The sequence below is a fragment of the Pseudomonas sp. LSJ-87 genome (genome assembly GCF_032971465.1).
GTDB classification, from domain to species: Bacteria; Pseudomonadota; Gammaproteobacteria; order Pseudomonadales; family Pseudomonadaceae; genus Aquipseudomonas; species Aquipseudomonas putida_Z.
This window is the reverse complement of record NZ_JAWJYQ010000001.1, coordinates 115,344-230,686: the sequence shown is the minus strand read 5'-3', so window position 1 is coordinate 230,686 and position 115,343 is coordinate 115,344. Positions and strand designations below refer to the sequence as shown.

Annotated in this window: 92 protein-coding genes and 2 pseudogenes (2 of these 94 cut by a window edge); 53 read left to right on the top strand and 41 right to left on the bottom strand. The window is 63.1% G+C overall.

Features of this window, described 5'->3' with window-relative positions; genetic code table 11:
- The 19 genes from aroB to RYH74_RS00825 all read left to right on the top strand — a co-directional run.
- A protein-coding gene (aroB, locus tag RYH74_RS00915) for a 3-dehydroquinate synthase (RefSeq protein ID WP_075046644.1) crosses the window boundary here: on the top strand, positions 1 to 904 show its 3' portion. 194 nt of this gene lie to the left of the window's left edge; the window shows 904 of its 1,098 coding nt (coding positions 195-1,098); the start codon falls outside the window, past its left edge; the stop codon is at positions 902 to 904.
- Positions 905 to 919: 15 nt separating this feature from the next.
- On the top strand, positions 920 to 2,554 hold the full coding sequence (locus tag RYH74_RS00910; RefSeq protein ID WP_317408839.1) for an SPOR domain-containing protein: 1,635 nt from the start codon (positions 920 to 922) through the stop codon (positions 2,552 to 2,554).
- Between the two features lie 372 nt (positions 2,555 to 2,926).
- Entirely contained in the window at positions 2,927 to 7,372 is a 4,446-nt protein-coding gene (gltB, locus tag RYH74_RS00905; protein ID WP_025340954.1) for a glutamate synthase large subunit, read from the top strand.
- Positions 7,373 to 7,478: 106 nt separating this feature from the next.
- Positions 7,479 to 8,897 (top strand): FAD-dependent oxidoreductase, encoded by a 1,419-nt coding sequence (locus RYH74_RS00900; RefSeq protein WP_013974599.1) that lies wholly within the window; start codon positions 7,479 to 7,481, stop codon positions 8,895 to 8,897.
- A gap of 230 nt (positions 8,898 to 9,127) precedes the next feature.
- On the top strand, positions 9,128 to 10,192 hold the full coding sequence (gene hemE / locus RYH74_RS00895) for a uroporphyrinogen decarboxylase (RefSeq protein WP_075046641.1): 1,065 nt from the start codon (positions 9,128 to 9,130) through the stop codon (positions 10,190 to 10,192).
- 399 nt (positions 10,193 to 10,591) lie between these two features.
- Positions 10,592 to 12,055, top strand: coding sequence for an N-acetylglucosamine-binding protein GbpA (gbpA, locus tag RYH74_RS00890; RefSeq protein ID WP_317408838.1), 1,464 nt, complete (start codon positions 10,592 to 10,594; stop codon positions 12,053 to 12,055).
- 51 nt (positions 12,056 to 12,106) lie between these two features.
- Positions 12,107 to 12,619 (top strand): cytochrome b, encoded by a 513-nt coding sequence (locus tag RYH74_RS00885; protein ID WP_075046640.1) that lies wholly within the window; start codon positions 12,107 to 12,109, stop codon positions 12,617 to 12,619.
- A 5-nt stretch (positions 12,620 to 12,624) separates the two neighbouring features.
- A complete protein-coding gene (locus RYH74_RS00880) occupies positions 12,625 to 13,122 on the top strand; it encodes a type II secretion system protein N (protein ID WP_317408837.1) in 498 nt (165 codons plus the stop codon).
- Positions 13,119 to 14,960 (top strand): type II secretion system secretin GspD, encoded by a 1,842-nt coding sequence (gene gspD, locus RYH74_RS00875; RefSeq protein ID WP_317408836.1) that lies wholly within the window; start codon positions 13,119 to 13,121, stop codon positions 14,958 to 14,960. The genes RYH74_RS00880 and gspD overlap by 4 nt, the downstream gene beginning before the upstream one ends.
- The gene (gspE, locus tag RYH74_RS00870) at positions 14,957 to 16,420 is read left to right on the top strand and encodes a type II secretion system ATPase GspE (protein ID WP_317408835.1); all 1,464 of its coding nucleotides are present in this window, start codon (positions 14,957 to 14,959) and stop codon (positions 16,418 to 16,420) included. The genes gspD and gspE overlap by 4 nt, the downstream gene beginning before the upstream one ends.
- A gap of 1 nt (position 16,421) precedes the next feature.
- Positions 16,422 to 17,627 carry a type II secretion system inner membrane protein GspF gene (gene gspF, locus RYH74_RS00865; RefSeq protein ID WP_317408834.1) on the top strand — a complete coding sequence of 402 codons (1,206 nt, stop codon included), beginning with the start codon at positions 16,422 to 16,424 and terminating at the stop codon, positions 17,625 to 17,627.
- 1 nt (position 17,628) lies between these two features.
- The gene (gspG, locus tag RYH74_RS00860; protein WP_317408832.1) at positions 17,629 to 18,075 is read left to right on the top strand and encodes a type II secretion system major pseudopilin GspG; all 447 of its coding nucleotides are present in this window, start codon (positions 17,629 to 17,631) and stop codon (positions 18,073 to 18,075) included.
- Entirely contained in the window at positions 18,072 to 18,536 is a 465-nt protein-coding gene (gene gspH / locus RYH74_RS00855; RefSeq protein ID WP_317408831.1) for a type II secretion system minor pseudopilin GspH, read from the top strand. The genes gspG and gspH overlap by 4 nt, the downstream gene beginning before the upstream one ends.
- A complete protein-coding gene (gspI, locus tag RYH74_RS00850) occupies positions 18,514 to 18,894 on the top strand; it encodes a type II secretion system minor pseudopilin GspI (RefSeq protein WP_112249638.1) in 381 nt (126 codons plus the stop codon). The genes gspH and gspI overlap by 23 nt, the downstream gene beginning before the upstream one ends.
- Positions 18,881 to 19,471, top strand: a complete 591-nt coding sequence (locus RYH74_RS00845; RefSeq protein ID WP_317408830.1) for a type II secretion system protein GspJ — start codon at positions 18,881 to 18,883, stop codon at positions 19,469 to 19,471. The genes gspI and RYH74_RS00845 overlap by 14 nt, the downstream gene beginning before the upstream one ends.
- A gap of 47 nt (positions 19,472 to 19,518) precedes the next feature.
- The gene (locus tag RYH74_RS00840; RefSeq protein ID WP_317408829.1) at positions 19,519 to 20,325 is read left to right on the top strand and encodes a general secretion pathway protein GspK; all 807 of its coding nucleotides are present in this window, start codon (positions 19,519 to 19,521) and stop codon (positions 20,323 to 20,325) included.
- Positions 20,318 to 21,427 (top strand): type II secretion system protein GspL, encoded by a 1,110-nt coding sequence (gspL, locus tag RYH74_RS00835; protein ID WP_317408828.1) that lies wholly within the window; start codon positions 20,318 to 20,320, stop codon positions 21,425 to 21,427. The genes RYH74_RS00840 and gspL overlap by 8 nt, the downstream gene beginning before the upstream one ends.
- Positions 21,428 to 21,495: 68 nt before the next feature.
- Positions 21,496 to 21,903, top strand: coding sequence for a hypothetical protein (locus RYH74_RS00830; RefSeq protein ID WP_317408827.1), 408 nt, complete (start codon positions 21,496 to 21,498; stop codon positions 21,901 to 21,903).
- Positions 21,904 to 21,963: 60 nt separating this feature from the next.
- Complete coding sequence (locus tag RYH74_RS00825) at positions 21,964 to 22,311, top strand: YgiW/YdeI family stress tolerance OB fold protein (RefSeq protein WP_075046628.1); 348 nt, start codon at positions 21,964 to 21,966, stop codon at positions 22,309 to 22,311.
- Positions 22,312 to 22,409: 98 nt separating this feature from the next.
- Here RYH74_RS00825 and RYH74_RS00820 read toward each other — a convergent pair whose 3' ends face one another.
- Positions 22,410 to 23,597 carry an MFS transporter gene (locus tag RYH74_RS00820; RefSeq protein ID WP_317408938.1) on the bottom strand — a complete coding sequence of 396 codons (1,188 nt, stop codon included), beginning with the start codon at positions 23,595 to 23,597 and terminating at the stop codon, positions 22,410 to 22,412.
- A 166-nt stretch (positions 23,598 to 23,763) separates the two neighbouring features.
- Here RYH74_RS00820 and RYH74_RS00815 point away from each other — a divergent pair, with 166 nt between their 5' ends.
- Both RYH74_RS00815 and RYH74_RS00810 read left to right on the top strand, forming a co-directional pair.
- Positions 23,764 to 24,675: a LysR family transcriptional regulator gene (locus tag RYH74_RS00815; RefSeq protein ID WP_085663473.1), complete on the top strand. Its 912-nt coding sequence runs from the start codon at positions 23,764 to 23,766 to the stop codon at positions 24,673 to 24,675.
- Positions 24,676 to 24,840: 165 nt separating this feature from the next.
- Positions 24,841 to 25,614 carry a ParA family protein gene (locus RYH74_RS00810; RefSeq protein WP_025340949.1) on the top strand — a complete coding sequence of 258 codons (774 nt, stop codon included), beginning with the start codon at positions 24,841 to 24,843 and terminating at the stop codon, positions 25,612 to 25,614.
- Here the strand turns inward: RYH74_RS00810 and trxC are convergent.
- The 7 genes from trxC to betI form a co-directional block, all read right to left on the bottom strand.
- A complete protein-coding gene (gene trxC, locus RYH74_RS00805; protein WP_025340948.1) occupies positions 25,611 to 26,045 on the bottom strand; it encodes a thioredoxin TrxC in 435 nt (144 codons plus the stop codon). The two genes, RYH74_RS00810 and trxC, sit on opposite strands and share 4 nt — an antisense overlap.
- 188 nt (positions 26,046 to 26,233) lie before the next feature.
- Positions 26,234 to 27,694, bottom strand: coding sequence for a protein adenylyltransferase SelO (selO, locus tag RYH74_RS00800; protein WP_317408826.1), 1,461 nt, complete (start codon positions 27,692 to 27,694; stop codon positions 26,234 to 26,236).
- A gap of 180 nt (positions 27,695 to 27,874) precedes the next feature.
- Positions 27,875 to 31,210 (bottom strand): mechanosensitive channel MscK, encoded by a 3,336-nt coding sequence (gene mscK, locus RYH74_RS00795; RefSeq protein ID WP_286100696.1) that lies wholly within the window; start codon positions 31,208 to 31,210, stop codon positions 27,875 to 27,877.
- A gap of 35 nt (positions 31,211 to 31,245) precedes the next feature.
- Positions 31,246 to 32,988 carry a potassium/proton antiporter gene (locus tag RYH74_RS00790; RefSeq protein WP_025340945.1) on the bottom strand — a complete coding sequence of 581 codons (1,743 nt, stop codon included), beginning with the start codon at positions 32,986 to 32,988 and terminating at the stop codon, positions 31,246 to 31,248.
- 266 nt (positions 32,989 to 33,254) lie between these two features.
- Entirely contained in the window at positions 33,255 to 34,952 is a 1,698-nt protein-coding gene (gene betA, locus RYH74_RS00785; protein WP_075046623.1) for a choline dehydrogenase, read from the bottom strand.
- Between the two features lie 78 nt (positions 34,953 to 35,030).
- Complete coding sequence (gene betB / locus RYH74_RS00780; RefSeq protein WP_025340943.1) at positions 35,031 to 36,503, bottom strand: betaine-aldehyde dehydrogenase; 1,473 nt, start codon at positions 36,501 to 36,503, stop codon at positions 35,031 to 35,033.
- 39 nt (positions 36,504 to 36,542) lie between these two features.
- Positions 36,543 to 37,199, bottom strand: coding sequence for a transcriptional regulator BetI (gene betI / locus RYH74_RS00775; RefSeq protein ID WP_025340942.1), 657 nt, complete (start codon positions 37,197 to 37,199; stop codon positions 36,543 to 36,545).
- Between the two features lie 533 nt (positions 37,200 to 37,732).
- On the opposite strand from betI, the gene RYH74_RS00770 reads away from it, so the two are divergent.
- Positions 37,733 to 39,679, top strand: a complete 1,947-nt coding sequence (locus tag RYH74_RS00770) for a BCCT family transporter (protein WP_237141004.1) — start codon at positions 37,733 to 37,735, stop codon at positions 39,677 to 39,679.
- A 120-nt stretch (positions 39,680 to 39,799) separates the two neighbouring features.
- A complete protein-coding gene (locus RYH74_RS00765) occupies positions 39,800 to 44,446 on the top strand; it encodes a dermonecrotic toxin domain-containing protein (protein ID WP_317408825.1) in 4,647 nt (1,548 codons plus the stop codon).
- Here the strand turns inward: RYH74_RS00765 and RYH74_RS00760 are convergent.
- From RYH74_RS00760 to gpmI, 4 genes are all read right to left on the bottom strand, one after another.
- Entirely contained in the window at positions 44,430 to 45,218 is a 789-nt protein-coding gene (locus RYH74_RS00760; RefSeq protein WP_075046620.1) for a divergent polysaccharide deacetylase family protein, read from the bottom strand. The two genes, RYH74_RS00765 and RYH74_RS00760, sit on opposite strands and share 17 nt — an antisense overlap.
- 8 nt (positions 45,219 to 45,226) lie before the next feature.
- Positions 45,227 to 46,543, bottom strand: coding sequence for a S41 family peptidase (locus RYH74_RS00755; protein ID WP_023660970.1), 1,317 nt, complete (start codon positions 46,541 to 46,543; stop codon positions 45,227 to 45,229).
- A gap of 78 nt (positions 46,544 to 46,621) precedes the next feature.
- Positions 46,622 to 47,926 (bottom strand): murein hydrolase activator EnvC family protein, encoded by a 1,305-nt coding sequence (locus tag RYH74_RS00750; RefSeq protein WP_015272119.1) that lies wholly within the window; start codon positions 47,924 to 47,926, stop codon positions 46,622 to 46,624.
- Positions 47,927 to 48,166: 240 nt separating this feature from the next.
- On the bottom strand, positions 48,167 to 49,702 hold the full coding sequence (gpmI, locus tag RYH74_RS00745; protein ID WP_075046619.1) for a 2,3-bisphosphoglycerate-independent phosphoglycerate mutase: 1,536 nt from the start codon (positions 49,700 to 49,702) through the stop codon (positions 48,167 to 48,169).
- 206 nt (positions 49,703 to 49,908) lie between these two features.
- Between gpmI and RYH74_RS00740 the strand changes: the two genes are divergently transcribed.
- The 3 genes from RYH74_RS00740 to secB are packed head-to-tail and all read left to right on the top strand — an operon-like array spanning position 49,909 to position 51,103.
- Positions 49,909 to 50,322: a rhodanese-like domain-containing protein gene (locus RYH74_RS00740; protein ID WP_003259887.1), complete on the top strand. Its 414-nt coding sequence runs from the start codon at positions 49,909 to 49,911 to the stop codon at positions 50,320 to 50,322.
- Between the two features lies 1 nt (position 50,323).
- A complete protein-coding gene (gene grxC, locus RYH74_RS00735) occupies positions 50,324 to 50,578 on the top strand; it encodes a glutaredoxin 3 (RefSeq protein ID WP_003249204.1) in 255 nt (84 codons plus the stop codon).
- Positions 50,579 to 50,617: 39 nt separating this feature from the next.
- Entirely contained in the window at positions 50,618 to 51,103 is a 486-nt protein-coding gene (gene secB / locus RYH74_RS00730) for a protein-export chaperone SecB (RefSeq protein WP_013974581.1), read from the top strand.
- A 162-nt stretch (positions 51,104 to 51,265) separates the two neighbouring features.
- Here the strand turns inward: secB and trmL are convergent, their stop codons facing one another.
- Positions 51,266 to 51,727, bottom strand: a complete 462-nt coding sequence (gene trmL, locus RYH74_RS00725) for a tRNA (uridine(34)/cytosine(34)/5-carboxymethylaminomethyluridine(34)-2'-O)-methyltransferase TrmL (protein WP_025340939.1) — start codon at positions 51,725 to 51,727, stop codon at positions 51,266 to 51,268.
- Here trmL and RYH74_RS00720 point away from each other — a divergent pair.
- Positions 51,726 to 52,163 (top strand): hypothetical protein, encoded by a 438-nt coding sequence (locus tag RYH74_RS00720; RefSeq protein ID WP_075046617.1) that lies wholly within the window; start codon positions 51,726 to 51,728, stop codon positions 52,161 to 52,163. The genes trmL and RYH74_RS00720 overlap by 2 nt on opposite strands.
- Before the next feature lie 458 nt (positions 52,164 to 52,621).
- Here RYH74_RS00720 and ntrC read toward each other — a convergent pair whose 3' ends face one another.
- The 4 genes from ntrC to glnA all read right to left on the bottom strand — a co-directional run bounded on the left by ntrC (position 52,622) and on the right by glnA (position 57,436).
- The gene (gene ntrC, locus RYH74_RS00715) at positions 52,622 to 54,058 is read right to left on the bottom strand and encodes a nitrogen regulation protein NR(I) (protein ID WP_013974578.1); all 1,437 of its coding nucleotides are present in this window, start codon (positions 54,056 to 54,058) and stop codon (positions 52,622 to 52,624) included.
- A complete protein-coding gene (gene glnL / locus RYH74_RS00710; protein WP_025340937.1) occupies positions 54,055 to 55,140 on the bottom strand; it encodes a nitrogen regulation protein NR(II) in 1,086 nt (361 codons plus the stop codon). The genes ntrC and glnL overlap by 4 nt, the downstream gene beginning before the upstream one ends.
- 272 nt (positions 55,141 to 55,412) lie before the next feature.
- Positions 55,413 to 55,856, bottom strand: a complete 444-nt coding sequence (locus tag RYH74_RS00705; protein WP_317408824.1) for a cupin domain-containing protein — start codon at positions 55,854 to 55,856, stop codon at positions 55,413 to 55,415.
- Positions 55,857 to 56,029: 173 nt separating this feature from the next.
- Positions 56,030 to 57,436 (bottom strand): type I glutamate--ammonia ligase, encoded by a 1,407-nt coding sequence (gene glnA, locus RYH74_RS00700; RefSeq protein ID WP_025340936.1) that lies wholly within the window; start codon positions 57,434 to 57,436, stop codon positions 56,030 to 56,032.
- Positions 57,437 to 57,906: 470 nt separating this feature from the next.
- Here glnA and thiI point away from each other — a divergent pair, with 470 nt between their 5' ends.
- From thiI to RYH74_RS00680, 4 genes are all read left to right on the top strand, one after another.
- Positions 57,907 to 59,361, top strand: a complete 1,455-nt coding sequence (gene thiI / locus RYH74_RS00695; RefSeq protein WP_238067022.1) for a tRNA uracil 4-sulfurtransferase ThiI — start codon at positions 57,907 to 57,909, stop codon at positions 59,359 to 59,361.
- 127 nt (positions 59,362 to 59,488) lie between these two features.
- On the top strand, positions 59,489 to 61,309 hold the full coding sequence (gene typA, locus RYH74_RS00690; RefSeq protein WP_003259874.1) for a translational GTPase TypA: 1,821 nt from the start codon (positions 59,489 to 59,491) through the stop codon (positions 61,307 to 61,309).
- Between the two features lie 621 nt (positions 61,310 to 61,930).
- Entirely contained in the window at positions 61,931 to 62,479 is a 549-nt protein-coding gene (locus tag RYH74_RS00685; protein ID WP_075046614.1) for a hypothetical protein, read from the top strand.
- Between the two features lie 209 nt (positions 62,480 to 62,688).
- Positions 62,689 to 64,113 carry a PhoPQ-activated protein PqaA family protein gene (locus RYH74_RS00680; RefSeq protein WP_317408823.1) on the top strand — a complete coding sequence of 475 codons (1,425 nt, stop codon included), beginning with the start codon at positions 62,689 to 62,691 and terminating at the stop codon, positions 64,111 to 64,113.
- Between the two features lie 151 nt (positions 64,114 to 64,264).
- Here RYH74_RS00680 and RYH74_RS00675 read toward each other — a convergent pair whose 3' ends face one another.
- Positions 64,265 to 64,669 (bottom strand): YkgJ family cysteine cluster protein, encoded by a 405-nt coding sequence (locus RYH74_RS00675; RefSeq protein WP_003259873.1) that lies wholly within the window; start codon positions 64,667 to 64,669, stop codon positions 64,265 to 64,267.
- A 185-nt stretch (positions 64,670 to 64,854) separates the two neighbouring features.
- Between RYH74_RS00675 and RYH74_RS00670 the strand changes: the two genes are divergently transcribed.
- From RYH74_RS00670 to RYH74_RS00650, 5 genes are all read left to right on the top strand, one after another.
- Positions 64,855 to 67,305 (top strand): glycogen/starch/alpha-glucan phosphorylase, encoded by a 2,451-nt coding sequence (locus tag RYH74_RS00670; protein WP_075046612.1) that lies wholly within the window; start codon positions 64,855 to 64,857, stop codon positions 67,303 to 67,305.
- A 249-nt stretch (positions 67,306 to 67,554) separates the two neighbouring features.
- Positions 67,555 to 68,565 (top strand): class 1 fructose-bisphosphatase, encoded by a 1,011-nt coding sequence (locus tag RYH74_RS00665; RefSeq protein WP_025340932.1) that lies wholly within the window; start codon positions 67,555 to 67,557, stop codon positions 68,563 to 68,565.
- 3 nt (positions 68,566 to 68,568) lie between these two features.
- Positions 68,569 to 69,165, top strand: coding sequence for a DUF924 family protein (locus RYH74_RS00660; protein ID WP_063912031.1), 597 nt, complete (start codon positions 68,569 to 68,571; stop codon positions 69,163 to 69,165).
- A 224-nt stretch (positions 69,166 to 69,389) separates the two neighbouring features.
- A complete protein-coding gene (gene bamE, locus RYH74_RS00655; RefSeq protein ID WP_003249234.1) occupies positions 69,390 to 69,644 on the top strand; it encodes an outer membrane protein assembly factor BamE in 255 nt (84 codons plus the stop codon).
- Positions 69,641 to 70,213 (top strand): lipocalin family protein, encoded by a 573-nt coding sequence (locus tag RYH74_RS00650; protein ID WP_025340931.1) that lies wholly within the window; start codon positions 69,641 to 69,643, stop codon positions 70,211 to 70,213. Before bamE ends, RYH74_RS00650 begins: the two co-directional genes overlap by 4 nt.
- 170 nt (positions 70,214 to 70,383) lie before the next feature.
- Here RYH74_RS00650 and RYH74_RS00645 read toward each other — a convergent pair whose 3' ends face one another.
- The gene (locus tag RYH74_RS00645; RefSeq protein ID WP_075046611.1) at positions 70,384 to 71,748 is read right to left on the bottom strand and encodes a formimidoylglutamate deiminase; all 1,365 of its coding nucleotides are present in this window, start codon (positions 71,746 to 71,748) and stop codon (positions 70,384 to 70,386) included.
- Positions 71,749 to 71,893: 145 nt separating this feature from the next.
- Here RYH74_RS00645 and hutC point away from each other — a divergent pair, with 145 nt between their 5' ends.
- From hutC to hutG, 7 genes are all read left to right on the top strand, one after another.
- On the top strand, positions 71,894 to 72,604 hold the full coding sequence (gene hutC / locus RYH74_RS00640; RefSeq protein ID WP_013974563.1) for a histidine utilization repressor: 711 nt from the start codon (positions 71,894 to 71,896) through the stop codon (positions 72,602 to 72,604).
- Complete coding sequence (locus RYH74_RS00635; RefSeq protein WP_075046610.1) at positions 72,601 to 73,173, top strand: HutD family protein; 573 nt, start codon at positions 72,601 to 72,603, stop codon at positions 73,171 to 73,173. The genes hutC and RYH74_RS00635 overlap by 4 nt, the downstream gene beginning before the upstream one ends.
- A gap of 255 nt (positions 73,174 to 73,428) precedes the next feature.
- Positions 73,429 to 75,102 carry a urocanate hydratase gene (gene hutU / locus RYH74_RS00630; RefSeq protein WP_317408822.1) on the top strand — a complete coding sequence of 558 codons (1,674 nt, stop codon included), beginning with the start codon at positions 73,429 to 73,431 and terminating at the stop codon, positions 75,100 to 75,102.
- 107 nt (positions 75,103 to 75,209) lie between these two features.
- A complete protein-coding gene (hutH, locus tag RYH74_RS00625; RefSeq protein WP_003259868.1) occupies positions 75,210 to 76,742 on the top strand; it encodes a histidine ammonia-lyase in 1,533 nt (510 codons plus the stop codon).
- A gap of 157 nt (positions 76,743 to 76,899) precedes the next feature.
- Entirely contained in the window at positions 76,900 to 78,303 is a 1,404-nt protein-coding gene (locus RYH74_RS00620; protein WP_075046609.1) for an amino acid permease, read from the top strand.
- A gap of 16 nt (positions 78,304 to 78,319) precedes the next feature.
- Positions 78,320 to 79,525 carry an imidazolonepropionase gene (gene hutI / locus RYH74_RS00615; RefSeq protein WP_317408821.1) on the top strand — a complete coding sequence of 402 codons (1,206 nt, stop codon included), beginning with the start codon at positions 78,320 to 78,322 and terminating at the stop codon, positions 79,523 to 79,525.
- A gap of 10 nt (positions 79,526 to 79,535) precedes the next feature.
- Positions 79,536 to 80,339: an N-formylglutamate deformylase gene (gene hutG, locus RYH74_RS00610; protein WP_317408820.1), complete on the top strand. Its 804-nt coding sequence runs from the start codon at positions 79,536 to 79,538 to the stop codon at positions 80,337 to 80,339.
- Between the two features lie 59 nt (positions 80,340 to 80,398).
- Here the strand turns inward: hutG and RYH74_RS00605 are convergent, their stop codons facing one another.
- Positions 80,399 to 85,924 (bottom strand): dermonecrotic toxin domain-containing protein, encoded by a 5,526-nt coding sequence (locus RYH74_RS00605; protein WP_317408819.1) that lies wholly within the window; start codon positions 85,922 to 85,924, stop codon positions 80,399 to 80,401.
- Between the two features lie 170 nt (positions 85,925 to 86,094).
- On the opposite strand from RYH74_RS00605, the gene pip reads away from it, so the two are divergent.
- The 7 genes from pip to RYH74_RS00570 all read left to right on the top strand — a co-directional run bounded on the left by pip (position 86,095) and on the right by RYH74_RS00570 (position 94,870).
- Entirely contained in the window at positions 86,095 to 87,066 is a 972-nt protein-coding gene (pip, locus tag RYH74_RS00600; RefSeq protein ID WP_013974556.1) for a prolyl aminopeptidase, read from the top strand.
- Positions 87,063 to 87,500 carry a D-aminoacyl-tRNA deacylase gene (gene dtd, locus RYH74_RS00595; protein WP_075046605.1) on the top strand — a complete coding sequence of 146 codons (438 nt, stop codon included), beginning with the start codon at positions 87,063 to 87,065 and terminating at the stop codon, positions 87,498 to 87,500. The genes pip and dtd overlap by 4 nt, the downstream gene beginning before the upstream one ends.
- A 263-nt stretch (positions 87,501 to 87,763) precedes the next feature.
- Positions 87,764 to 89,485 carry a glucan biosynthesis protein G gene (locus RYH74_RS00590; RefSeq protein WP_317408817.1) on the top strand — a complete coding sequence of 574 codons (1,722 nt, stop codon included), beginning with the start codon at positions 87,764 to 87,766 and terminating at the stop codon, positions 89,483 to 89,485.
- A complete protein-coding gene (mdoH, locus tag RYH74_RS00585; RefSeq protein WP_025340923.1) occupies positions 89,478 to 92,051 on the top strand; it encodes a glucans biosynthesis glucosyltransferase MdoH in 2,574 nt (857 codons plus the stop codon). Before RYH74_RS00590 ends, mdoH begins: the two co-directional genes overlap by 8 nt.
- A gap of 253 nt (positions 92,052 to 92,304) precedes the next feature.
- Positions 92,305 to 93,102, top strand: a complete 798-nt coding sequence (locus tag RYH74_RS00580; protein WP_024087841.1) for a transporter substrate-binding domain-containing protein — start codon at positions 92,305 to 92,307, stop codon at positions 93,100 to 93,102.
- 78 nt (positions 93,103 to 93,180) lie between these two features.
- The gene (locus RYH74_RS00575; protein WP_317408816.1) at positions 93,181 to 94,143 is read left to right on the top strand and encodes an amino acid ABC transporter permease; all 963 of its coding nucleotides are present in this window, start codon (positions 93,181 to 93,183) and stop codon (positions 94,141 to 94,143) included.
- A complete protein-coding gene (locus RYH74_RS00570) occupies positions 94,136 to 94,870 on the top strand; it encodes an amino acid ABC transporter ATP-binding protein (protein WP_013974550.1) in 735 nt (244 codons plus the stop codon). Before RYH74_RS00575 ends, RYH74_RS00570 begins: the two co-directional genes overlap by 8 nt.
- A gap of 135 nt (positions 94,871 to 95,005) precedes the next feature.
- Here the strand turns inward: RYH74_RS00570 and RYH74_RS26410 are convergent, their stop codons facing one another.
- The 13 genes and pseudogenes from RYH74_RS26410 to ubiE all read right to left on the bottom strand — a co-directional run bounded on the left by RYH74_RS26410 (position 95,006) and on the right by ubiE (position 105,355).
- Positions 95,006 to 95,710: a methyl-accepting chemotaxis protein gene (locus RYH74_RS26410; protein ID WP_371858525.1), complete on the bottom strand. Its 705-nt coding sequence runs from the start codon at positions 95,708 to 95,710 to the stop codon at positions 95,006 to 95,008.
- Positions 95,711 to 95,908: 198 nt separating this feature from the next.
- Positions 95,909 to 96,949: pseudogene (locus RYH74_RS26405) on the bottom strand (methyl-accepting chemotaxis protein); the annotation flags it as partial.
- Between the two features lie 263 nt (positions 96,950 to 97,212).
- Positions 97,213 to 97,926: a methyl-accepting chemotaxis protein gene (locus tag RYH74_RS26400; RefSeq protein WP_404940928.1), complete on the bottom strand. Its 714-nt coding sequence runs from the start codon at positions 97,924 to 97,926 to the stop codon at positions 97,213 to 97,215.
- Positions 97,927 to 98,067: 141 nt separating this feature from the next.
- A pseudogene (locus tag RYH74_RS26395) lies at positions 98,068 to 99,012 on the bottom strand (methyl-accepting chemotaxis protein); the annotation flags it as partial.
- 217 nt (positions 99,013 to 99,229) lie between these two features.
- A complete protein-coding gene (locus RYH74_RS00555) occupies positions 99,230 to 99,937 on the bottom strand; it encodes a 16S rRNA (uracil(1498)-N(3))-methyltransferase (protein ID WP_025340919.1) in 708 nt (235 codons plus the stop codon).
- Positions 99,934 to 100,722, bottom strand: a complete 789-nt coding sequence (gene tatC, locus RYH74_RS00550; RefSeq protein WP_013974546.1) for a twin-arginine translocase subunit TatC — start codon at positions 100,720 to 100,722, stop codon at positions 99,934 to 99,936. Before tatC ends, RYH74_RS00555 begins: the two co-directional genes overlap by 4 nt.
- On the bottom strand, positions 100,719 to 101,096 hold the full coding sequence (gene tatB / locus RYH74_RS00545) for a Sec-independent protein translocase protein TatB (protein WP_025340918.1): 378 nt from the start codon (positions 101,094 to 101,096) through the stop codon (positions 100,719 to 100,721). Before tatB ends, tatC begins: the two co-directional genes overlap by 4 nt.
- A 3-nt stretch (positions 101,097 to 101,099) precedes the next feature.
- Entirely contained in the window at positions 101,100 to 101,372 is a 273-nt protein-coding gene (locus RYH74_RS00540) for a twin-arginine translocase TatA/TatE family subunit (protein WP_025340917.1), read from the bottom strand.
- Between the two features lie 171 nt (positions 101,373 to 101,543).
- Positions 101,544 to 101,879, bottom strand: coding sequence for a phosphoribosyl-ATP diphosphatase (locus RYH74_RS00535; RefSeq protein ID WP_013974545.1), 336 nt, complete (start codon positions 101,877 to 101,879; stop codon positions 101,544 to 101,546).
- 1 nt (position 101,880) lies between these two features.
- A complete protein-coding gene (gene hisI / locus RYH74_RS00530; protein WP_013974544.1) occupies positions 101,881 to 102,273 on the bottom strand; it encodes a phosphoribosyl-AMP cyclohydrolase in 393 nt (130 codons plus the stop codon).
- A 72-nt stretch (positions 102,274 to 102,345) separates the two neighbouring features.
- Positions 102,346 to 103,965, bottom strand: coding sequence for a ubiquinone biosynthesis regulatory protein kinase UbiB (gene ubiB, locus RYH74_RS00525; RefSeq protein ID WP_075046599.1), 1,620 nt, complete (start codon positions 103,963 to 103,965; stop codon positions 102,346 to 102,348).
- Positions 103,962 to 104,585: an SCP2 domain-containing protein gene (locus RYH74_RS00520; protein ID WP_025340915.1), complete on the bottom strand. Its 624-nt coding sequence runs from the start codon at positions 104,583 to 104,585 to the stop codon at positions 103,962 to 103,964. The genes ubiB and RYH74_RS00520 overlap by 4 nt, the downstream gene beginning before the upstream one ends.
- Entirely contained in the window at positions 104,585 to 105,355 is a 771-nt protein-coding gene (ubiE, locus tag RYH74_RS00515) for a bifunctional demethylmenaquinone methyltransferase/2-methoxy-6-polyprenyl-1,4-benzoquinol methylase UbiE (protein WP_013974541.1), read from the bottom strand. Before ubiE ends, RYH74_RS00520 begins: the two co-directional genes overlap by 1 nt.
- 124 nt (positions 105,356 to 105,479) lie before the next feature.
- On the opposite strand from ubiE, the gene RYH74_RS00510 reads away from it, so the two are divergent.
- From RYH74_RS00510 to RYH74_RS00500, 3 genes are all read left to right on the top strand, one after another.
- A complete protein-coding gene (locus RYH74_RS00510) occupies positions 105,480 to 105,755 on the top strand; it encodes a polyhydroxyalkanoic acid system family protein (RefSeq protein ID WP_317408813.1) in 276 nt (91 codons plus the stop codon).
- Between the two features lie 124 nt (positions 105,756 to 105,879).
- Positions 105,880 to 106,299, top strand: a complete 420-nt coding sequence (locus RYH74_RS00505) for a phasin family protein (RefSeq protein ID WP_023663112.1) — start codon at positions 105,880 to 105,882, stop codon at positions 106,297 to 106,299.
- Between the two features lie 10 nt (positions 106,300 to 106,309).
- On the top strand, positions 106,310 to 107,083 hold the full coding sequence (locus RYH74_RS00500; protein ID WP_137162563.1) for a phasin family protein: 774 nt from the start codon (positions 106,310 to 106,312) through the stop codon (positions 107,081 to 107,083).
- Positions 107,084 to 107,213: 130 nt separating this feature from the next.
- On the opposite strand, the gene RYH74_RS00495 is transcribed toward RYH74_RS00500, so the two are convergent.
- The 8 genes from RYH74_RS00495 to RYH74_RS00460 all read right to left on the bottom strand — a co-directional run.
- Positions 107,214 to 107,828 (bottom strand): TetR/AcrR family transcriptional regulator, encoded by a 615-nt coding sequence (locus RYH74_RS00495; protein WP_075046596.1) that lies wholly within the window; start codon positions 107,826 to 107,828, stop codon positions 107,214 to 107,216.
- Positions 107,829 to 107,841: 13 nt separating this feature from the next.
- Positions 107,842 to 109,524, bottom strand: a complete 1,683-nt coding sequence (gene phaC, locus RYH74_RS00490; RefSeq protein ID WP_317408812.1) for a class II poly(R)-hydroxyalkanoic acid synthase — start codon at positions 109,522 to 109,524, stop codon at positions 107,842 to 107,844.
- A 168-nt stretch (positions 109,525 to 109,692) separates the two neighbouring features.
- Positions 109,693 to 110,544: a poly(3-hydroxyalkanoate) depolymerase gene (gene phaZ, locus RYH74_RS00485; RefSeq protein ID WP_085587802.1), complete on the bottom strand. Its 852-nt coding sequence runs from the start codon at positions 110,542 to 110,544 to the stop codon at positions 109,693 to 109,695.
- Positions 110,545 to 110,606: 62 nt separating this feature from the next.
- Positions 110,607 to 112,286 carry a class II poly(R)-hydroxyalkanoic acid synthase gene (phaC, locus tag RYH74_RS00480; protein WP_137162561.1) on the bottom strand — a complete coding sequence of 560 codons (1,680 nt, stop codon included), beginning with the start codon at positions 112,284 to 112,286 and terminating at the stop codon, positions 110,607 to 110,609.
- Positions 112,287 to 112,555: 269 nt separating this feature from the next.
- Positions 112,556 to 112,933, bottom strand: coding sequence for a gamma-butyrobetaine hydroxylase-like domain-containing protein (locus RYH74_RS00475; RefSeq protein ID WP_003249306.1), 378 nt, complete (start codon positions 112,931 to 112,933; stop codon positions 112,556 to 112,558).
- A 163-nt stretch (positions 112,934 to 113,096) separates the two neighbouring features.
- The gene (gene hslU, locus RYH74_RS00470; RefSeq protein ID WP_015272084.1) at positions 113,097 to 114,440 is read right to left on the bottom strand and encodes an ATP-dependent protease ATPase subunit HslU; all 1,344 of its coding nucleotides are present in this window, start codon (positions 114,438 to 114,440) and stop codon (positions 113,097 to 113,099) included.
- 76 nt (positions 114,441 to 114,516) lie between these two features.
- Positions 114,517 to 115,047: an ATP-dependent protease subunit HslV gene (gene hslV, locus RYH74_RS00465; RefSeq protein ID WP_003249309.1), complete on the bottom strand. Its 531-nt coding sequence runs from the start codon at positions 115,045 to 115,047 to the stop codon at positions 114,517 to 114,519.
- A 245-nt stretch (positions 115,048 to 115,292) separates the two neighbouring features.
- Positions 115,293 to 115,343 carry the 3' end of a dihydroorotase gene (locus RYH74_RS00460; protein WP_075046592.1) on the bottom strand. Its footprint extends 1,221 nt past the window's final position, so 51 of the gene's 1,272 nt are visible here — the last part of the coding sequence; its start codon lies off the right edge, out of view; the stop codon is at positions 115,293 to 115,295.

Genomic DNA, 115,343 nt, shown 5'->3' with positions numbered 1-115,343 from the left:
GGTATTGCCCGATGGCGAAGCCCACAAGAACTGGGAAACCCTGCAACTGATCTTCGATGGCCTGCTGACTGCACGGCACGACCGCCGCACCACCGTGGTCGCCCTGGGTGGCGGCGTGATCGGTGACATGGCCGGCTTCGCCGCCGCCTGCTACCAGCGCGGCGTCGACTTCATCCAGGTGCCGACCACCCTGCTGTCCCAGGTCGACTCTTCGGTCGGCGGCAAGACCGGCATCAACCACCCGCTGGGCAAGAACATGGTCGGTGCCTTCTATCAGCCCAATGCGGTGCTGATCGACACCACCAGCCTCAAGACCCTGCCGGCGCGCGAGCTGTCCGCAGGCCTGGCCGAAGTGATCAAGTACGGCCTGATCTGCGACAAGCCGTTCCTCGCCTGGCTCGAGGACAATATGCAGGCGCTGCGTGCCCTCGACCCGGTGGCGCTGACCGAAGCCATCCGCCGCTCCTGTGCGGCCAAGGCCGCGGTGGTGGGTGCCGACGAGCGCGAGTCTGGCGTACGCGCCACGCTGAACCTGGGGCATACCTTCGGGCATGCCATCGAGACCCACATGGGTTACGGCGTGTGGCTGCACGGCGAAGCCGTGGCGGCGGGCACGGTGATGGCCCTGGAGATGTCCATGCGCCTTGGCTGGATCGACCAGGCCGAGCGCGATCGCGGAATCCGCCTGTTGCAGGACGCAGGTTTGCCGGTGGTGCCACCACAGGAAATGACCCCGGCGCATTTCATGGAGCACATGGCGGTCGACAAGAAGGTGCTCGACGGCCGTCTGCGTCTGGTGCTGCTGCGCCAGATGGGCGAGGCCGTGGTGACCGACGACTATCCGAAAGAGATTCTACAGGCCACGTTGTCGGCGGATTACCGCGCGATCGTGGCCCAGCTTTGAGGTTGTGACAGCGCAATGACCAGTTTGCATGCCGATGAGGCCTTTCTCGACCATTACCAGTTGAGCCACGATCCGTTCGCGCCCCGCGTGCCCGGCTTCAAGTTCTTCCCGGCCCAGCGCAAGCCCGTGCTCGGCCAACTGCACCACCTGGCGCGCTACAGCCAGCTGATGCTGGTTGTCACCGGCCCGCTGGGCAGCGGCAAGACCCTGCTGCGCCAGGCCCTGGTGGCCAGTACCAACAAGCAGGCGGTGCAGAGCGTGGTGGTGTCCGCCCGTGGTGCCAGCGATGCCGCCAGCGTACTCGGCCAGGTCGCGCAGAGCCTGGATGTGGCCGAGGCCGAAATGCAGGCGATCCTGGCCAAGGTGGTGCAACTGGCACTGACCGGCCAGGAAGTGTACTTGCTGGTGGACGATGCGGAACAACTCGACGAGTCGGCACTCCAAGCGTTGCTGGAATTGGCGGCGGGTGTGCCGGAAGGGCGCCCGCATGTGTTCCTGTTCGGTGAGCCGTCGCTGATTGCCGGGCTGGACGAGATCAATATCGAGGAAGAACGCTTCCACATCATCGAACTCGCCCCCTACAGTGAAGAAGAAACCCGCGAGTACCTGGAGCAGCGCCTGGAAGGTGCTGGCCGGGGCATCGAGGTGTTCAGCCGTGAACAGATCGTCGATATCCATGAAAACTCCGACGGCTGGCCTGGCAACATCAACCAGGTCGCCCGTGACACTTTGATCGAAGCCATGATCGCCAGCCGCTCGACGGCCAAGCGACCATCCATGGGGTTCAAGATGCCTAAAAAACATGTGCTCGCGCTGTCCGCTGTGGTTGTGGTCGCCGTTGCGGCCGCGGTGTTGATGCCGAAGAAAGGTGACAAGGCGCCTGCCGAAGCGCCTGCCGCCCAGGCCCAGTTGCCGCTTGGCGAGGGCCAGGCCAATGGTGGCAACCCGGCCATCGAGTTCTCGGGTTCGTCCCAGCCGATGCCGCTGCCGCTGGTTGGCCAGTCGCAGCCGGTGATGCGCGAGCCGCTGGCCCAGGCCGCGGGCATGGGTGAGGGTGAAGAGGGTAGCCCGGCCGGTGATACCGCCCTGCAGCCAGGCAACCCGCCGCCAACCGTGACCACCATCGCACCGCCGCAAGGTGTGCCAGCGGGCCCGGCACCGGTACCTGCCCAGCCAGTAGCCGCGGCGCCAGCCCAGCCGGTACAGCCGCAACCGCAGCCGGTTGCGCCTGCGCCAAAACCTGTCGCAACCCAGCCTGCCAAGCCGGTTGCGCCAGCCAAGCCTGCACCAGCACCGACCCAGGTCGCCGTGGCCAAGCCGGCCGCCAAGCCTGTCGAGAAGCCGGCAGCCGGTGGCAGCGGCAACAGCGGCTGGTACGCCGGGCAGAAACCGGGCAATTACGTGGTGCAGATCCTGGGTACCAGCTCCGAGGCTTCGGCCCAGGCGTTCGTCAAGGCCCAGGGTGGCGACTATCGCTACTTCAAGAAAAACCTGCAGGGCAAGCCGCTGTACGTAGTCACTTATGGCAACTTCGCCAACCGCGACGCAGCGGTTGCGGCAATCAAGAACTTGCCAGCGAAGGTCCAGGCTGGTAAACCTTGGCCACGTACCGTCGCCAGCGTCCAACAAGAGCTGGCCTCGGCCCGCTGATACCTTCCGGGCGGCACCACCCCGCCGCCCAGTTGCTGAGCGATTACTGACTTTCGAATAGCCTGCTGCGTTGTCACGCGGCAGGCTTTTCTGTCCCAGACTGCCGGCCACAAGCCTTACTTGCAGTCATGGCTGAAACGCTTCAGACTCGAGCCAAGCCGCTATCACGGCGCATGGCGCAAAAACATTCAAAATTGCGACATAAATTTTCAATGGTGAGACATGAAAATTTGTGGGCATCGCTGTCGCTGTGCAACAATGGTTTTCCATGGCCACCGCAAAAAAGCTGGCGTTTGATCGGCGTGGATGGTAAGTGGTTGTTAAAAAAGAGATTTACCTCCGTTGAGAGGTGAACCTGGTGAGAATGTGTCTATGAAAACAGGTCTGTACCATCCCGAAGAATTCAAGGACAACTGTGGTTTTGGCCTGATCGCCCATATGACGGGCGAACCGAGCCACCACCTTCTGCAAACCGCCATGCAGGCACTGACCTGCATGACGCACCGCGGCGGTATCAACGCCGACGGCAAGACCGGTGACGGTTGCGGTCTGCTCATGCAGAAGCCTGATCAATTCCTGCGTGCCGTGGCCCAGGAGCACTTCGCTGTCGAGCTGCCCAAGCAGTACGCCGTCGGCATGGTGTTCTTCAACCAGGACCCGGTCAAAGCCGAAGCCGCTCGCGCCAACATGGACCGCGAAATCCTCGCTGCTGGCCTGAAGCTGGTCGGCTGGCGCAAGGTGCCGATCGATACCAGCGTGCTCGGCCGCCTGGCCCTTGAGCGCCTGCCGCAGATCGAGCAGGTGTTCATCGGCGGTGAAGGCCTGAGCGACCAGGAATTCGCCATCAAGCTGTTCAGTGCCCGTCGCCGTTCGTCCGTGGCCAACGCCCACGACGCCGACCACTACATCTGCAGCTTCTCGCACAAGACCATCATCTACAAAGGCCTGATGATGCCGCGCGATCTCGCGGCCTTCTACCCAGACCTGGGTGACGAGCGCCTGCAAACCGCGATCTGCGTGTTCCACCAGCGCTTCTCCACCAATACCCTGCCGAAATGGCCGCTGGCGCAGCCGTTCCGCTTCCTCGCCCACAACGGCGAGATCAACACCATCACCGGCAACCGCAACTGGGCCATGGCCCGTCGCACCAAGTTCGCCAACGACCTGATCCCCGACCTCGACGAGCTCGGCCCGCTGGTCAACCGCGTCGGTTCCGACTCATCGAGCATGGACAACATGCTGGAGCTGATGGTCACTGGCGGCATCGACCTGTTCCGTGGCGTGCGCATGCTGGTACCGCCAGCCTGGCAGAACGTCGAGACCATGGACGCCGACCTGCGCGCCTTCTACGAATACAACTCCATGCACATGGAGCCGTGGGATGGCCCGGCCGGTATCGTAATGACCGAAGGCCGCCATGCGGTGTGCCTGCTCGACCGTAACGGCCTGCGCCCGGCGCGCTGGGTGACCACCAAGAACGGCTACATCACCCTGGCGTCGGAAATCGGCGTATGGGACTACAAGCCCGAGGACGTCATCGCCAAGGGCCGCGTCGGCCCGGGCCAGATCTTCGCCGTGGACACCGAAACCGGCCAGATCCTCGACACCGACGCCATCGACAACCGTCTGAAGTCGCGCCACCCGTACAAGCGCTGGCTGCGTCAGCACGCCACGCGCATCCAGGCGACGCTGACCGATGACCAGGGCGTGGCCAGCTACGACGCTGACCAGCTCAAGCAGTACATGAAAATGTTCCAGGTCACCTTCGAAGAGCGTGACCAGGTGCTGCGCCCGCTCGGCGAGCAGGGCCAGGAAGCGGTCGGTTCGATGGGTGACGACACGCCAATGGCCGTGCTGTCGCAGCGCGTGCGTTCGCCGTACGACTTCTTCCGCCAGCAGTTTGCCCAGGTGACCAACCCGCCGATCGACCCGCTGCGCGAAGCGATCGTCATGTCCCTGGAAATCTGCCTGGGTGCCGAGCGCAACATCTTCCAGGAATCCCCGGAGCACGCTTCGCGGGTAATCCTCAGCTCGCCGGTCATCTCGCCCGCCAAGTGGCGTTCGCTGATGAACCTGGAGCGCGAAGGTTTCGACCGCCAGCTGATCGACCTCAACTATGAAGAGAGCGTCGGCCTGGAAGCGGCCATCCGCAACATCGCCGACCAGGCTGAAGAAGCCGTGCGCGCAGGCAAGACCCAGCTGGTGCTGAGCGACCGCTACATCGCCCCGGGCAAGCTGCCGGTGCACGCCTCGCTGGCCGTTGGTGCGGTGCACCACCGCCTGACCGAACAGGGCCTGCGTTGCGACAGCAACATCCTGGTGGAAACCGCCACCGCCCGCGACCCGCACCACTTCGCCGTGCTGCTGGGCTTCGGTGCCTCGGCCGTTTACCCGTACCTGGCCTATGAAGTGCTGGCTGACCTGATCCGTACCGGCGAAGTGTTGGGCGACCTGGACGAAGTCTTCAAGTACTACCGCAAGGGCATCTCCAAGGGCCTGCTGAAGATCCTGTCGAAGATGGGTATCTCCACCATCGCCTCGTACCGTGGCGCGCAGCTGTTCGAAGCCATCGGCCTGGCCGAGGAAGTGGTGGGCCTGAGCTTCAAGGGCGTTTCCAGCCGCATCAAGGGTGCGCGTTTCGCAGACCTGGAAAGCGACCAGAAGCTGCTGGCAGCCGAAGCCTGGAGCGCGCGCAAGCCGATCCAGCAAGGCGGCCTGCTGAAGTTCGTCCACGGTGGCGAATACCACGCCTACAACCCGGACGTGGTCAACACCCTGCAGGCCGCCGTGCAGCAGGGCGACTACGCCAAGTTCAAGGAATACACCACGCTGGTCGATCAGCGCCCGGTGTCGATGATCCGCGACCTGCTGAAGGTGAAAGTGGCCGACCAGCCACTGCCGCTGGAGCAGATCGAGCCGCTGGAGGCGATCCTCAAGCGCTTCGACTCCGCCGGTATCTCGCTGGGTGCTCTGTCGCCAGAGGCCCACGAAGCGCTGGCCGAAGCGATGAACCGCCTGGGCGCGCGTTCCAACTCTGGCGAGGGCGGTGAAGACCCGTCGCGCTACGGCACCATCAAGAGCTCGAAGATCAAGCAGGTGGCCACCGGCCGCTTTGGCGTGACCCCGGAGTACCTGGTCAACGCCGAAGTGCTGCAGATCAAGGTTGCCCAGGGCGCCAAGCCCGGTGAAGGCGGCCAGCTGCCAGGCGGCAAGGTCAACGGCCTGATCGCCAAGCTGCGTTACGCGGTGCCGGGCGTGACCCTGATCTCGCCGCCGCCGCACCACGACATCTACTCGATCGAAGACCTGGCCCAGCTGATCTACGACCTCAAGCAGGTCAACCCGCAGGCCCTGGTTTCGGTCAAGCTGGTGGCAGAAGCTGGCGTCGGCACCATCGCCGCCGGTGTGGCCAAGGCCTATGCCGACCTGATCACCATCTCCGGCTACGACGGTGGTACCGGTGCTTCGCCGCTGACCTCGATCAAGTACGCCGGCGCCCCATGGGAGCTGGGCCTGGCCGAGACCCACCAGACCCTGCGCGGCAACGACCTGCGCGGCAAGGTACGGGTACAGACCGACGGTGGCCTGAAGACCGGCCTGGACGTGATCAAGGCAGCCATCCTCGGTGCCGAAAGCTTCGGTTTCGGTACCGCGCCGATGATCGCCCTGGGCTGCAAGTACCTGCGCATCTGCCACCTGAACAACTGCGCCACCGGCGTGGCCACCCAGAACGACAAGCTGCGCAAGGACCACTACATCGGCACCGTCGACATGGTGATCAACTTCTTCACCTTCGTCGCCGAAGAAACCCGTGAGTGGCTGGCCAAGCTGGGCGTGCGCAGCCTCGGCGAGCTGATCGGCCGTACCGACCTGCTCGACGTGCTGCCAGGCGACACCGAGCGCCAGCAGTACCTGGACCTGTCGCCGCTGCTGGGCAGCTCGCACATCCCGGCTGACAAGCCGCAGTTCTGCGAAGTCGACAAGAACCCGCCGTTCGACCAGGGCGAGCTGGCCGAGAAGATGGTGGAAATGGCCATGCCGGCCATCCGCGACCAGGCCGGTGGCGAGTTCAGCCTCGACATCTGCAACTGCGACCGCTCCATCGGTGCGCGGGTGTCGGGCGAAATCGCCCGCCTGCATGGCAACCAGGGCATGGCCGCGGCGCCGATCACCTTCCGCTTCAAGGGTACTGCGGGCCAGAGCTTCGGCGTGTGGAACGCCGGTGGCCTGAACCTGCACCTGGAAGGCGACGCCAACGACTACGTCGGCAAGGGCATGACCGGTGGCAAGGTCACCATCGTGCCGCCAGCCGGCAGCCCGTTCGAAACCCAGCACAGCGCCATCGTCGGCAACACCTGCCTGTACGGCGCCACCGGCGGCAAGCTGTTCGCCGCTGGTACTGCTGGCGAGCGCTTCGCTGTACGTAACTCCGGCGCCCACGCTGTTGTCGAGGGCACTGGCGATCACTGCTGTGAATACATGACCGGCGGCTTTGTCTGCGTGCTGGGCAAGACCGGTTACAACTTCGGTTCTGGCATGACTGGCGGCTTCGCCTACGTGCTCGACATGGACAATACCTTCGTCGACAAGCTCAACCATGAGCTGGTGGAAATCCAGCGTATCAGTGGTGAAGCGATGGAGGCCTACCGCAGCCACCTGGCGCGGGTCCTTGCCGAGTACGTGGAAGAGACTGGCAGCGAGTGGGGGCGTGAGCTCTCGGAGAACCTGGACGACTACGTGCGGCGCTTCTGGCTGGTGAAGCCGAAGGCAGCCAACCTGAAGCAACTGCTGTCCAGCACCCGTGCCAACCCGCAGTAACAACAGCTGCAAGTGACGGCCCCGTGCGCGGGGCCTGTCGTGCTCAAGTGATCGTCTTGCAGCTTGCAGCCTGAGGCTGGCAACTGCGGTAAAGAGGTTTTGAAAAATGGCTGAACGTCTGAACAACGACTTCCAGTTCATCGAAGTGGGCCGCAAGGACCCGAAGAAAAAGCTGCTGCGCCAGCGCAAGAAGGAGTTCGTGGAAATCTACGAGCCGTTCAAGCCGCAGCAGTCCGTGGAGCAGGCGCACCGCTGCCTGGGCTGCGGTAACCCCTATTGCGAATGGAAGTGCCCGGTACACAACTTCATCCCCAACTGGTTGAAGCTGGTTTCCGAAGGCAACATCCTGGCCGCGGCGGAACTGTCGCACCAGACCAACACCCTGCCGGAAGTGTGCGGCCGCGTATGCCCGCAGGACCGCCTGTGCGAGGGTGCCTGCACCCTGAACGACGGCTTCGGTGCGGTGACCATCGGCTCGGTGGAGAAGTACATCACCGACACCGCCTTCGCCATGGGCTGGCGCCCGGACATGTCCAAGGTCAAGCCAACCGGCAAGCGCGTCGCCATCATCGGTGCCGGCCCGGCTGGCCTGGGCTGTGCCGACGTGCTGGTACGTGCCGGCGTGACCCCGGTGGTGTTCGATCGCAACCCGGAAATCGGCGGCCTGCTGACCTTCGGTATTCCCGAGTTCAAGCTGGAAAAGACCGTGCTCAGCAACCGCCGTGAAGTGTTCACCGGCATGGGCATCGAGTTCCGCCTGAACACCGAGGTGGGCAAGGACGTGACCATGGAGCAACTGCTCGCCGAGTACGACGCGGTGTTCATGGGCATGGGTACCTACACCTACATGAAGGGCGGCTTCCCGGGCGAGGACCTGCCGGGCGTGCATGATGCGCTGGACTTCCTGATCGCCAACGTCAACCGCAACCTGGGCTTCGAGAAGTCGCCGGAAGACTTCGTCGACATGCAGGGCAAGAAGGTGGTGGTACTGGGCGGTGGTGACACCGCGATGGACTGCAACCGCACCTCGATCCGCCAGGGCGCCAAGTCGGTGACCTGCGCCTATCGCCGTGACGAGGCCAACATGCCGGGTTCGCGTCGTGAGGTGAAGAACGCCAAGGAAGAGGGCGTGAAGTTCCTCTACAACCGCCAGCCTATCGCCATTGTCGGCGAGGACAAGGTCGAAGGCGTGAAGGTGGTCGAGACTCGTCTCGGCGAGCCGGATGCCCGTGGCCGTCGCAGCCCGGAGCCGATCCCAGGGTCTGAAGAGATCCTGCCGGCCGATGCCGTGGTCATCGCCTTCGGCTTCCGCCCAAGCCCGGCGCCGTGGTTCGAGCAGCATGGCATCCAGCTGGATAGCCAGGGCCGCGTAGTGGCACCGGAGAAGGGCAAGTTCAAGCACCAGACCAGCAACCCGAAAGTGTTTGCCGGTGGCGACATGGTGCGTGGGTCGGACCTGGTGGTGACGGCTATCTTCGAAGGGCGTACTGCTGCTGAAGGGATCCTGGACTACCTGGAAGTCTGAGGTTGCCTGTACTGGCCTCATCGCCGGCAAGCCAGCTCCCACAAGGGCTGCGGCTCACCCTGTGGGAGCTGGCTTGCCGGCGCTAGGGCCATCGGAACCCCCATCATTAGAATTTTGTATACAAAATCTATTGATCCAGGACATACCTATAGAGAAAAGGCACGGCAAACGGCCGTGCCTTTTCTTTGTGCGTCTGAGAAAATGCCCGCACTATTTTTCCGGATGCCGACATGACTGCCCTGAAGAACGATCGTTTCCTGCGTGCACTGCTCAAGCAACCCGTAGACGTCACCCCGGTGTGGATGATGCGCCAGGCCGGCCGCTACCTGCCGGAGTACCGCGCCAGCCGCGCCAAGGCCGGTGACTTCATGAGCCTGTGCATGAACCCGCAGTTCGCCTGCGAGGTCACCCTGCAGCCGCTGGACCGCTACCCGCTGGACGCGGCGATCCTGTTCTCGGACATCCTCACCATCCCCGATGCCATGGGCCTGGGCCTGTACTTCGAAAGCGGCGAAGGCCCGCGTTTCAAGAAGGTCATCAGCACCCCGGCCGACATCGAAGCGCTGCCGATCCCCGACCCGCAGAAAGACCTTGGCTACGTGATGGACGCGGTCAGCACCATCCGCCGCGAGCTCAACGGCCGCGTGCCGCTGATCGGGTTCTCCGGCAGCCCGTGGACCCTGGCCACCTACATGGTCGAAGGCGGCTCGTCGAAGGACTTCCGCAAGACCAAGGCCATGGCCTACGACAACCCGCAGGCCCTGCACCTGCTGCTGGACAAGCTGGCCCAGTCGGTCACCAGCTACCTCAACGGCCAGATCCTCGCTGGTGCCCAGGCCGTGCAGATTTTCGACACCTGGGGCGGCAACCTGTCGGCGGCGGCTTACCAGGAGTTCTCCCTGGCCTACATGCGCAAGATCGTCAGCGGCCTGATCCGCGAGCACGAAGGGCGCAAGGTGCCGGTGATCCTGTTCACCAAGAACGGCGGCCTGTGGCTGGAAAGCATCGCCGAAGCCGGCGCCGACGCGCTGGGCCTGGACTGGACCTGCGAGATCGGCGATGCCCGCCGCCGCGTGGGTGACAAGGTGGCGCTGCAGGGCAATATGGACCCGACCGTGCTGTACGCCAAGCCCGAAGCTATCCGTAAGGAAGTGGCGCGTATCCTGGCCAGCTATGGCCACGGCACAGGCCATGTGTTCAACCTGGGCCATGGCATCACACCGGAAGTCGACCCGGAGCACGCCGGCGTGTTCATCAACGCGGTGCATGAGCTGTCGGCGCAATATCACGCTTGATTCGAGGCTCCCCGAGGTTTCGGGTCGGGGAGTCTTTCGCAAGCCTGTTCGCATCAGATTGGGGATATTTCCCTGATGTTGAACAGGCTTGGTCAAGTTACATGTCAGCGTTTCACCAAGAAACTTGCATGTCGCTGTGAATCTTTCGATGTAGAGAAAGCTCTCGACATTGAAGATCGATAGTAATTCCTCCTCGCGTCTTTAGCGCTTTTGTTTCGAAAGTCCCAACATGGAAATTGCCTCAAGGCCACGAGAAAAGACCGCGGCCTGCCAGGTTTATTCCTACATGAACGCAAAGTTGTTTTCTTTACTCTCCGCGCTCCATTCGCGCTGAAGGTGCATTGCATTTCAATAAATGCGCCTTTACGCATTTAACCAGCAATGCGTTCGGAGTTCGTGATGAATACAAGAAAGACCCTGCGAAAAAGCGTTGTCGCCACCGGTGTGTGGATGGCGATCGTAGGTGCAGGTTTGCAGGCGCAAATCGCCAATGCACATGGTTACCTGGCTGACCCTCCGTCTCGTGCAGCGCTCTGCCATGCAGGTTTTAAAAACCTGAACGTCAACTGCGGAGGGGCACAGTACGAACCGTTTTCGGTTGGTGAGGTAGTAGGGCGCTTCCCAAGCCAGGGCCCTGAAGATGGAAAAATTGCCAGTGGTGGTGTTCGGAGCGACTTTGCCGCACTAGATGAGCAATCAGCCAATCGCTGGCATCTGACCCCGGTCGTGGACCGTAACATGCAGTTCGACTGGCATTATGAAGCCCCGCATCCGGTGCGATCGTGGGAGTACTTCATTACCAAGGCGGATTGGAACCCCAACGCTGCGTTGACCCGTGACTCATTCGATTCGACCCCGTTCTGTGCGTTGGATGGCAGCAACCAGATACCAGCAAAAGGTACCGGCACCAATCCAAGGCACAGCTGCACATTGCCAGCCGACCGTTCGGGCCAGCACGTGATTCTCGCCGTCTGGAAGGTTGGCGATACCGATAAGGCTTTCCACAGTGTCGCTGACGTCGATATCCAGCTGGATGGCGGCCCGGTCCCTGAGTGGCCGCGCCTGGCTGAAATCAGCGCCAGCCGTGACCTTGAAGTTGGTGACAAAGTTACTGCCCGGGCATTCGATGCCAATGGGGAGCGTACTGCAAACCATGTAAGCATCAAGATCGAAAATGCCGAAGAAGCGATAGCTGCCAACTGGGCTTACAAGCTTGCCAAGCAGATCAACGAAACCCAGACGTTGGTACGTGCCGGTAAAATGGATGCGGACGGTAATATCGAGCCTGTGCAGGGCTCCAACAGCATCTTCGCCAAAGCCGAAAGTGGGCTGACCAACTACCTTCTGCACTTTGAAACCGCTGCCGGCGAGCAGGCCACGATGCACCTGCACGATGTCAAACCCGAATACACGATCACCGACGGCAAGGGTGGTGTGGATTTCACCGTCATGACCAACAAGGCCCTGACAGTGACAGCGCGGCTGTTCGATACCAACAAGAAGCAGGTCTCTTACTCGCGTCAGAGCGTCAACGGCACCGAGCCGTTCGTGCTGAATGTCGAAAGTACCGAAGGCGAGCATACCCTCAAGGTCGTAGGCGTGGACAAGCGTGAGCGGGTGCTGCTGCAGGACGAGAAGACGGTTCAGCTCAAAGCGGCTGGCGATGGGTCTCACGACTTCGTTTTCCCGGAATCGCTGTCGAGCTACAAGGCTGGCACAACAGTGCTGCAGCCTAAGAATGGCAAGGTCTACGAGTGCCAGCCGTTCCCTAACTCGGGCTACTGCGGGCAGTACTCAGCGGCTGCCAACCAGTTCGAGCCAGGTGTTGGCTCCGACTGGAACATGGCCTGGACCGAGAAGTAAAGCGTCCGACCTGGCCCCTTCCGGCGGGGCCAGGCTCCTCGAGTACTATCTATGCAAGTACAAAAATATTGCTGGCAGCAGATCCTCCTGCACTGGATCTCTGCCACGGTCATCATTTGGGTCTTGATCAGCGGTTTCTACGTGGCGTACCTGAATGTCTCCCCCGCCACACGTCACTTTGTGGCATTCGTCAATGTGGCCATGACGACGCTGTTCATCCCCGTATTCATGCTGCGCTGGCTGTTGCGCCTGACCAGACCCAAACCACGCAGCCCGCATGACCATCTCAAGCACCAGCGCATCGCTCATGTCGCCCATGAGGGCTTGTACTGGACCACAGCTATCGTGCTGTTGTCCGGTGTGCTGATGATGGATCGGGTCATCGATGTGTTCGGTTGGTTCTCAATCGCGCCCATGCTGAGCGACCCGTTCTGGCACAACGTCTGGTTCAAGACTCACATCGCTTCCTGCCTGTTGCTAGGCCTTGGCGTTTCGATGCACATCGCCGCCGTGCTCTTGCATGAGCTGTCCGGGCGGCGCGTGCTGAGGCGGATGCTGCCCTGATTACGATGAAGCGCTCGTCGTATCTGATTTGGCTGGCGTTCGTGCTGGTAACGCTTGCCTGCCTGGCATGGCGTGAAAGCGTTTATCCCGCAGTTGCGCCCCCGGTCGTCCAGGACCCGCCGGTGACGACAGCGGCTTTGCCGGAAAAACCATTGTCGGCGGCTACCTTGGCCCTGGCGTTCGGCTTTCAGGCGCCGGGCCAACGGCAGTCGAGCCGGGCGGATATCGCCCTCAAGGCCAGCTTCGTTTCCAGCCAGGGCGATGCCCGAGCGTTGGTGAGAAGCGACAGCGGCGAGGCTATCTATCGCGTCGGAGACCGGTTACCTGGCCATGGCGTGCTGCGCCAAATAAATGTGCGTTCCATCGTGCTGTGGATCGACGGCCGCGAGGAAGTCGTGTCGTTGTCCAGCGATACCCCCTCTGTATTTCTGCCCACGGGTGCGGCGACTCGCCCGCGCCCTGTTTCAGACCCCTCAGCCCGCCTGTTGCGGGAGGTGCAATGACTCTGATGCGATACTTGCGCGCCGCCTCGTTCGGCGCCTCACTTACCCTTGCCTGCTCCCAGGCGCTTGCTGAGGCACCCACCTGGCAATTGGCGATGAGCGATGCCGACGTGCGCGACGTGGTGCGTGAGGTCGGGGCGATCCTTGACCAGCCGATCATTCTCGACCCGCGCGTGCAGGGGCGCATCACCGTCCTTTCGAACGAGGCGCTTGATCGCGAAGGGATACGGCGGCTGTTCTACTCGGTGCTCAATGCCCAGGGCTTTGCCGCCGTGAACGACGGCGACCGCTTGCTGGTGCTGCCTGCAAGCGAAGCCAAGGCCTGGGCAAATCAGCAGGTGGAGGCCATACCGGCAGCGGTCACCACACGGGTTTTCAACCTGTCGGGCAGTGTCGCTGCCGATCTGGCCGGCTTGCTGCGGCCGTTGGTTTCCAGCAATGGCTACATTGGACCGTCCAGCTCCGCCAACGCCCTGGTGATCACCGACTCCGCAGCCAACCTGGACCGCCTGGAAAACTTGGTCCTGCAGCTCGACAGTGGCCAGCGGCATGATCATGAACTGGTGACCTTGCGCAAAGCCCAGGCCGAGGTTGTATTCCCGGTGGTCGAAGCCGCCGCCGGTGGCCCGGACAGCGGCGTTCGGGTACTGGCTGACATGAACGGCAACCGTCTTCTGATCCTGGGCCCGATCAAGTCCAGGCAACGTCTTGCGCAACTGACCCGCTCGCTGGATGTACCGGTTCCGGCCACTTCGCAGAACTGGCGGGTGGTGCGCCTGCAACACAGCAGTGCCGAGCAGCTTGCCGAAGTATTGGGTGAGGTGGGCAAGCGGCTCGATGGTACGCCGGGCGCCAAGGCTCTGGGCGCGGACCTCCCCGGCGAGGCCATGGTCAAGGCCGATGCCAGCCAGAACGCCCTGGTGATAATGGGCGAGCCGCAGACGCTGGGCCGCGTGGAGCAGATCATCCAACAACTGGACCAGCCCCGGGCGCAAGTGCTGATCCATGCAGCAATCGTCGAAGTCAGTGGCAGCATCGATGAAGCGTTGGGCCTGCAATGGGGCATCGACAAAGGTGGCCTCAAAGGCGGCGTTACCTTCAGCGAAAGTGGTGCTGCCCTGGCCGACCTGCTGGGCAAGGAAACCAAGCTGCCGGGGGGCGTCGCCCTGGCCATTGGCTCGGACCGTTTTGCCGCGCTGGTTTCGGCCTTGGCCAGCAATAGCCGCAGCAACCTGTTGTCGACGCCGAGCCTGCTGACCTTGGACAACCAGGAGGCGCAGATTCTGGTAGGCCAGAACGTGCCGTTCAAGACCGGCTCCTACGTTACCCCCGGTAGTGGTTCGGAGAACCCCTTTACCACAGTCGAGCGCAAGGACATCGGTATCAGCCTGAAGGTGCGCCCGCACATCAATGAAGGGCGCAGTCTGCGCCTCGAGGTCGAGCAGGAAAGCTCGGAAATTGCACCCAGCACGGCCGAGAACGACCTGATCACCAACAAGCGCACGCTCAAGAGCACCATCTTGGCCGCCGATGGCGAGATTATCGTGATCGGCGGCCTGATCAAGGACAGCGTGCGCAAGGTAGAGCGCGGTGTTCCGCTGCTCAGCCGTATTCCGTGGGTGGGCGGTCTGTTCCGGTGGCGCAGCGATACTCAGGAAAAGACCAACCTGATGGTTTTCCTGCGCCCGACTATTCTGCGCAGCCAGGCCGAGCTGGTCGAGACGGGCCGACGCGCCTACGAAGGGGTACGCGCTGCGGATGATTCGACCCTGCCGGAAGATCCCCGGCAGATGTTCGAGTCGCAGGCTCTGCCCGGCGCGTCAGGGCCACGCTCATGAACAGCGACCTGCCGTTCAGCTTTGCCCGACGTCACGGCATCCTGCTCGATCGCCAGGCGGCTGAGCCTGCCTTGCTGATGCGAGAAGGCACTTCGCTGGCCGCCCTTGCCGAAGCCTGCCGTGTGGTGGGCAGCAACTGGCACCTGCGGCGTGTCAGCGATGCCGACTTCGCCGAGCGCCTGGCCAGTTGCTACGGCCCCGGCCAGGATGCAGCGCAGGCCGTTGTTCAGGGCCTGGACCGGGAAATCGACCTGGCGCAGCTGGCTGAAGCCTTGCCGCAAACCAGCGACCTGCTGGAGCAACAGGACGATGCGCCGATCATCCGCCTGCTCAATGCCTTGTTCAGCGAGGCGGTGAGGGCCCGGGCCTCGGACGTCCACCTGGAAACCTTCGAGCATCAGCTGCGCGTACGCATGCGTATCGACGGCGTCATGCGCGAGGTGCTGGCGCCACCACGGGAGCTATCTGCACTGCTGGTTTCGCGCATCAAGGTCATGGCGCGCCTGGACATCGCCGAGAAGCGCGTGCCTCAGGATGGCCGGATCAGCCTGCGCCTGGCTGGCCACGAAGTGGATGTGCGGGTGTCGACCTTGCCCGCCGCCCATGGCGAGCGGGTGGTACTGCGTTTGCTGGACAAGCAGGCAATGCGTCTGGACATCGACCATATGCAGATGCCCGGCTCTGTGCGTGCTGGCTTCATGCGCATGCTGGAGAAACCACATGGCATTTTCCTGGTCACCGGGCCCACCGGTTCCGGCAAGACCACAACGCTGTACACCGCGCTTTCGTACCTCAACCAGGTATCGCGCAATATCCTCACCGTCGAAGACCCGGTCGAATACTACCTTCCCGGCATCGGCCAGACCCAGGTCAACACCAAGGTCGACATGACCTTCGCCCGGGGGCTGCGTGCCATCTTGCGACAGGACCCCGACGTGGTCATGGTGGGCGAGATCCGCGATCGGGAGACCGCCGAGATTGCGGTGCAGGCCTCGTTGACGGGCCACCTGGTGCTGTCCACCTTGCATACCAACAGCGCTCTGGGCGCAATCACACGCCTTGCCGACATGGGCATCGATACGTGCCTGCTCGCATCTTCACTGGCCGGGATCATGGCCCAGCGTCTGGTGCGACGGCTTTGCCCCCATTGCCGGGTCGAACATGAAGTGGACGAGGCCACGGCGAGCGTCCTGGGCCACCCGGCCGAATTGCCGCCGCGGCTCTACAAGGCGCAGGGCTGTAGCGAATGCCAGCTGGGTTACAGCGGGCGCGTGGCGTTGCACGAGATGCTGGTGGTGAAGCCCGCGTTGGCCCAGGCGATTCACGCCCGGGCGTCTCAGGACGACATGCTCGAATTGATCCGCGTGGATACACCAAGCCTGTTCCAGCATGGCGTCCAGCGGGTCTGCCAGGGGCAGACAAGCGTGGCAGAACTGCTGCGCGTTACGGGGCAGGACTGACATGGCGCTGTTCCGCTATCAGGCCCAGGATGCAAAGGGTGTGCGCCAGCGAGGCACCGTGGAAGCGTCGGGTGCGCGCCAGGCCCGGCAAACATTGCGCGAGCAAGGGTTGCTGGTGCTGAGCATTAGCCCCTTGGGGGCATCCCCTTTGGCCCGGTTGCTGGCTCGCAATACCCTGAGTCTGGCCCGGCGCTCGCTGCTGACGCGCCAGCTGGCGACTCTGCTGCATGCCGGGGTGCCGTTGACCGAGGCGTTGCAGGCAGTTGCCGAGCAGAGTACGCCGCGCCACGTACGTCAGGTATTGCGCGGCGTGGCTGAGCGGGTTGTCGAAGGCCATGCGCTGGCGCAGGCCCTGGCGCATTACCCACAGGCATTTCCCATGGTTTATCGGGCCACCGTGGCCGCTGCCGAACGTTCCGGCCACCTGGCAGGTGTGCTCGAGCGTTTGGCCGAGCATGGCGAGAACCATCAGGCCCTGCGACAGAAGGTACAGCTGGCGATGGTTTACCCGGTGATCCTGCTGGTTGTCTCGTTGCTGGTGGTGGGTTTTCTGCTGGGCTATGTGGTGCCAGACGTGGTGCAGGCTTTTTCGCGTGACCATGCACAGCTGCCGCTGGCAACGCGAGTGCTGATCGCCTTGAGCGATGCCACGAACCATTACGGCTTGGCAGCGCTGGCGCTATTGGTCATGGCCATTGCACTGGTTGCCTGTGCCCTTCGCCAACCGGCAAGGCGCAGCCAATGGCATGGCTTTTCACTGCGCCTGCCCGGATATGGCGAATTTGTCCGGGCCAGTGAAGCGGCCCGCTTCATCAGCACCCTTGCGATCCTGGGGCGCAGCGGCGTGGTATTGGTCGAGGCGATGAACATCAGCGCGGCCGTGATCGGCAACCTGATTCTACGCGAGCGCCTGCTGCGGGCCGCCCGTGAGCTGGGTGAGGGCACCACGCTGGCCAACTGCCTGGCACGCAGCGAAGCCTTGCCACCGCTGATGCTGCACATGATCGCCAGCGGCGAACGCGCCGGTGAGCTGGACACCATGCTCGAACGTGCCGCAGACCTTCAGGCCAAACAACTGGCAGGGCGTATTTCCTTGCTGGTGAGCCTCTGTGAGCCCCTGATGCTGCTGGTGATGGGGGGCATCGTGCTGTTCATCGTGCTCGCCATCCTGCTGCCGATCCTCAACCTCAACCAACTGGTCAACTGACATGTCCATGCGTTCATCACGCCGCGCCGAACGCGGCTTCACTCTCATCGAAATCATGGTGGTGGTCATTATCCTGGGGGTTCTTGGCGCGCTGGTGCTGCCCAACGTCATGAGCCGTCCCGACCATGCCAAGCTGACCGCAGCTCGCACCGATATCCAGTCAATTTCCACCGCGCTGGAAATCTACCGTCTGGACAACGGCCGCTACCCGACAACCGCGCAAGGGCTTGACGCCTTGGTGAAACGCCCAACGTTGGCGCCACTGCCACGTCAATGGAGTGCCCAAGGCTATCTGAAGAGCACGCCAACCGACCCCTGGGGCTCGCATTACCAGTACGCAAGCCCAGGAACCCGTTCGACCCAGGGCTATGACCTCTACTCCCTGGGCGGCGACGGCCAGCCGGGCGGTGAGGAAATGGATGCTGATATCGGTAACTGGTCTGAATGAAACAGCGCCGCTCTCGAGGCTTCACCCTGCTGGAGCTGCTTCTGGTGATGCTGTTGCTGGGCATTGTGATGGGTATGGCCGGGTTCACATTCGCACGCGATCCGCAGCGTGGGGCCAGCCAGGAGGCCAGCCTCTTCCTCCAGTTGGTGCAGTACGCGCGGCAGCAGGCGGTGCTGGAAGGGCTGACGCAAGGTATTCGCATCGATGCCCAGAGCTACCAACTGCTCAAAGCCTCCGAGGATGGCTGGGAGGCAGCCGGCAGGCATCGCGATATTGACCTGGACCTGCGCTTGGAGATCGATGGGCTACCTGTGCCATATGCCCTGGCTGGCGGGGCGCCGCAACTGCTGATGTACGGTAATGACGAGCACACGCCGTTTTCCCTGCATTTCGAGGCGGACGATGTGCGCCTTGTTTCCGTGTCGAGTGATGGCCTCAATGACCCCCAGTTCGTGCACTGAACGCGGCTTCACCCTGTTGGAGGTGTTGGTGGCGCTGGCGATTTTCGCAGTACTGGCCGTGGCGGTGACCACGGCCAGCCAGCATGTACTGGCGCAATCGCAGGGGGTTCGAGAGCGCCTATTGGCTAGTTGGGTGGCCGACAACCACCTGACGGAGCTGGGCCTGCAAGCTGCGCCGGCTCCCGGCCAGCGGAGCCTGGAGGTCATGTTCGGTCAACACCGCTGGACTCTGCACGAAAGCCGCCGCCTGGGCGTGGGTGGCTTGCTGGAAGTGCAGGTACGTGTGGGCCTTGCTGCGGATCGCCAGGTGCTGCATCAGGCCACGGGGTGGCTGGGGATGGCGGATGCGCCGCGCTAGCCCGGGCAGGATGACCCGCCAGGGGGGCTTCACCTTGATCGAGTTGCTGTTGGCGCTCGCTATCTTTGCCGTCCTGGCTATCGGAAGTGCGCGCGTGCTCGATGTGTTCATGCGTGCCGAGAACGCACGCCAGGCACAGGCCGATGAGCTGCGTGCGCTGGGCAGGGCCATGAGCTTGATCCAGCGCGACGCCATGCTGGGGTATGCGCCCGCGAGCCTGGGCAAGGGCGGTTACGGCATTCTGCTGAACGGCACTCGGGTCCATTGGTTGGCCAGCGAACAAGGCAGCCAAGCGCTCAAACGCAGCGAGCTGAGGGTTGTCGAGTACTGGCTCGAAGACGGCGTGCTGTGGCGCCAGCGACGCACGCTGGGGCAAGGCCAGCCACGCCCGCAGCGTTTGCTCGAAGGTGTAGGCGAGCTGCATTGGCGTCTGCACGTGCCCGGTAGCGGCTGGCAGGCGCGCTGGCCAATGGCCCAGCGCCGGCCGGTGCCACCGCAGGCGCTGGAGGTGACACTGTCGACCAGGCGTTTTGAACAGATCCGGCGGGTACTGCCGCTGGGAGGCACCAGCCAATGAGGGGGCAACGGCAAAAGGGGCTTGCGCTGGTCACCGTGCTGCTTGTCATGGCGCTGCTCACGTTGCTGTCAGCCGGTATGTTGCGCAGTCATCAACTGCTGATTGGTGGTGTAAGCCAGCAGATCGAAGCGTCGCGCTTGCTGCGTTTGGCCCAGGCCGGCGAGCAGCATGCCCTGGCGAGTTTGCGCCGTGAGGTAGGTGAAGTACTGCAGGTCACTCATGTTCGACAATCCTGGGCCCAGCCCCGAGCGTTCACCCTTGGTCAGGGGCAACTGAGCCTGCAGCTGGAGGACCTCTCGGGCCGCTTGAACCTCGGCGCCCTGATGGCAGGCAAGGCACCCGACCCGCTGCTGCTCAAGCGCTGGGAGCGCCTGTGCCATTCGTTGCAGGTGGAGCCACCCGCTTTGGAAGGGCTCGCTGGCCAACCGATGCTCGACCCAACCCAGTTGCGTACGTTGCCGGGTGTTTCCGCTGAGGTAATGGCGCGTTTGCAGCCTTGGGTCGTGGTGTTGCCCAAGGAGGCGCGGCTCAACATCAATACGGCCCCGGCCCTACTGCTTGCGGCGTCCGCCGAGGTGTCGCTTACGGTGGCAAGCCAACTGGTAAGCGAGCGCCCCGAAGCGGGTTACCCCACGGTAGAGCGTTTTTTGGCTCTGCCCCAACTGGAGGGCGTGGGTCTGGACAGGCGCGGGCTGGCCGTGACCAGCCGCTGGTTTCGCCTGGAGGTGCAGGCAGAGATGGCAGGTAAGCGCATGTACCTGTACAGCGACCTGGAGATCGATTTGGACACGCATCAGGTTCGTGTGGTGCGGCGTATGTTTTCTGCGATGCGGGAGCAAAGAGCAGATGAGTGAGAATTGGCTGTACCTGTTGCCGGAAGGGGTTGCGGCGGCCGATGCGCGGTGGCCGGTGTGGCTGCGTGCGGCGGACGGCAGCCTGCACAAGGCACGACTGGAGGAGCTGGCTTCGACGCTCACCGGTCCTGCTATCGTGGTGGTACCCATGGAGATGCTCGGTAGTTGCGAGATCGGTCCTGTGCCGGGCAAGCGGCCCAAGCCTGAAACATTGGCCTACGCTGCCGAAGACCATTTGGCAGCGCCGCTGGAAACGCTGCATCTGGTGTTCGGCCCGCCGGATGCGCAGGGGCATCGCCGGGCTCTGGTGATAGAGCGTCAGGTTCTGGCCAGCCTGATGGCCTTGTTGAAAAGCCAGGGAATCGACCCGCTCGGGATCCATGTCGATGCCGACCTGCTGGGCACCGAGCAGCCCCGTGCACTGTGGCTCGAGGGTCGCTGGTTGTCGGGTGGGCATGGTGGGCCTTGGCTGGTCGCCGGCCCCCAGGCGGCCGAGGTCCTGGTGCGCCAGCTGCCGCCGATGGAGCGGCCGGCCGAAGCTGCTGATGCAGGGCAGGCGGCCCACAACCAAACCGTCGATAGCGCCTTTCACACCTTCATCCAAGGTCGGGCCAAGGCCCTGGACCTGCTTCAGGGGCCATTTCGGCGACGCAGCCCGATCGTGCCCTGGCCCTCCCTGGCGGGCGGAGCGCTGCTGGCCTTCGCAATGGTGTGCCTGGCGGAACATCTGCGTGCTGAATGGCTGTCGGAACGTACAGCACAGCTACATGCCGAGAATCTTCAGACGTTTCTGCGTTGGGCGCCCGAGCAGTCTGTCGCAGGTGACCTGGCCACGCAGATCAGGGCGCTGGAGTTCCGTCCCCGGGAGAAGACTGCCGTCGAGGGGCTGGTTTCTTTCACGGAGCAATTGGTGGAAACCGGGAACATCACGGTTGAACGGGCCGTGTCCAGTCCCGGCGAAGGGTGGCGAATGGAAGTGGTTGCGCAAGGTTTCGATGACCTTGAGCGCTTGCGCCAGCGGGCCCCTGCCGTGCTGATGGATCAAGCCCGGCAGGTCGAGCAGGTTGTGCGCGCGACCCTGACTTTCAGGGAGATTCGCTGATGCGGTGGATTGGGCAGGCCTTGATAGGCCAATGGCAATCGATACCCGGTGATCGAAGGGCCGTGATCATGGCCGCACTCTGGAGTTTGGCCATGGTCGTGCTCTGGCAGTTTGCCTGGGTACCCGGCAAGCAGCGCTCGCAACAGGCCGAGCTCGCCCATGCGCATGAGCTGAAGCTCAGCGGGCATCTGCAACGGGTTTCGACAGGCCCGGCCTTGGCCGGGGAAGCGGTGACGGTGCTGACACCCGCTGTTCTGAACCAACGCGCACTGGCCGCCGGTTTGCGAATTTCCGGGTTGCAGGCACGGGCCGGTCAGGTGGACCTAAGCCTCGAGGGCGAGCCTGCGCCACTGCTGGGGTGGCTGCATGCGCTGGAGCTTGACGGCGCGCAGGTCCGCAGTTTGCAGTTGCAAGTTGTTGGGGAGCAGCTGCAGGCGCAGTTGGGGTTGGCGCTGGATGAGGCCAGTGCTGATTAAGGTTGGCTTCAGCCAGCAGCGGTAGGCTGTTTCCATCGAAATCGAATCAGGACCTGTCCCATGAAAATCCGTTACCTCGCCTTGATCCTCGCCCCTCTGTTCAGCACTGCCGCCCTGGCTGCCGGCTACACCGGCCCCGGCGCTCAGTCGGTCACCACCGTAGCTGCGGCCAACGATGCTGCCGACGACACCCCAGTGGTGCTGCAAGGCTTCGTGACCAAGAAGATCAACAACGACGACAAGTACGAGTTCAAGGACAACACCGGCACCATCACTGTGGAAATCGATGATGAAGACCTGCCGCCGACGCCGTTCAACGACAAGACCAAGGTCAAGCTGACCGGTGAGGTGGAGAAGCACCTGATGAGCCGGGAAGTGGATGTGGATATGGTCGAGATCATCAACTGATCCAACGGCAAGTTCGCGGGCACGCCCGCTCCCACAGGTTTGGCGGTGGCTTCAGGTGAGGCGCCGTCCCTGTGGGAGCGGGCGTGCCCGCGAATGTTTCACACCGATTTCGGTGGTAACCTGCTCAGGTGCAGCGCCACCAGCAACGCCACCGCCAGCAGGCTGCCAATGAACAGCCCGATGCCATTCCAGCCCCACTGGTGCCAGAACACCCCGCCCGCCGTACCGGCCACGCTCGACCCGGCGTAATAGCTGAACAGGTACAGCGACGACGCCTGTCCCTTGGCCTTCAAAGCCCTGCGGCCGATCCAGCTGCTGGCCACCGAGTGCGCGCCAAAAAAGCCGAAGGTGAACACCAGCATACCGACGATAACCATCACCAGCGGGCTGGCCAGGGTCATCAGCAAGCCGCCCGCCATTACCACGATACTGGCCCAGAACACCTTGCGCCGGCCCAGTTTGTCAGCCAGTGCGCCGACCTGCGCCGAGCTGTAGATGCCAGACAGGTACACCACTGACAGCAAGCCGACCAGCGCCTGGTTCATGTGATAAGGCTCGGCCAGCAGGCGGTAGCCGATGTAGTTGAACAGGGTGACGAAGGCGCCCATCAGCAGGAAGGCTTCGAGGAACAGCCAGGGCAGGCCGGCATCCCTGAAGTGCATGACGAAGCCATCCAGCAGGCTGCGTGGGTTCATCGCCTGCGGGCGGAAATTGCGCGATTCGGGCAGCACCTTCCAGAACACCAGCGCCGCCACCAGGGCCAGGCCGCCGATGGTCAGCATCGCCGTGTGCCAGCTGACGAAGTCGATCAGCACGCCGGTGATCAGGCGCCCGCTCATGCCGCCAATGGCGTTGCCGCCGATGTACAGGCCCATGGCCAGGCCGATGTGCTGCGGGTGGATCTCTTCGCTCAGGTAGGTCATCGCCACCGCCGCCAGGCCGCTCAGCGACAGGCCGACCAGGGCGCGGGTGGCCAGTACCAGCTCCCAGCTCGGCATCACCGCGCTGGCCAGGGTGGAAAGTGCGGCGCAGACCAGGGCAAACACCATCACCGGCTTGCGCCCGATGCGGTCGGAGATCGGCCCGGTGATCAGCAGGCCGAAGGCCAGCATGGCTGTGGAAACCGACAGCACCAGGCTGCTCTGCGCCGCATTGATGGCAAATTCCTTCGACAGCAACGGCATCATCGGCTGCACGCAGTACAGCAGGGCGAAGGTGGCGAAGCCGCCGCTGAATAGCGCCAGCACGGTCTTCATGAAGGCGGGGGTGCCTTTTTCGATCCACATTTCGTTCAGCGGGGCAGGTTCTGGGTCGGCGGGAAGGGGAGCTACAGCAGTTTTCACGGGCGGGTACCTCTGGCGCAATGAAAAAAAGCATATAGCTGGCTAATGATTAGATCCAATATATTGTTCGACCTATTTGAGATGTTTTGCGACCTGTTCGGAGCTGATCATGGAACTGCGCCATCTGCGTTACTTCATCGCCGTGGCCGAAGAGCTGCATTTTGGCCGCGCCGCCCAGCAGCTGGGCATTTCGCAGCCACCCTTGAGTCAGCAGATCCAGGCGCTGGAGCAGGAGCTGGGGGCCCGGCTGTTCGAGCGTACCAACCGTCGGGTCGAGCTGAGCGAGGCGGGGCGGTTGTTCCTCGAGGAAGCCCGCCAGGTGCTGGCGCAGGTGGAAAAGGCCGCCGATGTCGCCCGGCGTGCGCAGTTGGGGGAGCTGGGGGAGATGAAGATCGGCTTTACCTCCTCGGCACCGTTCACCTCGAAGATCCCCAAGGCCATCCACGCGTTTCGCCAGCGCTTCCCGGCGGTGCACCTGAACCTCAAGGAAATGAGCAGTCGCGACGTGGCAGAAGGGGTGTTCGACGAGTCCATCGAGGTCGGGCTGATGCGGCCGATGCCGCTGCCGGAAGGGCTGGTGGCCACCGAGCTGTTTCGCGAGCCGCTGGTGGCAGTGATCAATGCCTCGCATCCATTGGCCGAGGGCACGGAGCATGGCGTGCACATGACCGCCCTGGCCAATGAGCCGTTCGTGTTCTTCCCGCGCAGCTATGGCAGCGGGTTGCACGCACAGTTGCTGAGCCTGGCGCGCCAGGCGGGTTTCAGCCCGCATTTTGCCCAGGAAGCGGGGGAGGCGATGACCATCATCGGGCTGGTATCGGCAGGGCTTGGGGTATCGGTGCTGCCGGCGTCGTTCCAGCGCATGCGCATCGAGGGGGTGGTCTATCGCACGCTGCTGGATGAAGGGGCGATGTCGGCGGTGTGGCTGGTGCAGCGCGAGCATGGTGGGTCGGCGATGGCACGGGCATTTGCCGAGTTGCTCACAGGGCAGGTGGCTGGCGGGGGCAGTGTAGTTGCCTGATCGGGCCCTATCGCCGACAAGCCAGCTCCCACAGGGGACGCGCTTGGCTTGCCGGCGATAGGGCCAGGGCAGGCAGCACAAGGCTGTTGTTCCGGGCAAATGGCACTGGTCATTGCCGCAGCGGCGCCACATACTCGGGCATTCGTTGATACACGGAGGTCAATCATGCGGCGCGTGGTGTTCAATCAGAAAGGTGGTGTGGGCAAGTCGAGCATCGCTTGCAACCTGGCGGCGGTGAGCGCCAGCGAAGGTTATCGGACCCTGCTGATCGACCTGGATGCCCAGGCCAACTCGACCCAGTACCTGACTGGCCTGACCGGCGACGATATCCCCATGGGCATCGCCGACTTCTTCAAGCAAAGCCTGTCCAGCGGGCCGTTCAGCAAGAAGAACCAGGTCGATATCTACGAAACCCCGTTCGACAACCTGCACGTGGTCACCGCCACGGCCGAGCTGGCCGATCTGCAGCCGAAGCTTGAGGCGAAGCACAAGATCAACAAGCTGCGTAAGTTGCTCGACGAACTGGACGAGGACTACGAGCGCATTTACATCGATACCCCGCCAGCGCTGAACTTCTATGCGGTTTCCGCACTGATCGCCGCCGATCGCGTGCTGATTCCTTTCGACTGCGACAGCTTCTCGCGCCAAGCCCTGTATGGCCTGCTGGCCGAGATCGAAGAACTCAAGGAAGACCACAACGAAGACCTGGTGGTCGAAGGCATCGTGGTCAACCAGTTCCAGTCCCGCGCCAGCCTGCCACAGCAGATGCTCGACGAGCTGCTGGCCGAAGGGCTCCCGGTGCTACCGGTGTACCTGGGCAGCTCGGTGAAGATGCGTGAGTCGCACCATGCCAGCCTTCCGCTGATTCACCTGGAGCCCAGGCACAAGCTGACCCAGCAGTTTGTCGAGTTGCATTCGCTGCTCGAAGAGAACGCTTAGACCCCCTGGCTACGCAACCACTCCAGCAACGACTGGAGTGGAAACGCCCCGGCCTGACGGCTGACTTCACGGCCATTCTTGAACAGCAGCAGGCTGGGGATCGAGCGGATGCCCAGTTGCCCGGCCAGGTTGCGGTTGGCTTCGCTGTCGAGCTTGGCCAGGCGGCAGCGGCCGGCCAGTTGGCGGGCGGCCTGTTCGAAGGTGGGGGCGAAGGACTTGCACGGACCGCACCAATCCGCCCAGATGTCGACCAGCAGTGGCAGGTCGCCTTTGATCTGGCTGGCGTAGCTGGCTTCGGTGAGTTCGAAGGGGGTGCTCAGCAGCACGTCCTGTTTGCAGCGGCCGCATTTCGGCGCGTCGCCCAGGCGCTCGGCGGGCAGGCGGTTGAGGCCGTTGCAGTGGGGGCAGGGGATTACCAGTGGGTCGGACATGTCGATTCCTTGTGTTGTTTGTTCGGGCGCTATCGCCGGCAAGCCAGCTCCCACAGGTACGGCGCAAGCCTTGGGTTGAGCGCCGTACCTGTGGGAGCGGGTTTACCCGCGAACACCGGCGTAGCCGGTGCCATCCAGCGCGTCGTATTCTTCGCGGGTGAACCCGCTCCCACAGGGTTCGGAGTTGGTCAGGAGGAGCAGCTGATTTCCAGGTGCTTGCCCCATTCCGGCGGGCGTTCGGCATAGCCCTGCATCCCGGCCTGCTCCTCGAACGGGCGGCTCAGCACCTCATGCAGCCGTCGCACTTCACTGTAATCCCGCGCTTCCGCCGCTTCGATGGCTTTCTGTGCCAGGTAGTTACGCAGCACGTATAGCGGGTTCACCGCGTGCATGCGCTCACGCCGCCCTTTGGCATTATCCGCTTCGCGCTCGCAGCGGGCCAGGTAGTCCGCCCCCCAGGCATCGAAACCGGCCAGGTCAATGAAGTCGTCACGCACCACCTTCAGCGCCTCGGCCACGGGCTGATCGCCCAGCTTGCGGAAGAACAGGTTGTAGTCCACACCACCGCTTTGCATGCGCTGCAGCAGGCGCTCGACCAACGCCATGTCGTCCTCTTCAGCGGTGGTCAGGCCCAGGCGGCGGCGCATCAGGTCAAGGTAGTGTGCCTGGTACAGCGGCAGGAACAGGCCCAGCGCCTCCTTGAGCGGTTCGACTTCGATCACCGTGGTCAGCGCCTGGGCCAGCGCACTGAGGTTCCAGTGGGCTATCGGTACCTGGTTGGCGTAGCTGTAGCGGCCACGGTCGTCGGAGTGGTTGCAGATGAAGTTGGCGTCGAAGTCGTCGAGGAAGGCGTACGGGCCGAAGTCGAAGGTGATGCCGAGGATCGACATGTTGTCGGTGTTCATTACCCCGTGGCAGAAACCATAGGCCTGCCAACGGGCGATCAGCTCGGCATTGCGCTCGACGATGGTGCGGAACATGGCCAGATAAGGCTGCTCGGCATCGCGGCATTCGGGGTAGTGCTGCTCCAGCACGTGGTCGATGAGCACGCGCTGCTGTTCCGGCTGCCTGGTGTAGTAGAAGTATTCGAAATGCCCGAAACGCACATGGCTCTGCGCCAGGCGGGTGAGCATGGCCGCGCTTTCGCGGGTTTCGCGCCACACCGGGGTGCTTGAGCCGATCACGCACAGTGCCCGGCTGCTGGGAATGCCCAGGGCGTGCAGGGCCTCGGAGGCGAGGAACTCGCGGATCGAGGAACGCAGCACGGCGCGGCCGTCGCCCATGCGCGAGTAGGGCGTCTGCCCGGCACCCTTGAGGTGCAGGTCCCAGTGCTCGCCCTGGTTATTCAGCACTTCGGCCAGCAGCAGGCCGCGGCCATCACCCAGGCGCGGGTTGTAGGAGCCGAACTGATGGCCGGAATAGACCATCGCCCGCGGGTCGGCCTCCTCCCATAGCTTGTGGCCGCTGAACAGCTCGGCGAAAACCGGCAGCTCTGCCTGGGCCGGGTCGAGGTCGAGCAGCGCCATGGCCGACTCGCTCGCTACCACCAGGCGTGGGTCTGCGATGGGTTCGGGCAGGACCTGGGTGGAGAACGCGTCGCCCAGGCGGGCGAAGCGATTGTCGAAGGTGAGTTGGTCGAGGGCTTTCACGGGCTGCTCCTGGAAGTCGGTACCTAGGGGGCCGCTTTGCGGCCCATCGCCGGCAAGCCAGCTCCCACAGGGGATGTGCAGGGCCTGGGTGCGGCACGGCCCCTGTGGGAGCTGGCTTGCCGGCGATCGAGGGCGAAGCCCTCGCAGGCATTCTGGGCGTTCATGCTCTATGGAGTCCACTCACACAGGTTGAGTGCCATCCGGTTTCGGCTGCTCCACCGGAATCAGCTGCTGTTTGCCGCCCTTCGGATCCATCAGAAACACCTCGACCTGGCGCACCGAGATCTTGATGTTGTGCGCCTTGAACTCGCGGTTGATGTAGCGGTTGATCTCGTCCAGCGTCGGGTTGCGGTCGCCCAGGTCGCGTACGTGCATGCGCAGCTCGTGGTCCAGCGAGCTCTCGCCGAAGTTGAGGAAGTACACGATCGGCTCCGGGTCCTTGAGCACGCGTGGGTTTGCGTGGGCGCCCTTGAGCAGCAGGTCGCGCACCAGGTCCAGGTCCGAGCCATAGTCGATGCCCAGCTTCAGCGTTACCCGGGTGACCGTGTCGGTCAGCGACCAGTTGATCAGCTGACCGGTGATGAAGGTCTTGTTGGGGACGATGATGTCCTTGCGGTCGAAGTCGGTGATGGTGGTGGCGCGGATGCGGATCTTGCTCACCGTGCCCGACAGGTTGCCGATGGTAATGGTGTCGCCAATCCGCACCGGGCGCTCGAACAGGATCATGATGCCGGAAATGAAGTTGGCAAAGATCTCCTGCATGCCGAAGCCCAGGCCCACCGACAGCGCGGCCACCAGCCATTGCAGCTTGTCCCAGCTGACCCCGAGGGTCGACAGGGTACTGACGATACCGACGCCGACGATGACATAGGACAGCAAGGTAGTAGTGGCATACGCACTGCCCTGGGCCAGGTTGAGCCGCGACAGCACCAGTACTTCGAGCAGGCCGGGCAAGTTCCGTCCTAGCGCGAAGGTGATGCCGATGATGACCAGCGCACCGAGGAAGTCGCCCAGGCTGATCGGCACCATGCTGGCGGTGGCACCGGTGCCGCTGGAGTACTCGTACAGGGTGAAATTGTTGAGGTAGGCGAACACCGAGATCAGGTCCGACCACACCCAGTACAGGCCGGCGATGAAGCCGCCCAGCAGGGCCAGGCGGATCAGGCGCAGCGACTGCTGGTTGACCTGCTCGATGTCCAGGGTCGGCTCTTCGGTGATGACTTCGCCATCCAGCCCTTCCTTGGCCGCCGCCCGCTTGCTCAGCGCGCGCTGGTAGGCCAGGCGCCGTGCCGCCACCGACAGGCCACGCACGAACGCGGCTTCGATCACCAGCCAGAACAGCAGCAGGTACAGGGTGTAGATCAGCCGGTCGGTAAGTTTCAGCGCGGTGTAGTAGTAGCCGAAGCACACGGCCACGAACAGGGCGATGGGCAGGGCGGTGAAGGCCACGCCCACGGCCTTGCGGAACAGCGAGGTGTCGCGGTGTGCCGGGCTGCTGAGCAGCAGGCGGCTGAGCAGCCAGGCCATCAGTGCGTAGCAGGTCAGTACCACGCCGATACCCAGCACATCATCGGCCAGCGCCGAAGGCTGATGTTCGGCCACCGCCACCACACCGACCAGTGCCAATACCACGGTGCCCAAGCGGCGCACCCAGCCGCGCAGGAACTCGACCTGCGGCTTGTGCCAGCGGAAGTGGATTTCCGCCACGCCGCCCGGGGCGAGGATGCGGTAGGCGGTGTAGAACACCAGCCAGGCCTGGGCCAGTTGCCAGAGGGCGGCGCCGAGGTTGGCGTTCTGCCCGCGGGCGTCGATCTGCAGGGCGTAGCTGCACAGGGCCAGGCCCAGGCTGACCGGCATCGCCAGCAGGATGTTGATGAGGATCGCCTGTGGCGTGTGCCACTGGCTGTCACGGCGGAAGTGGCCGATGTCCTGGTGCACCTTGCCCAGCCGTTGGTACAGGTACTTGCGCCGCCACAGCAGGGCGCCGATCACCAGCAGCAAGGGCAGGAACAGCAGCGGGCGCTGGCCCAGCCCATCGGCCAGTTCCTTGAGGCCCGAACCCCAGGGCAGGCTGGCTACCTGGTCGGCGAAGCGTGCCGGCACCCGGCTCAGCCATTCCCAGTCCAGTGGCTTGTTGCTGGGAATCCAGAACATCTGCTCTTCGAGCGTGGTGCGCAAGCCCTGGGCGGTGCCGAGCAGCTGCTTCTGGTTGAGCTGCAGGGTGATCGATTCGTTGAGCAGTGCCGACAGCTCCCGGCTGAGGCGTTCGAGCAGGTCGACGCGGGTAATCATCACCTCCAGCAGCGCCTTGCGCAGCTGAGGGGTAACCTGCTCCTGCGGTTGGCCGAGCAGCAGGTTGTCGACGTACGCGGCGGGGCTGCTCATCTGCTCGCGTTGCTGGTTCACTTCAAACTGGTAAAGACGGATATCGGCGATCTGGTCAGCCAGGTCGCGGTCGACTTTCAGGTGCGGCAGGGCCTGCTTCTGCTTGTAGAGGATCTTGGACAGCAGCAGGCTGCCCTTGAGCACGCTGATCTGTTCGTCCAGGGCCTGGTCGGCCTGGGTCAGGCTGTCCAGCTGCTGCTTGCTGCGCAGGTTCTGCTGGGTCAGCTCGTTGAGGCGGTCGGTACTCTTGAGCAGGTAGTCGGACAGTTTCAGGTTGGCAGCGCTTTCGTTGGCCAGCAGGGTGCTGCCGCCGGCTTTCTGCGCTTCGATCGACTGCTGGGTGACCGCCTGCTGCGACTGGGCCAGGCGCTTTTCGTTGATCAGCGATTGCAGGTCCTGGATTTCCTGCTCCATTCGTGTGGCGCGCTCGATCAGCAGGTCGTGACGGGCATTGCCCAGGTCCTGCAGCAGGCCGTTGCCAGCCAGTTCCTGGCGGCGCAACGAGGTCAGGGCATTGAGCGACGCCAGCTCGGCATTGAGCTTGTTGCGTTGGTCGCTGTTGAGTGGCTTGCCGTTCTCCTTGCCGCTCTTGAGGCTGAGGTTGATCTGCTGGGTACGTGTCTGGTTGTTGCTGATTTCTGCCTGAGCCCGCTCTGGGCGGGTCTGCGAGTTGATGATCAGGCTGTTGGCATCCGACAGTGCCTTTTGCAGTTCGCCTTGTTGCGTACTGCGCTCGCTGAGCATCTGCTCCAGCTGTGGCACGTTCAGGGTGGCGTAGCGTTGGGCCACCGGCAGTGGCTTGCTGGCCTTGAGCTTGATCAGCTCGCGCTGGCTGTCGGCGGTTTCCTTGGGCGCGCCAGCCAATTGCTGCTTGAGTGCCTCAAGCTTCTTTTCGCTGTCTTCCTTGCTGAGCAGCAGTGCCAGGGTCTGTTCCAGCACCTGTTGCTGGGCCTTCTGCTCCGGTGTCTGTTGCGCAGCCTTGGGGTCGGCCTCGGCACCCTTGGGCTGGGAAATCTTGTTCAGGCTGCTCTGGATGCTGGTCGTGGTGGGAAGCTCGGCCGCACCAGCGGCGAACGAGAGAGACAGGCACAGCCCGAGCAGGGCTGTGCGGAGGTACACGCGCAGGGACATAGGCAGACTACTTGTGGATCCGGCAGAAACGAAGTTTAGAGGAACAATCCTGGTCCGGGTCGCGTTCCTTCGGGGAATCTGACGCCTACTTTCTGGATCTTGTTCCCGTCCATGGTGGCCACGGTCCAGATCGTGCCATGCCATTCGACCTGGTCACCTACTACTGGAGCGCCTCCGACCTTCTGTCGGATGAACTGGGCCAGCGGCATTTTCGCGTCCAGGCCGTCGAGTTTCAGGCCGTACAACGCTGCCACCGCACCCAGTTCGGCATCGCCTTCGAGCACGAAGTCGCCGAAGAAACGCAGGTCGAGGCCACGTTGTGGTGCCTGGCTGAACAGTTTGCCCAAGGCCGGCAGGTTATGTTCGTGGCCGATCACGCAGAGCATGTCGCCTACTTCCAGTACCGTACTGCCGGACGGGTGCAGCAGCTGCTCGCCCCGGAACAGCGCGGCGATCCGCGTGCCTTCGGGCATTTTCAATTCGCGCAGGGCGGCGCCGATGCACCATTTTTCGGCGCCCAGGCGGTAGACGAACATTTCCCACTCGCTGGTGATGTGCACTTCCAAGGCGGAACGGGAGATTGGCGCCGGGTCTGGCGGTACTGTCACTTTCAACAGCTTGGCCATCCACGGCAGGCTGGTGCCTTGCACCAGCAGCGACACCAGCACGATGAAGAAGGCCAGGTTGAAGAACAGCTGGGCGTCCGGCAGGCCGGCCATCAGCGGGAACACCGCGAGGATGATCGGTACCGCGCCGCGCAGTCCGACCCAGGAAATGAAGCCCTTTTCGCGGCCATGGAAAGCCTTGAACGGCAGCAGGGCGGCGACCACCGACAGCGGCCGCGCCACCAGGATCATCCACAGCGCCAGGCCCAGCGCCGGCAGGGCGATGGGTAGCAGGTCGTGGGGCGTGACCAGCAGCCCCAGCACCAGGAACATGCCGATCTGCGCCAGCCAGGCCATGCCGTCGAGCATGTGCAGGATGCCGTGGCGGCTGCGGATCGGCTTGTTGCCCAGCACCAGGCCGCACAGGTACACGGCAAGGAAGCCGCTGCCGTGCAGGGCGTTGGTCAGCGAGAACACCACCAGGCCGCCGGCGATCACCAGGATGGGGTACAGGCCGCCAGCCAGCTTGATGCGGTTGACCAGTTGCAGCATCAGCCAGCCGCCGCCCAGGCCCAGCAGTCCGCCGATGCCGAATTCGCGCAGCAGGTGGGTGAGCAGGCTCCAGTGCAGGCCGGTCTGGCCGCTGGCGATCATGTCGATCAGGGTGACGGTGAGGAACACCGCCATCGGGTCGTTGCTGCCCGACTCGATCTCCAGGGTGGCGGTAACCCGCTCGTTCAGGCCTTTGCCGCCGAGCAGCGAGAAGACCGCTGCGGCGTCGGTGGAGCCGACGATGGCGCCGATCAGCAGGCCCTGGATCAGGCTCAGGTCGAACAGCCAGGCGGCGACCAGGCCGGTGAGGGCGGTGGTGATCATCACGCCGATGGTGGCCAGCGACAGCGCCGGCCACAGCGCCACGCGGAAGCTTGCCACCCGCGTGCGCAGGCCGCCGTCGAGCAGGATCACGGCCAGCGCCAGGTTGCCCACCAGGTAGGCGGTCGGGTAGTTGTTGAAGATGATGCCGCCACCATCGACCCCGGCGACCATGCCGACGGCGAGGATGATGACCAGGATAGGGATGCCCAGGCGCGACGACAGCGAACTGACCAGGATACTTGCGCCCACCAGCAATGCGCCGATCAGGAACAGGCTGTTGATGGTGCTTGCATCCAAAGGCAGGTACTCCGGGGACCGCAGGGGGGAGGGGACTTGATAGCATGACGCTAGCAGGTCGCGTGCCAAATGATTCTAACCTGATGAATTGGCAGGCTGTAAAGCGTTTCTGCAGATGAAAAAAAGGCACCGCGGTGGGTGCCTTTTCGGGGGTGCCTGGGCGGGCCCTTTCGCGGGTGAACCCGCTCCCACAGGTACTGCACAGTTTTCAAAACCTGTGTGAACCCTGTGGGAGCGGCTTTAGCCGCGAAGAGGCCGGTGCAGGTTTACGCCTGCTTGACCTCACGCATCGGCTTGCCCTTCACCGGTGCATCGCCCGCCACGTAGTACTTGGCGGTGCTGCGCGGCAGCGGCTTGCGGCCACGGATCTTGTCCGAGATTTTCTCGGCGATCATGATCGTGGTGGCGTTGAGGTTGCCGGTGATGATCAGCGGCATGATCGACGCATCGACCACGCGCAGGCCCTTCATGCCATGCACGCGGCCTTCGCCGTCGACCACCGCCATGTCGTCGGTGCCCATCTTGCACGAGCAGGACGGGTGGAAGGCGGTTTCGGCGTGCTCGCGGATGAACTTGTCCAGCTCTTCATCGGTCTGCACGTGCGCGCCCGGGCTGATCTCACGGCCACGGTACGGGTCCAGTGCCGGCTGGGCCATGATTTCGCGGGTCAGGCGGATGCCGTCACGGAATTCCTGCCAGTCCTGCTCGGTGGACATGTAGTTGAACAGGATGCTCGGGTGTTGGCGCGGGTCCTTCGACTTGGCCTGGATGCGGCCGCGAGCAGGCGAGCGCATGGAACCCATGTGCGCCTGGAAGCCGTGTTCCTTCACACCATTGGAGCCGTTGTAGTTAATGGCCACCGGCAGGAAGTGGTATTGAATGTTCGGCCACTTGAATTCAGGGCGGGTACGAATGAAACCACCGGCCTCGAACTGGTTGCTGGCGCCGATGCCGGTGCCGTTGAACATCCACTCGGCACCAATGGCCGGCTGGTTCCACCACAGCAGCGACGGATACAGCGACACCGGCTGGGTGCAGGCGTACTGCAGGTACAGTTCCAGGTGGTCCTGCAGGTTCTCGCCAACGCCCGGCAGGTCGTGCACCACCGGGATGTCGAGGCTTTCCAGCAGGGCGCGCGGGCCGACGCCGGAGCGCTGCAGCAGTTGCGGCGAAGCGATGGCGCCGGAGCTGACGATCACTTCCTTGCGGGCACGGGCTTCAACGCGTTCTTCGCTGTCGCCGACCAGGTAGGTCACGCCGATGGCGCGCTTGCCGTCGAACAGCACGCGGTCAGTCAGGGCGTGGGTGACGATGGTCAGGTTCGGGCGCTTCTTGGCCTGGTCCAGATAGCCACGGGCGGTGCTGGAGCGGCGGCCGTTCTTGGTCACCGTACGGTCCATCGGGCCGAAGCCTTCCTGCTGGTAGCCATTCAGGTCTTCGGTGCGCGGGTAACCGGCCTGCACGCCGGCTTCGACCATGGCGTGGAACAGCGGGTTGTTGCCGGCTTTCGGCGTGGTCACGCTGACCGGGCCTTCGCCCCCGTGGTAGTCGTTCGGGCCGATGTCGCGGGTTTCGGCTTTACGGAAGTACGGCAGGCAGTCCAGGTAGGTCCAGTCTTCCAGGCCTGGCAGTTCTGCCCAGCCGTCGAAGTCCATGGCGTTACCGCGGATGTAGCACATGCCGTTGATCAGCGACGAGCCACCCAGGCCCTTGCCGCGGCCACATTCCATGCGGCGGCCGTCCATGTACGGCTCCGGGTCGGTCTCGTAGGCCCAGTTGTAGCGGCGGCCCTGCAGCGGGAAGGCCAGGGCGGCCGGCATCTGGGTACGGAAGTCGAAGCGGTAGTCGGGGCCACCGGCTTCCAGCAGCAGTACGGTGACGCCGGCGTCTTCGGTCAGGCGGGTCGCCAGGGTGTTACCGGCCGAGCCGGCACCGACGATGATGTAATCGAATTCTTGGGACATGAAAGTACCCTCGTGTTGGCGGTGATCAGGGAGCGGGAACGCCCGTGCGCAGCGGCACGGGCGTGGCTGGACAGGGCCTTAGAAGACCGAGTTGTAGCCGCCCAGCTCGACCTGGACCGACTTGATGCGAGTGTATTGAGCCAGCGAGCTGACGCCGTTCTCACGGCCGACGCCCGACTGCTTGTAGCCACCGACCGGCATTTCGGCCGGCGATTCGCCCCAGGCGTTGATCCAGCAGATACCGGCTTCCAGCTTGTGGATGATGCGGTGGGCGCGGGTGATGTCGTTGGTGCAGACACCGGCGGCCAGGCCGTACTCGGTGTCGTTGGCACGACGGATGACTTCTTCTTCGGTTTCGTAGGTGAGGATGCTCATCACCGGGCCGAAGATCTCTTCCTTGACGATGGTCATGTCGTCGGTGCAGTCGGTGAACACGGTCGGGGCCACGAACGCACCCTTGGCGAAATCACCGGCGGTCAGACGTTCGCCACCGCACAGCACGCGGGCACCTTCTTCCTTGCCCTTGGCGATGTAGCCAAGCACGCTTTCCATGTGCTGGAAGCTGACCAGCGGGCCGAAGTTGGTGTTTTCGTCTTCCGGGTTGCCAGCGCGGATGCGGGCAACGCGCTCGACGATCTTGGCCTCGAAGGCAGCTTTCATTTCAGCCGGGATGAACACGCGGGTGCCGTTGGTGCAAACCTGGCCCGAGCTGTAGAAGTTGGCCATCATGGCGATGTCGGCGGCCTTGTCCAGGTCGGCGTCGGCGCAGATGATCAGTGGCGACTTGCCGCCCAGTTCCATGGTGACTTCCTTGAGCGACGAGCTCGAGGCGCTGGCCATGACCTTCTTGCCGGTGGTGGTGCCGCCGGTGAAGGAGACTTTTTCGATGCGTGGGTGCTCGGTCAGCCAGGTGCCGACTTCGCGGCCGCTGCCGGTCAGGACGTTGAACACGCCGTTCGGCAGGCCGGCTTCGGTGTAGATCTCGGCCAGTTTCAGGGTGGTCAGCGAGGTGACTTCCGACGGCTTGAAGATCATCGCGTTGCCGGCGGCCAGGGCCGGGGCGGATTTCCACAGGGCGATCTGGATCGGGTAGTTCCAGGCGCCGATACCGGCGGTCACGCCCAGCGGCTCGCGGCGGGTGTAGACGAAGGACGATTCACGCAGCGGGATCTGCTCGCCTTCGATGGCCGGAACCAGGCCAGCGTAGTACTCCAGCACGTCGGCGCCGGTGACGATGTCGACGTAGCGGGTTTCCGAGTACGACTTGCCGGTGTCCAGGGTTTCCAGCATGGCCAGCTCGTCGTTGCGCTCGCGCAGGATCTCGACGGCGCGGCGCAGGATGCGCGAACGCTGCATGGCGGTCATCGCGGCCCAGACTTTCTGGCCACGCTCGGCGCTTTCGACGGCCTTCTCGACGTCAGCCTCGGTGGCACGTTGCACGTGGGCGAGGACTTCGCCGGTAGCCGGGTTGATGGCTTCGAAGGTGGCATCGCTGCCAGCGTCGACGTAAGCGCCATCAATGTAGAGTTTTTGCGTTCCGAAACGGGCCATAGTGTCCTCGCAAGTGCAGTGTGTGGTTTGGCTTGCGCGTCACGCTCCTGCCGGGTTGGCAAGGGCCGTGCGCGTTGGTTCAGCGGCCTGGTCGTTTGTACCCAGGGTGTGCTGCTTAGCCAGTTGTAGATCCATGTATTCGTAAGCAATCCGTATCGCCTGGTCGGTGTCGAATGCATCACCCGACAGGGCGCCACGCAGCCACAAGCCGTCGATCAAAGCTGCCAGGCCGCGGGCTGCCTTGCGCGCATGGTAGAGCGGCAGGGCGCGGCGGAACTGGCAGCACAGGTTGGAATACAAGCGGTGGTCGTTGATCCGCTGCAACCTGTGCAAATCGGGCTGGTGCATGCTGGAAGCCCAGAAGGCCAACCAGGTTTTCATCGCCGGGCCGTTCACCTGGCTGGCATCGAAGTTGCCCTCGATGATCACTTTCAGGTGGGCGCGCGGGCTGTCGTCCGTCAGGGCCTGGCGACGTGCTCTGACACCTTCGTTGAGCATGTTCATGATGTAACCCATCGTCGCTGCGATCAGGCCGTTCTTGTCCCGAAAGTAGTGACTGATGATGCCGTTCGACACACCGGCCAAACGGGCAATCAGCGCAATGCTGGCGTCGCCCAGTCCGACCTGATCGACCGCCTGCAACGTGGCTTCGATCAACTGCTGGCGGCGGATGGGTTGCATACCGACCTTGGGCATCTTGCTATCTCCTCAGGCCTGCGAGCAGACGACGGGCGGCTGACTCGGCGAAGGCCAGTCTATTTTGTTTTGATTGAACGTTCAATCAATAAAGAATAAGCTCTGCGACAATTTGTGCCATTGACAGTTTTTCAGGCGGTCGAGAAGGCACGGATTGACACCCCAGGAAATCGCGTAACCCCCGGAATACAAGGCGTTGACGGGCATGAGCGATGCGAAATGCAGATTCTGCCGTGCGGTCATGGACCCTGCGGCGGGCCCTTGGAGCGGGCGGGGTGATCTGTGACGAATGCGCGCACCTCGGCTGAGGCGTGGCATTTGCAGCAGGCCACCTGTCTGTTTTTTTGCAACGTATCGATTCGGGATCACGGTTTCCAGGGTGCTTTTATAACACCTGATGCAGTGGGGATATTCCACCAATTGCTCGGGAAAGACTGATTAGCCTCCACAGCCGTACTGCCCGGAGCATTCGTGCAATGAGTTCTGCCTCACTTACCAACCCTCCGGCCGAGAGGGTACGGGTCAACCGCGTGGTGTTCTTCACCTCCGCGCTGATGATCCTCGTTCTGACTGCCTTGCTTATCGCTGTACCCGAAACCGCCGGCCAGGTGCTGGGCGTGGCCCAGAAATGGCTGACGCGCACCTTCGGCTGGTATTACATGCTGGTAATCGGTGGTTACCTGCTGTTCGTCATCTACCTGGCCTTCTCCGACTACGGCAAGCTCAAGCTTGGCGGCAAGGATGACCAGCCCGACTTCAGCTATGGCGCCTGGGCCGGCATGCTGTTCTCCTCCGGTATCGGCATTTCGCTGCTGTACTTCGGCGCCTCCGAGCCGCTGGACCACTACTTCAACCCACCGGAAGGCACTTCTGCCAGCCTCGACGCAGCGCGCCAGGGCCTGCAGCTGACCTTCCTGCACTGGGGCCTGCATGGCTGGGCGATCTACGCCCTGGTCGGCCTGGCCGTGGGTTACTTCGCCTACCGCCACAACCAGCCGCTGGCCCTGCGCTCGGCGCTGTACCCGCTGGTCGGTGAGCGTTGGGTCAAGGGTGCTGCCGGCAATGCCGTGGACATCTTCGGCATGTTCGTCACCCTGCTGGGCCTGGTGACCAACCTGGGCATCGGTTCGATGCAGGTGGCCTCCGGCCTGGAATACCTGTTCGGCATGGACCACAGCAAGACCAACCTGCTGATGGTGATCCTGGTCATGGCCGGCGTTGCCACCGTGGCGGCGGTCTCTGGTGTGGAAAACGGCATTCGCCGCCTGTCCAACCTGAACATCATGCTGTTCAGCGGCCTGTTGATCTTCGTCCTGCTGGGCGGCGAAACCCTGCACCTGCTCAACGGCTTCGTGCAGAACATCGGCGACTACCTCAACGGCATCGTGCTGAAAACCTTCGACCTCTATGTGTATGAAGGCGAAGCCGGCAAGTCCGAGCGCTGGCTGGGCCTGTGGACCGTGTTCTACTGGGCCTGGTGGATCTCCTGGGGCCCGTTCGTCGGCATGTTCATTGCCCGTATCTCCAAGGGCCGCACCGTGCGCCAACTGGTTAGCGGCGTGTTGCTGATCCCGCTGGGCTTCACCCTGGCCTGGCTGTCGATCTTCGGCAACACCGCGCTGGACCTGGTGATCAACCAGGGCGCCGTGGAGCTGGGCAAGACCGCCCTGGAACAGCCGTCGATGTCGATCTACCAGCTGCTGGAATACTTCCCGGCGGCCAAGATCGTGATCGGTGTAGCGGTGTTCGTCGGCTTCGTGCTGTTCCTCACCCCGGCCGACTCCGGCGCGGTGATGATGGCCAACCTGTCGTGCAAAGGCGGCAAGGTCGACGAAGACGCCCCGCACTGGATGGTGGTGTTCTGGTCGGTGGTCATCACCTTGGTCACCATCGGCCTGCTGTTCGCCGGTAACTTCGAAGCCATGCAGACCATGGTGGTGCTGGCGGGCCTGCCGTTCTCGGTGGTGCTGGTGCTGTTCATGTTCGGCCTGTACAAGGCCATGAAACAGGACGTGGCGGTCGAGCAGGAGCGTGCCGAGCTGGCCGCCCGTGGCCGTCGTGGCTTCAGCGAGCGCCTGACCCAGCTGGAACTGCAGCCGACCCAGGCCGTGGTACAGCGTTTCATGGACAAGCAGGTCAGCCCGGCGCTGAAAGAAGCCGCCGCGCAGTTGCAGACCCTGGGCTTCGAGGTGGAAACCCGGGTTGGCCAGTCGCGCAACATGATGGGCCTGCGGGTGATGATGGAAGAGGGCAACCCGTTCGTCTATGAAGTGAGCCTGGATGGCTACCTGGCCGCGCCGAGCGAAGCGCCGGTGGAAGGTGAGCCGGAAGTGCGCCAGCGCTTCTACCGCGCCGAGGTGTACCTGCACGATGGCAGCCAGGAGTACGACCTGATGGGCTTTGCGCCGGAGCAGATCGTGCGTGATGTGCTGGATCAGTTCGAAAGCCACCGCCAGTTGCTGGGGCGTGTGTACAGCTGATTCTTGAGCGATGAGGAGGCCCTGCAAGACGCAGGGCCTTTTTCATGGGCAAGCAATAATTAGCCCGGGTAGCGGACAAGTTTGCTTCAGCCTGCCGGTTTTCTTCCGGAGGCATGCTTCATGAAACGTTCCGCTATTCCCACATTCGATTTTCAGTACGCCGCAGCCAGTCAGTTCAGTGATCGGCCGACATTGCGGCAGGTGACCAGCGAGAATCTGTGGACCGTGCTGCTGGGGAAGCTGCCCTGGCTTGCCTTTGTGAAGCCTGCTCTGTCCAACGCGGACCCTATCATGCTGGATAGTCCCGATCCCAGCACGCCTTACTGGGGCACGCAACCGCTGGTCGACCGTGTGCTCCAGGCATTGCTCGAAGCACAGCCGCTGGACATCGAGCCTGTCGGTGAGCGGCATCACAATCTTGCACTAACCTCCTCATACCGTTTTCCTGGCTCGGACAGCGCGTTCGACACCCGCCAACTGAGCGGCATGTCCGATGCGCTCGACGAACTGGTAAAGCAGTTGCCACGGCTTTTCTGCGAGGCACAGCTCGAATACTGGAATGCCAAGGGCAGTGCAGGGGTGAGCCGTGACCAGTGGTTGCAACTGCTGCTCAGGACTGCGCTCTTGCGTGGTCTGCCTCTGCAAGGGCTGGACGTTCAGGAGCAGGCCTGCATTCGCGGATTGATCCGCGGTGGTACTGCCCAGCCATCGGTCTGTTTCGTGAAAGCCAGCCTGACTTGTGGGTCGATTCAATACGACCAGATGCTCAGTCACCTGCTGGTCACTGGCGATTACGATGAGCGGCAGGTGGTGCTCTGGTGCGCGCCGTCCGGTATCACGCGCAGCTTCGCTTCCTTGGATGATTTCGGCGAAGCGTTGCGCAACGAACTGGCGCAGCACTACAGTTTTCAGAGCCTGTCGTGGACGCGTCAGCCGGTTGAGGGCAACGTCTTTGCCCAGCAGGTTTCGCTGTTGCTTGAGTCCATGTTCCAGTCTTTCGACCTGATGCGCTTCAGTGGCTTGTCCGATGTGGCGGCAATGGAGAGGCGTTTCGCCCACCTGAGCGACCCGGCGGCCTGGTTCGTACGCTACGAAGACGACACGCCAGCCACCATGGCCCCGCCAGGGCTCAGGGCTAGCGCTCCCCAGGACAGCTTTGCCTGTCGCGCCGCGTTGTTGCAGCTCGCCCTTGACCAGTTGGATGCCGGGGGTGTTTCGGTGCTGGACGGCATCCAGTCATTGACGGCGTATGCCGCGCAGCAACTGGGCGAGCAGATGAAAAAGGAGCACGGGGACGAAACCTCTCCAGATCACCTGCTTCTCGACCTGTATATCGCTCGGGGTGTGCCTGGTGGCGCTGCGACAGGTGCCGGCGGCGGCGAGCCACTGGCGTTCGTGGGTACCAAGTCGCTTACCGAATTTGCTATCGGTAACCTTGCTTCGCTCAAGGGCGCGGAGATCAAAAAGGTCAGCCATCGAAAGGGCATCACGCCGCCGAAGTGGCTGGATGCCAATGCTGCGAAGCGACTGGTGACCCAGGTAGACATTGGTGGCCGCTACCCGAACTATGTTGCCGAACAGCTCGATGATCAGGCCATGCGCGCCGAGCGCATCGTGCGTTTGGCCAGGGAATGGCGAAGCGCGTTTCTTTCCAGCGCCCTTTCGGCCAGGCTCGACGCGAAAGTCTCCGAGGTGGGCCTACAGTGCGTGGTCGATTTTTGCGCAGGTCATCAGGACCCCTTGGTTCCGCGCATGTCCTTGATCCCCCTGGCTTTCAGGCGCAGCCGTCATTCGCGCAAGAAAGACGATGTGCGCGGCATGTACTTGCTGTTCTGCGCCGAGCCGGCAAAGGTTCTGGTGTACCGCCCGCTATATCGACAGGACACGGTTCGCGAGTACGCAAGCCTTGAGGCCTTGCTTGCACATATTCGTGAGTCGGCTCTCTTCCAAGAGAGCATTCTTGACTGGATCGACCCGACCGCGCGCGACGTATATGCAGAGGGTGGTTTCAGCGAGCCGCACATTGTGAGTATTGGTCTCGACCCTTATACGCTCCCGGCCAAGCCGGAGCCGGCGATGCTCGATCTGAAGCTGTGGCGCAACAAGGTTGACGAGAAAATCTACCAGGCCAACCGAGATCTGCTGGTCGAGCTGGCAGGGCTGGAATCGGTATCTGACGCCGAGAGCCGCTGGCAGCTCCTGTGCGAGGGCGCCTGGCTGTTGTTCGATGTGGTGACTCAGGCGATACGCGGCCCGGTCGCGTCTGTGGCCTGGTTGGTACAGTTTCTGGCTTCGCTGCAAAACGACTTGACCGTGTTGGAGCAGGGTGGTGAGTTCGATCGGTCTGCTGCAGTGGCCGACTTGTTGCTCAACCTTGGGATGACGCTGCTGCATGCCCATCAACCGAAGCAGGAGACAGTGCCCACAAGGCGGCTGCCTGAGCTTTCGCTGTTCGAAGGGCCTGACCGGCAAAACGGCGCGTTTGCCGAACTTGCTATCGAGGCGCGTGAAGAACCGGAAGGCAAGCTGGGCGAACTGGGCAGCCAGGTGCTGGACTTTTCCTGGCGCGGCCAGCATGGGTTCAACTGGCTGCCCGCGCAACAGCGGCAGAGGTTGCAAGCCATGCGCTCCAGTGTCTCGGTCAATGGGTTGAGCCCTTTGACAGCGGGCGATGGTGAAGGCCTGTACCAGATCGATAAGAACTACTACGCGGCCATGGCTGGTGACCTCTATAGCGTGGAGTTGCTGGCTGAGGGAGTTCGGGTAGTCGATGCGACTGGCGGTTACGGGCCCTGGCTGGCATTTGTCGATGGGGCTTGGCGGGTGGATACGAAACTGCGCCTTGCGGGAGGGGCTCCCGACTCCAAGACTTTGGTATCGCGCCGCTTCGATAAACTGTACGAAAAAGTTTCCAAGCTGGAGGAGGACGTTCCGGGGTTGAAAGCGAAGGTCCAGGCAGTTACCAAGCAGATGATGGCTTTGCACAAAAACCTTGTGGCCATGGAGGCGTTGAAGTTGAAAGCGCAGTCTGAGGTGGCTTCGGCCCCTGCAGGTACTGATGTGTCAATGAAGGAGTCGCTGATAGAAAAGTATGCTCAACGAGAAATAGAGGTGAAGGAAAGCATCGCTCAGCAGCGCGAGAAAATCGTTTCGCTGCTGGAAGAGGCCATTGGCAAGATGGATGAACAGCTAAAACTGTTGATCACGATGGCAGAACCCAAGTATGCCAAATCTCGCCATAACAAAGGGTTGGATGAAATTCTTGACCAGCATCAGGAAAGTGCCCGAATAGAGCTGATTCGTGATTGTGTGTTCGTTTACAACGAGCTGTGGAGCCTGACGGACTATCCGCAACTTGCCGCGCTGCAACGGGCTATCGATGGGAAGCCATTGGCAGAGGTCGGCGAACAATATGCTGCGTTTCGTATCAAGCTGGAGCAGGTGGTGGAGTATCAGGACCGCATGCTCGCCATACGAGTGCACCTGGACAATTTGCTGGCCGAGTCGCCGGTTGAGCTTGTCATACCTTCCAACACCCCTGGTGACCATCGCACAGTGGGGCATCTGATCGACGAAAGACCGTTTTCGACCGTGCAGATGCGCTTCCATCAGGTGCAGAACCTGGCAGACCTGGCCTTGCACCTCAATGCTCCCGGCGGCCTTCAGACAGTCGCCCGCTACCGGGACGAACTGGTCAGCATGGCCTTGCGCAATGCCGCAGAGACTCACGGGGAGCTTGACTTTGCCAATCTGTCGGCAGATGACCGCATCGTGATCTTGCAAGAGGCATGGGATGAGTACTCTGCCGCATTACTCAATAGTGCCCGCATTCTCCGCGAAGGTGGCGACCTTATCGAACCCGCAATGCTCGAGCGGTATCGCAACCATGTAGAGCAACTGAAGGAAGATGCGGGAAAGCGGTTGGTTGCCGCGATCTCGGAGCAGGAGGGTGGAACGGTCGCGCAAAAGCGCACGCCCTACAAGGTGTCTACCGAAGAGCAGCGAGTGGTGCGCAACCTTGCTGGGCAGTTGATGATCGGTGTGGAAAGGGCGGTAGGCGAAAGCCAGATCGTGGAAGTGCGCGAGACGTTCAGTGAAGAAGTACTGGCAACCTTCGACCTGGTGGATGGGGAATGGCGACAGCGGGAAAGCAAGCGCCCTTCATTGGCGGACGAAGCTACTCCAACAGACCTGCCCATGTGGGTACAGGTGCTTCTGGACGAAAGCGATTCCGTGCGGGAGCAGGCCGAGGACTATGTCAAGCACGACATCAAAGGGGCGTTGCTCGAGCAGTTGTTCGACCAGCATCTGGAAAAGCTGAATCAGGCGCTCAGTGTGGTGCGTGATGCCGGAGGAAACGACAAGCTGGTCAGAACGCTGGAGCTGGAGCTGGACAAGTTGGATGCAGAGAAAACATTGCAGATGACCACGCTCTATACCGACACCAAGTATCCGTCGGCCGAAGGCTTGCAGTATCTCCACAAAAAGGGGCTGATACAGGTCGAATATGTGGAGCGGCGCACCATGCAAGATGGCAGCGCTTTTGACGAATACCGGATCCGGCGTCTACCGAGCAAGCTGAGCCTCTGGGCTGCACACTTCCATTTACCCTCGCTGGACGCCAACGCTGATAATTTCACGGTAGGTCACCTCAAGACTTGGAAGCAGCGCAGCTTGAGTAGCCAGGCCGCTGCAGCCGCGGGCCAGCGGGTGCACAGGGGAAGACTTACGCTGGCCGAGGCCCGAGGAATCATTCCTTTCCGTTAAACCGGCCAACGGGGGCAGTGGGGTGGTGCCTGACATGTGCAGGCATCGTCTGATTGCCCCGCTCGGCAATCATCTGTTCCAGGCCGATCAGCTCTATGCCCTGGCGCTTCAGCCGGGGCAGTTCGCGTTCGAGCACTTCGAGGGTTTGCGGATAAGGGTGGCCGATCAGCACGGCTGAGCCTTGTTTGCGAGCCAGTTCGACCCCGAGCTGCAATTCGCTGCCGATGGCCTCGACCGTACGTACGTTGTCCAGAAAGACATCGCGGGATACCTGTGCCAGGCCCTGGGCCTGAGCCTGGAATGCGGCTACGGTGGCAGCGCTGGTGCGGCTGTCGACAAAGAACAGGTGCCTGCGTTGCAGGTCAGCCATCAGCATCGCCATTGCCTCGGGTTCGGCGGTCATGCGGCTGCCCATGTGGTTGTTGATGCCGACTGCGCACGGCACCTGCGCCAGAGCGGCGTCCAGGCGTCGGGCCAGCTCCGGCAGAGGCGTGCCGGGGTGCCAGGCGTAAGGGCCGGTGGCCGGGTCCATCGGCATGTGCAGGATCACCGTCTTGCCGGCCTTGTGCGCCTGGTGGGCAAAGGTGGTGGCATGCGGGGTGTCGGGCATGATCGCCATGGTCACCGGACCGGGCAGGGCCAGGGTGCGGCTATCGCGCTCGCTGCTCTGGCCCAGGTCGTCGATGATGATGCTCATGTAGGCCTTGCCGGCCGGCGCCGCTTGCGCGACCCCGGCCATAAGGCAGAACAGCAGACACAGCAGATAACGCATGGGGTGGGTCAGTCGCCCTTGGTGATGTTCAGGCCTTTGAGCAGGCTCAGGGCCTGGCTCAGCTGGAAGTCGTCATCCTGCGGGCGCTCCTTGCGCTTGCCGCTGCCGGTCGGGCGATCGGCACCGCCATTGCCGTTGCCCAGGTGGCCCTGCAGGTCGGCTTCCTTGAAGTTGTCGGTGTCGGCTTCGGCGGTGAGCTTGGCCGGGCGCACTTCGATGTCGGGGACAATGCCCTGGGCCTGGATCGAGCGGCCGTTGGGGGTGAAGTACAGCGCGGTGGTGAGCTTCAGCGCACGGTCGTTGGCCAGTGGCAGCACGGTCTGCACCGAGCCTTTGCCGAAGCTGTCGGTGCCCATCAGCACGGCGCGTTTCTGGTCTTGCAGGGCGCCGGCGACAATTTCCGAGGCCGAGGCACTGCCGCCGTTGATCAGCACCACCAGTGGCACGCCGTCGCTGGCGTCGGCCGGGTCGGCCGAGAAGCGCAGCTCGGAGTTGGCGATGCGGCCCTTGGTGTAGACGATCAGGCCCTTGGTCAGGAAGTGGTCGGCCACTTCCACCGCCGACTGCAGCACGCCGCCCGGGTTGTTGCGCAGGTCCAGCACCACGCCGCGCAGCTTCTTGCCGTTGTCCTTGCGCAGCTTGGCCAGGGCCTTGCCTACTTCGTCGCCGGTCTTGACCTGGAACTGGGTGATACGGATGTAGCCGTAGTCGTTCTCCAGCAGCTGGCTCTTCACGCTCTTGACCTGGATGACTGCGCGGGCCAGGGTCACGTCGAAGGGGTTGCCGCCGTCGCGCACCAGGGTCAGAGTGATTTTCTCGCCGACCTTGCCGCGCATCTTGTCGACCGCTTCGGTCATGGTCTGGCCACGAGTCGGGGCGCCGTTGATCTTGACGATCAGGTCGCCGGCCTGCACGCCGGCACGCGAGGCCGGAGTGTCATCGATCGGCGAGACCACCTTGATGAAGCCGTCTTCCTGGCCTACTTCGATGCCCAGCCCGCCGAACTCGCCGCTGGTGCTTTCCTGCAGCTCCTGGAAGTCCTCGGGGCCGAGGTAGGCCGAGTGCGGGTCGAGGTTGCTGAGCATGCCCTTGATGGCATTTTCCAGCAGGGTCTTGTCGTCCACCGGCTCCACATAGGCCGCCTTGATGCGGTCCATGACCTCGGCGAAGGTGCGCAGCTCTTCAAGCGGCAGTGGCGCCTTGGCGGTCACCTCGGTGGCCGGTACTGCGGCCGGCTTGGCCGGCTCCGCGGCAGTGGCCAGGGGCGCGCCGACCGCCAGGGCGATGGACAGGGCCAGCTGGGTGAGACGAGGCGAGTGCAGCATGTCGAACGAACTCCTGATCCTGTAAGCGCTCCCTGGGGAGCATCGGCGCAGCCCGTGGGCTACCCCGTAGAAATTTGACTAGCCCCGGCACCACTGCGAAGGGTCGGTAGGCCGGCCCTGCTGGCGGATGGCGAAGTACAAGCCGGCAGCGTCCTGGCCGCCGCTGTCGCCAACGGTGGAAATGGCCTCGCCAGCCTTGACGATATCACCGGCGCTCTTGAGCAGGCTCTGGTTATGGCCGTACAGGCTCAGGTAACCGTTGCCATGGTCGAGAATGACCAGAAGCCCGGCACCGCGCAACCAGTCGGCGAACACCACGCGCCCGCCGTGCACGGCACGGACCTGGGTGCCCGGGTTGGCGCTGATCATCACCCCGTCCCACTTGGCACGGGCATCGCTGCCGCGGGCATCACCGAAACGTGCCAGCAATCGACCATTGACTGGCCAGGGAAGTTTTCCCCGTGCGGCAGAAAATGCGCCGCCGTAGTTCGCGCCGTCGCTGGAAACCAGCGGGCCCAGGGTGGTGCGGGCCTTTTTCGGTGGCTCCACCGGTTCGCGGGCCTGTTCGCGGGCGGCAGCAGCGGCCAGGGCTTCCTGCTGGCGGCGCTTTTCCGCTTCCTGCTGGGCCAGCAACGCCTTCTTGCGAGCTTCTTCGGCCTCGCGGGCCTGGCGGGCGAGGGTTTCCTCGATGGTCTTGAGTACCTTGGACAGATCGGCCTGATCCTGCTCGCGCGATTGCAGCTTCTGGTCGCGGTCCTTCATGTCGCTGTTGAGCTTGGCCAGCACCTGCTGGCGCTTGCCACGCTCGGTTTCCAGGGCCTGGCGGCGGCTGTCGAGGTCGGCGCGCTGGGCCAGCAGCTGTTGCTGCTGGGTAGCGATTTCCTGTTCGACGTTGGCCAGCTGGCGCAGGGTCTCGTTGAAGGTGCGCAGTTGCTCCAGGCGCGCCTTGCTCAGGTAGTCGTAGTAGGTGAGGGTGCGGGCGAACTTCTCGGGGTTCTGCTGGTTGAGCAGCAGCTTGAGGTATTCCTCGCGGCCATTCTGGTAGGCCGAACGGGCCTGGATGGCGATCAGTCGCTGTTGTTCAACGCGGGCGCTCTGGAGTTTTTTTTTCTCGGTATCAAGGCGCTCCAGCTCGCCCTCGGTCTTTTTTAGTTCTTGCTGCAGGGCCTCCACCTGCTTTTCGAGGTTGCCGATATCGGTCTCGGTGGCTTTGAGGTCCTTTTGCACACCGGCCTTTTCTTCCTGGAGCTTGCCCAGCGTCTTCTTGAGCTCGGCAATATCCTGGCGGGTGGCGTCCAGTTGCTGCTGGGTCTGCGCACGCTCATCGGCAAAGGCCGGGCTGAGCAGGCAAGACAGGGCTAGGAGGATCAGGGCGCGAAGCATGGGGTTTGGCGTACCAAGGATGGAGACTGGCCTAGTATGCCCGCGCGGGCGGGCAAAAAAAACGCCTCGCTGCGGGTGCAGAGGGGCGTTTGTCTGGAATTCCTGTGCAAAGGGGCTGCTTTGCAGCCCAATCGCCGGCAAGCCAGCTCCCACAGGATCACCACAGGCCTTGAAACTGTGCAGTACTTGTGGGAGCTGGCTTGCCGGCGATTGGGCCGCGACGCGGCCCCATGCTCAGAATCAGGCGTCGACCAGGATCGAGGTCCCGGTCATTTCCACCGGCTTTTCCAGCCCCAGCAGCTTCAGCATGGTCGGCGCCACATCGGCCAGCACGCCGCCGTCACGCACCTTGACGTTGCGCTTGCCGACATAGATGAACGGCACCGGCTCGGTGGTGTGCGCGGTGTGCGCCTGGCCGGTGCACTCGTCTTCCATCTGCTCGACGTTGCCGTGGTCGGCGGTGATCAGCGCTTCGCCGCCGACCTTGTCCAGCGCTTCGACGATGCGCCCGACGCAGCCATCCAGGGCTTCGACGGCTTTCACCGCAGCTTCGAACACGCCGGTATGGCCGACCATGTCGCCGTTGGCGTAGTTGACCACGATCACGTCATAACGCTGCTGCTCGATGGCCTCGACGATGCGGTCGGTAACTTCCGGTGCGCTCATTTCCGGCTGCAGGTCGTACGTGGCGACCTTCGGCGACGGGATCAGGATGCGCTCTTCGCCTTCGAACGGCTCTTCGCGGCCACCGGAGAAGAAGAAGGTGACGTGGGCGTACTTCTCGGTCTCGGCGATGCGCAGTTGGGTCTTGCCGTTCTTCGCCAGGTACTCGCCCAGCACGTTGTTCAGGCTGGCCGGGGCGAAGGCGGCGGGGGCCGGGATTTTCGCCGAGTACTGAGTCAGGCCGATGTAGGCGGCCAGTTTTGGCAGGCGGGCACGCGGGAATTCGTTGAAGTCGGCTTCGACGAACACGCGCGACAGTTCGCGGGCGCGGTCGGCGCGGAAGTTCATGAAGATCACCGCGTCGCCGTCTTCAACCTTGACTGCTTCACCGATGCGCGTGGCCTTGACGAACTCGTCGCTCTCGTCGCGGGCGTAGGCCGCTTCGAGGCCGGCCAGGGCGGTGTCGGCGGTGTATTCGGCAGCGCTGTCGACGATCAGGTTGTAGGCGGCGCTGACGCGGTCCCAGCGGTTGTCGCGGTCCATGGCGTAGTAGCGGCCGATCAGGCTGGCGATGCGGCCCTTGCCCAGCTTGGCGAAGGCGGCGTCGAGCAGTTCGATCGACGACTGTGCGCTGCGTGGCGGCGTGTCGCGGCCATCGAGGAAGGCGTGCAGGTAGATCTTTTCCGCACCGCGCTGCGCGGCCAGTTCGGCCATGGCTACCAGGTGGTCCTGGTGGCTGTGTACGCCGCCGTCGGACAGCAGGCCGAGGATGTGCACGGCCTTGCCGGCACTGGCTGCCTTGTCCACGGCGCCGGTCAGAACCGGGTTCTCGAAGAACTCGCCGTCGCGGATGGCCTTGGTCACCCGGGTGAAGTCCTGGTACACCACGCGGCCGGCGCCGAGGTTCATGTGACCGACTTCGGAGTTGCCCATCTGCCCGTCCGGCAGGCCGACATCCATGCCCGAGCCGGAAATGAGGCCATGCGGCTGGCTGGCGCGCAGGCGGTCATAGACCGGTGTGTTGGCGGCGTAGATGGCGTTGTATTCGGGGCTTTCGCTGTGGCCGAAGCCATCCAGGATGATCAGGACCAGGGGTTTGGGCGTACTCGTCATCAATCAAACTCACGGTTGTTCAAAGATGATAAAGACACGCATTTTAGGGCAAATGCGCCACCGGCGGCGAATATTCGTCCTGTTCCCTGACCAGCGTGGCCAATGTGGCAACATGAAGGTACCTTTCCGGCCGGCCCGTCGGGCTTTGGTGGCACTGGGGGGCTGTGTATACTGGCCGGCATTTTCAATCGCGTGGAACACCCCAGATGGTTGCTAACCTGATTCAATTTGCGACAAACCACTACATCCTGGTGGCGATCTTCGTTGTTTTGCTGGTCGCGCTGCTGGTCAACGAAATCCGTCGCGGCGGCCAGAGCCTGAGCAATGGCCAGCTGACTGCCCTGGTCAATGCCGAGAAAGCCCTGGTCATCGACATTCGCCCGACCAAGGAATACTCCGCCGGTCACATCGTCGGTGCGGTGAACATCCCGCAGGACAAGCTGGTCAACCGCATGAGCGAGCTGGACAAGCACAAAGAGAAGACCCTGATCGTCGTCGACTCGATGGGCCAACAGTCCGGCACCATCTGCCGCGAGCTGCTCAAGGCTGGTTACAACGCCGCCAAACTGAGCGGTGGCGTTTCCAGCTGGAAAGCCGATAACCTGCCCCTGGTGAAGTGATATGAAGCCCGTCATCGTCTATTCCAGCGACTACTGCCCCTACTGCATGCGCGCCAAGTACCTGCTCGAGAGCAAGGGCGTGGCCTTCGAGGAAATCAAGGTCGACGGCAAGCCACAGGTTCGTGCCGAGATGAGCCAGAAGGCCGGCCGTACATCTGTGCCGCAGATCTGGATCGGCAGCACCCATGTCGGTGGATGCGATGACCTTTATGCCCTGGAGCGCGCCGGCAAGCTCGACGCGCTGCTGGCGGCCTGATTTGCACTGCATTCAAAAACATTAGGATAAGGATCTGCCATGACTGACCAACAGACCAACGGCGCTGCTGCAGAAGACAACAGCCCTCAGTTCTCCATGCAGCGCATCTATGTGCGCGACCTGTCGTTCGAAGCCCCGAAAAGCCCGCAGATCTTCCGTCAGACCTGGGAGCCGAGCGTTGCCCTGGACCTGAACACCAAGCAGAAAGCCCTGGAAGGTGACTTCCACGAGGTGGTGCTGACCCTGTCGGTTACCGTCAAGAACGGTGACGAAGTGGCCTTCATCGCTGAAGTGCAGCAGGCCGGTATCTTCCTGATCAAGAACCTGGACGCAGCTTCGATGAGCCACACCCTGGGTGCGTTCTGCCCGAACATCCTGTTCCCGTACGCCCGCGAGACCCTGGACAGCCTGGTGACCCGCGGTTCGTTCCCGGCCCTGATGCTGTCGCCGGTCAACTTCGACGCCCTGTACGCGCAGGAAATGCAGCGCATGCAGGAAGCCGGCGAAGCGCCGACTGTGCAGTAATAGCTGCATTTGAAAAAGGGCGACTTCGGTCGCCTTTTTTGTTGGCCTGTTCCGGCCCTATCGCCGGCAAGCCAGCTCCCACAGGTACTGCACAGGTTTCAAGGCTGGTGCGGTCCCTGTGGGAGCTGGCTTGCCGGCGATAGGGCCAGTGCAGGCAGCGCATCAACTGCCGGCAAACCCATTCTGCCGCCACGCCTCATACACCGTCACAGCCACGGTATTGGACAGGTTCAGGCTGCGGCACCCCGGCCGCATCGGCAGGCGCAGGCGTTGTTCGGCCGGCAGGCTGTCCAGTACCTCGGTCGGCAAGCCACGGCTTTCTGGCCCGAACAGGAAGGCATCACCCGGCTGGTAGGCCACCTCGTGGAACGGGTGCGAGCCCTTGGTGGTGAAGGCGAACAGCCGTGGGTTGCCCAGGCTTTCCAGGCATCCGGCCAGGCTCTCGTGGCGCTTGAGCGTGGCATACTCGTGGTAATCCAGCCCCGCGCGCCGCAGGCGCTTGTCATCCAGTTCGAAGCTGATGGGCTCGATCAGGTGCAGGTCGCAGCCGCTGTTGGCGCACAGGCGAATGATGTTGCCGGTATTCGGCGGAATTTCTGGTTGAAAAAGGATGACGTGAAACATGCACGGCTCCAAGCGTGAAGATGACGGGCATTCTACCCCCGAACCGGACCTGCGTTCGAAGGCGTTCCCACGGGTGATGCTGTCGCTGGCGATCGTCGGCTTGATGGTGGGGCTGATGATCGGCCGCCTGACCACGCCCGACGAGCGCGAGCTGCAGCAGGTGGAGGTGGTGCAGGATGGCCTGGAGCTGTGGTTCAACGAAGAGCCCCAGCTGCATGGCGAGAATGTGGAAGGTACGGTAGCGCTATTGTTCCAGGCCCAGGGCAAGGCCCGGCAAGGGCAACTGAGCCTGCAGGGCAAGCCTGTGAGCTGGCGGGTGCAGAATAGCAAGGAAGGTCTGTTGCTGACGGTGGTGGCCGCGCGCCCCCTGCACGGCGAGTGGGCCGGTGCAGAGGATGCTGGGCGCTGGCGGTTGCAGGTGAAACTGCACGAATAAAAGAGGGGATATCCCGGCCTGCCTGTACCAGGGTCCCCGAAAGGGGTACTGCGTATAAAGGGGGGATGGCCCGGCCTGCCTGTACCGAGGTCCCCAAAACTGGCGATGTTGCGAATAAAAGAGGGGTTCACCCGGCCTGCCTGTACCAGGGCCCCCGAAACTGGATATGTATGGGTTATTGCAGGGGGCGTGCCAGTTTTGAAAAGCCCGTAAATTATGGGTTTTCAGGGTGATTTGGCCGTTTTGGCGGGGGATTTGTGCCTTCGAGAGGTGCATCGGGCACAGGATCGGTGCATGGGCGCGGGAATGGCGGGGCCCGCTTCGCAGGCCCATCGCGACACAAGGCCGCTCCCACAGGACGCCGCTCGGTTCAGAGATAGCGCCGTACCTGTGGGAGCGGCCTTGTGTCGCGAAAGGGCTGCGCAGCAGCCCCAATGGCCTTGAAGGTTTACCGGACGTTAGTGCTCGTCCCCTTCCTCATCATCGCCACCTGCCACATTCATCCCCAGCTCCTTGATCTTGCGCGTCAGGGTGTTGCGCCCCCAACCCAGCAACAGTGCCGCATCGCGCCGACGGCCAGCGGTGTGCTTGAGCGCCGTCTCGATCATGATCCGCTCGAAGCTCGGCACTGCGCTGTCCAGCAGGCTGGTCTGCCCGCGCGCCAGCGCCTGGTCGGCCCACTGGCGCAGGGCCTGCTCCCAGTTGGTTACCGGTGCGGCGTCCTGTGGCAGGTTCAGCAGCTCGGGTGGCAGGTCGCCGATCAGCACTTCGCGGCTGGAGGCCATCACGGTGATCCAGCGGCAGGTGTTTTCCATTTGCCGTACGTTGCCCGGCCACGGCAGGTTGCGGATGAACTCCTCGGTTTCCGGCTTGAGGATCTTCGGCTCGACCGCCAGCTCCTGGGCGGCGCGGGCGAGGAAGTGGCGGGCGAGGGCGGGGATATCCTCGCGGCGGTCGGCCAGCCGTGGAATGTGGATGCGGATCACGTTCAGACGGTGGAACAAGTCCTCGCGGAACTTGCCGGCCTGTACCAGCGACTCCAGGTTCTGGTGGGTGGCGGCGATGATGCGCACATCGACCTTGACCGGCACGTGGCCGCCCACGCGATAGAACTCACCATCGGCCAGCACCCGCAGCAGGCGGGTCTGGGTGTCGGCGGGCATGTCGCCGATCTCGTCGAGGAACAGGGTGCCGCCGTCGGCCTGCTCGAAGCGCCCCCGGCGCAGGTTGGCGGCGCCGGTGAAGGCGCCTTTTTCATGGCCGAACAGCTCGGACTCCATCAGGTCCTTGGGGATGGCGGCCATGTTCAGGGCAATGAACGGCGACGCCGCACGCGGGCTGTGGCGGTGCAGGGCGTGGGCCACTAGCTCCTTGCCGGTACCGGACTCGCCGTTGATCAGCACGGTGATGTTGGAGTGGCTGAGGCGGCCGATGGCGCGGAACACCTCCTGCATCGCCGGCGCTTCACCGATGATTTCCGGGGTGCGCGCCAGGCTCTGCGGCACATCCAGCCCTTGTTGCTCCTGGGCGTGCTGGTTGGCTCGCTTGACCAGTGAGACTGCCTCGTCCACATCGAACGGCTTGGGCAGGTACTCGAAGGCACCGCCTTGGTACGATGCCACGGCGCTGTCCAGGTCGGAGTGGGCGGTCATGATGATGACCGGCAGGCGCGGATGCTGCTCACGGATCTGTGCCAGCAGGTCGAGGCCGCTGGTGCCCGGCATGCGGATGTCGGAAATGATAACGTCCGGTTGCTGGCGTGCCAGGCGGCCCATCACGCCATCGGCGCTGTCGAAGCTCTGGGTGGTCATGCCTTCCTGTTGCAGGGCTTTTTCCAGGACCCAGCGGATGGAGCGATCATCGTCGACGATCCATACGGTTTCACTTCGGCTCATGAGGCGGTGGCTCCTTGTTCCAGGGGCAGGTAGATCGAGAAGGCGGTGTGGCCTGCATGGCTTTCACACTCGATCAGGCCCTGGTGCTGGCTGATGATGTTCTGGGTAATGGCCAGGCCCAGCCCGGTACCGTCCGGGCGGCCGCTGACCATGGGATAGAAGAGGGTGTCCTGCAGTTCCGGCGGGATGCCCGGGCCGTTGTCGATGATCTCCACCCGCGCCACCAGGCGATGACGCACGTGGCCGATGGTGAACTGGCGCAGGGCACGGCTGCGCAGGGTGATGCGGCCCAGGCGCAGTTCGTTCTGCGAACTGATCGCCTGCATGGCATTGCGCACGATGTTGAGCACGGCCTGGATCATCTGCTCGCGGTCGATCAACACATCCGGCAGGCTGGGGTCATAGTCGCGCACCAAAGTGATGCAGCCCTGGCTTTCGGCCTCCACCAGGCTGCAAACCCGCTCCAGCACTTCGTGGATGTTGGTCATGGCCAGCGACGGCAGCTTGTTCGAGCCGAGCATGCGGTCGACCAGGTTACGCAGGCGGTCGGCTTCCTCGATGATCACGTTGGTATAGTCGCGCAGGCCTTCTTCCGGCAGCTCGCGGGCCAGCAGCTGGGCTGCGCCGCGGATGCCACCAAGGGGGTTCTTGATTTCGTGGGCCAGGCCGCGTACCAGCATCTTGGTGGTTTCCTGCTTGCTCAGCTGGGCCTCTTCCTTGGTAATGCGCAGCAGCCGGTCGCGTGGGTGCACCTCCAGCAGCAGCAGGGTCTGGCCCTGGTGCAGGATCGGCGTTACCGCGTAGTCGACGGTTATGGTCTGCCCGGTCAGCGAGGTGAGCTGCGCTTCGCGCTTGGTGAACGGGTGCGCCTGCTCGACCGCCTGGCGCAGCGAGCTGAGGGCCTCAGTCGACTCGGTGAACAGTTCGCTGATGAACTGCCCATGGCTGCGCTGGCCACTGACCGCCAACAGCATTTCCGCGGCCGGGTTCATGTACTCCAGGCGCAGCTCGGCGTTGAGCAGCAGCGTGGCGGTGGTCAGGTTGTCCAGAAGCAGACGGTGCTGGGCATCGCTGATGGTCATAGGGCGTCGTCGACCTCTTTTGGCGCGTGTCGGGCATGGGCGCGGCCATGGTCGGGCGCGCGGTGGATCCGCTGATTCCAGTCTTTGGGCAAAAAATGCAAGAACCAAACCAAGGCTCCGAAAAGAAGCGGAATTTGCCGATAAAGCCCTGGAGACGGGACAATTCGCACCAGAATGAACTGATTAAACGGTTCACGTGATCGCTTTTGGGGTGCATTCGGGGGCGTTAGCTCTCAGAATGCACCAATATGGAGCATAGGTGGTTTCAGGGTTTATCGCACAGCTGGCTGGCATTCGGCTTCTGGCGTTGAAAACGCCAGGTCTTCATTGCTTGCGTGGAACACCATGACAGTGGCGGGCTGCCCAGTGGTGTGCCCGCGGTGCACTTCCCCTTGAAGTTCTGCCAGCGTCTGGCCCGCAACCAGGCTTGTGCGCTTGCCGTCGCGGGTTTCCACCTCAAGTCTGCCCTCCGCCAGATAGCCCAGATTGAGCGCCTGATGGCAGTGCCAGCCGAGGGTTTTATGGGCGGGGATGCTGACTTTCACCAGCGACAGCACTGGTCGTCCTTCGGGGTAATCGCGATAGGGGGTGCCGTCCCAACTGCCGGTGGCGCGGTGAAGCACCTGTGACGTTGCCTGGCCTGGCGCGGTGCCATTGCTGGCGCAGCCGGCGAGGAGGGCGGATACGGTAATCATTGCAGGTAGAAGTTTGCGCATGGCGTGATGTCCGTTGACTGAAGGGACGCCTACCCTGCGTGCTGAAGGGGCGGCGAAATGTCAGCGGCATCTGCTGGTTCTGTATGAAATCGATGAGGCAGCCACGGAAACGAAAACGGCCTCCCGAAGGAGGCCGTTCGTGATCATGTCATCGGCGCCAGGCGCCGATCAGATCAGCAGCTGTAGTACAGCTCGTATTCCAGCGGGTGAACGAAGGTGCGGACCTTGATTTCTTCTTCGCTCTTCAGCTCGATGAAGGCATCGATGAAGTCGTCGGAGAACACGCCGCCCTTGGTCAGGAACGCACGGCCCTTGTCCAGCTCTTCCAGAGCTTCCTTCAGGCTGCCGCAAACCTGCGGGATGTCCTTGGCCTCTTCAGGCGGCAGGTCGTACAGGTTCTTGTCGGCAGCATCGCCTGGGTGGATCTTGTTCTGGATACCGTCCAGGCCGGCCATCAGCAGGGCCGCGAAGGCCAGGTACGGGTTGGCCGATGGGTCCGGGAAGCGAGCTTCGATACGGCGGGCTTTCGGGCTGCCGACGTAAGGAATACGGATCGAGGCGGAACGGTTGCGAGCCGAGTAGGCCAGCATTACCGGGGCTTCGAAGCCTGGGACCAGACGCTTGTAGGAGTTGGTCGACGGGTTGGTGAAGCCGTTCAGGGCCTTACCGTGCTTGATGATACCGCCGATGAAGTACAGGGCGGTGTCGGACAGGCCGGCATAGCCTTCACCCGAGAAGGTGTTCTTGCCGTCTTTCCAGATCGACATGTGCACGTGCATGCCCGAGCCGTTGTCGCCGTACAGAGGCTTCGGCATGAAGGTGGCGGTACGGCCGTAGGCGTCGGCAACGTTGTGCACGACGTACTTCAGTGCCTGTACTTCGTCAGCCTTCTTCACCAGGGTGTTGAACTTGACGCCGATTTCGTTCTGGCCGGCAGTCGCCACTTCGTGGTGGTGAACTTCGACGGTCTGACCCATTTCTTCCAGTGCGTTGCACATGGCGGTACGGATTTCGTGGTCGTGGTCGAACGGCGGAACCGGGAAGTAGCCGCCTTTCACGCCTGGACGGTGGCCTTTGTTGCCGCCTTCCACGTCAGCGCCGGTCATCCACGAGCCTTGCTCGGAGAAGATCTTGAACATCGAGCCGGAGATGTCCGACTGGAACTTCACTTCGTCGAAGATGAAGAACTCTGGCTCCGGGCCGGCGAATACGGTATCACCGATGCCGGTGCTCTTCAGGTACTCTTCGGCGCGCTTGGCGATGGCGCGAGGGTCACGATCGTAGCCCTGCATGCTCGACGGGTCGACGATGTCGCAGGTGATGATCAGGGTTGGCTCTTCGGTGAACGGGTCCAGTACGGCAGTTTCGTCGACCGGCATCAGGATCATGTCGGAAGCTTCGATGCCTTTCCAGCCAGCGATGGAGGAACCGTCGAACATCTTGCCGACTTCGAAGAAGTCGTCTTCCAGCGCATCACGCGACGGCATGGTCACGTGGTGCTGAATGCCTTTGGTGTCCGTGAAACGCAGATCAATCCACTTGACGTCATGATCTTTGATGAGTTGAACCGACTTCGACATGTTGTCCTCCGGATGGTCTAGAGCGCGGTGGGCCGCTGCCCTGGAAAAAGGGTGTTGCCGGGCGCGGATAGTCGGCCAAGCTTACCTGCCTCACAAGGGAGCAAATTGCATGCCAGTGCCCGAAAATGGCGAGGGCGGGATAAAAGGGGGCGTTTGCGGGCATTTGGCGCAGGGTTGGCGGGTAAAAATGCACCCTTAAGATGCGAATTTTGGTAGCGGCGCACCAATAGTGTGCATCGATTGAGTTGTGTGCTTTCTTTGAGGGCCTCTTCGCGGGCTCGCCCGCTCCCACAGGTAGGGCGTAAGTCTTGAGAGCTGCGGATGGCCTGTGGGAGCTGGCTTGCCGGCGATGAGGCCGGTGCAGGCAATATAAATCCGACCTTCTGTACAAAAGTTGGTCAAATCCTGAGCAATTTCCGCTATAATTCGCGCCCCTCATTTTCGGCAGGCCCTGCGCGCGCTGTTAACCAATGAAACTTATCGTCAAAGTCTTCCCAGAAATCACCATCAAGAGCCGGCCGGTGCGCAAGCGCTTCATCCGCCAGCTCGGCAAGAACATCCGCAACGTGCTCAAGGACCTCGACCCTGAGCTCGTGGTCGATGGTGTCTGGGACAATCTCGAAGTGGTCACCCGCGTCGAAGACGAAAAAGTCCAGCGCGAGATGATCGAGCGCCTCACCTGCACCCCGGGTATCACCCACTTCCTGCAGGTAGAGGAATACCCGCTCGGCGACTTCGACGACATCGTCGCCAAGTGCAAGCAGCACTTCGGTCACCTGCTGGCCGGCAAGCACTTCGCCGTGCGCTGCAAGCGCGGCGGCCACCACGACTTCACCTCGATGGACGTCGACCGTTACGTCGGCAGCCAGCTGCGTCAGCAGTGCGGCGCAGCCGGCATCGAGCTGAAGAACCCGGAAGTGCTGGTGCGCATCGAAATCCGCGACCAGCGCCTGTACGTGATCCACAACCAGCACCAGGGCATCGGCGGCTACCCGCTGGGCGCCCTGGAGCAGACCCTGGTACTGATGTCCGGCGGCTTCGACTCCACCGTGGCGGCCTACCAGATGATGCGCCGTGGCCTGATGACCCACTTCTGCTTCTTCAACCTCGGCGGCCGTGCCCATGAGTTGGGCGTGATGGAAGTGGCCCACTACCTGTGGAAGAAGTTCGGCAGCAGCCAGCGCGTGCTGTTCATCAGCGTGCCGTTCGAGGAAGTGGTCGGCGAGATCCTCAACAAGGTCGACAACAGCTACATGGGTGTGACCCTGAAGCGCATGATGCTGCGCGGTGCCGCGCACATGGCCGACCGCCTGGAGATCGACGCGCTGGTCACCGGCGAGGCGATTTCCCAGGTGTCCAGCCAGACCCTGCCGAACCTGTCGATCATCGACTCGGCCACCGACAAGCTGGTGCTGCGCCCGCTGCTGGCCAGCCACAAGCAGGACATCATCGACCAGGCCTACGCGATCGGCACTGCCGACTTCGCCAAGCACATGCCAGAATACTGCGGCGTGATCTCGGTAAACCCGACCACCCACGCCAAGCGCCACCGCATGGAGCATGAAGAGAAGCAGTTCGACATGGCCGTGCTGGAGCGCGCCCTGGAACGCGCCCGGCTGATCTCCATCGACCATGTGATCGACGAACTGGGCAAGGACATCGAAATCGAGGAAGTGACCGAGGCGCTGCCCGGCCAGATCGTCATCGATATTCGTCACCCCGATGCCCAGGAAGACGAACCTCTGGTGCTCGACGGTATCGAAGTCCAGGCCATGCCGTTCTATGCCATCAACAGCAAGTTCAAGCAGCTGGATGCCAACCGCCAGTACTTGCTGTATTGCGACAAAGGTGTGATGAGCCGTCTGCACGCACACCACCTGCTCAGTGAGGGACATGCCAATGTGCGTGTTTATCGTCCGACATAAGACGCCAGGGCTGTATGGCGGCAGCATCCGCCATCGCCCTCCCGACCATCGGGCCCGCTGAGCCTCAAACCGTACATATTCGCCGCCTACACTGGCGGCAACCGAATCCTCTGATCGAGATACAGTTGTGATCGAAAATCTGCGTAACATCGCCATCATCGCCCACGTTGACCATGGTAAAACCACCCTGGTCGACAAACTCCTGCGCCAGTCCGGCACCCTGGAGCGTAACGAGCTCAACGACGAGCGCGTGATGGACTCCAACGACCAGGAAAAAGAGCGCGGCATTACCATTCTGGCGAAAAACACCGCCATCAACTGGAACGGCTACCACATCAACATCGTCGACACCCCCGGCCACGCTGACTTCGGTGGCGAGGTTGAGCGTGTAATGTCGATGGTCGACTCCGTGCTGCTGCTGGTCGATGCCCAGGACGGCCCGATGCCGCAAACCCGCTTCGTGACCAAGAAGGCTTTCGAAGCTGGCCTGAAGCCGATCGTCGTGATCAACAAGGTTGACCGCCCGGGCGCGCGTCCTGACTGGGTTCTGGACCAGATCTTCGACCTGTTCGACAACCTCGGTGCCACCGACGACCAGCTGGACTTCCAGGTTGTCTACGCCTCGGCCCTGAACGGCATCGCCGGTCTGGACCACACCGACATGGCCGAAGACATGACCCCGCTGTACCAGTCGATCGTCGACAACGTACCGGCGCCGAACGTTGACGTCGATGGCCCGTTCCAGATGCAGATCTCCGCTCTGGACTACAACAGCTTCCTCGGTGTTATCGGCGTTGGCCGTATCGCCCGTGGCCGTATCAAGCCGAACACCCCGGTTGTTGCCATCGACACCGAAGGCAAGAAGCGTAACGGCCGTATCCTCAAGCTGATGGGCCACCACGGCCTGCACCGCGTCGACGTTGAAGAAGCCCAGGCTGGCGACATCGTCTGCATCAGCGGTTTCGACGAGCTGTTCATCTCCGACACCCTGTGCGACATGAACAACGTCGAGGCGATGAAGCCACTGACCGTTGACGAGCCGACCGTTTCGATGACCTTCCAGGTCAACGACTCGCCGTTCTGCGGCAAGGAAGGCAAGTTCGTCACCAGCCGTAACATCAAGGAACGTCTGGACAAAGAGCTGCTGTACAACGTTGCACTGCGCGTTGAAGAAGGCGACTCGGCTGACAAGTTCAAGGTTTCCGGCCGTGGTGAGCTGCACCTGTCGGTTCTGATCGAAACCATGCGTCGTGAAGGCTTCGAGATGGCTGTAGGCCGCCCTGAAGTAATCATCCGCGAAGTCAACGGCGTGAAGCAGGAGCCGTTCGAGAACGTCACCATCGACATCCCTGAAGAATCCCAGGGCAAGGTCATGGAAGAAATGGGCCTGCGTAAGGGCGACCTGACCAACATGGCGCCGGATGGCAAGGGCCGTGTACGTCTGGAGTACAACGTACCTGCTCGTGGTCTGATCGGTTTCCGTAACCAGTTCCTGACCCTGACCAACGGTGCCGGCATCCTGACCTCGATCTTCGATCGCTACGACACCATGAAAGCCGGCCAGATGTCCGGCCGCCTGAACGGTGTACTGGTTTCGATCGAGACCGGCAAGGCGCTGACCTACTCGCTGGAAACCCTGCAGGCTCGCGGCAAGCTGTTCATCGAGCACGGCCAGGACATCTACAACGGTCAGATCATCGGCCTGAACAGCCGTGACAACGACCTGGGCGTGAACCCGACCAAGGGCAAGAAGCTCGACAACATGCGTGCTTCGGGCAAAGACGAAGTCATCGCCCTGGTACCGCCGGTTCGCCACACCCTGGAACAGGCCCTGGAATTCATCCAGGACGACGAGCTGTGCGAAGTGACTCCGAAGTCGATCCGCCTGCGCAAGAAGATCCTGGACGAAGGCGAGCGTACCCGCGCTGCCAAGAAAGCCAAGGCTTGATCGTCTAGCTTGAGCTGAAACGAAAACGCCCCCGGTCGAAAGGCCGGGGGCGTTTTTTTATGTCCAATTCTGAGTGAAGCCAAGGGCAGTGGCTGCCTGCGGTCTCTCACGCACACGTGCCTTTATCAATGGTAAATGCTTGGGGTCTGGTAGGGCTTCAGGTTGGTGTCAGTCTGGAAAAGTTTGTTTGAAGTAAAGAAAATGGTAACTCGTTGTGGCAACTAAATCTTCTGTTACATAAAGCTTTGAAATGTTTCCGCAGCTATGCTGCTGTAGGCGTTGAGGCTAATGCTTTGGGGATACTGAATTTTGGTGCGGCGAAAAATTTGTATTATTTTTTATCGCGCCTGTAGTGCAAAAAACATTTCGTTGCAAATACAAAAGCCACCTACCCTGGTCGCTGGGCGGCGCCGGACTTGGCCCTTGCATCGCTCGCTCAATTCAGCGCAATCTATATGGGCCGAGCTGCGGTAATTCACTAAAACCAAGGTGCGCGGGGCGTGGTGCTTGGAAGTGACTATTCTCACCCATACGGAATATCTGGTGGCGGAGTAGGTGGAGTTGATAGGTATAATTAATTATTTGCGATAATTTTGCTATTTGAATTAGCAGGAGGGACGTGTGCAGTCATTTTCTGGATTCATCAAGTTGCTCAGAGTGTCCCCTCCTTTGAAGCGTGCTCAATTGCTTGCGATTGTCGTGATTACGATGCTTGCAGGTGTTGCGCTTTATTACAGTCAGCTGGAAATATATAAGGCCCCTGATTTGTCTAGGCTGCTAGTTATCGAGGGGCGAGTATCCGGTTATCCAGACGTTTGGGAGCATAACCGTTCGCTAGTACATTTTGGCGTAGCATATAAGCTTGATGGAAAGCGGGAGGGTAAACGTGTCTATACTTACCGGAAGTTGTATGAGGCATCGAGGCTTCGTATCAATAGAAAGGTTATTCTTACAGTGGAGCGTGGGGATGATGGTAGCACCGTGCGTGAACTCGCCACGTTGGACGGGCAAATACTCTATGACGATCGTCTCAAACAACAGGTCGTGGTTTGGAACAATGAATCGATAATGTCCACGGTCGTGTTGGGTACCTTGGCATCAATAGTGACCGCCATAGCCGCGATCGTTATGGTTGTACTTCATCTGCGCGACCTTGCTCGGCAGGGTTGATATAGAACAGAGCACTTCCCATTCTTGCTCATCCGGGTCCCAAACTCCCCCAGTCGCATGGCCGGGGGCGTTTTTGTTTGTTTGGCGCAGGTTTTTGTAGGGGATATCTCAAGCTCAAGTAGGCTGTATCTTTCACGGCCTTTTGCGTCTTGTACGTGCTTGTTGTGATGCCTAGCGTGGAATGAATTCTCAAAGCAGGAAGCATGTCCATGAATTACCGTTTAGCGCTGGCCATCCCCTGCCTGATGGCAGGTTTGCAGGCTTGCACCGTGCATGACTGTGCCAACCCGCGTCCTCAGGATGTCGTCCGGTGCCATATTGGCAAGGTGCGCCAGGCACCCTTGGAATCCGTATTGATCGAGCAAACCTCAGAGCCAGGCTATGTATTCCGCCGCCTGCAGATGGTTTCGCAGGTGTGGGACCCAACCCCGGTGGTTGAGCCGCGTCGCTGGGAGCATGATGTCGAGTTGCACATCCCAGGTAATGGGGTGCCCGGCAATGCCTTGCTGGTGGTAAACAACGGTGTGCGGCATGGGCCGGCGCAAAACCCGGACTACACGCGAGAGGTGTTGCGCGAAGTCGCTCTGAAGACGCAGGTGGCCGTGGTCATGATCAGCGATGTGCCCAATCAGTACGTGACCTTCAGCGATAACGAGAAGTCCTTGCGCGAGGATGACGCCGTGGCCCATACCTGGGCTCATGCGCTACGCGGCGCCGTGCCGGAATTGCCACTGCACGTGCCGATGGCCGCGGTGGCAAGCCGGGCGATGGATCTGGCTGAGCAGGAGCTGGCAAAGCAAGGGCTCACGGTGGACCGCTTCATTATCACAGGTGCCTCCAAGCGCGGCTGGAGCGCGTGGCTCACGGCCTTGGCCGATGAACGGGTGATGGCCATCGTGCCAAGTGTGATCGATGTGGCGGACACCTCTGACATGCTGGCCGGATTGCGCAAGCGCTATGGTGGTCACTGGCCCCTGGCGCTGGGTCCCTACCAGCAGGCTGGTGTTCTGCAGCAACTGGGCACCCCAGCTTTCGATCGGCTGATGGCGACGATGGACCCGATGCAGTACCTGAACGAGAAGGGGCAGCGTCTGGCGATTCCCAAATACCTGGTTTCCGCCAGTGGTGATGATTTTTTCGCCCCTGACCCGATTACTGATTATCAGCAGCGCCTGTCGGGCCAGACCAGCCTCAGGGTGCTGCCGAATTCGGACCATGGTGGGGTGCGTCAGGCGGTAGTCAGCACCCTGGTGCCTGCGCTGACGCGCTTGCGCGATGGCACACCTTTGCCAAGCGTGCAGGTGTCGGCCAGCGGGGATGCCGGGCAGATGAGCGTCGACTTCTCTGAGCTGCCAGTGGCGGTGAAGGTGTGGACGGCGAGCAACAGTCAGGACCGCGACTTCCGTTTTGCCTGCGGGGTGCGCTACCAATCCGAGACGCTCGCTCCCATGCAGAACTTCACCCTGCAGCGCACGCCGCCGGCGGTGGGATGGCAGGCGCAGTTCGTCGAAGCGAAGTTTGCTGATGGCTTTATCGCTACCAGCCCGGTCAGCGTGCTGCCGCAGACCTATCCCGAACACCCACCGGCGGAGCAGGGTGATGCGTGCAGGAGCTTTCCCTCTGGCGGAAAGTAGAAATCTGGCTTGGCACATAATTGGCCAGCAGTGGCCGCTTTGCGGCCCTTCGCGGGCTTGCCCGCTCCCACAGGTGTGTCGCTGAGCCCATGATTTGCGGGACCCTTGTGGGAGCGGGCAAGCCCGCGACGAGGCTCTTTAAGGCTAGCGATCAGCGCCCGACCACCTTGGGCTTGTACGCACAATACCCCGGCCGCGGCCCGACCTTGGGGTGGTTGCGGCAGGTATCCGGCCGCTTGTCATAAATGGTGCACAGCCGGCTTTTACGATCCAGGTACAGGCAGTCATCATTGCTCATCCGGGTCAGGGTGAAGATCCCCGACTTCTGGTTGAAGCGTTCGATGATGCCGTCCTTCTGCAGGCGCTTGGCGATATTCTTCGGCGGTTCGTCTTTCTCGAACTCGTCGACCACGCCGATACGGATCAGATCCTTGATCTTCACCTCCACCGGCAGGGTGCAGCAGGTCGAATGGCAGCCATGGCACATGTTGCTGGTATAGCGCTGCCAGGTCTCCAGGCGGTCGACTTCGGCCGCGGCGATCAGGGTCGTTTTCATCGTTATGGGGGTGTATCACGGTCTTGGGGCGCGCGATCATACCGGAATTGTTCAATTTATGAACAACCTTTTGCCGGAATCGCAGAGTGGGCATGAAAACTGCGAACGCTAACTGTCACTCCCTGTCGAAGGGTCTAGGCTCAAAAGTCTCCCTCCGCTTTCGTCAACTTGCCCGAGGATGCCGCATGTCCCAGGAACCCAAAGCTCGTGACGCCGAGGTGGCCGAATTTCGCGCCGCTGTACTGGACAAGCTGACCTACGCGGTCGGCAAGGACCCGGAGCACGCTTTCGACCACGACTGGTTCGAAGCCATCGCACTGGCCGCGCGCGATCACATGGTCGATCACTGGATGGACCACACCCGCCAGGCTTATCGCCGCAGCCAGAAGCGGGTCTATTACCTTTCCCTCGAATTCCTCATCGGCCGCTTGCTGTACGACAGCCTGAGCAACCTGGGCCTGCTCGACATTGCCCGCGATGCACTGGAAGGGCTGGACGTGGACCTGGAGCGCATCCGCCTGCTCGAGCCCGATGCCGCGCTGGGCAACGGTGGCCTGGGCCGCCTGGCGGCGTGCTTCATGGAGAGCATGTCGACCCTGGGCATCGCTGCTCACGGTTATGGCATCCGCTACGAGCACGGGCTGTTTCGCCAGGCCATGGTCGATGGCTGGCAGCAGGAGCAGACCGAGAACTGGCTGGACTTCGGCAACCCCTGGGAGTTCGAGCGCGCCGAGGTGATCTACCCGATCAGCTTTGGCGGCAGCGTCGAAACGGTGCACGACACCCACGGCCAGCAGCGCCAGGTGTGGTGGCCGGGCGAGACCGTGCGAGCGGTGGCTTATGACACCCCGGTAGTCGGTTGGCGCGGGGCCAGCGTGAATACCCTGCGCCTGTGGCGTGCGCGGGCGCTGGAAGAGCTGCACCTGGAACGCTTCAATGCCGGTGACCACCTGGGTGCGGTAGCCGAGGTGGCGCGGGCCGAGAGCATTTCGCGGGTGCTGTACCCGGCCGATAGCACCGAGGCGGGCCAGGAGCTGCGCCTGCGCCAGGAGTACTTCTTCGTCTCGGCTTCGTTGCAGGACTTGCTGCGCCGCCACCTGAACATGCACGACAACCTGCTCAACCTGCCGGATGCGGCGGCCATCCAGCTCAACGACACCCACCCGTCGATCGCCGTGGCCGAGCTGATGCGCCTGCTGGTCGACCAGCATGAAATCCCCTGGGATACCGCCTGGGAGCTGACCGTCGGCACGCTGGCCTACACCAACCACACCTTGCTGCCCGAAGCCCTGGAAACCTGGCCGGTGGCGCTGATGGAGCGCATGCTGCCGCGGCACATGCAGATCATCTACCTGATCAACGCCTACCACATCGACGCGCTGCGGGCGAAAGGCCTGCACGACTTCGACGTGCTGCGGGCCGTGTCGCTGATCGAAGAAGACAACGGCCGCCGGGTGCGCATGGGCAACCTGGCGTTCCTCGGTTCGCACAGTGTCAACGGTGTATCGGCGCTGCACAGCAAGCTGATGAAAAGCACGGTGTTCGCCGAACTGCACAAGCTCTACCCGCAACGGATCAACAACAAGACCAATGGCATTACCTTCCGCCGCTGGCTGTACCAGTCCAACCCGCAGCTGACCGCCATGCTGGTCGAGGCGCTGGGCCCTGAATTGCTGGACGACCCCGAAGGGCGCCTGGCCAATCTGGTGCCGTTCGCCGACAAGAGCGGCTTCCGCAAGCAGTTCGCCGCGCAGCGCCTGCACAGCAAGCGTGCCCTGGCCAGCATCATCCAGGACCGCCTGGGCGTTACGGTGAACCCCGAAGCGTTGTTCGATGTGCAGGTCAAGCGCATCCACGAATACAAGCGCCAGTTGCTCAACCTGCTGCACACCGTGGCGCTGTACCAGGCCATGCGCAACGACCCCGGTACCGACTGGGTGCCGCGGGTGAAGATTTTCGCCGGCAAGGCCGCGGCCAGCTATCACCAGGCCAAGCTGATCATCAAGCTGGCCAACGACATCGCCCGGGTGGTGAACAACGACCCGACCGTGCGCGGCCTGCTGAAGGTGGTATTCCTGCCCAACTACAACGTCAGCCTGGCTGAAAGCATCATCCCGGCGGCGGACCTTTCCGAGCAGATTTCCACCGCCGGTTACGAAGCCTCCGGCACCAGCAACATGAAGTTTGGCCTGAACGGCGCGCTGACCATCGGCACCTTGGATGGTGCCAACGTCGAGATGAGCGAGCAGGTGGGTACCGAAAACATGTTCATCTTCGGCCTTACCGCGCAGCAGGTGGAGGCCAGGCGGCGCGACGGGGACTTTGGCGCCAGTGCGGCGATTGCCGCGTCCAGCCGCCTGAACGACGTGTTGCAGGCTGTTCGCAGCGGGGTGTTCTCACCGGACGACCCGTCGCGCTATAGCGCGCTGATTGACGGGCTGGTGGCTCATGACCGCTTCCTGGTGTGTGCCGATTTCGATGCCTACTGGGATGCCCAGCGACGGGTCGAGGAGCTGTGGCACACGCCGCAGGAATGGTGGCGCATGGCGGTGCTGAATACCGCGCGGATGGGCTGGTTCTCCTCGGACCGGACCATTCGGGAATATGCCAGCGAGATCTGGAAGGCGCTGGATTGAGGAAAAGGGGCCGCTGTGCGGCCCATCGCCGGCAAGCCAGCTCCCACCTCGACCGCGTCGACCTCGAGCCATGTGCAGTCCCTGTGGGAGCTGGCTTGCCGGCGATGGGCTGCACAGCAGCCCCAACCGACCATCGGCTTGGTGCTTGCTGAACTTCAGGGGCTGAAGTCGAGTCTCTTTGCTCGCTAGCCCGCAACTCTCCCTGTAAACTGCGGGGGTTTTTATCCCCCAATCCTTTCGGAGCCATACATGTCCCGCGTTACCCTGAGTCGCTATCTGATTGAGCAGACCCGCAGCAACAATACCCCTGCCGATCTGCGCTTCCTGATCGAAGTGGTGGCGCGTGCGTGCAAGGAAATCAGCCATCACGTGTCCAAAGGCGCCCTTGGTGGTGTGCTGGGCAGCATGGGCACTGAAAACGTGCAGGGCGAAGTCCAGAAGAAACTGGACGTGATTTCCAACGATATCCTGCTGGAAGCCAACGAGTGGGGCGGCCACCTGGCCGGCATGGCTTCCGAAGAAATGGACAACGCCTACCAGATCCCGGGCAAGTACCCGAAAGGCGCCTACCTGCTGGTCTTCGACCCGCTGGACGGCTCGTCCAACATCGACGTCAACGTTTCGGTCGGCACCATCTTCTCGGTACTGCGTTGCCCTAACGAATACCTGAGCCAGAACGAAACCCTGAACGAAAATGCCTTCCTGCAGCCAGGCACCCAGCAGGTCGCGGCCGGTTACGCAATCTACGGCCCGCAGACCATGCTGATCCTGACCCTGGGCAACGGCGTCAAGGGCTTCACCCTGGACCGCGAACTGGGCAGCTTCGTCCTCACCCACGAAAACATCCGCGTGCCGGAAAGCACCGCAGAGTTCGCCATCAACATGTCCAACCAGCGCCACTGGGAAGCCCCGGTTCAGCGCTACGTGGGCGAGCTGCTGGCAGGCGAGACCGGCCCGCTGAAGAAGAACTACAACATGCGCTGGATCGCCTCGATGGTGGCCGACGTACACCGCATCCTGACCCGTGGCGGCCTGTTCATGTACCCACGTGACGCCCGCGAGCCGAGCAAGCCGGGCAAACTGCGCCTGATGTACGAAGCCAACCCGATGTCGTTCATCATCGAACAGGCCGGCGGCGCCTCCACCAACGGTTACGATCGCATCCTCGACATCCAGCCAGAAAGCCTGCACCAGCGTGTGTCGGTAATCCTCGGCTCGAAGGAAGAGGTCGAGCGCGTCACCGCCTACCACAAGGAGTAAGTCATGCTCGCACCTTGGCAGCCGTTGCTGGAGTGGTGGTTCGGTTGGGGCACCAGTCCCCAGGCCGTGGCTGACGAGAAGAGCACGCTGTGGTTCGGCAAGCATCATGATGCCGAGGCCCATGCGCTGTTTGGCGAGCTGGTCGAGCATGCCCTGGCGGGTGGGCTCGACGAGTGGCAGCAAAGCCCGCAGGGCTGGCTGGGCCTGCTGATCCTGCTGGACCAGCTGCCGCGCATGATCTACCGCGACACGCCGCGTGCCTTCGAGGGCGACCGGCGTGCCCAGGTGGTGGCGATGCAGGGTTTGCAGAAAAACTGGGATTACCAGCTGTTGCCGATCCAGCGGGTATTCGTGCTGCTGGTGCTGGAGCATGCCGAGGTGCTGGACTGGCAGAACCTGTGCGTCGAGCGCTACCAGTTGCTGCTGGACGAGCAGCCCGAAGCCAACCGCCGGTTGTTCGAAGGCTTCCTCGACTACGCCGAGCAGCACCAGCGGGTAATTGCCCGTTTCGGGCGCTTCCCGCACCGCAACCTGGTGCTGGAGCGGCCGAGTACCAGCGAAGAGATGGACTTTTTGCTGGAGCCTGGGTCCAGGTTCTGAGGCTTCGTGGCCTGCTGTGCAGGCCGTCGCGACGCAAGGCCGCTCCTTCACGGGGCGGCCTTTTTGTTTGGGCGGGGTAATTCTTTGTGATTAATCGCACAGTAGTGGCCATCCGACCAATGGCGTAGGGGTAGAGGAGGGAGGTCAGGGAACCTGGGAGGGTTTTTACCGTCGAAGGTCACTGCAGGCCACTCGCCTGTATCCCCTCTCCAGGAGTGTCCTTCATGTCGTTGCGTTCCCTCGCCCTGTTGTCGCTGTGCGTCGTCCTGACTGCCTGCAGCAAGATCAACCAGGAAAACTATTCCAAGATCAAGGCCGGTATGAACAAGGCCGAGGTCGAGCAACTGCTCGGCACGCCGACCGAGTGCTCTGGTGCGCTGGGGATGAGCAGCTGCACCTGGGGGGACGAGAAGAGCTTCATCAGTGTGCAATACGCGGCTGACAAGGTGCTCATGTATTCAGGGCAGGGTCTCAAATGAGGCATCTGTATCTGCTGATGGGGGTATGCCTGGCGTTGCTGCTGGGCGGTTGTGCCGGCTCCGTGCATGACCCGCTGGCGCCGAAAACCGCGGGCAACATCGACCTCAAGCGCTACCAGGGCAAGTGGTACGAGCTGGCGCGCCTGCCGATGCGCTACCAGACCGGCTGCGAGCAGTCCGAAGCGCACTACAACCTCCGGCTCGATGGTAGCCTCGGCGTGCTCAACCGCTGCCGCACCATGGGTGACGAATGGCTGCGCGCCGAAGGGCATGCGAACATCCAGGAGCCGGGGCACACCGACAAGTTGTGGGTCGAGTTCGACAACTGGTTCACCAAGCTGGTGCCAGGGGTGGCGAGGGGCGAGTACTGGATTCTGTATGTGGATGATCGCTACCGCACGGCGGTGGTCGGCAGCCCGGACCGCAAGCACTTGTGGATCCTGTCGCGTACGCCGACGCTACCGGCCTGGGAGCGCGAGAACCTGATGTCCAAGGCCCGGCAGCAGGGGTATGACACCAATCGGCTGATCTGGCGTGCGTCGGACCAGCAGATCGTCAAGAGGCACTGAGGTTCAGAGTAGTTGTGGGTGATGAGCCTACTCGCAACCGCGATGTATGGCACCGGCTTCGCCGGTGTTCGCGGGTGAACCCGCTCCCACAGGTACTGCACCGCATCTGAGTTCAGCGCCTGACCTGTGGGAGCGGGTTCACCCGCGAATGCGATAGAACTGCCGGCAGATCAGCCCAAAAGCTGCCGCAGTACTTTGGCAAACGCCAGCGCGCTTTGCTCTTCCTGCGCATGCCGCCCCTGGCGCACCACCCACTGCCCATTCACCATCACATCCCGCACCTGGCGATCGCCCCCGGCAAACAGCCAGCGGTTGAGAATCGCATCCCCATCGGCCATGGCGATGTAAGGGTCCTGCCCGTCGAGCACCAGCCAGTCGGCGCGCTTGCCCACGGCCAGTTCCCCGACCGCCTGCCCCAGCGCCTGCGCGCCGCCCGCCAGCGCAGCGTCATACAGCGTGCGCCCGACCATCGGCTGGTCGCCGCGATACAGGCGGTTACGCCGCTGGTCGCGCAGCCGCTGGCCGTATTCCAACCAGCGCAGTTCCTCCACCACGCTCAGCGACACATGGCTGTCCGAACCAATGCCCATGCGCCCACCCTGTGCCAGATAGTCCACTGCCGGGAAAATCCCGTCGCCCAGGTTGGCCTCGGTGGTCAGGCACAGCCCGGCTACCGCGCCACTGCGGGCCATGGCGGTGACTTCATCCGGCTCGGCATGGGTGGCATGCACCAGGCACCAGCGTGGGTCCACGTCCACGTGCTCGTACAGCCACTGCAGCGGGCGCAGGCCGCTCCAGGCCAGGCAGTCGTCGACTTCCTTCTGCTGCTCGGCGATATGGATATGCACCGGGCACTGCTTGTCGCTGGCTGCCAGCACTTCGGCGATCTGCCCGGGCGTCACGGCGCGCAGCGAATGGAAGCACAGACCCAGTTGCTGCGCGGGTTGCGCGGCCAGCAGCGGGGCCAGCTGCGCTTGCAGTTGCAGGTATTGTTCGGTGGAGTTGATGAAGCGCCGTTGCCCGTCATTCGGGGCTTGGCCGCCGAAGCCTGCGTGGCTGTACAGCACCGGCAGCAAGGTCAGGCCAATGCCGCTGTCGGCTGCAGCCGCGCTGATGCGCCGGGACAGTTCGGCCGGGTCGGCGTAGGCCTTGCCGGCCTGGTCATGGTGCACGTAGTGGAACTCGGCGACCGAGGTGTAGCCGGCCTTGAGCATTTCGATGTACAGCTGGCGGGCGATGACCTGCAGCTGCTCCGGGCTGATCTGGCCGACCAGGCGATACATCAGGTCGCGCCAGGTCCAGAAACTGTCGTTGGGGTTGCCGGCGACTTCCGCCAGCCCAGCCATGGCGCGCTGGAAGGCATGCGAGTGCAGGTTGGGCATGCCGGGCAGCAGCGGGCCGGCCAGCCGCTCGGCGCCTTCGGCCGAGGCACCCGGTTCGATGCGGGCTACATGGCCCTCACTGGTGACCTCGATGCGGACATGGCTGGCCCAGCCCGTGGGCAGCAGGGCGCGTTCGGCGAAGTAGGCGGACATCGGTGAAAATCCTGTTATTGTTAACTTGTATATACATATACAGGCGTTTGCCTGCCGGGTAAACTGCGGCAAGCTACCGCTCATTCCATTTGCACAAGGATCCAACGCCGTGCCGACACCACCTGTCTCCGCGCTGGTTGCCCAGATGGGCGAGGGCCCGGCTCCGCTGTACGCCCGGGTCAAACAGATGATCATCCAGCAGATCGACAACGGCAGCTGGCCACCGCATCACCGAGTACCCTCGGAGAGCGAACTGGTCAGCGAGCTGGGCTTCAGCCGCATGACCATCAACCGCGCCCTGCGCGAACTTACCGCCGAAGGCCTGCTGGTGCGCATGCAAGGGGTCGGTACCTTCGTGGCCGAGCCCAAGGGGCGTTCGGCGCTGTTCGAGGTCAACAACATCGCCGACGAAATTGCCGCGCGTGGCCACCAGCATAGCTGCCAGGTGATCACCCTCACCGAGGAAACGGCTGGTTCCGAGCGGGCCCTGGCCCTGGACATGCGCGAAGGCCAGCGGGTGTTCCACTCGCTGATCGTGCATTTCGAGAACGGCGTGCCGGTGCAGATCGAGGACCGCTACGTCAATGCGGCGATTGCCCCCGACTACCTCAAGCAGGACTTCACCCGGCAGACGCCTTACGCCTACCTGTCGCAGGTGGCGCCGCTGACCGAGGGTGAGCACGTGGTCGAGGCAATCCTGGCCGAGCCGGAAGAATGCCGCCTGTTGCAGATCGAGCGGGGCGAGCCCTGCCTGCTGATCCGCCGCCGCACCTGGTCCGGCCGCCAGCCGGTGACCGCCGCGCGGCTGATCCACCCCGGTTCCCGTCATCGCCTGGAAGGACGTTTCAGTAAATGAGTCAGCTGCAGTTGTTGCGTGCGCAGGCCTACCCGCGCATGCCGTGGAAGAACGGTGGCGGTTTCACCGAAGAGATTACCCGCGACAGTGGCGAAGGCCTGGACGGCTTTGGCTGGCGCTTGTCGATTGCCGATATCGAGGAGTCCGGCGGGTTTTCCACCTTTGCCGGCTACCAGCGGATCATCACCGTGCTGCAGGGTGACGGCATGCGCCTGCTGGTCGACGGCCAGGCCAGCAGGCCGTTGCTGCCGTTCGATGCCTTCGCCTTCAGTGGCGAGAGCCAGGTCAGCTGCAAGCTGCTGGGCGGGGCGATCCGCGATTTCAACCTGATCTATGCACCGCAGCGCTACCGGGCACGGTTGCAGTGGTTCGATGGCACCAGCCGCTTGTACAGTTCGGCGTCGACGGTGTTGCTGTTCGCTGCCAGCAGCCAGGTCGAGGTGGGCATTGCCGGGCGCGAGACGCAGCGGTTGGGGTTGTATGACTGCCTGCGGCTGGAGGGCAATGACCAGTTGCTGGGGTTGGATGTGCAGGGGCGGTTCTGCCTGATCGAACTCGTTTCACGTTGAGATAGCCGGGGGCTGCTGCGCAGCCCTTCGCGGGCTTGCCCGCTCCCACAGGTACAGCGCACGCCTTGAAGGCAGTGGAGCTCTCTGTGGGAGCGGGCAAGCCCGCGAAGGGTCGCGCAGCGGCCCCATTTCTTTTGCCATTCAGCGGAAAAGTCCAATTATTTTGGTTGTCCATGCTTGTACATACAAGTAAAGGTGTGTTTGTATATCTACCACGACATACCCGCCCGCGGACGACCGCAGAGGACCTTTCCCGTGACCGACAACAACAAATACCGTGACGTTGAAATCCGTGCCCCACGTGGCAACAAGCTGACTGCCAAAAGCTGGCTGACCGAAGCGCCACTGCGCATGCTGATGAACAACCTCGATCCACAGGTCGCAGAAAACCCGAAAGAACTGGTGGTGTACGGCGGTATCGGCCGCGCTGCCCGTAACTGGGCGTGCTACGACAAGATCGTCGAGACCCTGACCCGCCTGGAAGACGACGAAACCCTGCTGGTGCAGTCGGGCAAGCCGGTCGGCGTGTTCAAGACCCACAGCAACGCCCCGCGCGTACTGATCGCCAACTCCAACCTGGTGCCGCACTGGGCCAACTGGGAACACTTCAACGAACTGGACGCCAAGGGCCTGGCAATGTACGGCCAGATGACCGCCGGCAGCTGGATCTACATCGGCAGCCAGGGCATCGTCCAGGGCACCTACGAAACCTTCGTCGAAGCCGCTCGCCAGCATTACGGCGGCAGCCTGAAAGGCAAGTGGGTACTGACCGCCGGCCTGGGCGGCATGGGCGGCGCCCAGCCACTGGCCGCCACCCTGGCCGGTGCCTGCTCGCTGAACATCGAATGCCAGCAGAGCCGCATCGACTTCCGTCTGGAAACCCGCTACGTCGACGAGCAGGCCACTGACCTCGACGACGCCCTGGCACGCATTGCCAAGTACACCGCCGAAGGCAAGGCCATCTCCATCGCCCTGCACGGCAACGCTGCCGAAATCCTGCCAGAGCTGGTCAAGCGCGGCGTGCGCCCGGACATGGTCACCGACCAGACCAGCGCCCACGACCCGCTGAACGGTTACCTGCCAGCCGGCTGGACCTGGGAACAGTACCGCGACCGCGCGCAGACCGAGCCGGCTGCAGTGGTCAAGGCCGCCAAGCAATCGATGGCCGTGCACGTGCAAGCCATGCTCGACTTCCAGAAGCAGGGTGTCCCGACCTTCGACTATGGCAACAACATCCGCCAGATGGCCAAGGAAGAAGGCGTGGCCAATGCCTTCGACTTCCCAGGCTTCGTGCCGGCCTACATCCGCCCGCTGTTCTGCCGTGGTATTGGCCCGTTCCGCTGGGCGGCGCTGTCCGGTGATGCCGAAGACATCTACAAGACCGACGCCAAGGTCAAGGAACTGATCCCCGACGACGCCCACCTGCACCGCTGGCTGGACATGGCTCGCGAGCGCATCAGCTTCCAGGGCCTGCCGGCACGTATCTGCTGGGTTGGCCTGGGCCTGCGCGCCAAGCTGGGCCTGGCGTTCAACGAAATGGTACGCAGTGGCGAGATGTCGGCACCGATCGTGATCGGCCGTGACCACCTGGACTCCGGTTCGGTGTCCAGCCCCAACCGTGAAACCGAAGCCATGCGCGACGGTTCCGACGCTGTCTCCGACTGGCCGCTGCTCAACGCCCTGCTGAACACCGCCGGCGGTGCTACCTGGGTTTCGCTGCACCACGGTGGTGGCGTGGGCATGGGCTTCTCCCAGCACTCTGGCATGGTCATCGTCTGCGACGGTACCGATGAAGCCGCCGAGCGTATCGCTCGCGTGCTGACCAACGACCCAGGGACCGGTGTGATGCGTCATGCCGATGCCGGTTACGACATCGCCATCGAGTGCGCCAAGGAGCAGGGTCTGGACCTGCCGATGATCACTGGCTGATCGCCACGCTTTGGATCGCACCCCACAAGGGGTGATACTGAACAACAAGAAGGAGCACGCAGGCACTCACAAACGGGCCTGCGGCTCCACGCGATTGGAGTAGTGAAGTGACCGAATTGACCCTCAAGCCCGGCACCCTGACCCTGGCCCAGCTGCGCGCCATCCATGCCGCGCCCGTGCGCCTGCAACTGGACGCCAGCGCCGCGCCGGCCATCGACGCCAGCGTTGCCTGCGTCGAGCAGATCATTGCCGAAGACCGTACCGCCTACGGCATCAACACCGGTTTCGGCCTGCTGGCCTCGACCCGCATCGCCAGCCACGACCTGGAAAACCTGCAGCGCTCGCTGGTGCTGTCCCACGCCGCCGGTGTCGGCGCGCCGCTGGATGACGACCTGGTGCGGCTGATCATGGTGCTGAAGATCAACAGCCTCAGCCGTGGCTTCTCCGGCATCCGTCGCAAGGTCATCGACGCGCTGATCGCCTTGGTCAACGCCGAAGTCTACCCGCACATCCCGCTGAAGGGTTCGGTGGGCGCCTCCGGCGACCTCGCCCCGCTGGCGCACATGTCGCTGGTGCTGCTGGGTGAAGGCAAGGCCCGCTACAAGGGCCAGTGGCTGCCAGCCACCGAAGCCCTGGCCGTGGCCGGCCTCGAGCCGCTGACCCTGGCCGCCAAGGAGGGCCTGGCCCTGCTCAACGGCACCCAGGCGTCCACCGCCTATGCCCTGCGTGGCCTGTTCCAGGGCGAAGACCTGTACGCCGCTGCCATCGCCTGCGGCGGCCTGAGCGTCGAAGCCGCACTGGGCTCGCGCTCGCCGTTCGATGCGCGGATCCACGAAGTGCGTGGCCAGCGCGGCCAGATCGACACTGCTGCCTGCTTCCGTGACCTGCTGGGCGACTCCAGCGAAGTGTCGCTGTCGCACAAGAACTGCGACAAGGTCCAGGACCCGTACTCGCTGCGCTGCCAGCCGCAGGTCATGGGCGCCTGCCTGACCCAGCTGCGCCAGGCCGCCGAGGTACTGGGCATCGAAGCCAACGCCGTGTCGGACAACCCGCTGGTGTTCGCTGCCGAAGGTGACGTGATTTCCGGCGGTAACTTCCACGCCGAGCCGGTGGCCATGGCCGCCGACAACATCGCCCTGGCCATCGCTGAAATCGGTTCGCTCAGCGAGCGCCGTATCTCGCTGATGATGGACAAGCACATGTCCCAGCTGCCGCCGTTCCTGGTGGAAAACGGCGGGGTCAACTCGGGCTTCATGATCGCCCAGGTCACCGCTGCTGCCCTGGCCAGCGAGAACAAGGCCCTGTCGCACCCGCACAGCGTCGACAGCCTGCCGACCTCGGCCAACCAGGAAGACCACGTGTCGATGGCCCCGGCTGCCGGCAAGCGCCTGTGGGAAATGGCCGAAAACACCCGTGGCGTGCTGGCCATCGAATGGCTGGGCGCCTGCCAGGGCCTGGACCTGCGCAAGGGCCTGAAGACCTCGGCCAAGCTGGAGCAGGCGCGCCAGGCGCTGCGCAGCGAAGTGCCGCACTACGACCGTGACCGTTTCTTCGCGCCCGACATCGAAAAGGCCGTGGAACTGTTGGCCAAGGGTCGCCTGACCGGCCTGCTGCCGGCTGGTGTGCTGCCAAGCCTGTAATGCCCCCAGGGGCCGCTGTGCGGCCCATCGCCGGCAAGCCGGCTCCCACAGATGGAGATGCGACACACCATCTCTGTGGGGGCTGGCTTGCCGGCGATTGGGCTGCAAGGCAGCCCCCTTCGATCTCACGACCACAAAAACAATTTAAGGACGTGACATGCAACAAGCTCAAGGTCTAAAGCGCGGGCTAAGTGCCCGCCACATCCGCTTCATGGCCCTCGGTTCCGCCATCGGCACTGGCCTGTTCTACGGCTCCGCCTCGGCCATCCAGATGGCCGGCCCGGCCGTGCTGCTGGCCTACCTGATCGGCGGCGCCGCCGTGTTCATGGTCATGCGCGCCCTCGGCGAAATGGCTGTGCACAACCCGGTCGCCGGCTCGTTCGGCCACTACGCCAGCACCTACCTAGGCCCCATGGCCGGCTTCATCCTTGGCTGGACCTACGCCTTCGAGATGGTCATCGTCGCCATCGCCGACGTCACCGCCTTCGGTATCTACATGGGCTTCTGGTTCCCGGAAGTGGCCCGCTGGATCTGGGTGCTGGGCATCGTCTTCCTGATCGGCGGCCTCAACCTGTGCAACGTCAAGGTCTTTGGCGAAATGGAATTCTGGCTGTCGCTGCTCAAGGTCGGCGCCATCGTGGCGATGATCCTGGCCGGCCTCGGCATCATGGCCTTCGGCTTCAGCCAGGTAGGCACCGGGCAGGCCGTGGGTGTCAGCAACCTGTTCGACCACGGCGGCTTCATGCCCAATGGCGTGGGTGGCCTGATCGCCTCCTTTGCCGTGGTGATGTTCGCGTTCGGCGGCATCGAGATCATCGGCGTCACCGCCGGTGAGGCCAAGGACCCGCAGCGGGTCATCCCCAAGGCGATCAACGCCGTGCCGCTGCGCATCCTGCTGTTCTACGTGCTCACCCTGTTCGTGCTGATGTGCCTGTTCCCATGGCCGCAAATCGGCAGCCAGGGCAGCCCGTTCGTGCAGATCTTCAGTAACCTGGGCATCGGCTCTGCCGCCGCGGTGCTGAACATCGTGGTGATTTCTGCCGCGATCTCGGCCATCAACAGCGACATCTTCGGCGCCGGCCGCATGATGTACGGCCTGGCCCAGCAAGGCCACGCGCCGCGCGGCTTCAGCAAGCTGTCGAAGCACGGCGTGCCGTGGATGACCGTGGTGGTGATGGGTGCTGCGCTGCTGATCGGCGTGCTGCTCAACTACCTGATCCCGGAGAACGTGTTCCTGCTGATCGCCTCGATCGCTACCTTCGCCACCGTGTGGGTGTGGCTGATGATCCTGCTCACCCAAGTGGCCATGCGCCGCAGCATGAGCCGTGAACAAGTGGCCCAGCTACAGTTCCCGGTACCGTTCTGGCCTTACGGCCCGGCCATGGCCATTGCGTTCATGGTGTTCATCTTTGGCGTGCTCGGTTACTTCCCGGATACCCAGGCGGCACTGCTCGTCGGCGTGGTCTGGGTGGTGTTCCTGGTGGCGTCCTACCTGCTGTGGTGCAAGCCGCGCGCAGGGCAGGGCGAACCGGTAGCGGAACCGGCCGAGCTGCACCGCTAAGTACAGGAGTCAATGTATGAGAACCGTCTGGCAGCACTGCCATGTGGCAACCATGGCCGAAGGCCGTTACTCGGCCATCGAGGACGCGGCCATCGTCACCGACGCCGGGCTGATCGAGTGGATCGGCCCACGCGTCGAGCTGGTGTCGGTCGATGCCGAGCGTACGGTGGACCTGGGCGGCGCCTGGGTCACCCCGGGGCTGATCGACTGCCACACCCACGCGGTGTTCGGTGGCAACCGCAGCGGCGAGTTCGAGCAGCGCCTGCAGGGCGTGAGCTATGCCGAAATCGCCGCACAGGGCGGTGGCATCGCCAGCACCGTGCGGGCCACCCGCGCGGCCAGCGAGGACGAGCTGTTCGCCAGTGCTCGCCAGCGGGTCCAGGCGCTGATGCGCGATGGCGTGACCACCATCGAGGTCAAGTCCGGCTACGGCCTGGACCTGGCCAACGAGCGCAAGATGCTGCGCGTGGCCCGGCGCCTGGCCGAGGAGTTGCCGCTGGCGGTGCGCGCCACCTGCCTGGCAGCCCATGCCTTGCCGCCGGAATACGTCGGCCGGGCTGACGACTACATCGCGCACATCTGCGATGAAATGCTGCCGGCCCTGGCCGCCGAAGGCCTGGTGGACGCAGTGGATGCCTTCTGCGAACACCTGGCGTTCTCCCCGGCCCAGGTCGAGCGGCTGTTCATCAAGGCGCGCGAGCTGGGCCTGCCGGTCAAGCTGCACGCCGAACAGTTGTCGTCGCTGCACGGCTCCAGCCTGGCGGCGCGCTACCAGGCGCTTTCGGCTGACCATCTGGAATTCATGACCGAGGAAGACGCCATTGCCATGGCAAAAGCCGGCACGGTCGCCGTGCTGCTGCCGGGAGCGTTCTACTTCCTGCGCGAAACCCAGCTGCCGCCGATGGACGCCTTGCGCCGCCATGGCGTGAAGATTGCCCTGGCCAGCGACCTCAACCCCGGCACCTCGCCAGGGTTGTCGCTGCGGCTGATGCTGAACATGGGCTGCACCTGCTTCCGCATGACCCCGGAAGAAGCCCTGGCCGGCGTCACCGTGCACGCCGCCACGGCGCTGGGCCTGGGCGACAGCCACGGCTCGCTGGAAGTGGGCAAGGTCGCCGACTTCGTCGCCTGGCAGATCGAACGCCCCGCCGACCTGGCCTACTGGCTGGGCGGCGACCTGCCCAAGCGCGTGGTGCGCAAGGGCCACGAGATTTCCAACTGAGTGAGGCACGATGGACAAGGTACTGAGTTTTCACCAGGGGCGCCTGCCGCTGCTGATCAGCATGCCCCATGCCGGCCTGCAACTGTCGCCGGCGGTACGAGACGGCCTGGTCGACCAGGCGCGCAGCCTGCCGGACACCGACTGGCATATTCCACGGCTGTATGACTTTGCCCGTGACATGGGCGCCAGCGTGGTGGCGGCGGAGTATTCCCGCTTCGTCATCGACCTGAACCGGCCGGATGACGACAAGCCACTGTACGTTGGTGCCACCACCGGCCTGTACCCGGCCACGCTGTTCGATGGCGAGCCATTGTTCAAGGACGGGCTGGTGCCGACAGGCGAGGAGCGCAAGCAGTATCTGGAGCAGATCTGGCGCCCCTACCACGACACGATTCGTCGCGAGCTGGCGCGGCTGCGCGAGCAGTTCGGCTACGCCCTGCTGTGGGACGCCCATTCGATCCGTTCGTTGATCCCGCACCTGTTCGACGGCAAGCTGCCGGACTTCAACCTGGGTACTTTCAACGGCGCCAGCTGCGACCCGGCTCTCGCCGAACGGCTGAAAGAGATGTGCGCCCAGGCCCAAGGCTACAGCCATGTGCTCAATGGCCGCTTCAAGGGCGGGCATATCACCCGGCATTACGGCAATCCGGCCAACCACATCCATGCGGTGCAGCTGGAGCTGGCGCAGAGCACCTATATGGAAGAGACCGAGCCGTTCGATTACCGCGAAGACCTGGCTCGGCCGACACAGGAGGTGTTGAAGCAGCTTCTGCAGGCAGTGCTGGACTGGGGCAAGGCGCGTTACGGGCGATGAAGTTCGCCAGTAAGAATGGCGACGCGATGCAGGTCATGCGCGTCGCCAGTCACTATGGGTCAGTTGTTGTTGATCTGCTTGATGGTAAGTTCGCGCAGTAGCTCCTTCTCTTCCTGGTCCTTGTCATCTTGCAGGCCTTGCTGCAAGTTCAACTCGTCCTGAAGCGAGTGGTCCTTGCTGGCCAGCTCGAGCACCCGCAGGCGGAAACGTGCGTCTATTTCGGCGAAGCGGTCGGCACACTCGGCGCGCAGGCGCGTGGTCCAGTCCGTATTCGCCAGCATGTAGTCGACCAGTGCATCGCTCAGTTCACTTTTCCGGACCTTTTCCAGCACACTGGATAGCTCATCGCGCGCCAGGTTCGCAGCACCTCGAAAACGCATGCTGTCGGCGATCGGCAGGTCCAGTTCCCTGGCCAGTTCCCGGCGGTAGGCCAGGCGTACCGAGACCAGGTCACCCGAGCCAGTCCGTTGGTTGGCCAGCAGCTCCAGCTGTTCGATCCGGAAAAGCTGTAACAGGCGGCGACGCAGTGCTTGCAGGGAATCGCCGGCGTCGACCAACAGGCGTTGGCTCATCAGGTACAGTTCAATATTGTTGAACTCCTGCAACGCTCCGTCATGGCAGGTCTGCGAGCCGGTTACCGGGTCTGGCAATGCCGCTGCGGCGATGCTCTCCATGATCGGGCGTTCGCTTTCGTTGCTTGCAGCCACCACCAGCATCAAGCGCACCCGTTCGCAGAAGGTGGCTCGCGTATTCGGGTCAACGTATGGGGCGGCATTGTGCAAACGGCCCGCCAGACGCAATAGATCACTGCCCTCGAGCCGCTCCCAGCAGTCCTGCAATGCGGCATTCTGTGCCTCACTACCCAGCATCCAGTCCTCCAACCTGGGCGTATCATCGCCCAGCAGTGGGAAGTGAGGGTGGTCGAGAGATCCTTCGCTGGAAGAGTCGAAGAACATCAGGTCGTCGGGGATATCCAGGGCAAAGGAATAGCTGTGCTGGCTGTCCGAGAACGTGCGTACCCGCAGGATGGTTTCAAGAGGCAGCGGGTTGTCGAACAAGGCGATCGACGAGATTGGCATGGGATTGTTCAGGTTCGTCAGGATGTGCTCGGGCAACTGGGTGATGTTGTTCGAGCTCAGGTCCAGAAGTTCCAGTGGCAGCAAACTGTCACACCAGCTGGGCCAGGCTTGCAGGTTCATGTTGGTCAATGCGAGTGACTGCAGGTTGCTGGCCAGCGATGCGGGCACATGGTCGATGCTGCCTGCACGGTTGCCCGACAGGTCCAGCGAGGTCAGGTTTCGCAGCCCTGCGAAAATGTCCATCATGGCCTGGTCGACCTCCAGACCCATGTTGCGAAACTCCAGGTAGGTGAGTTGGGGAAGGCGAGCCAGGGCGGATGCCAGCGAGGGCATGGCGGCCTGGTGTTCATCTATGGTCAGCCGGCTGATGTTAGGGAACCGGCTGAGTAGTTCATCGAGCTGTGAGGCGCTGCCCCGCAACCGCGTCAGGCTGAGTGCACGTACGCGGGCGCCGAAGAACGCTGGGAGCCGCCTGGGGAAATGCTCGATGGCCACATCCTCGAGTTGCAGGCGCAGGTATGACTGGCCCTGCTCCTGTTGTTCCCAGAATTGATCGATCGCTGACGCGATACGCTGCCTGTCCGCCAGTGCGGCCTGGGTCAATGGGTTGCTCGAACTGGATGCCTGGGCCCAGCCATCGATCGCATCGCGCATCTGCCGTCGCTCATCGCGAATGCGTGCGAGCTGTTCGGAAAGTGCTGCTGGCTGGTCCGTGGTGATACCCGAGGTGTCGACATGCTCATTCAGCAACAAGCGCTGCAGGTGAGATTCATTGATGCTGTTGCCTTCCAGCGAGATCACCGGTGGGGTGGTCAGCATGTCCGCTTCATGAAGCAGGAACGAGGGCAACGACCTGAGATTGTTGTGGCGCAACGACAGGTGGGCAATGCGCGCCAGGGCGTCGCTGCCAATCCCGATCGGCCATTGGGCCAGCTGCATCTGGTCCAGGCCCAGGTAGTCCAGGGTCAACTCATGGAAACTTGGCCTGTTGCTCTGCGCCAGCCGGTTCCCACTCAGGTCCAGGTATCTCAATTGGCGAAGCCCTGACAGCAGGTTCAGGTCGCTTTCGGAGAGCGTCATGTTCTGGTTGGTGAGCACCAGTTGTTGCAAGCCTGGCAGGCACTCGGTGATGGTGGGCACGCTGAACAGGAAGGGCGAGGGCGTTGCCCTGGGGTCAAACGGACGGCTGATTTCCAGCGACTCGATCTGCGGCATCTGCCTGAGCAGGCGTTGCAGCAGGCGCTCGTTTTGCGCCCAGCCCGCCAAGGACCCTGACGGTAAGTCGATCAGGCTCAGGCTGCGCACGCGTGCGTTGAAAAAAGCGGGCAAGGTGAGGGGCACGTCGGCAAGGGGGACGCGGGCGATACGCAGTTCTGTGGTGGGCCCGGTGCTCTCGTCCAGCGCAGTGTCGTACCAATGTTGCATGATCGAGTCACGCAGGCTGTCGTAGTCCTGTGCTGCCTGGTCGCTTGCCGGCGAAATGGCTTCGCTCCAATCGTCCAGGCTGCTTTGCAGCTCGTTGCGCTGCTCCAGTAGTGTCTGCAAATGTTCGAATATCTGCAGTTGCGTACGGCCGCGGCTGGCAAGTGCCAGCAGAACCTGATCCGCCGAGCGGCCGGTGCGTTCGGCGAGCCCTGTGGCTTCGATAGCTTCGAGCAGACGCTGGCGGGTGATGCCATGGGTGGCCGGGCCGCCGCCACTGAGCGGGTAGCCCAGGCGGCCATCGGCCAGGCGCATGGGAGAACGATAGCCTGGGCGTACGGGCTGCATGCCCAGCAGCACCCTCAAGGCCGGGCGGGGCAGCAACGGGCTTTCCTGTACAAGGCGCTGCAGCGCTTGCTGATCGGCGACACCCATGCTTGCCATGGCCGCTGGCAGTGCCTCGTACAATGCAGCGTAAAGGCTTGAATACACCATGACCGCCGCGCTGGGCAGGCTTTCGTCGTGGACGATGTACCCTGCCTGGGCATGGGTGATGGTCTTGAATGGGCGGGTGTCCAGTGTGCCTATGGCATGATCCTGGGTCGGCCAGGACATGCGCTGGAGCAGCCGGAGCCTGGTCTGTGCAGGCCAGCCTGGCAAGCGTTCGAGCGTATGCACGATCAACAGGTCGCTATCCCAGTTCGGCACGCTGGACAGGTACAGCCCTTCGCAGGCGCGGGCAAGGCGAATTTGTTGCTGGTAGATGCGGGCTTCTTCGGCAAGGCGCAGTGGTACCTTGCCGTTGTCGAGTATCTGCAGTTCGTTGGCACTGGCCTCGCGCGCCAGCTCATTGGCGACTGCTGACGGCAATTTCGGATACGCCCTCTGGAGGGCCTCGGCGCCCGGCGCCAGGTCGCGCGAAAGGCCGGCGTAGGCCCTGGCAAACTCAGCGGGCCGAGTGCTCTCGTCCGCCAGCTGGCGGACCGTATCGTCCAGCTTGAAGCGTTGCAGGGTGTCTTCCAGCAAGGCCGGCAGCCGCTGGCTTTCGGCCAGGGCCCGGCGCAGCTCGTCTTCGTGTACGCCGCTGACGGCGATAATCCGTTGCAGCGTCGGCTCGTCGAAGTGCCCACTCAAGTGGCCGATGCGGCGCAGGAGTGTCATGCCCGACCAACTCAGTGGCTTGTCCGTAACGTGCAACCATGCTCCGGCACCGTTGTGCCGCACTGGCGGCTGGTAACGGCGAGGACTTGCAGGGTGTTGCAAACGATATTCGCCAGTCGTTGGCGTTTGGCTGACGATGTACTGATTGCCCTGCAGTACCAGCCAGCGTTTGCCTTGGTGATGCCGTAGGCCCAGTTCGTCCGGTACCAGGTCATGGGGCAGTGTCTCGAAGCTCTGGTAAGGCGTGAGGTCGGGTTTCCACAGCCTCATCTGACCATCGGATGTTTCCACGTCTTCCAGTTCTTCGATGAATGAAGGCGTTTCTACAGGAATACGGGCTATCCCTGGTTCCTCGTCCTCTGGCTCTTCTACCGCCGGACCTTCCGAAGGCGTGCCGGTTTCGCTGCCCTGCGAGCCTCTCAATGCTTTGGCTGCTGCGCTGAGGGCGGCCATGACGGCCACGTTTTCGATCACATCGAGCAGATAGCCATAGGCAGTATCACGCTCGTCGTTTTCCCAGGCGTCGATCCCTTCATACACCTCATGGGCCAGCTGGGCCAGGCAAACGGCAAGCATTGCCTCGCCAAGCCCCGGCACGAAGAAGCCGGCGATGTTCAAGGCCGTAAGCACACGGCCGGCGATCAGTTCCCGATGGGCTTGCGTGGTGCGCCGGTCGACGATTTCGGTTGGCGTGGCGTGGAACAGCACATCCTTTTCATGACGCTGGGCCTTCTGGAAAGCCATCACGCCTTGGAAGGCGTGGCTGAAAGGCTTCATGACCGGATACAGGGTGGCGTGCGGGTCCGGAACACGTTCATGCAAGCCGCGGGCACTCCAGGCGAGGGGCATGAGCCGGTCCTTCAGGCGGGTGGTTATCGGCGCCTTGTCGCGGTCGGCGAGGTGCTTGTCCAGGTAGCCGATATCGGCCTGGAGCCTGTCGCGCAATTCGTCGTGCATGGCTTGCTGGCTGGTGAACTCCTTGAGGGGCGTGGTGCTGTCTTCAGGGATGTACAGCGCCACGGCCTGATGCCCTTCAGCTTGCAGGGTAATGAGCACAACGCCGGTCAGCTCGGCTTCCCACAACTCGAGCAAGCTGAATGTCACCGGCGAAGAGGGCGATGGCGCCTGGTCAAGTGGTGTGGCGAGAACGGCGGAATATAGCGTTTCGCTGATATCACCCTTGAGGCGGGCGAAATGCAGGGATTGCCGGAATGCCGAGACCTCGGCACGCCCCAAGATTTCATAAACGGCCAGTGCGGCTTCATCGGCGCCGAGTGACGGCGTGGCCACCGGGTAGTAGATGGCATGTACCTGTTCGTGATACTTGCCGCCGATATCCAGCGTGCGACACAAGTCGGCGAAGTCTTCGGCGGCGATATCCAGTGCATTGGTGATCGGCACGGTGCCCATGAAGCGCCGGTGATCGACGATGACCGACCTCTTGAGCAGGGAGGCGGGCGCATCCATGCCGTGTTCGGCAGCGGCGGCCTGGTCGAAGTTGTGCAAGGCGCAGTGCAGCAGCGAGCGTGTAGCCCGGTCTACGGCCTGGCGGCTGTCGATGGCGTCGGTCGTTTCGATCAGGCGGGCATCGACGAGGTAGGTGTTGCGCACATCCAGGTCAAGCCTGAATCGCTGCTTGATGGCATCGGTGAGTGCCTTGGTGGCGTAGGTTTCCAGGGTTGGAAGCTGTTCGAACAGCTTGTGCACCTGCACCTGGTGCTCGCGGTGGCGTGCGTGCTCTTCCTGGCATGCCTTGGCGACCTCCGGTTGTTGCTGGAGTGCCGTCACCAGCCAGGCAGGGGGCTGATGCCAGTTGCGCAACGCACGTCGGGTTTCTGGCGGAGCCTGCTTGAGCCAGGTGGGGATTCTGCGCTCGATGGTGGCGTAATGAACACTAGGCACGGCAGTGACTGCAGTTGGCATGGCGAGGCCCTTGCTTGAGTTGGGGCGAGGGACTATCGCGGGCCAGCCTGAGCTGCTGGAGGTAGATATATGTGCCCTTGAGGTGCGGCGGCATCAGCGCGGGCAGTGCTCAAAGCGCAATTCAGGTTTATGATGGCCCACGGCCGAATAATCCTCACACGGAGTGCGCAATGCAGACCCTGTACCCGCAGATCAAACCCTACGCCCGGCACGATCTGGCCGTGGAAGCGCCGCATGTGCTGTATGTCGACGAAAGCGGCTCGCCAGAAGGTCTGCCGGTGGTATTCATCCACGGCGGCCCGGGCGCCGGTTGCGACGCCCAGAGCCGCTGCTACTTCGACCCGACCCTGTACCGCATCATCACCTTCGACCAGCGCGGCTGTGGCCGCTCCACGCCGCACGCGAGCCTGGAAAACAACACCACCTGGCACCTGGTCGAGGACCTCGAGCGCATCCGCGAGCACCTTGGCATCGACAAGTGGGTGCTGTTCGGCGGCTCGTGGGGCTCCACCCTGGCCCTGGCCTACGCCCAGACCCACCCCGAGCGGGTGCATGGCCTGATCCTGCGCGGCATCTTCCTGTGCAGGCCCCAGGAAATCCAATGGTTCTACCAGGAAGGCGCCAGCCGCCTGTTCCCCGATTACTGGCAGGACTACATCGCGCCAATCCCGCCGGAGGAGCGCGGTGACCTGGTCACGGCCTTCCACAAGCGCCTGACCGGCAACGACCAGATCGCCCAGATGCACGCGGCCAAGGCCTGGTCCACCTGGGAAGGCCGTACCGCCACCCTGCGTCCCAACCCGCTGGTGGTCGACCGCTTCTCCGAGCCGCAGCGTGCACTGTCGATCGCCCGTATCGAATGCCACTACTTCATGAACAACGCCTTCCTCGAGCCGGACCAGCTGATCCGCGATCTGCCGAAGATCGCCCACCTGCCGGCCGTGATCGTGCATGGCCGCTATGATGTGATCTGCCCGTTGGACAACGCCTGGGCGCTGCACCAGGCCTGGCCGAACAGCGAACTGAAGGTGATCCGTGACGCTGGCCACGCGGCTTCCGAGCCGGGCATCACCGATGCCCTGGTGCGTGCCGCCGACCAGATGGCCCGGCGCCTGCTCGACCTGCCCCTGGAAGAAGCATGAGGGGCCTGCTGCAGCGCGTGCGTGGTGCGCGGGTGGAAGTAGCGGGGGAGGTGGTAGGTGCCATCGACCAGGGTTTGCTGGTGCTGGTGGCCGTCGAGCCTGAAGATTCCCGTGAGCAGGCCGACAAGTTGTTGCACAAGCTGTTGAACTACCGGGTGTTCAGCGACGAGCAGGGCAAGATGAACCTGTCGCTCAAGGATGTGGGGGGAGGTTTGTTGCTGGTGTCGCAGTTCACCCTGGCGGCAGACACCCGCAACGGCATGCGCCCGAGCTTCTCGACGGCAGCGCCACCGGCCCTCGGCGCCGAGTTGTTCGACTATCTTTTGCAGCAGGCGAAGGCCCAGCACGCCGATGTGGCAAGCGGGCAATTCGGTGCAGACATGCAGGTGCACCTGGTCAATGATGGCCCCGTAACATTTATGTTACAAATGTGAGTGTAAAAAACCCCTTGTTCACAGGAAAACAAGGGGTTTTGTACGATAAATAGTTGTTCCAGCCTGATGCGTTGTCACGCGACCTGCTGGATAATCGCGCGCTGCATGGACCTGCGTTCGCAGGTTCGTTTCACTCTGACTCGAGCATTGTCTGGATCCGTTTGGGGAATCATTACGCCCTCACGGGGTCCGAACAGTGCTCGCCAACCCGGCATTTGTCGCTGGCCGTTGGTTTCATGATCTGTTTTCGGCGAGGGTTGCTCGTGATTGTTAGTCCCCAAAAAGCATCAAGAATCCCCGGTACCGGGCTGCGCAAGGCCCTGATGGCCAGTGTGGCAGTGGTCGGCCTGATGAGCGCGGGCCAGCTGTGGGCATTCAATCTTGACGATGTTGCAGCCAAGGCAAAGGATCTGGCCGGCCAGAAGTACGAAGCACCGAAAAGCAACCTGCCGGCCGTATTCCGCGACATGAAGTTCGCGGACTACCAGAAGATTCATTTCCTGCAGGAAAAGGCCGAGTGGGCCAAGGACAAGACCCCGTTCAAGCTGTCGTTCTATCACCAGGGCATGCACTTCGACACCCCGGTGAAGATCAACCAGGTCACCGCCACCAAGGTCGAGGAAATCAAGTACGACCCGAGCCGTTTCGAGTTCGGTGACGTGCCACACGACCCGGAAACCACCAAGAACCTGGGTTACGCCGGTTTCCGCGTGTTGTACCCGATCAACAAGGCCGACAAGCAGGACGAGATCATGACCCTGCTTGGCGCCAGCTACTTCCGCGTGGTCGGCAAGGGCCACGTGTACGGCCTGTCGGCCCGTGGCCTGGCCATCGACACCGCACTGCCGTCGGGCGAGGAGTTCCCGCGCTTCACCGAGTTCTGGGTCGAAAAACCCAAGCCGGCCGACAAGCACCTGGTCATCTACGCCCTGCTGGACTCGCCACGCTCCACCGGCGCCTACAAGCTGATCCTGCGTCCAGGCAACGACACCGTGGTCGACGTGCAGTCCCGCGTGTTCCTGCGTGACCATGTCAGCCGCCTGGGCATTGCCCCGCTGACCAGCATGTACCTGTTCGGCCCCAACCAGCCGTCCAAGGTCCTCAACTACCGCCCGGCCCTGCACGACTCCGAAGGCCTGTCGATCCATGCCGGCAACGGCGAATGGCTGTGGCGCCCGCTGAACAACCCGAAACACCTGGCCGTGAGCAACTTCAGCGTCGAGAACCCGCGTGGTTTCGGCCTGATGCAGCGCCAGCGCGCCTTCAGCGACTACGAAGACCTCGACGACAACTACCAGAAGCGCCCGAGCGCCTGGATCGAGCCGAAGGGTGACTGGGGCAAGGGCACCGTCGATCTGGTCGAAATCCCGACTGCCGACGAGACCAACGACAACATCGTGGCCTTCTGGAGCCCGGAGAAGCTGCCTGAGCCAGGCAAGCCATTCGAGTACGCCTACCGCCTGCACTGGACCATCGACGAGCCGAAGTTCCAGGCTCCCGAGCTGGGCTGGGTCAAGCAGACCCTGCGTTCCACTGGCGACGTCAAGCAGTCCAACCTGATCCGCCAGCCAGACGGCAGCGTGGCCTTCCTGGTCGACTTCGCCGGCCCGGCGCTGGCCGCCCTGCCGGAAGACACCGCCGTGCGCAGCCAGATCAGCGTGGGCGACAACGCCGAGGTGGTCGAGAACAACCTGCGCTATAACCCTGAGACCAAGGGCTGGCGCCTCACCCTGCGTTTGAAGGTCAAGGAAGCCAACAAATCGACCGAAGTGCGTGCCGCGCTGGTGCGTGACGTGCCGGTCGAAGCCGCCAAGCCTGCCAAGGACGCCAAGCAGGACAAGGCTACTGCCAAGCAAGCCAAGGCCGATAAAGCTGCCAAGGCCGAACAACCTGCCGCCGATGCGGCGCCCACCAACGGGACCCCGGCCACCACCGAGAAGGTGCTGACCGAGACCTGGAGCTATCAGTTGCCTGCCGATGAGTAACTCAAGCGCAAGGCCGGAATCGCTTCGCGAGTACCTGGCCCACCTACCACTGAGCGACGAGCAACGGGCGGAACTCGCCAGCTGCACGTCATTCAGTGAGCTGCACCAACGCCTGGCGGCCAACCCGGCCGCCAGCTCTGCCGAGGCCGTCCAGGCCTCGGTGGGCCCGCGCCTGACCGTAGGCAGCGCCGCCGAGCTGGAAGACGCCGAGATGCTTGGCGTCGACGGCAGCGGCCGCCTGTGCCTGAAGATCGCTCCGCCGATCAAGCGCACCAAGGTCGTGCCCGAGCCATGGCGTACCAACGTGCTGATCCGCATGTGGCGGCGCATGACCGGCCGCACCAACGCCCCGCAGCCGCCCAAGCGCGAGCTGCCGCCAGCTCGCTGGCGTACGGTCGGCTCGATCCGCCGCTACATCCTGCTGGCGCTGATGATCGGCCAGACCATCGTTGCCGGCTGGTACATGAAGGGCATCCTGCCGTACCAGGGCTGGTCGTTCGTGGACTTTGACGAAGTCGTCAACCAGCCGCTGTGGGACACCGTGGTACAGGTTTGGCCGTATGCCCTGCAGACGTCCATCCTGGTTCTCTTCGGCATCCTGTTCTGCTGGGTATCGGCGGGCTTCTGGACCGCGCTGATGGGCTTCCTCGAGCTGCTCACCGGGCGTGACAAGTACAAGATTTCGGGTAGCAGTGCTGGCAACGAGCCGATCGCGCCTGAGGCGCGTACCGCGCTGGTGATGCCGATCTGCAACGAAGACGTGCCGCGCGTGTTCGCCGGCCTGCGCGCAACGTTCGAGTCGGTGGCCGCCAGCGGCAACCTCGATCGCTTCGACTTCTTCGTGCTCAGCGACACCAACGACACCGACATCGCCGTGGCCGAGCAACAGGCCTGGCTGGACGTGTGCCGCGAAACCAAAGGCTTCGGCCGTATCTTCTACCGCCGCCGTCGGCGCCGGGTGAAGCGCAAGAGCGGCAACCTCGACGACTTCTGCCGTCGTTGGGGCGGCGAATACAAGTACATGGTCGTGCTCGACGCCGACAGCGTCATGAGCGGCGAGTGCCTGAGCAGCCTGGTGCGCCTGATGGAGGCCAACCCGGACGCCGGCATCATCCAGACCGGGCCGAAGGCCTCGGGCATGGACACCCTGTATGCGCGCCTGCAGCAGTTCGCCACCCGCGTGTACGGCCCGCTGTTCACCGCCGGCCTGCACTTCTGGCAGCTGGGCGAGTCGCACTACTGGGGCCACAACGCGATCATCCGCATGAAGCCGTTCATCGAGCACTGCGCCCTGGCGCCGTTGCCGGGCAAGGGTGCGTTCGCCGGTGCAATCCTCTCCCACGACTTCGTCGAAGCCGCGCTGATGCGCCGTGCCGGCTGGGGCGTGTGGATTGCCTACGACCTGCCGGGCAGCTACGAAGAACTGCCGCCGAACCTGCTCGACGAGCTCAAGCGCGACCGCCGCTGGTGCCACGGCAACCTGATGAACTTCCGCCTGTTCCTGGTCAAGGGCATGCACCCGGTGCATCGTGCGGTGTTCCTCACCGGGGTGATGTCGTACCTGTCGGCACCGCTGTGGTTCCTGTTCCTGGTGCTGTCGACCGCGCTGCTGGCGACCAACACGCTGATGGAGCCGCAGTACTTCATCGAGCCGTACCAGCTCTACCCGCTGTGGCCGCAGTGGCACCCGGAGAAGGCCGTGGCGCTGTTCTCCACCACCATCGTGCTGCTGTTCCTGCCCAAGCTGCTCAGCGTCATCCTGATCTGGGCCAAGGGCGCGACCGAGTTTGGCGGGCGCATCAAGGTCACCCTGTCGATGCTGATGGAGATGCTGTTCTCCATGCTGCTGGCACCGGTGCGCATGATCTTCCACACCCGCTTCGTGCTGGCCGCGTTCCTCGGCTGGGCCGCGACCTGGAACTCGCCGCAGCGTGACGACGACTCCACGCCGTGGAGCGAAGCAGTGCGCCGCCACGGCCCGCAGACCCTGCTGGGCATTGCCTGGGCGGCGCTGGTGGCCTGGCTGAACCCGAGTTTCCTGTGGTGGCTGGCGCCAATCGTTGGTTCGCTGGTGCTGTCGATCCCGGTTTCGGTGATCTCCAGCCGTACCCGCCTGGGCCTGGCGGCCAAGGACGAGAAGCTGTTCCTCATCCCTGAGGAATACGCCACTCCGCAGGAGCTGCTGGCCACCGACCAGTACACCCACGAAAACCGCTGGCATGCCCTGCATGACGGCTTCGTGCGGGCTGTGGTCGACCCGCGGCAGAACGCCCTGGCCTGCGCCATGGCCACTGCCCGTCATGGTCAGGCGGCGCCGATCGAGGCACTGCGCGTCGAGCGCGTGGCCAAGGCGATGGAGGTCGGGCCGCAAGGGCTGGACCTCAATACCCGCCTGGCCCTGCTCAGCGACCCGGTGGCGCTGACCCGCCTGCACGAGCAGGTCTGGGCCGAGCACAATGCGGCGTGGATCAACGTGTGGCGTGCATCGATCAAGAACGACCCGCATTCGCCGCTGTTGCCGCTGCATCCGGAGAATGAAGGCCAACCGGCACTCGTCGGCGCCTGATCGGGCCTATTCGCGGGCACGCCCGCTCCCACAGGGTACTTCACAGCCTTTGAGGCATGCGCTGTACCTGTGGGAGCGGGCGTGCCCGCGAAGCTTTTCGGGGCTCCCACCGATTTTGGCCAACAAAGTCCCCCCCGGCTCTAGGTCCCCGAGCCGCCATGCGTTAGCATCCCTCTCCGATATGACGCATCGGCCGCCACGGCCATGCCAACAATAAGATTCGCTACTTTTCTTGCTAGGGGACTTGGTGATGATCAAGAAATACCTTTCGCGACTGCTGGTCGGTGTCACCGCCCTGGTCGCCGTGACGGCAGCCCAGGCGGGCGCGATCGATGACGCGGTCAAGCGCGGCACCCTGCGGGTGGGCATGGACCCGACCTACATGCCATTCCAGATGACCAACAAGCGTGGCGAGATCATCGGCTTCGAAGTCGATATCCTCAAAGCCATGGCCAAGTCCATGGGCGTCAAGTTCGAGCCGGTATCCACGGCCTATGACGGCATCATCCCGGCCCTGCTGACCGACAAGTTCGACATGATCGGCAGCGGCATGACCCTGACCCAGGAACGCAACCTGCGCCTGAACTTCAGCGAGCCCTTCATCGTGGTTGGCCAGACCCTGCTGATCCGCAAGGAACTGGCGGGCGAGATCAAGTCGTACAAGGACCTGAACAACGAGAAGTACCGCATCACCTCCAAGCTCGGCACCACCGGCGAAATGGTTTCCAAGAAGCTGATCGCCAAGGCCAAGTACCACGGCTACGACAACGAGCAGGAAGCGGTGATGGACGTGGTCAACGGCAAGGCTGACGCCTTCGTCTACGACGCGCCGTACAACGTGGTGGCAGTGGACAAGGCCGGTGCCGGCAAGCTGCTGTTCCTCGAAGAACCCTTCACCTACGAGCCGCTGGCCTTCGGACTGAAGAAAGGCGACTACGACAGCATCAACTTCATCAACAACTTCCTGCACCAGATCAAGCATGACGGGACCTACGATCGTATTCACGACAAGTGGTTCAAGAACAAGGACTGGCTGAAGGAAATGGAATAAGGCCCAGGCCACAAGCCGGCTTTATGACCCCGACGCGCAGGCAAACCCTGCGCGTTCGCATTTACGGAAGTACCCCACGTGATCAAACACAAGAAAGCCCAGTGGCCCTGGCACGGTTTGACTGCCCTGGTCCTGGTGGGCCTGGCGTTCAGCCTGTACATGGCCACCTCGATGATTTCCTACGAGTGGCGCTGGAACCGCGTACCGCAGTACTTCGCCTACAAGGCCGAGGAAGCACAGCGCGCCGCCGGTTACGGCACCGTGCAGGACATCCTCATCTCTGGCGACAATGCCCGTGTCACGCTGAAAGACGAGAGCGGTGCCGAGCAGGTGCTCGATGTGGACAAGGACAGCCTGCAGCTGGCCCGCGGCGACGATGTTTCCGAAGGCGACCAGATTGGCGTCACCCGCCACTGGGCGGCCGGCCCGCTGGCCTGGGGCCTGTGGACCACGCTTTGGATTTCGGTGGTATCCGGTGCCCTGGGCCTGTTGATCGGCCTGTTCGCCGGCCTCTGCCGCCTGTCCAGCAACCCTACGCTGCGTGACCTGTCGACGGTGTATGTCGAGCTGGTGCGCGGTACACCGCTGCTGGTACAGATCTTCATCTTCTACTTCTTCATCGGTACCGTGCTCAACCTGTCCCGCGAGTTTGCCGGGGTGGCTGCACTGGCGCTGTTCACCGGCGCCTACGTGGCCGAAATCGTTCGTGCCGGCGTGCAGTCCATTGCCAAGGGCCAGAACGAAGCGGCCCGCTCGCTGGGCCTGAACGCAGGCCAGTCGATGCGCCACGTCATCCTGCCGCAGGCCTTCAAGCGCGTGCTGCCGCCTTTGGCCGGCCAGTTCATCAGCCTGGTCAAGGACACCTCGCTGGTGTCGGTGATCGCCATCACCGAACTGACCAAGAGCGGCCGCGAGGCCATTACCACCTCGTTCTCGACCTTCGAGATCTGGTTCTGCGTGGCAGGCCTGTACCTGCTGATCAACCTGCCGCTGTCGCACCTGGCCAGCCGGCTCGAGCGGAGGCTTGCGCAAAGTGATTGAAGTCCGTGACCTGCTGAAAGTCTTCGACACCCGTGGCCACGTGGTACGGGCTGTGGATAACGTCACCACCCAGGTCGCCAAGGGCGAAGTGGTGGTGGTGCTCGGCCCGTCGGGTTCGGGCAAGTCGACCTTCCTGCGCTGCCTCAACGGCCTGGAGCATTTCGACGAAGGCCATGTGGCCATCGACGGCCTGCAACTGGCCGACCCGAAGACCGACATCAACGCCTACCGCCGCGAAGTCGGCATGGTGTTCCAGCACTTCAACCTGTTCCCGCACATGACCGTGCTGGAGAACCTGTGCCTGGCACAGAAGGTAGTGCGCAAGCGCAACAAGGCCGACCGCGAAGCCAAGGCCCGGGCGCTGCTGGAGAAGGTGGGTATTGCGCAGAAAGCCAACGAATACCCGTCGCGTCTGTCCGGTGGCCAGCAGCAGCGGGTGGCGATCGCCCGTGCCCTGGCCATGGACCCGAAAGTGATGCTGTTCGACGAGCCAACCTCGGCGCTCGACCCGGAAATGGTCGGCGAGGTGCTGGACGTGATGAAGACCCTGGCCCAGGAAGGCATGACCATGGTCTGCGTTACCCACGAAATGGGCTTTGCTCGTGAAGTGGCGGACCGGGTGCTGTTCTTCGATCATGGCAAGCTGCTGGAAGATTCGGCGCCGGCTGCGTTCTTCGCCTCGCCGAAAGACCCGCGCGCGCAGGCGTTCCTGCGTCAGGTGCTTTAACCGAAGGGGGGGCGCTTTGCGCCCCAATCGCCGGCAAGCCGGCTCCCACAGGAGTACCACAGGTACTGAGAACTGTACGGTCCCTGTGGGAGCTGGCTTGCCGGCGAATGGGCTGCAAAGCAGCCCCCCGCAATCTCAAATGCTGAACCGTCCCACCATCCCCCGCAACTGCTGCCCCAGCTGCTCCAGTTCCCCACTCGACGCCGCCGTCTGCTCACTGGCCGCACTGGTCTGATCCGACACATCGCGCACATTCAGCACACTGCGGTTGATCTGCTCGGCGACCACGCTCTGCTCTTCGCTGGCCGTGGCAATCTGCTGGTTCATGCCCTGGATGCTGGACACCGTGTCGGTGATCTGGCTCAACGCATGCCCCGCCTTGCGGCTCAGCTCCACACTCTGCTCGGTCAGGTTCTTGCTGTTGTCCAGCAGGCGGGTCACTTCGTCGGTGCCGTTATGCAGGCTGTCGATCAGTTGGCCGATTTCCTCGGTCGCCGTCGAGGTGCGCTGGGCCAGACCGCGCACTTCATCGGCCACCACGGCAAAACCACGCCCGGCTTCACCCGCCCGTGCTGCTTCGATCGCCGCGTTCAGGGCCAGCAGGTTGGTCTGCTCGGACACTGACTTGATCACATCGAGGATGCTGCCAATGCGCTGGCTCTCGCCCGCCAAGTGCTGCATGGCCGCCAGACAATGGTCCATCTGCCCGGCCAGCTGTTCGATACGGCCAATAGCTTCGGCCACCACCTGGTCGCCGATCTGCGCCTGCTGGTCGGCGTTGGTCGCCGCCAGCGAGGCCTGTTCAGCGTTCTGCGCCACTTCCTGCACGGTGGCGCTCATCTGGTTCATGGCTGTGGCCACCTGGTCGGTTTCCTCGCGTTGCTGGTTGATGCGCAGCTTGGTGTCTTCGCTGCTGGCCGCCAGCTGTGTGGCGGCCTGTGACAGGTGGCCGACGCCCTGGTCGATGCCACCGATCAGCTCGCGCAGGCTCAAGGTCATTTCGCGCATGCTGGTTTGCAACTGGCCCATTTCGTCGCGGCGTTGCACAGGTTCGACCTGGCTCAGGTCGCCCTTGGCGATGCGCCCGGCCACGGCCAGGGTCTGGCGCAAAGGCTGGGTAATCTGCAGGGTGATCAGCCAGCCGGCCACGACGCCTACGACCAACGCCAGCAGGGCTACAGTGGTCAGCAGCGAGCGGGCCTCAAGGGCTTCCCTGTCGCGCTGCTCGACCTTGCGTTTGCCAAGTTCCAGGCTTACCGCGCGCAGCTCGTTGCCCATGTTCTCCATATTGTTTTGCAGCTGTTCGACACGCACCGCAGCCCGACGATACTCATCCAGGCTGGCGCGGTACTTGGCCAGCTGCTCCCCGGGCTGCTGGGTGAGCGCACGGGGCAAGCCAAGTGGAGCAAGGCCTTTGAGCAGTTGTGCAAGGCTGCTGGCGGCGGCATCCAGGGAGGTGTCGCCGACCTTGGCGAAGCTTTCCACAGGGGAGAAGGTATAGGCCGGAACCAGGCTCTGCTGGTTGGCACCGTCGACATGTCGGCCAAGCGTGTCCATCAGCCCCAGCACACCGCCTTGCTGGCTGTCGGCAGGCATCCTCAGCAAGGCCTGGGTCTGGAGATCGTCGATCACTTCGGTGAGCTTCTGCTCATGGGCCTGCATGGCCTGGCGCAGGGCGATACGCTTGGCGACAGTATTCTCCAGCTCGCTGAAATCGTCACGCAGGCGCTGCAGCAACGCCAGCTTTTCGGTCAGCATCTGCCGGGATTCATCCACGCTGCTACGTTGTTGCAAGGTGCTCAGCATGCTGTTGAGCTGGTCGAGAATGTTGGCTATCCGCGTTCTGCTGGCGTTGTCGTTGAGTACGCGGTAAGTGATGCGCTCTGCGCGCAAGTCTTTGGTCAGGTCGTTGATCAGGCCGATTTCGCTGAGTTGCTGCGAACGCACAATGGCGTCATCCAGTGCACGCCAGCCACTGACGGTGGTGGCTAGGGTAAGCAGCAGGACTACGGCGAAGCCGAGGGCGAGCTTGGCTGCGACACTGATGTTGCCGAGCTTGCGGTTGAGGTAGCCGAGCATGAGGAATCTCCGTGCGATTGGGGGCGAGGATGCAGGCGCATTGCTGGCATCACACCTTTGCCAATCGGCAGCGGAGCTGTAGGACTTGACCTGATAATCAAGTAGGAAATTTCACTTCAACAGGTAGGAATACTCCACCTGCGCCGGCCTCTTCGCGGGTAAACCCGCTCCCACAGGTACTGCACAGATTTTGAGAACTGTGCGGTACCTGTGGGAGCGGGTTTACCCGCGAAGAGGCCAGTACAGGCTACCTACACATCAGCCTAGAGCCTGAACCGCCCCACCAACCCTTGCAGGTGGGTACCCAACCGCGCCAGCTCCACGCTGGAACTGGCCGTCTCTTCACTGGCCGCCGAGGTCTGGTCAGAAATATCCCGCACGTTCATCACGCTGCGGTTGATCTCTTCTGCCACGGCCGTCTGTTCTTCCGCTGCCGTGGCAATCTGCTGGTTCATGGCCTGGATCGACGATACGGTCCGGGTGATGGTCTCCAGCGAGCTGCCGGCACGGCGGGTCAGTTCGACACTGCTGTCGGTCAACTGGCGGCTGCTGTCCATCACGCTGGCCACGCGCTGGGTGCCGCTCTGCAGGCCGGCAATCAGCTCTTCAATCTCTTCGGTCGATTGCTGAGTGCGCTGCGCCAGGCTGCGCACTTCATCGGCCACCACGGCAAAGCCACGCCCGGCCTCGCCGGCCCGGGCCGCCTCGATCGCCGCGTTGAGGGCCAGCAGGTTGGTCTGCTGGGCCACCGACTTGATCACGTCGAGCACGCTGCCGATCTTGTCGCTTTCGGCCTTGAGCTGGTTCATCGCTTCGCTGGAGTTGACCACTTCGCCGGCCAGGCGCTCGATCTGCGCCACCGCCTCGCCCACTACACGATCGCCCTCGCGGGCCTGCTGGTCGGCCATCAACGCAGCTTCCGAGGCCTGCTCGGCATTGCGCGCCACCTCATGCACGGTGGCGGTCATCTGGTTCATGGCGGTCGCCACCTGATCGGTCTCGACCTTCTGGTTGTTGACCCCGGCACTGGTCTGCTCGGTCACCGCCGACAGCTCCTCGGCAGCACTGGCGATCTGCGTGACGCCATCACCGATGCCGCTGATCAGTTCGCGCAGGCCCTGGGTCATGCGATGCATGCTGGCCTGCAACTGGCCCAGTTCGTCGCGGCGTTGTACCTGCAGGTTCAGGGTCAGGTCGCCACTGGCCACGCGTTCGGCGGCGTGCAAGGTCTGGCGCAGCGGGACGATGATCTGCCGGGTGATGGCCCAGGCCGCCAGCAGGCCGAGGGTCAGGGCCAGCACGGTGGCCACGGCGAGCACGGTCTTGGCCTGGGCCGCCCCGGCGTCGCGCACAGCGGTTTGCGAGGTGGTCATCGCCTGGCTGGCCTGCAGCAGTACCGTGCCGTGCTCGACCATGCTCTGCAGGGCCTGCTCACTGGCGACCTGGGCACTGCCGAACTGGGTGACCGCGTCGCGGTAGCCTGCCAGGGCGGTGGTGGCATCGTCCAGGCTGGCAGCGTGCTCCGCCGGCACTTTGGCCGGTAGCGCGCGTAGCTCGGCCAAGGCCTGGTCGATGGCCTTCAGCGCCGTTTGCTGGTAGTCGGCGTTGCCGCTGTAGGTGTAACCGCGTACCTGGAACCGCGCCTGTTGCAACAGGGCGCTGACTTCCACCGCGTGCTGGTACTGGCTGATATCGCCACCCTGCAGCAGGTCGCGTTGCACCCGGCCAATCAGCTCCGCGGCCTTGTCGGCAGTGTCGCCTAGCACGGCGCGGCTGGCCTCGCGGCGTTGGCCGGCCTGTTTCAGCTCGTTGAACGCCTGCTGGTAGCCGCGCACGGCCTCGCGCTGCTGCTCAAGGCGCTGGCTGTCAGCGGGCTGCTCGATCTGCCCGAGCATAAGCTGCACCTGGCGCTCGAGATTGCCCAGGGCTTTTTCCAGCTCTGCCACCGAGGCTTCGTCAGGCTGGCGCTGGTAATGCTGGCGGGCGATGCGCAGTTCCTGGGTGTACTGCTGGATGACCGAGATGTTTCCCAGCTTGTCGCCACGGTTGATGATGCTGTCCATGCCGTGCCAGCCAGCCAGGGTGATGGCCAGGGTCAACAGCAGCACCAGGCCGAAGCCCAGCCCCAGTTTGCGATTGACGCTCACATTGCCCAATGATTGGGCGAACCATTGATACATGTACGACTCCCCGGCGCCTTGGCAGCACGATTAATTGTTGTGTTGCCAAGACAATCGGCCTGGGGAGGGGAAACTTTATGGGTAAAAGTTGACTTGAGTGTCAGAAAATTCGTGAAAGCAGCGCTGTCACCGCGGTCTCTACCCGCAGGATGCGGTCGCCCAGCTGTACCGGAGCCAGGCCTGCCTTGCCCAGCAGGTCCACCTCGTAGGGGATCCAGCCGCCCTCCGGGCCGATTGCCAGGGTCACGGGCTGCTCCACGGCGCGCGGGCAGGCGGGGTAGGGGCCGGGGTGGCCGACCAGGCCCAGGGTGCCTGCGGCGATGGCCGGCAGGCGGTCTTCGACGAACGGTTTGAAGCGCTTCTCGATGATCACTTCGGGCAGCACGGTGTCGCGGGCTTGTTCCAGGCCCAGGATGAGGTTCTCGCGAATGCTGTCCGGGTGCAGGAACGGTGTTTGCCAGAAGCTTTTCTCGACCTTGTAGCTGTTCAGCAGGATCAGCCGCGGCACGCCAAGGGTGGCCACGGTCTGGAACAGCCGGCGCAGCATTTTCGGCCGAGGTACGGCCAGCACCAGGGTCAGCGGCAGCTTGGCCGGTGGCTGCTGGTCAAAGGCGACTTCCAGTTCGGCTTCGTGCTTTTCCAGGCGCAGCACCGTGGCCTTGCCCATCAGGCCGTTGATGCGGCCCACGCGCAGGTTGTCGCCCACCGCCACACGGTGGATGTCCTGCATGTGGGTAAAGCGCCGGTCTGCGAGAACGACGCGGTCGGCCGAGACGAAGTCGGCCTCTTCAAGGAGCAACAGGTTCACGGTTGGGTCGCTGGTGGCTGGTCGTTGTGGTCGTTGGCGGTTTCGTCGTGGGCGCTGCGCTTGCGGATCAGGCTGCCGCACAGCACGCCGATCTCGAACAGCAGCCACATGGGAACGGCCAGCAGGGTCTGGGAGAAGATGTCCGGTGGGGTGAGGACCATGCCGACCACGAAGCAGCCGATGATCACGTAGGGGCGAATCTTCTTCAGGTACTTCACATCGACCACGCCGATCCATACCAGCAGCACCACCGCCACCGGGATTTCGAAGGCCACGCCAAAGGCGAAGAACAGCGTCATCACGAAGTCGAGGTAGCTGGCGATGTCGGTCATCATCGACACGCCTTCCGGCGTGGCGCTGGCGAAGAAGCCGAAGATCAGCGGGAACACCAGGAAATAGGCGAAGGCCATGCCGGCGTAGAACAGGAAGATGCTCGACACCAACAGCGGAATGGCGATGCGCTTTTCATGGCGGTACAGCCCGGGTGCGATGAAGCCCCAGATCTGCTGGAGGATGAACGGTATCGCCAGGAACAGCGAGACGATCATGGTCAGCTTGAACGGCGTGAGGAACGGCGAGGCCACGTCGGTGGCGATCATCGTCGCATTGGCCGGCAGGTGCTCGCGCAGCGGCGCGGAGACCAAGGTGTAGATCTGCTGGGCGAAGGAGAACAGCCCGGCAAAGATCAGGAAAATGACGGCAACGCAGCGCAGCAGGCGGGTGCGCAGTTCGGTCAGGTGCGAAACCAGCGGCATTGGCTGGTCGTGTTCCGGATTTTCGCTCATGGGGCTCGCGGCGGTTGAGGCGGTTCAGAAGGCGTGGCCGGGGTGGCAGCGGTCTCGACCGGCCTGGCTTCGAGCCCGGCGGGGGGCTGAACGGTTGCGGTGGTGACAGGCGGCTGCGCCGGTGGCGTCATCGGGTTGAGGATGCGCTTGGCTTCCTCTTCCATCTGCAGGATGTGCTCGTTGTGCAGCTGGCGGCGGATTTCGTCGGCGCCGATTTCGCGCTCCACTTCCATCTTGATGCTGTTGAAACTGCGCTTGAGCCGGCCGATCCACAGGCCTGCCGTGCGCGCGGCACCGGGCAGGCGCTCGGGGCCGAGCACCAGCAGGGCGACCAGGCCGACGAGCAGCAGCTCGCTGAAACTGATGCCGAACATGGGTCAGTCTTTCCGCTGCGGCTCTTGAGCCGGCTGGGCCTGGCCTTCGATGGTGTGGCCCTGGTTCTGCTGGGCAGTGTTCTGCACCGGTGGAACGGGTTGGGCAGGCGGCGGGGTCTGCTCGGCCGGCTTGTTCTCTTCGTCGCTCATGGCCTTGCGGAAGCCCTTGATCGACTCACCCAGGTCACTGCCGAAGTTCTTCAGCTTCTTGGTGCCAAACACCAGGACCACGACCACCAGCAGGACGATCCAGTGTTTCCAGTCAAAGATACCCATTTCGTACTCCTGAAATTTACAGGTAAAGCGAATTGTTCTGGCAACGCGGCCCCTGTGGGAGCGGGTTCACCCGCGAACACCGGCTTAGCCGGTGCCATACACCGCGTCGCATTCTTCGCGGGTGAACCCGCTCCCACAAAAAAGAGAGGGGCGCCGCGCACCTGAATTACATCAGGCAGACGGCTGTCGAGCCGCCTTCTCATCATGCCCGGAAAGCCCGAAGCGGCGTTCCAGCTCATCGAGCACGGCTTGCGGATGCTGGCCCAGCGCGCTGAGCATTACCAGGCTATGAAACCACAGGTCGGCGGTTTCGTAGATGACATCGCTGTAATCCTTGCTGACCGCGGCATCCTTGGCGGCAATGATCGTCTCGACCGACTCTTCGCCGAGCTTTTCGAGGATCTTGTTCAGGCCCTTGTGGTACAGGCTGGCCACGTAGGAGCTGTCGGGCGCCGCTTGCTTGCGTTCTTCAAGCACTTCGGCCAGGCGGTTGAGGGTGTCGCTCATGTCAGTGTCCTGCGCTGTAGATGGCATCCGGGTCTTTCAGGACCGGGTCGACGGTTTTCCACTGGCCGTCTTCGAAGACGCGGTAGAAGCAGCTTTCACGGCCGGTATGGCAGGCGATATGGCCCAATTGCTCGACCATCAGGATGATCACGTCGGCATCGCAGTCCAGGCGCATTTCATGCAGCTTCTGCACATGCCCGGATTCCTCGCCCTTGCGCCACAGCTTGCCACGCGAACGCGACCAGTAGATGGCGCGTTGCTCGGCGGCAGTCAGGGCCAGCGATTCGCGGTTCATCCAGGCCATCATCAGCACGCGTCCGGTCTTGTGGTCCTGGGCGATCGCCGGTACCAGGCCCTCGCTGTTCCACTTGATCTCGTCCAGCCAGTCTTTCATCGTCGACTCCAAAGCGGGCCCGCTCCTGTGCCGGGCCCTTTGCGCTAGTGTGCCAGCCATGGGCGCGGCTGGCTATTGGCGCACGATCAGGTAAAGGCCGGCGGCCAGCATCAGCCAGGCCGGCCAGGCGGCAGGGGCGGCCAGGCTGGTGGCCGCGGCGGCACCAGCGGCCAGTACCGCACCACCGCCGAGCAGGCCGGCGCCGAGCAGGCGCAGCGCCCAGCGGTCGCCCTGGCGGCGCCGCTCCGGCAGTTGCGGATCGTGCAGGTGCGGTTGCGACAGGCGCTCGAGCAGGTCGCGGGCCATGTCGGCCAGGTGCGGCAGTTGCTCGACCTGGCTGTGGATGTTGCCGAGCACGGCCTTGGGGCTCATGCGGTCGCGCATCCAGCGCTCGAGGAATGGCTTGGCGGTGCTCCACAGGTCCAGCTCGGGGTACAGCTGGCGGCCCAGGCCCTCGATGTTGAGCAGGGTCTTCTGCAGCAACACCAGCTGCGGCTGCACTTCCATGTTGAAGCGCCGGGCGGTCTGGAACAGGCGCATCAGCACCTGGCCGAAGGAAATATCCTTTAACGGTTTTTCGAAGATCGGCTCGCACACGGTGCGGATCGCCGCTTCGAACTCGTTCACCTTGGTGTGCGCCGGCACCCAGCCCGAGTCGATGTGCAACTGGGCGACGCGGCGGTAGTCACGCTTGAAGAAAGCGATCAGGTTGCGCGCCAGGTAGTCCTGGTCCTCGGCGGTCAGGCTGCCGACGATGCCGCAGTCGATGGCGATGTACTGCGGGCTCCATGGTTTGACCGTGCTGACGAAGATGTTGCCGGGGTGCATGTCGGCATGGAAGAAGCTGTCGCGGAACACCTGGGTGAAGAACACCTCCACACCCCGTTCGGCCAGCAGCTTCATGTCGGTGCGCTGGTCGGCCAAGGTGGCCATGTCGGTCACCGGCACGCCGTAGATGCGCTCCATCACCAGCACCTTGGGGCGGCACAGGTCCCAGTACACCTGGGGCACGTACATCAGCTCGGAGCCTTCGAAGTTGCGCCGCAGCTGGCTGGCGTTGGCCGCTTCGCGCAGCAGGTCGAGCTCGTCGTAGATGGTTTTTTCGTAGTCGCCGACGATTTCCACCGGGTGCAGGCGACGGGCGTCGGCCGAAGCGCGCTCGGCGGCCTTGGCGATCAGGAACAGCCAGGCCAGGTCCTGGGCGATCACCGGCTTCAGGCCCGGGCGCACCACCTTGACCACCACTTCCTCGCCACTTTTCAGGCGCGCAGCGTGCACCTGGGCCACCGAGGCCGAGGCCAGTGGCTCGACGTCGAAGCGGCTGAACAGTTGCGTTACCGGGGCGCCCAACTGCGCCTCGATCAGTGCCACGGCCTGCTTGGGGTCGAACGGCGGCACGCGGTCCTGCAGCAGCATCAGCTCATCGGCAATGTCGTTGGGCAGCAGGTCGCGGCGGGTGGACAACAACTGGCCGAACTTGATGAAGATCGGCCCCAGGTCCTGCAGGGCCAGGCGCAGGCGCGCGCCACGGCTGAGCTCGGACGGCTTGCGCGGCAGCCAGCGCCACGGCATCAGCAGGCGCAGGCTCATCAGCCACCAGGGCAGCGGCAGGTCGAACAGCAGGTCATCGAGACGGTAGCGGATCACCACACGCTGGATGCGAAAAAGACGGCGGACGGCGAGCAGCTTCATGCGTTATCGCTGGTATCAAGGGTTCGGGAAAGGCGCTTGAGGCGCGCCTCGAGGCGTTCTGTATCGAGCTTCAGGGCATCGAGCTCGCTGAAGGCGGCTTCGGCTTCGCGCTTGCCGACCAGGGTACGGGACTCTTCGGCCAGGTACTCGGAAAGGTTCTGGCTGAAGCGCGCCAGGCCCTGGCGGGTCCAGCGTGCACGCAGGCGGATGTGGCCCGCCAGCAGCGCCGTGGCGACCGGGCCGAGCCAGCGTTGCAGCTCGTGCTCCCAGTCCAGCTCCAGGTCCTGCAGCACACCGAACAGGTCGAGCAGCACGGCGCTGTCGCCATGCAGTTCGACTTGCGGGCTGTGCAGCACGGCAGTCTTGTCCCTGGCCAGGGCCAGCTGCGCCAGGCTGCCGGCCGGGGCGCGCAGGCTGCAGTCGACCTCGCCTTGCCAGTGGGCGGCGAGCATCAGGCCCTCTTCATCGGGCAGGATGAACACCTGCAAGGCTGGCTGGCGGCAGTCGATCTCGATGACCTTGCCCTCCAGCGCGGCCAGCCGCGGCAGGGCCGTGCTGTCCATGCGCAGGACGCGGTTCAGGCCATGTTCGACGCTGGCGAGCAGCCCGGCCAGCAGCATCAGGGCTTGATCCCCCGGTGCACGGCAACGATGCCGCTGGTCATGTTGTGGTAGGTGACGCGGTCGAAACCGGCCTCGACCATCATGGCCTTCAGGGTTTCCTGATCGGGGTGCATGCGGATCGACTCGGCGAGGTAACGGTAGCTCTCCGAGTCGTTGGTGATCAGCTTGCCGGCCAGCGGCATGAAGGCGAACGAGTAGGCGTCGTAGGCCTTGGACATCAGCTTGTTGGTCGGCTTGGAGAACTCCAGCACCAGCAGGCGACCGCCCGGCTTGAGCACGCGCAGCATCGAGCGGATGGCTTCGTCCTTGTGGGTGACGTTGCGCAGGCCGAAGGCGATGGTCACGCAGTCGAAGTGGTTGTCCGGGAATGGCAGCTTCTCGGCGTCGGCCTGGACGAACTCGATGTTGCCGGCCACGCCACGGTCGAGCAGGCGGTCACGGCCGACCTTGAGCATCGACTCGTTGATGTCGGCCAGCACTACCTGGCCGGTCGGGCCGACCAGCCGCGAGAACTTGGCGGCCAGGTCGCCGGTACCGCCGGCGATGTCCAGTACACGGTTGCCGGCGCGTACGCCCGACAGCTCGATGGTGAAGCGCTTCCACAGGCGGTGCATGCCGCCGGAAAGCACGTCGTTCATCAGGTCGTACTTGGCCGCGACCGAGTGGAACACCTCGGCGACTTTCTTCGCCTTCTGGCTTTCAGGGACGTCCTGGTAACCGAAATGGGTGGTGGGTTCGGCGTGGTCGCCTTTGCGCTGGTCGTTCATATCGCTTCACCGGAAAAAATTACCGCCATTCTAGGGCGAACGGGCGGATTTGTCTTGGCGGGGTGTGCCAGTGGGCAGGGGCGGGCATAATGCCCATTATGTCTTCATCTTCAGGAACACCCGCATGACCCAGATCAGCGTCGAACGCAAACATTCCCTCGGCCTTGATGCCGCCCGTGCCAAGGCTGAAGCGCTGGTCGATAAACTGACCCGCGAATACGACCTCAAGGCCACCTGGAACGGTGACCGGGTCGACGTGGCGCGCAGCGGTGCCAACGGCAGCGTGCACATCTTCGATGACCGCATCCGCGTCGAATTGAAGCTGGGCATGATGCTGTCGATGATGAGCGGCACCATCAAGGGCGAGATCGAGCGGGCGCTGGACAAAGCCCTGGCCTGACACCCCTTCCCGAGCCATGCTCGTTCACCTTAGGGTGAAGATTCTAATTTCCCTCTCTACCTTGTGCTCAAGCCCAACCTCCATGGGCGGTTCCTCCTCCACTCATGAGCATGAGGTACAGAGCATGGCCAAAGTGACTGTGAAGAAAAAGGACGACGCCCCGGGTACGCTGGGCGAGGTGCGCGGCTACGCGCGCAAGATCTGGCTGGCGGGCATCGGCGCCTATGCGCGTGTGGGCCAGGAAGGCTCCGACTACTTCAATGAGCTGGTCAAGGCCGGCGAAGGCGTCGAGAAGCGTGGCAAGAAGCGCATCGACAAGGAGCTCGATGCTGCCAACAACCAGATCGACGAAGCGACCCAGGAAGTCAGTCGCGTACGCGGCAAGGTCGAAGTTCAACTGGACAAGATCGAAAAAGCTTTCGACGCGCGGGTAGGTCGCGCCTTGAATCGCCTTGGCATTCCGTCTAAACATGACGTTGAGGCGTTGTCCATCAAGCTTGAACAGCTTCACGAGCTGCTCGAGCGCGTCGCGCACAAACCATAAGGAGAGCAGGATGGCTGGCAAGAAGAATTCCGAGAAAGAAGGCAGCTCCTGGGTCGGCGGGATCGAGAAGTACTCCCGCAAGATCTGGCTGGCGGGGCTTGGTATCTATTCGAAGATCGACCAGGACGGCCCGAAGCTGTTCGATTCGCTGGTGAAGGATGGCGAGAAGGCCGAGAAGCAGGCGAAGAAGACCGCAGAAGATGTTGCTGAAACTGCCAAGTCGTCGACCACTTCGCGTGTGTCGGGCGTGAAGGACCGTGCGCTGGGCAAGTGGAGCGAACTCGAAGAGGCCTTCGACAAGCGCCTGAACAGTGCCATCTCGCGCCTTGGCGTGCCGAGCCGCAACGAGATCAAGGCCCTGCACCAGCAGGTGGACAGCCTGACCAAGCAGATCGAGAAACTCACCGGCGCTTCGGTTACCCCGATTTCGTCGCGCACTGCAGCCAAACCGGCTGCGAGCAAGGCGGCGGCCAAGCCACTGGCCAAGACGGCAGCGGCCAAGCCTGCGGCAAAAACCGCGGCAGCCAAGCCGGCAGCCAAGGCCGCAGCGGCTAAACCTGCTGCGAAGACTGCAGCGGCCAAGCCTGCGGCGAAACCGGCAGCGGCCAAGCCAGCCGTGGCGAAGAAGCCTGCAGTGAAGAAAGCACCGGCCAAGCCGGCAGCTGCCAAGCCGGCAGCTCCAGCGGCCAGCGCCGCTCCGGCCGCTAGCGCAGCTTCGGCGCCCACTGCGGCTCCGGCCAGCAACCCGCCTTCGGCACAGACAGGCACCGGTACCCTGATCTGATACCGCGTCGCCTTCTTCGCGGGTAAACCCGCTCCCACAGGTACTGCGCCGCTTGTAAGCTCTGCACCGTACCTGTGGGAGCGGGTTCACCCGCGAATGCGTCGACTGCTGCAATACATCCCAGTCAGGCTTACCCCTCCAGATACCGCACCGCCAACTGCTCCGCCGCCCCCCGCGCCTGGGCCTGCAGATGCGGCGCCACCAGCATCATCACCTGGTACACCACAATCCCCACATCCCCCTCGCGCCCCAGTACCCGCTGATAATCCAGCGAGAACATCAGTGTCAGGGTGATCTGCTCCACCAGTTGCCCCAGCGCCTGGGTCTCGCTCTCTACCAACCCTTGGCCCTTGAGGCTGGCCAGCAACGCCGCCAGTGTGCGCTTGAGCGCGTTGATCAGGTTGCGCATGCCGCGGGCCAGTTTGGGCAGGCGCCCGGTCAGGTTCGACAGGTCCTGGAACAGGAAACGGTACTGCGCCATGCGTTCGACGATCAGGTGCAGGAACAGCCAGTAATCCTCGGCGTCCAGGCGTACCTCCAGCGGCGGGTCGAGCAAGGGCATCAGCGCTTCTTCAAAGCGCTCGAACAACCCCAGCACCAACGGCTCCTTGCCGTGGAAGTGGTAGTAGAGGTTGCCAGGGCTGATGCCCAGTTCGTTGGCAATTTCCAGGGTGGATACGTTCGGTTCGCCCTGCTGGTTGAACAGCTGCAGGGCACATTCGAGGATACGGTCGCGAGTCTTCATCCAGTCGGCATGCTCATCGGGTCAGCACGTAGGTGCCCGGTGCGGGGCCCAGCGGTGGGTAGGTGGCATTGCCCAGTTCGCTGCGCGGTGCCTTGAGCGGGCCGGAGCGCGGGGTGATCCACTCCAGCCACAACGGCCACCAGCTGCCTTCGCTGCGCTTGGCGTCGTGGAACCAGGCACGCGGGTCGCTGGACAGCTTGGGGTTGGCCAGGTAGTAGGCCTTGGGGTTGCCGGGCGGGTTGATGATGCTCTGGATGTGCCCGCTGTTGGCCAGCACGAAGCGCCGGTCGCCACCTAGTAGCAAGGCCGAGCGGTACACCGCATCCCACGGGGTGATGTGGTCGTTGCTGCCGGCCACGGTGAAACTGTCCAGCTCGACCTTCTGCAGGTCGATGGGTGTGCCGCATACCTCCAGGCCGGCGGGGTGGGTCAGCGGGTTGAGCTTGAAGAAGTCCAGCAGGTCGCCATGCAGCGCGGCGGGCAGGCGCGTGCTGTCGGCGTTCCAGTACAGGATGTCGAAGGCTGGTGGTGTCTTGCCGAGCAGGTAGTTGTTGACCCAGTAGTTCCAGATCAGGTCGTTGGGCCGCATCCAGGCGAAGATCCGCGCCACCTCGGCGCCATCCAGCACACCGCGCTGGTAGGAGCGGCGCTTGGCGGCCTCGATGGTCTGCTCGTCGGCGAACAGGCTGGCGGGGCTTTCGAACTTGCTGTCCAGCAAGCTGACCAGGTAGGTGGCGCTGCGCACCCGGCGCAGCTGGTGCTTGGCCTGCAGGTGGCCCTGCAGTGCGGCCATGGTCAGGCCGCCGGCGCAGGCGCCCATCAGGTTGGGGTCGCGGTTGCCGCTGATGCTGCGGCAAGCGTTGAGCGCTTCTTCCAGGGCCTGAACGTAGCTGGACAGGCCCCATTCGCGGTGGCGCGGGTCGGGGTTGCGCCAGCTGACCATGAACACCTGCAGGCCATTCTTGAGCATGTACTGGACGAAGCTGTTGGTCGAGCTGAGGTCGAAGATGTAGAACTTGTTGATCTGTGGCGGCACCACCAGCAGTGGCCGGGCGTGCTGCTTTTCGCTCATCGGCTTGTACTGGATCAGCTCCAGCAGCTCGTTGCGAAACACCACGGCGCCGGTGGTCGCGGCCAGGTTGCCGCCCACTTCGAAGGCGCGCTCGTCGACCTGGCGTGGCAGGCCGTCATTGTGGCGCAGGTCATCGAGCAGGTGGGCCACACCGCGCACCAGGCTCTGGCCACCGCTGTTGAACAGTTCCTTGACCGCCAACGGGTTGAGCAGCGAGTTGCTCGGCGCCAGGGCATCGTTGATCAGGTTGAACAGGAAGTGCGCACGGGCCCGGTCATCGTCGTCCAGGTGGCTCTCCTCGATCCACAGGCGGGTCTGCTTCTGCCAGGCCAGGTAGGCCTGCAGACCGCGACGGTAGAACGGGTTCTGGCTCCATGTCGGGTCATTGAAGCGCGTATCGCGCGGGTTCGGCTGAAGCGGTGTGTCACCCAGTATCACCCGGCCCAGCTGGCCACCCAGGGCCAACAGGTGATGTGCGGTGTGCAGCGGGTGACGCAGGCTTTGGCGGCTGACATTGCGCAGCGTGGAAATCAGGTCACGGCCGCGCAGGCCGAGGATGGCGTTCTGCACATTCATGCTGGTGGCGGGAAGCGTTGGCGTTCCTTTGGCCGGTTGGTCTTTCATGGCAACACTCCCTCGTCCTGACCTGGTGCCTCATGACTAAACATATTCACTGATTTAGCAGGGTCTCTGTGGGAGCGGGTTCACCCGCGAACACCGGCGAAGCCGGTGCCATACACCGAGTTGGATTCTTCGCGGGTGAACCCGCTCCCACAGGGCCCCAAATCGCCTTCACACACCCGAAGCCGGGCGAGGGTGCATGACGGCGCGCTGTCGTTCTTGCTGAAGGAACTTCATGATGATCGGGGCGACGGCCTCGGCCCGGGTGATCAGGAACAAATGACCGTCGTCGATAATGTGTAGCTGGGCATTGGGAATCCGCCAGGCCAGCAGGCGCATGTTGATCAGCGGGATCAGCGGGTCGTCGTCGCCGGCCAGCACCAGGGTCGGTTGCTGGATCTTGTGCAGCCAGTGGATGCTGGTCCAGCCGAGCCCGGCGAACAGCTGCCAGTAGTAGCCCATCTTGCCGCCGGAGCGCACCTTGGCGGCGTGCTGCATGGCCAGTTCGGGGTCACGCCGGAAGCCGCCGCCATAGATCGTCGGCGCAATGCGGATGACATGCGACGGCTGCACGTAACGCCGTGGGCTGGCCATCATCCACAACACCTTGGGCTTGCCTGGCACCATCACCGCACCGGCTGCGGTGGCGGCCAGCACCAGTTTTTTGCAGCGTTCGGGGTAATCGTGGGCGAACTGCTGGGCCAGGGCGCCGCCCCAGGACACACCGATGACATTGACCTGGCCGTAGTCGAGGTAGTCGAGCATGCGTGCCGTCAGCTTGGCCAACCCGGGGAAGCGGTATGGGTGGCGCGGCGTGGACGAGCCGCCGACCCCGGGTACGTCAAAGGCAATGACTTCCAGGTCCGGGTCCAGTGCTTCGATGAACGGAAACACCAGCTCCAGGTTGGCACCGATGCCGTTGAAGATCAGCAGCGGCGTCAGGTGCGGCTTGCCCGGGCGGACGGCGGTGCGGATGGACTGGTTGTCCAGCTCGACGGTCCTGAAGATGTAGGGTTGCGGCATGCGCGTGACTCATGGGGTGAATGAACACCGTGGCGCCCCGCAGGGGGCCACGGCGCTGCAGCTCAACGCTCGTGAACGTAGGTGCCCGGGGATGCCTCGCCAGCGGCATAGGCACGGTTGCCCAGGCGGGTCGGCGCCTTTTTCAGCTCGCCAGCACGCTCGCCCAGCCAGCTTTGCCAGTGCAGCCACCAGGAGTCGGCATGCTTGGTGGCGTTCTCCTGCCAGGCCACCGGGTCACCCGGGCGATCGGCACCGGTCATGAAGCGCGCCTTGGGGTTGCCTGGCGGGTTGAGGATGCTCTGGATGTGGCCGCTGTTGGACAGCACGAACTCGATCTTGCCGCCGAACAGGTGCGCCGAGCGGTAGCACGACTGCCACGGGGTGATGTGGTCGTTGGTGCCGGCAAGGCTGTAGATGTCGCATTTGACCTGTTTCAGGTCGATCGGAGTGCCGCAAACCTCCAGGGCATCCGGGCGGGTCAGCGGGTTGCTCTTGAACATTTCGATCAGGTCGCCGTGGAAGGCGGCCGGCAGGCGCGTGGTGTCGTTGTTCCAGAACAGGATGTCGAACACCGGCGGCTCGTTGCCGAGCAGGTAGTTGTTGACCCAGTAGTTCCAGATCAGGTCGTTGGGGCGCATCCAGGCGAACACCTTGGCCATCTCGCTGCCTTCGAGCACGCCGGCCTGGTAGGAGTGGCGCTTGGCGGCCTCCAAAGTCTGCTCGTCGACGAACAGGGCGACCTGGTTGTCCATGGTGGTGTCCAGCACGCTGACCAGCAGTGTCAGGGCATTGACCTTGTTTTCGCCGAGGGCGGCATAGTGGCCGACCAATGCCGTGCAGGTGATGCCGCCGGAGCAGGCACCGAGCATGTTCAGGTCCTTGCTGCCGGTAATCGCCAGCACCGCGTCGACCGCCTCCTTGAGCGCGTCGATGTAGGTGGACAGGCCCCATTCGCGCTGGGCTTTGGTCGGGTTGCGCCAGCTGATGATGAAGGTCTGCTGCTGCGAGCGCAGGCAGTAGCGCGCCAGGCTCTTTTCCGGGCTCAGGTCGAATACGTAGAACTTGTTGATCTGCGGCGGCACCACCAGCAGCGGGCGGGCATGCACCTGCTCGGTGATGGGGTTGTACTGGATCAGCTCCAGCACATCGTTGCGGTACACCACGGCGCCTTCACTGGTGCCCAGGTTCTTGCCCACCTCGAAGGCGTCCATGTTCACCTGGCTGGGCATGCCACCGTTGTTGACCAGGTCCTTGGCCAGGTTGGACAGGCCATCGAGCAGGCTCTTGCCGCCGGTTTCGAAGAAGCGTTTGACCGCTGCCGGGTTGGACAGGGTGTTGGTCGGAGCCATGGCTTCGGTCATCAGGTTGATGACGAACTGGCCGCGGCTGATGTCCTGGGGCGACAGGTCACTGTTGCCGATCCAGTCCTGCAGCTCCTTGCGCCAGGCCAGATAGGTTTGCAGGTAGCGGCGGTAAAGTGGGTTGTTGCTCCATGCCGGGTCATTGAAGCGACGGTCGTCGCTTTCCGGGGCAAGGCTGGACTTGCCCAGCAGCACGTTCTTCAGCTCCAGGCCAAAGTGGGCCACATGCTTGGCGCTGTGCAGCGGTTGGCGCACGGCCTGGCGCAGCACGGTGCGTGCCGAGCTCAACAGGTCTTTGCGGCGGATACCGATGACCGGGTTCAACCCCAGGGTGTTTTCCGAGGCCTGCCGCTGCAGCTCATCGTTGTTCTTGTTACTCATCTACGACGCTCCGTTGTCCTGAGACGAGTACCGGTTGCTGTGGCGGGTGCACAGTTCTGAGCCCGGTACTGCTACTCGGGTGACCAGTGATAAGGAACAGCGGTGCTGCGAGGGTTCTGACTACCTGCAATTTGATACAGGGAACTTGCCACCCCCCATTGGTTACCCGACTTTCATGTAATGCGCAAGACAGCCCGTCACTGGGCTGTCTGTAAGTCATTCAAACAGATGATTTTAGAAAATGCGCTCTAAATCCTGCAGGCCTTGCGCTAGAGCATGAGTTTGACCACCGACTCGGCAGGGTCGCGGGATTTCCCGGCCTTGTGCAGTTCGTCGAGGTACTCGGCCCACAGCTGTTCCTGGCGCAGGCACAGCTGCTCGAGGTATTCCCAAGTGAACAGGCCGCTGTCATGGCCGTCGTCGAAGGTCAGTTTCAGTGCGTATTGCCCGGCAGGTTCCAGGCCGCTGAGGCCGACGTTGATCTTGCCGAACTGCAGGATGGGGTTGCCGTGGCCCTGGACCTCGGCGGAGGGGGAGTGCACGCGCAGGAATTCGGCAGGCAGGTGGTAGACCTCGCCGGGGGCGTAGGTGAGGCTGAGGGTTTTCGAAGCTTTGTGCAGGTTGATGGCGGTGGGCAGGCGGGCCATGGGCGGAATCTCTCGGGAGCTGATGAAGCAAGCTTCCAGCTTATGATGGAGGGATTCAAGGGCCTCTTCGCGGGCGCGCCCGCTCCCACAGGATCACCACATGCTTTGGGTCTGTGGTGATCCTGTGGGAGCGGGCGTGCCCGCGAAGCTGTCGACGCCGGTTTTACAGGATGTAACGCGACAGGTCTTCGTTCTGCGCCAGCTCACCCAGGTGGCTGTTCACATACGCCGCGTCGATCTGGATCGGCGCTTCGTCATGGGTGCTGGCCAGGTCGCCAGCACTGAACGACACCTCTTCGAGCAAACGCTCGAGAAGGGTGTGCAGGCGGCGGGCACCGATGTTCTCGGTCTTCTCGTTGACCTGGTAGGCAATCTCGGCCAGGCGCTTGATACCGTCGGCGAGGAACTCGATGTTCAGGCCTTCGGTCTTGAGCAGGGCCTGGTACTGTTCGGTCAGCGACGCGTGCGGCTCCTGCAGGATGCGCTCGAAGTCTTCCGGGGTCAGGGCCTTGAGCTCCACACGGATCGGCAGGCGGCCTTGCAGCTCGGGCACCAGGTCGCTCGGCTTGCTCAGGTGGAACGCACCCGAGGCAATGAACAGGATGTGGTCGGTCTTGACCATGCCCAGCTTGGTGTTGACGGTGCAGCCTTCGATCAGCGGCAGCAGGTCGCGCTGCACGCCTTCACGGGACACGTCGGCGCCGCCAACATTGCCGCGCTTGGCAACCTTGTCGATTTCGTCGATGAATACGATGCCGTGCTGCTCGACAGCTTCCAGGGCCTTGGCCTTGAGCTCTTCCTCGTTGACCAGGCGGCTCGCTTCTTCATCGCGAACCATCTTCAGTGCTTCTTTCACCTTCAGCTTGCGCGCCTTGCGCTTGCCTTTGCCCATGTTGGCGAACAGGCTCTGCAGCTGGTTGGTCATTTCTTCCATGCCGGGCGGCGCGGCAATTTCGACGCCCACGGCATCGGCCACTTCGATCTCGATTTCCTTGTCGTCCAGCTGGCCTTCGCGCAGGCGCTTGCGGAACAGCTGGCGGGTGTTGGAATCGGTGCTGGTCTGCGCGGCTTCCTCGGCGAAGCTGCTGACCCGCGCCTGCGGCAGCAGGGCGTCGAGGATGCGGTCTTCGGCGGCGTCTTCGGCGCGGTGGCGCACGCGGATGATCTCTTGCTCACGCAGCATCTTCAGCGCGGCATCGGCCAGGTCACGGATGATCGACTCGACGTCGCGGCCCACGTAGCCCACTTCGGTGAACTTGGTGGCTTCGACCTTGAGGAACGGCGCGTTGGCCAGCTTGGCCAGGCGGCGGGCGATTTCGGTCTTGCCGACGCCGGTAGGGCCGATCATCAGGATGTTCTTCGGGGTCACTTCGGCGCGCAGCTCGGCGGGAAGCTGCATGCGCCGCCAGCGGTTGCGCAGGGCGATGGCCACGGCGCGCTTGGCGTCGTCCTGGCCGATGATGTGGCGGTTGAGTTCGTGGACGATCTCGCGGGGGGTCATGGACATGATGAAAATGGTCCTCGGGCGGAATGAATCAGCGTGGAAAAACCCCATCACCGGGATGGGGCGCCAGAACAGCTGATCAGTCGGCCAGGTCCTGCTCCTCGATGGTCAGGTTGTGGTTGGTGAACACGCAGATGTCGCCGGCGATGTTCAGGGCGGTCTCGGCGATTTCACGGGCCGAGAGGTCGGTCTTGTTCAGCAGGGCGCGGGCTGCGGCCTGGGCGTAGGCGCCGCCGGAACCCATGGCGATCAGGCCGTCTTCGGGTTCGACCACGTCGCCGTTGCCGGTGATGATCAGGGAGGCGTCCTTGTTGGCCACGGCCAGCATGGCCTCCAGGCGGCTCAGGGAACGGTCGGTACGCCATTCCTTGGCCAGCTCCACGGCAGCGCGGACCAGGTGGCCCTGATGTTTCTCGAGCTGGCCTTCAAAGCGCTCGAACAGGGTGAACGCATCGGCGGTGGCGCCGGCGAAGCCCGCGATGACCTGGCCGTGGTACAGGCGGCGCACCTTCTTGGCGTTGCCTTTCATCACGGTGTTGCCGAGGGATACCTGGCCGTCGCCGCCCATGACGACTTTGCCGTTACGGCGGACAGAAACGATGGTGGTCAAGGGGAGAGTCTCCACGCAGCGGGGCGAAAGTGCCTGATGCAGACTCATATGGGGGTGGGGGGAAGGATTTCAACCGTGGGGGATGAATGGTCGGTGCAGGCTCAAGGTTGTACGCGGTCAATGTGGGAGCGGCCTTGCGTCGCGAAAGGGCCGCGCAGCGGCCCCAGGTTCTCGGCATCATGCATGGATTGCTGGGGCCGCTTTGCGGCCCTATCGCGACACAAGGCCGCTCCCACAGGGGTTACTCAGGCCTCGTGGCAGACATGCCCATCGACCAAGGTATAACGCACCGCACC

What these genes read in the sequence shown, in the direction of transcription:
- RYH74_RS00910 (WP_317408839.1), top strand. Translation starts at nt 920, where the DNA reads ATGACCAGTTTGCATGCCGATGAGGCCTTTCTCGACCATTACCAGTTG.
- gltB (WP_025340954.1), top strand. Translation starts at nt 2,927, where the DNA reads ATGAAAACAGGTCTGTACCATCCCGAAGAATTCAAGGACAACTGTGGT.
- RYH74_RS00900 (WP_013974599.1), top strand. Translation starts at nt 7,479, where the DNA reads ATGGCTGAACGTCTGAACAACGACTTCCAGTTCATCGAAGTGGGCCGC.
- hemE (WP_075046641.1), top strand. Translation starts at nt 9,128, where the DNA reads ATGACTGCCCTGAAGAACGATCGTTTCCTGCGTGCACTGCTCAAGCAA.
- gbpA (WP_317408838.1), top strand. Translation starts at nt 10,592, where the DNA reads ATGAATACAAGAAAGACCCTGCGAAAAAGCGTTGTCGCCACCGGTGTG.
- RYH74_RS00885 (WP_075046640.1), top strand. Translation starts at nt 12,107, where the DNA reads ATGCAAGTACAAAAATATTGCTGGCAGCAGATCCTCCTGCACTGGATC.
- RYH74_RS00880 (WP_317408837.1), top strand. Translation starts at nt 12,625, where the DNA reads ATGAAGCGCTCGTCGTATCTGATTTGGCTGGCGTTCGTGCTGGTAACG.
- gspD (WP_317408836.1), top strand. Translation starts at nt 13,119, where the DNA reads ATGACTCTGATGCGATACTTGCGCGCCGCCTCGTTCGGCGCCTCACTT.
- gspE (WP_317408835.1), top strand. Translation starts at nt 14,957, where the DNA reads ATGAACAGCGACCTGCCGTTCAGCTTTGCCCGACGTCACGGCATCCTG.
- gspF (WP_317408834.1), top strand. Translation starts at nt 16,422, where the DNA reads ATGGCGCTGTTCCGCTATCAGGCCCAGGATGCAAAGGGTGTGCGCCAG.
- gspG (WP_317408832.1), top strand. Translation starts at nt 17,629, where the DNA reads ATGTCCATGCGTTCATCACGCCGCGCCGAACGCGGCTTCACTCTCATC.
- gspH (WP_317408831.1), top strand. Translation starts at nt 18,072, where the DNA reads ATGAAACAGCGCCGCTCTCGAGGCTTCACCCTGCTGGAGCTGCTTCTG.
- gspI (WP_112249638.1), top strand. Translation starts at nt 18,514, where the DNA reads ATGACCCCCAGTTCGTGCACTGAACGCGGCTTCACCCTGTTGGAGGTG.
- RYH74_RS00845 (WP_317408830.1), top strand. Translation starts at nt 18,881, where the DNA reads ATGCGCCGCGCTAGCCCGGGCAGGATGACCCGCCAGGGGGGCTTCACC.
- RYH74_RS00840 (WP_317408829.1), top strand. Translation starts at nt 19,519, where the DNA reads ATGGCGCTGCTCACGTTGCTGTCAGCCGGTATGTTGCGCAGTCATCAA.
- gspL (WP_317408828.1), top strand. Translation starts at nt 20,318, where the DNA reads ATGAGTGAGAATTGGCTGTACCTGTTGCCGGAAGGGGTTGCGGCGGCC.
- RYH74_RS00830 (WP_317408827.1), top strand. Translation starts at nt 21,496, where the DNA reads ATGGCCGCACTCTGGAGTTTGGCCATGGTCGTGCTCTGGCAGTTTGCC.
- RYH74_RS00825 (WP_075046628.1), top strand. Translation starts at nt 21,964, where the DNA reads ATGAAAATCCGTTACCTCGCCTTGATCCTCGCCCCTCTGTTCAGCACT.
- RYH74_RS00820 (WP_317408938.1), bottom strand. Translation starts at nt 23,597, where the DNA reads ATGTGGATCGAAAAAGGCACCCCCGCCTTCATGAAGACCGTGCTGGCG.
- RYH74_RS00815 (WP_085663473.1), top strand. Translation starts at nt 23,764, where the DNA reads ATGGAACTGCGCCATCTGCGTTACTTCATCGCCGTGGCCGAAGAGCTG.
- RYH74_RS00810 (WP_025340949.1), top strand. Translation starts at nt 24,841, where the DNA reads ATGCGGCGCGTGGTGTTCAATCAGAAAGGTGGTGTGGGCAAGTCGAGC.
- trxC (WP_025340948.1), bottom strand. Translation starts at nt 26,045, where the DNA reads ATGTCCGACCCACTGGTAATCCCCTGCCCCCACTGCAACGGCCTCAAC.
- mscK (WP_286100696.1), bottom strand. Translation starts at nt 31,210, where the DNA reads ATGTCCCTGCGCGTGTACCTCCGCACAGCCCTGCTCGGGCTGTGCCTG.
- betA (WP_075046623.1), bottom strand. Translation starts at nt 34,952, where the DNA reads ATGTCCCAAGAATTCGATTACATCATCGTCGGTGCCGGCTCGGCCGGT.
- betB (WP_025340943.1), bottom strand. Translation starts at nt 36,503, where the DNA reads ATGGCCCGTTTCGGAACGCAAAAACTCTACATTGATGGCGCTTACGTC.
- betI (WP_025340942.1), bottom strand. Translation starts at nt 37,199, where the DNA reads ATGCCCAAGGTCGGTATGCAACCCATCCGCCGCCAGCAGTTGATCGAA.
- RYH74_RS00765 (WP_317408825.1), top strand. Translation starts at nt 39,800, where the DNA reads ATGAAACGTTCCGCTATTCCCACATTCGATTTTCAGTACGCCGCAGCC.
- RYH74_RS00760 (WP_075046620.1), bottom strand. Translation starts at nt 45,218, where the DNA reads ATGCGTTATCTGCTGTGTCTGCTGTTCTGCCTTATGGCCGGGGTCGCG.
- RYH74_RS00755 (WP_023660970.1), bottom strand. Translation starts at nt 46,543, where the DNA reads ATGCTGCACTCGCCTCGTCTCACCCAGCTGGCCCTGTCCATCGCCCTG.
- RYH74_RS00750 (WP_015272119.1), bottom strand. Translation starts at nt 47,926, where the DNA reads ATGCTTCGCGCCCTGATCCTCCTAGCCCTGTCTTGCCTGCTCAGCCCG.
- gpmI (WP_075046619.1), bottom strand. Translation starts at nt 49,702, where the DNA reads ATGACGAGTACGCCCAAACCCCTGGTCCTGATCATCCTGGATGGCTTC.
- RYH74_RS00740 (WP_003259887.1), top strand. Translation starts at nt 49,909, where the DNA reads ATGGTTGCTAACCTGATTCAATTTGCGACAAACCACTACATCCTGGTG.
- grxC (WP_003249204.1), top strand. Translation starts at nt 50,324, where the DNA reads ATGAAGCCCGTCATCGTCTATTCCAGCGACTACTGCCCCTACTGCATG.
- secB (WP_013974581.1), top strand. Translation starts at nt 50,618, where the DNA reads ATGACTGACCAACAGACCAACGGCGCTGCTGCAGAAGACAACAGCCCT.
- RYH74_RS00720 (WP_075046617.1), top strand. Translation starts at nt 51,726, where the DNA reads ATGCACGGCTCCAAGCGTGAAGATGACGGGCATTCTACCCCCGAACCG.
- trmL (WP_025340939.1), bottom strand. Translation starts at nt 51,727, where the DNA reads ATGTTTCACGTCATCCTTTTTCAACCAGAAATTCCGCCGAATACCGGC.
- ntrC (WP_013974578.1), bottom strand. Translation starts at nt 54,058, where the DNA reads ATGAGCCGAAGTGAAACCGTATGGATCGTCGACGATGATCGCTCCATC.
- glnL (WP_025340937.1), bottom strand. Translation starts at nt 55,140, where the DNA reads ATGACCATCAGCGATGCCCAGCACCGTCTGCTTCTGGACAACCTGACC.
- RYH74_RS00705 (WP_317408824.1), bottom strand. Translation starts at nt 55,856, where the DNA reads ATGCGCAAACTTCTACCTGCAATGATTACCGTATCCGCCCTCCTCGCC.
- glnA (WP_025340936.1), bottom strand. Translation starts at nt 57,436, where the DNA reads ATGTCGAAGTCGGTTCAACTCATCAAAGATCATGACGTCAAGTGGATT.
- thiI (WP_238067022.1), top strand. Translation starts at nt 57,907, where the DNA reads ATGAAACTTATCGTCAAAGTCTTCCCAGAAATCACCATCAAGAGCCGG.
- RYH74_RS00680 (WP_317408823.1), top strand. Translation starts at nt 62,689, where the DNA reads ATGAATTACCGTTTAGCGCTGGCCATCCCCTGCCTGATGGCAGGTTTG.
- RYH74_RS00675 (WP_003259873.1), bottom strand. Translation starts at nt 64,669, where the DNA reads ATGAAAACGACCCTGATCGCCGCGGCCGAAGTCGACCGCCTGGAGACC.
- RYH74_RS00670 (WP_075046612.1), top strand. Translation starts at nt 64,855, where the DNA reads ATGTCCCAGGAACCCAAAGCTCGTGACGCCGAGGTGGCCGAATTTCGC.
- RYH74_RS00665 (WP_025340932.1), top strand. Translation starts at nt 67,555, where the DNA reads ATGTCCCGCGTTACCCTGAGTCGCTATCTGATTGAGCAGACCCGCAGC.
- RYH74_RS00660 (WP_063912031.1), top strand. Translation starts at nt 68,569, where the DNA reads ATGCTCGCACCTTGGCAGCCGTTGCTGGAGTGGTGGTTCGGTTGGGGC.
- bamE (WP_003249234.1), top strand. Translation starts at nt 69,390, where the DNA reads ATGTCGTTGCGTTCCCTCGCCCTGTTGTCGCTGTGCGTCGTCCTGACT.
- RYH74_RS00650 (WP_025340931.1), top strand. Translation starts at nt 69,641, where the DNA reads ATGAGGCATCTGTATCTGCTGATGGGGGTATGCCTGGCGTTGCTGCTG.
- RYH74_RS00645 (WP_075046611.1), bottom strand. Translation starts at nt 71,748, where the DNA reads ATGTCCGCCTACTTCGCCGAACGCGCCCTGCTGCCCACGGGCTGGGCC.
- hutC (WP_013974563.1), top strand. Translation starts at nt 71,894, where the DNA reads ATGGGCGAGGGCCCGGCTCCGCTGTACGCCCGGGTCAAACAGATGATC.
- RYH74_RS00635 (WP_075046610.1), top strand. Translation starts at nt 72,601, where the DNA reads ATGAGTCAGCTGCAGTTGTTGCGTGCGCAGGCCTACCCGCGCATGCCG.
- RYH74_RS00620 (WP_075046609.1), top strand. Translation starts at nt 76,900, where the DNA reads ATGCAACAAGCTCAAGGTCTAAAGCGCGGGCTAAGTGCCCGCCACATC.
- hutI (WP_317408821.1), top strand. Translation starts at nt 78,320, where the DNA reads ATGAGAACCGTCTGGCAGCACTGCCATGTGGCAACCATGGCCGAAGGC.
- hutG (WP_317408820.1), top strand. Translation starts at nt 79,536, where the DNA reads ATGGACAAGGTACTGAGTTTTCACCAGGGGCGCCTGCCGCTGCTGATC.
- RYH74_RS00605 (WP_317408819.1), bottom strand. Translation starts at nt 85,924, where the DNA reads ATGCCAACTGCAGTCACTGCCGTGCCTAGTGTTCATTACGCCACCATC.
- pip (WP_013974556.1), top strand. Translation starts at nt 86,095, where the DNA reads ATGCAGACCCTGTACCCGCAGATCAAACCCTACGCCCGGCACGATCTG.
- dtd (WP_075046605.1), top strand. Translation starts at nt 87,063, where the DNA reads ATGAGGGGCCTGCTGCAGCGCGTGCGTGGTGCGCGGGTGGAAGTAGCG.
- mdoH (WP_025340923.1), top strand. Translation starts at nt 89,478, where the DNA reads ATGAGTAACTCAAGCGCAAGGCCGGAATCGCTTCGCGAGTACCTGGCC.
- RYH74_RS26410 (WP_371858525.1), bottom strand. Translation starts at nt 95,710, where the DNA reads ATGAGCGCCACCGTGCAGGAAGTGGCGCAGAACGCTGAACAGGCCTCG.
- RYH74_RS26400 (WP_404940928.1), bottom strand. Translation starts at nt 97,926, where the DNA reads ATGAACCAGATGACCGCCACCGTGCATGAGGTGGCGCGCAATGCCGAG.
- tatC (WP_013974546.1), bottom strand. Translation starts at nt 100,722, where the DNA reads ATGAGCGAAAATCCGGAACACGACCAGCCAATGCCGCTGGTTTCGCAC.
- tatB (WP_025340918.1), bottom strand. Translation starts at nt 101,096, where the DNA reads ATGTTCGGCATCAGTTTCAGCGAGCTGCTGCTCGTCGGCCTGGTCGCC.
- RYH74_RS00540 (WP_025340917.1), bottom strand. Translation starts at nt 101,372, where the DNA reads ATGGGTATCTTTGACTGGAAACACTGGATCGTCCTGCTGGTGGTCGTG.
- RYH74_RS00535 (WP_013974545.1), bottom strand. Translation starts at nt 101,879, where the DNA reads ATGAGCGACACCCTCAACCGCCTGGCCGAAGTGCTTGAAGAACGCAAG.
- hisI (WP_013974544.1), bottom strand. Translation starts at nt 102,273, where the DNA reads ATGAAAGACTGGCTGGACGAGATCAAGTGGAACAGCGAGGGCCTGGTA.
- ubiB (WP_075046599.1), bottom strand. Translation starts at nt 103,965, where the DNA reads ATGAAGCTGCTCGCCGTCCGCCGTCTTTTTCGCATCCAGCGTGTGGTG.
- RYH74_RS00520 (WP_025340915.1), bottom strand. Translation starts at nt 104,585, where the DNA reads ATGCTGCTGGCCGGGCTGCTCGCCAGCGTCGAACATGGCCTGAACCGC.
- ubiE (WP_013974541.1), bottom strand. Translation starts at nt 105,355, where the DNA reads ATGAACGACCAGCGCAAAGGCGACCACGCCGAACCCACCACCCATTTC.
- RYH74_RS00510 (WP_317408813.1), top strand. Translation starts at nt 105,480, where the DNA reads ATGACCCAGATCAGCGTCGAACGCAAACATTCCCTCGGCCTTGATGCC.
- RYH74_RS00505 (WP_023663112.1), top strand. Translation starts at nt 105,880, where the DNA reads ATGGCCAAAGTGACTGTGAAGAAAAAGGACGACGCCCCGGGTACGCTG.
- RYH74_RS00500 (WP_137162563.1), top strand. Translation starts at nt 106,310, where the DNA reads ATGGCTGGCAAGAAGAATTCCGAGAAAGAAGGCAGCTCCTGGGTCGGC.
- RYH74_RS00495 (WP_075046596.1), bottom strand. Translation starts at nt 107,828, where the DNA reads ATGAAGACTCGCGACCGTATCCTCGAATGTGCCCTGCAGCTGTTCAAC.
- phaC (WP_317408812.1), bottom strand. Translation starts at nt 109,524, where the DNA reads ATGAAAGACCAACCGGCCAAAGGAACGCCAACGCTTCCCGCCACCAGC.
- phaZ (WP_085587802.1), bottom strand. Translation starts at nt 110,544, where the DNA reads ATGCCGCAACCCTACATCTTCAGGACCGTCGAGCTGGACAACCAGTCC.
- phaC (WP_137162561.1), bottom strand. Translation starts at nt 112,286, where the DNA reads ATGAGTAACAAGAACAACGATGAGCTGCAGCGGCAGGCCTCGGAAAAC.
- RYH74_RS00475 (WP_003249306.1), bottom strand. Translation starts at nt 112,933, where the DNA reads ATGGCCCGCCTGCCCACCGCCATCAACCTGCACAAAGCTTCGAAAACC.
- hslU (WP_015272084.1), bottom strand. Translation starts at nt 114,440, where the DNA reads ATGTCCATGACCCCCCGCGAGATCGTCCACGAACTCAACCGCCACATC.